Here is a 95,060-nt window from a genome sequence, read left to right as displayed (position 1 = left end):
AGTGCGTAGTTCGTGTGAAACTTAGGCAAAATCAACAACTCATCGAAGATTACTATCTACACATACAAGTTTCTGATAATGGGCAAGGTATATCGCAAGAAGAGCTTGAAAAAATATTCCAGCCTTTCTACCGGTCTTCTCAGGATCTGCATCATCAGGTTGCAGGTTCCGGTATCGGTTTAAGTTTGTCACGATTTATCGTAGAACAGCATAATGGCATTATATGGGCGGAGACAATGCCTCAATCCGGAACCCGAATGCATGTACTACTTCCTGTACCGGAGAAACCGGTCAGTGTTCCGGTAAAACAAACAGAACCGGCTATTCCTGTTAATATCCAGGAGTTCATTCCGAACGATAAAAAAAGGAATACAACCATCACACAAACCCTGCTGTTCGTAGAAGATAATAAAGATGTATTGGAATATCTCGAACAACAATTTGAGAATGAATACAACATATTAAAAGCCGGGAACGGAAAAGAAGCATTGGAACAAATAGCTTTGAAAATTCCGGATTTGATTATCAGTGATATCATGATGCCGGAAATGGATGGATTGGAACTATGTACCCAAATCAAGCAAAAAGCCCAATTATCTCATATCCCAGTCATTCTGCTGACTGCCAAAACGATGCCTTCTCAAATAACGGAAGGATACAAGGCCGGAGCAGACGACTACATCATAAAGCCGTTCGACATCGCCTTGCTGCAAACCCGCATAAAAAACCTGCTAACCTCACGAAAACGGATACAGCAGAAATACGAGAAAAAACTGAATCTGAATGAACTGGGCGTCAAAACGACCCACCAGGACGAAGAGTTCCTGAAACAATACACCGCCATCATCAAAGCAAATTTCTCCAATCCGGACCTCGACGTCGACATGATCTGCAAAGAAATCGGTATGAGCCGGGCCAACTTCTACCGGAAGGCAAAGGCACTGACTGCCCTCTCCCCTGCCGAAATGATCAAGCATCTTCGTCTGGAAGCGGCTGCCCAAATGCTGCGTGAAACCAATTTAAGTATCTCCGAAATTTTGGAAAAAGTAGCATTTAGCAGCAGCGGCTACTTCGCCTCCTGCTTCAAAGCTGTATATGGCATGTCACCTAAAGAATACAGAAACGTCAATAATTTAAAAGATTAAAAACAAATATCCTTTATTAACAAGTAAAAATAGTCTCAAGCCCTCTATTTAGAGACAAAACTAACCTTTTTTGAAACGAAATAGGCTTTTTTAGCCTTGATTTCTCATCACTTTTGCAGCAGGTCAATCAATAAGTGTTAACCATTTATTATAATTTATATGAGAAACAAGTTTTTAACAATGTTGATGGGAATTTTTCTTTTCGCCCACCAATTAATGGCACAAGACATTTCTGTGTCAGGTAATGTAAAAGATGAGAAGGGCGAGGCGCTGATCGGTGTCTCTATCCAGGTAAAAGGGACCACAATCGGGAACATTACCGACATAGACGGTAATTTCATGATTTCTTCTGTGCCCGCAAACAGCGAATTGGTTTTCTCCTATATGGGATACCAAACCCAAACAATAGCTGTAAAGGGAAATAAGGTTATTAACGTTACATTAAAAGAAGACTCACAAGCCCTCGAAGAAGTGGTTGTAGTCGGCTTCGGTACACAAAAGAAAGTAAACCTGACAGGTGCCGTTGCTTCTGTCGGTGCCGAAGTGCTGGAAAACAAACCGGTTGCCAATGTCGGTCAGGCATTGCAGGGCGTTGTTCCTAACTTGAACGTGTCGGCAACGAATGCGTCACCAAACTCATCACCTTCATTCAACGTACGTGGTGGTACTTCTATCGGCTTAAAAGAAGGCAAAACAGACGAATGGGAGGTAAAATCCGGTAGTCCGCTGATCATTGTCGACGGTATCCAGGTAGATACAGACTATCTGAATATGATGAACCCGAGCGATATCGAAAACATCTCTATTCTGAAAGATGCTTCTGCTGCAGCCATATACGGTGCACGTGCAACGTATGGTGTTATGTTGATTACAACAAAATCCGGAAAAAACGAAACCAAGGCAACAGTTACATATAACTTAAATATGCAGTGGAATACACCGTCACACACTCCGGACATTCTAGATTCATACACACATCAACTGGCATCCAATAAACAGACAGAAATGACAGGTGGAACGGTGACTCCCTGGATGGAAACACTGCTGGCTGCCAAAAAGAAATATATGGAAGATCCGAGACCGGAAAATGCATGGATTTACAACGAAGGTAGTGCTACAGACATAACATGGGTTGCCAACAACAACCTGTATGAAAATTATGTAAAAAACTGGACACCACTTCAGCGTCATAATATCTCTATTAGTGGTGGTTCGGCTAAAACACGTTACTACATTTCATTGGGCTACCAACGTCAGGAAGGTATGTATGAAGTAAACACAGATGTACAAAAACGCTATAACATCAATGTGAACCTGACAACCAAAATTACAGACTGGTTCGATGTCGCATCCAAAATCTCTTTCAACACCAGCAATTATAACGAACCATGGTTAGTAAGTGGAAAAGGATCATCCGTATGGGCTTCTATGAAAAATGAACCTGGACGTAATTTGAATATGCCGTTGAAAACCGGTCCGAATGACCCGATTCCGAATGCATGGACAGACAATATTTTTGGTTGGTTAGCTTATGGTGCAACGCGCCAAACACACAACACCAACACTGTGTATAGTGTAGCTCCCACCCTGACCATCCTGCCTGAATTAAATATCAAGGCAGAATTGTCTTATCGCCCGACTGAATACTTCCAAAAACGTATCATACCTTTACGTGAATATGTGGTAAGCGATTGGGTCAACTTAAATACGACACATACTAATCCTTCCACTGTAAGAGAAGAAACAACCCATTCTGACTATTACACAATCAATGCATACGCAAACTACAACAAAGCATTCGGGCAACATAATGTATCAGGCGTTGTCGGATTCAACCAAGAATGGTATCACTATCGCAAACTATATGGAGAAGCTCAGGATATCCTGACAAATGACCTGCCTACTTTAGGTATGACTACCGGTACTCAATACTCTGGAGACAACGAGGAACATTGGGCCATCCGTGGTGCTTTTGTTCGTGCCAACTACGATTACGCCGGACGCTATCTGTTTGAATTCAGTGGTCGTTACGATGGAACTTCCCGCTTCGGAAAGAACTCTCGTTTCAAGTTCTTTCCGTCTTTCTCTGCCGGTTGGAGACTTTCAGAAGAGAAATTCATGGCAAATACACGCAGTTGGTTAGACAACCTGAAAGTTCGTGGTTCATGGGGTTCTTTAGGTAATCAGGATGTAGCCAATTACGCTTATATTGCCAGCTACGGTGCAGCCGACTATATCTCATGGGTAATGAACGGAGATCAGATCAAAGGTATGAGTCCCACAGGTATCATTGCCAGCGACTTGACTTGGGAAACAGCCAGCACGCTTGACTTCGGTGTAGACGTAACCCTGTTGAAAGGCCGTCTGGACGCCACATTCGACTGGTACACCCGTCGCACAACAGACATTCTTATGAACGGGACAAAACTTCCAGCTGTATTGGGCGCTACCGTTCCTAAGCGTAACTCTGGAGAACTAAAAACCAACGGTTGGGAATTAAGTTTGAAATGGAAAGATCAATTAAGTAACGGTATTCGTTACGATGTAGGCTTGGTATTATCCGACTACCAATCTGAAGTTATCAAATTTACAGGAAACCCAAACAAATTACTCTCTACCCTTTATGACGGTATGAAAATGGGAGAAATATGGGGGTATGAGACAGTTGGCATTTTGCAGGAAAGTGATTTTACTAAAGATGAAAATGGAAAATTGACTCTAATCGGTCCAAGTCAGACAAAAATTCAATCAACCATATATCCGGGTGATGTACGATATGCTGACTTAAATAACGACGGAGAAATATCCAAAGGCGATGAAACTGTTGAAAATCCAGGAGACCGTAAAATCATTGGTAATTCTACTCCTCGTTTCCAATATGGTATTACTGGTAACATTTCCTGGAAAAACTTCGATTTGAACATTTTCTTCCAGGGGGTCGGTAAAAAAGATGTATGGATTAATGACAACGTATTTTGGGGTGGTTCCGGAACTTCCGGTAACTGGGAAATGTATAATAACTCATGGACTCCGGAACGTACCAATGCCAAATATCCGATGTATGCCGGACGTATTTCCAGCATTACTCAAAGCGGTTATCTGTTTAACGCTGCCTATCTTCGTCTGAAAACATTGGCACTGGGATATACATTGCCGAAAGCTTGGGTAAACAAAGCTAAACTCTCTAATGTCCGACTGAGTATTTCCGGATACAATTTATTCGAAATCACTCAGATACCAAATCTTTATGACCCGGATCAGATTTCATCTTCTTATCCGATGATGCGCTCTGTTGCATTCGGTCTACAAGTTGGTTTCTAAATAGTACAATTCAAAATAGCATAAATCGATTATGAAATTAAGCATAAAAAAATACATTTTAGCACTTGGACTAGCTGCAACATTACTACCAAGCTGCAACGACGATTTCATGGAACGTTATCCGCTGGATAAAATTACCGATGAAAGTTTCTGGAAATCTGAAACAGATTTAAAAATGATGCTGAACAGTTTATATCCACTTTATATTATAGGGCACAGAAGTGGATGGGCCGATTCGGATATTAATCCTTTAGGAGTTACAGGCAGTCCATTGATGTATGGAGATGTTTATTCAGATAACTGTGTAAGAGCAGGTAACGAACTCAGTAGCTTAGCTGGCGAATTAATCGTTCCTACAGAAGCTAAAGAAAGTACAGGATGGTATTGGTGGAATTTACGTAAAGTAAACTTCTTCCTCTCACACTATGACAAAGCTGAATTAAGTCAGGAAAAGAAAAATGCTTATGCTGCTGAAGCCTATTTCTTCAAAGCTTGGGACTATTATCAGAAAGTTCTCTACTTCGGTGATGTACCTTGGTTGACAAAGGACTTAAACGTTGACTCTGAGGAATTATATGCTCCACGTGCACCACGTGCAGAAGTTATGGACTCTGTTTTAATGTGCATAAACAAAGCTGTCGACTGGTTACCGGAAAAAGCCAATCAGGAAACAGACCGATTAAACAAAGATCAGGCAAACTTCTTAAAAGCTCGTATTTGTTTATTCGAAGGAACTTTCCGTAAATATCACACGGAATTGAACTTACAAAACACAGCAAATACATGGTTAGAAGAAGCTGTAAAAGCTTGTGAAACACTACTCGGTAAATATTCACTCTATAAGGACGGTGATGATACATATTGGAAAATGTTCGCAGCTATAGACGTTTCCAATAATCCAGAAGTTATTTTATCTCGCAACTACCTGGAATCCAAAGTAGGACATGCTGCTCAACGTTATTACAATCAAAATAATTCTAACCGTGAAGCAATGGGAGCAACACGAGGACTCGTCGACGAATACCTTTGCATCGATGGGCGTCCGATTTATACAGGAGGTAGTGAAGGTAACTATGAAAAGAATCCGAACTTCCTTGATTACGGGAAATGGACTGAATTAGAAAATCGTGACCCTCGCTTAACCCAAACAATTTGTAAACCGGGAGAATACGTCACAATCTATCAAGGAGGTGTTGTTGATTTGGAACAAAATGGTATTACTTATCCAAATTTAACCTACAATGCAAGTGGAGCAGCAATGACTGGTTACCGTGTAATCAAACATTGGATGGGTGACCCTGAAGAAGAAAACCGTACAACTAATGGTATCCAGGCAGCTATCGAATTCCGTTATGCAGAGCTTCTGTTAATGTACGCAGAAGCAAAATATGAATTAAACGGAACATTGAGCCAATCAGATGTTGACTTAACAATCAATGCTTTGCGTGAACGTGCCGGATTTGATTTCGAAAAATATCCGACTGCCAAATTGACTGTTGGACAAGAACCGGCTGACCCGCGTTTGGACAAAATCTATGCAGACAAATTAGACTACACAGTCAGTCCTTTATTACGAGAGATCCGCCGTGAACGTCGTATTGAGTTAGCAATTGAAAATCACCGTTACGAAGATTTGATGCGTTGGAAAGCCGGTAAATTACTGACAGTGCCTTTGCGTGGTATGAACTTTCTTTCTGTTCAAGATTTATATGATGGAACTCATAACACCAAACCGGAAACGGCAGTAGCTGTAGAATTAAATAAAACAGTTTTTGTTGATGAAAACGGTTTTATAATCTGCTATCCAAAGAGCCCGTATCAAAATACAATTAAAGGCACATTACCTTGGGATGACTATCGCTATTACTGGCCTATTCCAAAAGAAGAATTAATTATGAACGAAAATTTTGTTCAGAATCAAGGCTGGGAAAATAAATAACAGGTTTGGTACCGACTAATATTGAAAAGAGGTTACCCGAATAATCAATCGGATAACCTCTTTTTTATCATTAGCTTTTAACGATTGACAGTAACAGAGATAATAATGATCGCATTTGATACGATTTTATATGTTTTCGTACACGTAAACCAGTACATTTGTATAACTAATAATCGAATAACATTAAAACAATATCATGAATATGCGATATAAACTCTATTTATTCTCGCTCTTATTAACCTTTCCTATATGGGGTAAGGCAACCACTGAGGCCGACTCGTTGCGTCAAATACAAATAAACCGCCTGCAAGAGCAAGTGGATTGGGTAAATCCCAAAGCTATCCGTGCTTATTTGGATGACTCAAAATCGTCATTGGGTGACCAAGCTCCCCGACTCTATCAAAAACTGGAAGAGCTGGAATCTTTATTGCCCCGGGTAAATCAGTATCTTGCAAAAGACACAAGCCTGCAAACAATTAACGAAGCAGAAAAACTGCTCGCCCTCAAACGGGAAATCATCTTAGCTAATCCCCTGCTGGATATCGATAACTTGTTGATAGCCCGTTACCATCTGGGCGATAAAGCACGCAAGGCCATGGGACCGTCGCTCGGTACATCCACAGCCAACTATAACTCCCTTTTCTCCAACAGACGCAAAGGATATGATGCCGAAATCTGCCATCTCTCCAATCTACGTGGAGAAATTCAAAGCAAGATACTCTATAAACCGACTGCGGATGTTCCCATTTCTGACATCCAGCTACATTGGGATGCCGATCGCCTGCTCTTTTCTTCGCTCGACGAAAACCGGAAATGGCAGATCTACGAAATAAACACGGATGGAAGCGGACTCCACCAAAAGATAACGGTCGATGAGCCGGACCTGGAATTTTGTGATGCTAACTACCTGCCGGACGGCAAAGTGGTCGCTACCTGCAATATCGGTTACAACGGTGTTCCCTGTGTGCACGGAGATGATGTAGTCGCCAACCTCATCTCTTATGATCCGGAAACGAAAAACATACGCCGGTTAACATTCGACCAGGATGGCAACTGGGCACCAATCGTCATTCCCAACGGCCGCCTGATGTACACTCGCTGGGAATACACGGACCTCACACATTACTTCTCCCGCATCGTGATGCATATGAATCCGGATGGTACAGAAAATAAAGCCCTATACGGCAGTGGTTCTTATTTCCCGAACAGTACGTTCGATATGAAACCGCTCTCCAAATACAACAGCCGTTTTATCGGTATCATCTCCGGTCATCACGGGACTTCACGTTCAGGACGACTGATCATCTTCGATCCGGCCAAGAGCCGCAAAGAAGAAAAAGGGATGATACAGGAACTGCCTTTCAGCAAACGTCCGATTATCCCGATCATCAAAGACGAGCTTGTAGAAGGCGTTTGGCCCCAGTTTATGAAACCGTATCCGCTAAACGAAAAATACTTCCTGGTAGCCTGCAAACCTGCCCCCGATGCACTTTGGGGAATCTACCTGGTAGACATATTCGATAACCTGACCCTCATAACCGAACAGGAAGGCGAAGGTCTCACCGCTCCTATCCCTCTGAAGAAAACGGAAACGCCCCCTGTCATCCCGTCCAAGATCAAACCGGGAGAGAAAGAGGCAACCGTATTCATTCAGGATATTTATGAAGGGGAAGGAACACAGGGAGTGCCTCGCGGAACGGTCAAATCGCTCCGTATCTTTGCCTATGAATATGCCTATATCCTCGCCCCATCCGACCACGATGCACAAGGTATCCAGAGTGGATGGGATATCAAACGTATCCTCGGTACGGTTCCGGTCGAAGAAGACGGTTCCGTCATGTTCAAGATACCGGCCAACACACCTGTTTCTATCCAGCCGCTGGATAAAAACGGAGCCGCCGTCCAGTGGATGAGAAGCTGGCTGACAGGTATGCCCGGCGAAATCGTTTCCTGTACGGGTTGCCACGAAGACCAGAACACAATCGCTATGCCCAAACGCACGACCGCTTCGACAATCAATCCCCATGCGTTGAAATCACCCGAAGGAGGCATTCGTCCTTTCACTTTCCGCCTGGAAGTGCAGCCGGTGCTAGACCGTAACTGTGTATCCTGCCATAACGGAACAGTAGCCCAGCCGGACTTCCGCAAAGATCAGATGGTCACCTACAAACGAGGTGTCCTGACCAAACTCGAACGTCATTACGACCAAAGTTATCTGAATCTGCATCCATACGTCTATCGTCAGGGACCGGAATCGGATATCTACGTACTCCGCCCTTATGAATATTATGCCAACAACAGCGAATTGATTCGTATCCTGCAAGCAGGACATCACGGTGTAAAAGTACCCGAACAGGATATGCAGACCTTATATACCTGGATCGACCTGAATGCGCCTTATTTCGGGGCTTTCAGCCAACTGGACTTAAAAAAGGAAGCTCCTCAAAACCAGATAGAACGTCGTATGGAGCTGGCAGAGAAATACAGCGGTGTACATGTGGACTGGCAGCAAGAAATCAAGGACTATGCCGCCTGGCTGAAAAACCGGGAAAATAACGAAGTCGATGCTACTACCGCTGCCACTTCATCCGACGGTAGCGCTCCTTCGAAAGCCAAGAAGAAAGTAAAAACAGTCAAGGTCAAAGGTTTCCCCTTCAACCGGGAAGAAGCCGTGCAGAAACAGCAGGCAGACAACAAAGCTCCTCGCAAGCTGACTGTAGCCCCTGGTATCACGCTCGACATGGTATGGATACCTGCCGGTACGTTTGCCATGGGTGACAACAACGAACCGTCGGCCTCCCCTGCTTTCAAGGCACAGGTCCGGAAAGGATTCTGGATAAGCACGACAGAGATCACGAACGAGCAGTTCTGCGCACTGTTCCCCGAACACGACAGTCGTTTCATCGGGCAGACCTGGAAAGATCATACCACTCCCGGCTATGCCGCCAATCTTCCCAAGCAGCCGGTAATCCGTATCAGCTGGGATGAAGCAAATGATTTCTGTAAACAGTTGAGCAAAAAGAATCAGTGCAACATCACCCTCCCTACCGAAACACAATGGGAATGGGCTGCCCGCGCCGGATCGGCCGGTGATTTCTGGTTCGGGGACCGTCAGGCAGACTTCGGTCCGTATGAAAACCTGGCAGACAGTACCACCGTGGATCTCGCCGTTACAGGTGTAAACCCCAAACCGATGCGTCCGAACGACCCGATGCGTGAATTCTGGGATTTCTTACCCAAAGAACTGAACGTGAACGATCATCATCTGATCTCGGCAAACGTGGCATCCATGAAACCGAATCCCTGGGGATTATATGACATGAATGGCAATGTGGCAGAATGGACCCGCTCCGACTATGTGCCTTATCCGCTTAAAGAAAAAGCAGCCCCTATGAAAGCTGAACAGAAAGTTGTACGCGGCGGCTCCTGGCGCGAACGTCCGAAGTATTCCACTTCGTCCATCCGTAAGCCCTACTATCCGTGGCAACGTCCGTTCAATGTGGGATTCCGTGTGATCATTGAAGAGTAAACAAACTCAATTCTTAAATACAGAACATTCATTCTTTATTATCGAACTTGATTGATAAAATATAAAGTGGTTACTTTGTTTCGCTTTATATTTTTTATTGAGAATAATATTTTAAACAAACAAATGTTCAAAAAAAGGATTATGAAAAAGAGATTATTTAGTTTATTTACAATGCTTTGCGTATTATCTTTTTTCACAGCTTGTAGCGATGATGACAAAGAAGATGACAGCTGGAAAACTATTTCAAATACGTATAAGACAGAATCTTTAATTTTAAACGGAACTGCAGAAGATGCCAGTTCTTCTAAATCAGTGAAAGTTGATGCCAGTTCGCTGGAAGCAGCAACTGTAGTTCTTAATAATATTGTTATCGGCCAACCGGAAGTCAGTATCAATGCCCAAATGGTAAAAGAAGGAGAAAAATTCCTTTTAACTGGTTCTACTAAAGATGATAATAGTGAAACATCCATTGAAGGTAGTATCAGCACAGGCGTTCTTACTTTAAAGGTTTCTTACAAAAATACTTCTGCATTAGTTGGAACTTGGGCATGTGATGCAACAGATGCAACATCCAGTATTTATCTGAATTTCTCGAATGAATCAGGAAAAGTTCTTTTTGGCACAACAGAAGTAACCAACGATGTTTTCGTTAATTTCATGAAAAACATTGTAGGCGGTTATACAACTAATCTGACTTCCGTTGAGTTTAAGGAAGATGCTACTATCGAAATTAAATATGTAGATTTGAACAATAAGGAACCTCATACCTTAACAGGTCTACTGACATACTTTATCAAAGACTCAAAACTGTATGTTATTCCGAACTTAGCCGGACTCCTGTCATCAAAAGCTGATAGTACTTCAGGATTGGAAAGTCTATTGACTAATGGTATCCCAATGTCGTATAAATTAGAGAATGGTAAACTTACGGTTTATACAGAAAAAGCGTTGCTTACATCTGTATTACCAATCGTTAAACCGCTTTTAGAGACTATTACAGATCCTACTTTTGTCGCATTTAAGCCGATGATTCTTCAAGCAATCACAATCATCGAAGAAAGTACGACGTTTGATTTTGGATTAAATATGCTAAAACAATAAATTTCAAAAATAAGCGTATCAGTTCTGATACGCTTATTTTATATATACAACCTTCTACACTACCCTCTTACTTACAAAACTTCCAGATAACTCCTTCCATTCCCTGCCCGGCTCACACGTATCTGCACCGGAATGCGTTCCGTCATCTCCTGTACGTGCGAGATCACGCCGATCTTACGTCCTTGTGTACGCAGGCTTTCCAGGGCATCCATTGCAATACGGAGCGTATCGGCATCCAACGAGCCGAAACCTTCGTCGATAAACAAGCTCTCTACCTTCATCCGGTTGGAGGAAAGAGACGATAGCCCCAGTGCCAACGCCAGCGAGACCAGGAATGACTCCCCTCCCGAAAGACTGTGCACAGTACGGATCTCGTCGCACATATCCCGGTCGATCACCTGTAAAGCCAAAGTTTCAGGAACACGCTCCAACCGATAGCGGCGACTCAGGTCACGCAATTGTACGTTTGCATAATTAAGCAAGACATCGAGCGTATATCCCTGAGCGATACGGCGGAACTTGGCACCATCGGCCGAGCCTGCCAGATCATTCAGCTTCGCCCAACGTTCACTTTCCCGACGGCATTCCTCCAGTTCCTTCTGCTGACTGGCTATCTTCTGTTTGTTTTCTGTATTTGAACGAAGACGGAAAGCATACTCGTTCTTTTCACGGGTAACACGGGGTAAAAGCATTTCGAGGGTTTCCCCTTCATGTTCACGGTTCCAGGATTCGGACCAGTCGGACAAGGCTTTCCGGCGAAGTTGCAAATCTTCCGACGCTTTCTCCAGATCACGGGCTATCTGTTCGGAGATACCTTTCAGTTGGTCGGCAATACCCGATTGTTCTGTTTGGACAGCTTGCAGGCATTTCAGACGTTCTTTTAATTCTTCTTTGCGGTTGCTATATTCCTTTTCAACCTGGTCGGCAGGCTTGCCGGACAGAAGTTTCGACCGTTCGGCCTGCAGAGCGGATAGTTCCGTCCGGTTTTTCTCATACCGCAGGGTAGCATCCTCTACTTCTTTTATTAATGAAGGGAGGAAAGAGGCAAAGGATTCGCATTCTGCTTTCTGGGCACTTTGTTCCCGTTGCAGTTGCTGTAACCGTTCTGTATTTTCATGCCAGCTGCGGGCAAAAGTCGTTAATGTTTCACGGAAAGAGTCCGGATCTTGCTGCCAGCCTTTCTGCCATTCATCATTTCCGAAAAGGCTGTTGGCGGCAGAGAGAGATTTATTAAGCGTTTCCTTACTTTCCGCGCAGATGGATTCTTCGCGGACAATCTGGGTTTCTACCAGTTTCTGACGTCCGAGGATGTCCGTACGTGATTGTTCAGCTTCCGTCAGTTCCTTATGTAGTTGTAAAAGCTGCTGACGTAACTGGTTCAGTTGCTTTTCACTGACGGTATAGGCTGTTTTACGGGCAGTTAGCTGCTGGAGTTGCAAGGTCAAAGCGGCAATCTGTTTCGGCATTTCAGACATAGTTGCATGAGTCACAGCCGGATGATGCGTACTTCCACACACCGGACAGGGGCTTCCCTCCTGCAATTTCTTCCGTAACTCCATTATATCACCGCTGGCTGCCTGCCGTGCCTGTTCGATCAATAGATTCTCACGTTCCGCACGAACAGCTTCCAACTGTTTCTCCAAGGCTTCCTGATCCTGCACTTTCAATTCCTGCTCCGATACACGGATAGATTCTTCCGTCCGTTGAAGAGCTGCGCGTTTAGTCTCGGCAGTTTGTTGTACAGTCTTTAATTGTATAGCCAGACGTTCGGCCGTCTGACGGATCGAGGCAATTGTTTTACCGGATTTTTCCAACGTTTGCCGCGCAGCCGAAGCAGCATCCAAATGCAGCAACAAGGCCGAAAGTTGTTCCGCTATGCTCTCCTTACTTGCATAACGCTTCCGCCAATCGGTCAGGCGGGCGATCTCTGCAGTGCTTCGTTCCTGTTTGGTTTGGGCAGCTTTCAGCTTATCCTCACCTTCTTTCTTTCGTTGAAGTGCATCGCGGAGACGGGTTTCCGTTTCTTTCGCCGAACGGGTCGCTTCATTCAGTTGCACGTCGAGTTTGCGGGCCTGCTGCAATTCCTGTTGCAAAGCTTTGAAGTCGGCTTCCGAACGCTGTTCGTCCTGAATACCCTGCTCATATTCTTTACGGGCTGTATTCAGGAGCTCCGTAGCCCGAAGCAGCTTACCGGCAGCCTCCTTTTGTTGCTCCTGACGGGTAGCGATCTGCTGTCCGGTAGATTTAACGGCTTCCTGCAACGCCTGTTCTTCTGCTTTTGCCTTTTCAAGGGTTGAAAAGGCGGCCTCCGATTCTTTGAGACGGATCTGCAATTCCTGCTCCGCCTCTTCCGTGAGCAGTTCGATTCCCTGGATGCGGGCTTGTATCTTGTCGTAGGCCTCTTTGGCTACTGCATTCTTTTCAAAGATCAGACGGGAGATGGAAGAATAAAGCTCAGTGCCCGTCAGCTTTTCCAGTAATGAAGCCTTTTCCCCCTGTTCCGCTTTCAGGAAGGTGGAGAAGTCATTCTGTGCCAGCAGGACAGAACGGGTGAACTGGTCGAACGTCAGACCGATCAGCTCGACTATGCGCGATTGCAATTCGGAACGTGTACCTTGTTCCTCCTGTTCCTTATCTATATTATATAATGTAACGCGGGGATTTTGCAAGCGTCCGTTCTCTTTGTCGCGGGCACGTCCGACCGACCAACGGGCCCTGTAACGGTGTCCGTTCAACGCCCGGAAATCGACCTCCGCATAACCGGAAGCCGTCCCCCTGCGCAATAAAAAACGGGGATCGCTTTGCGGCAGCACCTCTTCATTGACATCCCGCAACTTCACATTGTTTTCTTTTGCCTGGTCCGTACGCGGCGTACGGGCAAACAAAGCCAAGCACATAGCATCCAATATGGTAGACTTTCCCGCCCCCGTCGGTCCGGAGATGGCAAAGATACCGGCAGACAATAGGGGTTCGACCGTAAAATCGACTTCAAACTCACCTTCCAGCGAGGCCAGATTACGCCCCCGTATCGCTAATACTTTCATAAAGAAACCTCCCGCATTACATCCTTGAACAATGATTCGATATCCTCCGGCAACTCCCCGCCATATTTGCCGGTAAAAGCATGTTTCAGCATCTCCAGCGGATCGATCCGTTGCAGATCGCTGTAAGACAACGGGCGGGCGGTATCCTCCTCCTCCCGTTTCGGGTAAGACGGAACGATAGAGGTCAGGCGGACTGCTTTATCGGCAAGCGTCTCCTCCACCCTGTGGCGAAATCCCGGATCAGGCTCAGTCAGTAAAACACGTACTTCGATATATGGCCAGCGGTTCGGATTTTCGGACGTTCCCTCTTCGCAGGCAGGCAATTCTGCCAGCCGGGCAATCACCTCTTCCGGTGAAAGGGGTTGCTCCGGAATCCGATGCAAGTCGACAAGCAAAGGGACAGGCACCGGTTCGACCTCCGACAGGCATCCGTTATCGATCGTAACGGCAACGACCTGGTGGCGGTAGTTTTTCTCCGAAAAAGACATCGGCAGCGGACTGCCCGAATAGCGCAGGTTCTCCCTGCCTCCTATCCGTTGCGCTTTATGGATATGACCGAGGGCAGTATAAGCCAATCCCTCGTCGAATGTATCGGAAGAGACAGATTCCAGTCCGCCCATGATGATGCGTTCGCTCCGGTCATCGTCCGACAACTCGGCTCCGGTAGCGTGCAGGTGGCCCATAGCGACCAACGCCTCGCCGGGTTGCCGCCTGGCGTCGGCATAGTCATACAGCTGGCGGTACATACGGTTAATGCCGGCAATATAGGTATCGTGCGTTTCTTCCGAAGCCGGATAATCCCCTTGCCGGAGATAAGGAACGGCAAGACACCAGGCCTCCCGTTTCTTTTCCTTATTATATAAAGGTATCATCAAAGAATTAAAATCGATCTCTCCCGTCTCCGTCCGCCGGATGATCCCGACGATAGACGTATTCAATTCCTCCAATAAGGGGATGGGAGATTCCAACCGGGCTGCCGAGTCATGGTTGCCGGCAATGACGACAATTTGCAGGTGCGGATTGCGACGGTTCGCCTCCTTCAGAAAATGAAAGAAGCGCCGCTGAGCCGCAGCAGACGGGTTAGCCACGTCGAATACATCCCCGGCAATCAACAGGACATCCGTCTGCTGCACTGCCAACGTATCGACCAGCCAGTTTAGGAAAGCATCGTGTTCTTCCTCCCGGTCGTAACCGAAGAAGGTTTGCCCCAGATGCCAATCGGCAGTATGTATGATCTTTAAAGACATCGTTTATCTTGTTTCCGTTAAATGAAGATTCAAAGATAAAAGATAATTATATACCTATAATCAATCTATCAAAATAATTATTTATAGAACCAGATGAAAGGATTCTCAAATAAACCTTACATTTGCAACTATATAATAAAAGAAATATTTATGAAAAAAGTAATCGTATCACTGCTACTAACTATAATATTCTGTCCCCTTCCGGCCTTCAGTCAGAAAGAAAAGAACGAACTCGATGCCTCCCAAAAAGCTTTCATTGTTTCTCGTTTTTGTACTGAAGTAAAATATAATTTTGTCCATTACAACAATCTTCCATACAACTGGGATAGCTTATGCATGGCCAATTTACCCTCACTAACAACTACACAATCAGACGAGGACTTTATAAACGGACTAAAACAATTATGCGCACAGCTCCATGACAGACATACGTTTATTTACCAAACAAAGTGGTCGAAAAATCCTAAAGAATGGCCCCGCTCCTTTCCTATAGCAACCAAACGTGTCGGTGATCAGGTATTTGTCACTTCTGTCCATAATTCGGAATTCAAAAAGCAAGGTATATCCTATGGTTGTGAAATACTGGAGATCGATGGAGAGAAGGTACTGGAATATGCCAATAAGCATATCACTCCATACCTAGCCTCCTCCACCCAGCAATGGTCGGACTATGCTCCATTCAGAGGATACGAACTGACCAATGCTATAGGAACCAAGATTTCACGCATGCTTCTACGTTCCCCCGAAGGCAAAATAATCACAATAGAGAGCGATCGAAATATTCCCTGGGATATTCCTGCCGACTCATCCGTATTCGAATACAAAGTGCTTGACGGTAATATCGGTTTGCTATCCGTCAAAAGTTTTTTAAATGATGACTTTCGTCGGGAAGAGTTTGACAAGATATATGAACAGATTTTAAAGACCAATGCCCTCATTATCGATATCCGTGATAATGGAGGTGGTAATTCGGATCATGCAGACTATATAATCCGACATTTCAATGACCAGCCTGTTAGACTGGGCCGCTGGAGTAGCCGGATGTATATTGCAGCTCACGGTTCATGGGACTATCCCCAAGAATGGTTCATGGAAAGTCCGAACCCGATGGAGCCTGTTAAAGATAAACCAATCTACAAGAAACCGATTGCTTTGTTAATAAATGCCACGACGTTTTCTTCAGCAGAAAACTTCAGCGTCACATATCGAGGACTTAACCGGGGTAAAATAATTGGAACTCCGACAGGGGGAAGCACTGGAAATCCGATATTTATAGACCTGGGATTTGGTTTAGGATGTAGCATCTGTACCAAAAATGAATGGGAAGTAGATGGACGTAATTTTATCGGAATTGGTATCGTTCCGGATATAGAGGTAAAAGAGAATGCTGATATCTTTCTAAAAAACAAAGATATAGTAATAGAAAAAGCCCTGGAAATCTTAAAAGATTCATTATAAGCAAAAGCTAACTTAAAAACCCCTATCTTTGCACTCTTAACAAATAACACTGGTATGGATTGGTTGCAGGAAGCTTTTTTTGAGCCGACGATGTTGCAGGCTGTTATCGTGATCTCACTGGTTTCAGCGGTGGGACTGTTTTTAGGAAGACAAAAGATATTCGGTATATCACTGGGTATCACCTTTGTTTTCTTTGCCGGGATTATGGCCGGACACTTCGGGATTGTGGTCAATAAGGACATGCTGAACTTCGCACAGAGTTTCGGCTTGATCCTGTTTGTCTATTCCCTGGGGCTGCAGGTCGGTCCGGGTTTCTTCTCTTCGCTGAAAAAAGGCGGTGTCGCCATGAATATGATGGGGCTGGGGGTGATCCTGCTCGGATTGATCATGACGCTTGCCCTGCACTGGACCACAGGCGTTTCACTTCCGAATATGGTCGGATTGCTCTGTGGAGCAGTCACTAACACGCCGGCATTGGGGGCGGCACAGCAGGCTTTATTACAAATAGAGCCATCCGATTATAAAGAAGTGACCGACATGGCACTCGCTTGCGCCGTTGCTTATCCCCTGGGCGTTGTAGGTGTGATCATGGCGATTATCCTGCTGCGGAAAGTGTTCGGGAACAAGAACTTGCCGGACGATAAAGAGAAGCACAATACCAAACCCAACATTACAGAATTTCATATCAGCAACCCGGCAATCTACGATAAGAGCATCAAGGACATCATGCAGCTGACGGAGAAACATTTCGTTATCTCCCGTGTATGGCATAATGGAAAGGTCAGCATCCCTACGTCCGACACCATATTACGTGAAGACGACCATTTGCTTATCATCTCCCATAAAGCGGATGTCGAAACGATCAAAGTCCTTTTCGGGGAACAGGAGAATGTCGACTGGAACAAGGAAGATATCGACTGGAATGCGATCGACTCACAGCTGATCTCCCGCCGTATCGTCGTTACCCGCAACCGGGTGAACGGAGTAAAGCTCGGATCGCTCCGCCTGCGCAACCTATACGGTATCAATATCACCCGTGTCAACCGTGCCGGTATCGATCTGGTAGCAGACTCCGCCCTTCATTTACAGATCGGTGACCGTCTGACGATTGTCGGTGAGAAGAATGCCGTAAACAATGTAGGTAAGATTCTCGGTGACGAGATCAAGCGCCTGGACAACCCGAACCTGCTTGCCGTATTTATCGGTATCTCGCTGGGTGTCCTGCTGGGGTCGCTCCCTATCATGCTGCCAGGTATGACTACCCCTATCAAACTGGGTATTGCCGGCGGTCCGATTATTGTCGGTATCCTGATGGGTGCTTTCGGTCCTCGTTTCCATCTAACGACCTATACTACCATGAGTGCCAACCTGATGCTGCGCCAGCTGGGTATCGTGATCTACCTGGCGGGACTGGGTATCGATTCGGGAGCGCATTTCTTCGAGACGGTATTCCGGGCGGAAGGTTTGTTATGGGTCGGACTGGGATTCCTATTGACAATTGTGCCGGTGCTGATAGTCGGCTTCATCGCTTCACAGTTCCTCAAACTCGATTACGCCCATAACGTCGGAATGCTTTGCGGCAGCATGGCAAACCCGATGGCACTGACTTATGCCAATACAACGGTGGAAGGCGACGAACCTTCGGTAGCCTATGCAACGGTTTATCCGCTTTCAATGTTTATCCGGGTAATATCGGCACAACTTATTATTATGCTGTTTATGTAAATAATCCTGATAATAAAAAAGCCCGTGGCTACTTCGATGGAAGTGCCACGGGCTTTTTTGTTATCAGATATCCTGTTTATTCTGTATAAATAGAAAGTTTAGGATGATCATTATAAAGATTCTTATTTGCCAACTCCTCTGAATCGGTAATACGATACAGATAGTATTTACTATTCGGGCAAAAATCAGATTGGTCAGGGAATTTGAAGTAACGGTGTCCCTGAGCTTTTTTCTGAACAGTGTGAGTCTGGCCGTTTCCATCCGTATACGTATAATCGATAGGATCGTCCGGATATACCTTACGAACCACAGTTTGTTGATTACGGATAATATCGATCAGGCTAAAGCCTTCTCCCCATAACTCTTTACGTCGTTCCAACCAGATAGCATCCAGCAGCTCCTGTTGTGACAGACCGCTTGGAACCGTCTGTGCTCCCCTCGCCGTTTTCAGATCGTTCAGCTTATTCACAGCATCCGGGTCATTCAAACGGGCTTTTGCTTCCGCATTAATCAGATAGATTTCGGAAACGCGCATCAAGACGATATCTGCCACCTCATTCTCAATATCACGGAATTTGAATTTGGAATAACGCATCCATACATAAGAAGCACTTTCTTTATCCGCTCCCGGATCTGTAGCCCAGAAGATCATCTTCTTACGGTAATCACCCTCGTCAAACTGATCGCGGAAATAAGGGTCCATATTGAAGCTGTAATAATAAGAGCCCGGTGTTGTTGTATCCAGGAAATGGAACTGGTAACTGGCGTTGCTCTGATCATTGGTCTGCGGATGGCCCCAAATCCATTCTTTGTTATCAACCGTACTAAATCCGTCATTATATTCACTCTCGCTCATCAGGTAGTTATCTTTAGCTAAAAGCTGATCTGAATACATTTTAGCTTTGTCCCATTCACGGGCATACAGACAAGCACGGGAAAGAATACCTAATACAACCTCATTATCAATTTTATGCTTGGAGTTACGTACATATGTTTCAGGAATCAGCTCCAACGCTGCTTCCAGGTCACTGATCGCCTGCGCGTAAACTTCGCTTACACTGGATGCGGGTTTTCCTTCTGCTGCTATATTCTCGTCGGTCGATTGTGTATAAATAGGCGCACATACGGCATTCGGATCTTTATCGATAGCAAAAGAATAGGAAGATGCCAGATGCAGATAAAGGAATCCGCGTAAAGCCAGTGCCTGTCCTTTAATACGGTCTCTGTCGAATTGTGTTCCTTCTGCGTTATCAATATTATCGAGTACGCCGTTACAATCGTTAATAACACGATAAGCCAATAACCAGCTCAACGTGTTCGTACCTCCTTTACCATAGATGGCACTGAGCTGGTTATGGGATCTGAAACCATATTTATCATTCAATACCACATCGGATCCCATAGCATCGTTTGCACGCAACATAGCGCCATAGCCTGGGTTGGCATACGAGTTGAAAGTCTCCATCAAATAGTTCCAACCACCGTTAAGTACCTTTTCCGCATCTACCGTTTTTCCGAAAACGGAACCGGCATCCACGTAGGTCGTAGGAATCGTATCCAAATCGCAGGAAGTAAACATACCGGCTCCCAGCGCAATTGAAAATATATATTTAAAAATAGTCTTCATATTCTTCTTGTTATATTAAAGTTTCACATTGATACCAAATGAGATAGTCTTCATTGCCGGATAACGGTAATAAGTAGAACCTCCGACCGTTTGTTCCGGGTCCAAACCCTGCTGTTTTGTAAACGTCAACATATTTTCTGCCTGGAAGAAAATACTGGCATCTTTCAAAGTCAGCGTATTCAGAATCGTCTTCGGCAGATTATAAGAGAATGTAATATTCTTCAGGCGCAAATATGAACGATCCACCAGGAAACGATCCGAAGAATTTGTCCATGAACTTTTCGGGGAAGTAGTCAGACGCGGAACATCCGTGTTTGTATTTTCCGGAGTCCAGCGATCCAGCATATCTACACTCCAGGATGTACCTGTAGGTCCCTGGCTCATCAATGAAAGTTTATCACCGTTATAGATCTTACCTCCTAAAGAGTAAGAGAACAGGAATGACAGAGAGAAATCCTTATAGGAAAGATCCGATTGGATACCCCCTGTCCATTTGGGCAAAGAGTTGCCGCATTTCACTTTATCGGATGTTGTTGTCGAAGAATAATCTTCCGTAGTCACTTTCTCACCGTCGTTATTATAGCGATACCACATCGGGTTACCGTTTTCCGGATTCACACCAGCCCATTCTACCAGATAGAAATCATACAAGGAACCGCCTTTTACCCATTTCTTGTTACCGCTCCACATTTCGTCAGCCGGCAACGAGGTGATCTTGTTTTTATAAGTAGTGGCATTCAATGATAGTTTCCACTTCCAATCCTTTGTTACAATAGGATAACCGGCGATCTGTAATTCCCATCCATAGTTCTTGATAGCACCGATGTTTTCATCCATACTGGAGAAACCGGAAGACGGAACCAGGTCTTTTGAGAACAACAGGTCTTTTGAACGACGTTCGAAATATTCTACAGTACCGCTTAAACGGTTATTCCACAAACCGAAATCCAAACCGACATTGGTGTTCAGGTTCGTTTCCCATGACAGGTTCGGAGTAGCCAGACGATACGCATGCAATCCGGATTCGCCGAGGTTGTTACGGATAGAATAGAGTGCCTGATAAGCATAGTAACCCACCTGGTCATTACCCTGTGCACCATAGCTGGCACGCAGTGACAAGTTCGAAAGCCAGCCGGATGTCTCCGCCATAAATGCTTCCTGCATAATCTTCCATGAAGCACCGACCGACCAGAAAGTACCCCAGCGATGGTCGGGGTGGAAACGTGAAGAACCATCCGTACGAACAGATCCCGACAAGAAATATTTGGAAGCATACGAGTATTCGGCACTACCAAAATAGCTCAACAATTTATATTGGTCGCTGTCTCCTGAGAAATCACTCAAAGAGGAAGCTGCATCCGGTTCATAGAAACCGTCCATGATCACCTTGCTGCGTGTTCCGCCAAAATTAGAAGTATTATATTCATAATATTCCTGACCTACCATGACACGGATATTATGGTTATCGTTGATCGTACGCTGATAATTAACGACGTTATTGAAAGTCATACCTGTAGTACGGTAGTTCTGTTTACTTACTTCACCACCGCTGATAGAACCCGGACCATATGTCGGGTTATCGTAATTATGAAGGAATTTACTGTTATAGTCAACATTCAAAGACATTTTATAAGTAAGTCCTTCTATAGGAGTAACCTGTACATATCCGCGAAGAGAAGCAGCATCCCGCTTAACCTCACGCTTGTCATGCGGCATGGATGCCAGCAAGTTATATTTTGCATATGAGTTAGGACGGTATTCACCGTAATCGAACATACGGTCGCCGTTTTCATCCAAAAGGTATGCGCCGGTCTTCATATCGCGCTGGTATACCGGATAGAAAGAAGGCAATGAACGTGCGAACGCAACGACGTTGGAAATGGCAGAGTCATCTTGTTTAGGAGAATCCTGAACCGAATGCGTTCCGGACAGATTCAAACCGACCTGTAACCATTTACGAATATCCGACGTTATATTGGCACGCAGGGTATAACGTTTGAAACCGGAACAAATATAAGCACCCTGATCATTCATATAGCCTGCAGAAGCAAAGTACTTGGAATTTTTGCTACCGCCGCTTACACGTATATTCAGATCTGAATAATGAGCATCCTGTGAAAGAGCATCATCCCAACTGTCATTCCATAGAGGATTTGCACCGGAAACCAATTTCCCATCAAGCCCCACCGGTTCCGGAAAAGCTGATCCATAAGGGTTAATACCCAAATTACCGGTTAAATTACTTGATGCATAGGCAGCAGCATCTGCAGCCGAATAACCGTTATCCATACGATAGTTGCGCATGGCTTCCCAATACAATTCAAAATACTGGTTCGTATTTACCTGATCGTAATCAGCACGCGCACGGCTTGAAAAACCATACTTGGCAGAGAAATCCACTGTAGGTGCACTCTCTTTCGTACCTTGTTTGGTAGTAATCATAATGACACCGTTTGCAGCACGTGAGCCATACAGGGCAGCAGAAGCAGCATCCTTCAACACGGTTATAGACTCGATGTCCGATGAAGCAATGGAAGAAAGCGCTCCGTCATAAGGAACACCATCTACAACATACAACGGATTGGTCGAAGCGTTGACCGACCCGACGCCACGGATAAAAATCGTAGCATCCGATCCCGGCTGTCCGCTGGATGAGAATGACTGGAGTCCAGCAACGGTTCCCTGTAATGCTTTCGACACACTACTAACCTGTGCTTTCTCGATCGTTCCGGCAGGAATAAAGCTTGCGGAACCTGTAAATGTTGATTTCTTGGCAGTACCATAAGGAACGGTAATGATAACTTCGTCTACCATCTGGCTCGTTTCCTGCAGCTCGACATTAATCACTTTACGTTTGTTTACCTGTTCGGTTACCGTCTCATAACCGATAAATGAAAATACAAGGCTTTCATTGCCTTTTACCTGAATGGAATAACTTCCATCGATACCAGTGATTGTACCGCGGGTCTGCCCTTTCACAAAAACAGCCACACCAGGAATTTCTTCACCTCCCGCAGTGACTTTACCTGTCACTGTAATATCCTGTGCATACGCAACAGCACAAAACAGCAAACTACACAAAAATAAATAAAATTTGCTCATAAACTCAGCTTTGTTTAGATGTTTATAAATTACACACTTATCAATACTATATGATGATCCCTCTCAACACAAATTAATCCTTTCCGGATCAACTCACTTTTCTTGAATTCAATTTTCGATTGTTATTTATATGCATATTTCAGATTAGTATATTATTTAGATTTCATTGATGAAATCTAAATTAAAAGCCCGGGCTTTTAAAGTTTAATATTGGCTACTATTTTCTAGTCTTATTAATATGAAGGCAACATTGTTTAATTATTATTTTACTAGCGCTGCAAATATATATAAATTATCTTAACCCAAGATACGCATTTTAATTTATTTTTATCAAATATGGAACAAAACGTAAACAACTACATGATGAAGGTCGCCCAACAGAAACGAAAAGGCGGGAAGAGCAGTTCGGCGGATATGTATCGGGCTGTAAATAACCGACTGCAACGTTTCCCCGGCGGGATGAGCCTGATCTTCAGGAAAGTAAAAAAGGGCAGCATCCATATAGGCAAACTTTTTTTGTTTGATAATTGATTGATAACCAGTAGTTAGTTTCGCTTAAAAAAGCTAATCTCTACTTATAAGCATACATAGAGGGTTTCAATAACCAACTGATACTGAAGACAAAAGTATATAAAAAAGTCGGATTGTAAAACACTGGAAAAGAACCTTCTTTTATCAATCAAGGAAATCAAAAAGTGTATAGAGCAAAGTGGCGCATGTATGGTATAGATAATTCCGTACATGCGCCACTTTCTTAATCATCTGATTTGCATTGATTTACATTAATTGTTATTATATACTATCATTTGGTACTGATAAGCATTGATTTTGCTTGTGGGGTGTATTATTGTCCACCTAAAAAAATCAAGAATATCTCCTTGAAACGGGTTTGACGAGCAGGTCGATGTGCTCGTGTTCAAGGATATGTTCCATAGCCTTGTATATGGGCATCTTTTCGATACCGGCAATCTTCAGGGCTTCCATCTTGATGGTATTCTCGATGAGCAGCAGGTAGTCTTCCTCCTTCAGCTCAACATATTTCTGTGACTGTGATTTTAATTTTGCCATATTGATGTTGTTATTTGTTTCCGAAGTCGGCAGGAATCTCACCCCACAGGCGGTTGTCCCAGTGCAGCACTTCGATGTCCTTGATTCTTGCCTCCATCACTTTGAGGAATATCTCCGCTTTCTGCAATGCCGGGCATCTGCGTGAAGAGGCTGTCTGTTTGTTACAATACCACGTGATGGCTGTAATGCTGTCCGAGTAGATTGTTCGCGGACTTTCCGGATGTTCCATGACATATCTGACCGCCTCGACAATGCCGAGAAACTCCCCGATATTGTTCGTCCAGTTACCGATAGCTTTGGAAAAGAGTTCTTTTCCTGAAGAGAGGTCGACAGCCCGGAAGCGTGTCAACCTCTCTTTTGCAGAATGGGCACCGTCGGTCGCAATACCCACGACCGGTTTTTCTTTCATTGAATTCCTCCCTGATGTCTGTCTCCCGTATAGATGAACCCGTCGGATTCCATACGTCGTACCAGAGCACGCGCCTGATTCAGATAGTCGGTGATGACACCTTCCTTGTACTTGATATCCTTGCGTCCCTTGAGGATTTCCAGCACACCGTCTATTGTGCGGCTCATTACGCTCTTGCCGTCTTTCGGGTCGAAGAAAATCTTTTTGTTGCCGAACGTCACAGTTACTTGATACAATGTCTTCGGGACGATCACTGTTTCCACATGCGCCTGAAATAACACGGGGGTAGCGGCAACGACTACATACCCGTTGGCTTTGTGCATGGGTTTCAACTCTACCGAGTATAGTATGTTTGGCTCGAGAGTTCCTTTCAGGTCTTCCGAAAGGACACAAATCTGCTTGCCGAATCTTGAGTCTTCACGGACTCCCATCAATTTACGTGTCTTGGAATGGCGCGAAACGAACCCTATCAGTTCGCCCGTCTCTTCCGATCTCGCAAACTTCAGTTGCGATTTTTCCGATGTCATATTACTGTTCTTTCATATTCAATCTATTGCTTTCAATTGACAATCTGTTTTCAATGGGTCACTTTTCCATACAAATATATGCCAATTTTTCACGCCAACAAAACGTTTTAGTTATTAATTTTCAGATGGTTATGTGTAATATATATAGAGAAAAGGCTGCATTCAGTACAGCCTTTCCTCCTCTGTAAAATGACTGAAACGCTCGTCAGTATCAGAAGTTTGCAGTAGATAACGGCATTTCCAATAACGGTAAATCCGCCTTCCGTTGGGTATACAGTGATTTATATCGTCAGCATTCAGATATTGGTTCCCTTGTTCCGTACCGTGGTGCATCCATGTAGCGCACCCGGGCAGGTCCGGGTTGTTCCGGACATAGAAGTCCATTTTCTCTTTACCGGCGACAAAGATATTGTGTATCCGTACGTCCTTATCGATAGGAAACCGGTAGGCGTACAACGCGAAGTCACAGATGTCGGTTTCCAGCAGGTTGCCGCCAAAGTGTTCGGGAGCTTTCCGTTTCAGGTTCTCGAACCCCTCCAGAATACCCGGCCTGTCGCATATCTCGGCAAACCTTTCATCCGTTACCGGCTCAGCCGTCGCATAAACCACCCGAAAACCATTATCCGTACTGTCCAGTACCATGACATGCGCGACTATCCCCGGTGATTTGTTGATACTTTCGTCAATGCTGTCCGAGTCCGTGGTCAGACAGCATTTCAGCGTTCCGATGATTAATACCGCTACCACCAACAGTGTCCAAGGACCTATTGCTGCCGCTATCAATACCAATTCATCGGCCCGTTTCCGTATTTGTTTCATTGATTTTGAGAATGTGGCGGCCGGATACCCCCCGGACCTCGGACACGCATACCTTGCATCCTGCATCCAGCAACCGGTTTCTACATTCTTCCAAGGCGGCGTCGGAAATCCTGATGGCAGGTATACCCGCCGCCGTCATCTTGAACCGGGGCACTTCCGTGATCCGGGTAATCGTTTCGGCATCATCAAAATACGCCTCGAATGAATCTCCGACATGGAAAAGGATGATGGTTTCCACGCCATGCCTTTCCTTCATGCCGCCGTAACAGCGGCGAATAATCTCTTCCTTTTTCATATCAAATAGATATATTAGGTTTGATGTCAGCCAAACATGAAAGTGCCTGTAATCCGTTCAACTGCCGGGCTTTCGTCCGAAATACATATACAGACTTTCTTCATCTGACAAATATACAATAAATTACGGAACGACCCATGTCTATTGCATGAAACTATCCTTTCATCTTCACCTCCCTTCTTTCAAATTGTTCGCGGATGATTTCAACGAGTTGTCCGATGCTGTCGATTTTGTGACTCTTACCGCAGGCTTTGCCATGGAACAATGGCGTGAAGTACAGGTTAAAATCCTCATCGATGGAAAAACCTCCCACGAGGACGATACCCGCCTTGATACGGTAATACTCGCCGTACATGGCGTAATCATCCGTAGTTTTGGTGAACCCGTACTCCGGCAACAAGTCCGGCAAAGTGTCCAGGATCGGCCGGATGACATCCTTGAGAAAATTCGGGGTCTCAACTTCCTTTTTCCGTTTCCGACCTTTTCTGCCGGTTCCGTTATCGTCTTGCAGGTAATGGGCATCGAAACGATCCCGATACCTTTCTGTCAGTTCCTTAATATCCATATCCTTTATACATTTAATTGTTTTCCTCAAGCCACTCTTCCAGTGTCATGGAGTCCTCGAAACCGTATTCGTCAATCTGTACATAGCCGTCCTTTTCCGTGATAAACTCTTTCCTGGTCAGGATGGTTCCGCCATGATTTACCATCACCGTCGGTTCGATGGTCGCCAGACGGTCCCCGTCATCCGACTCCCGGATATCGTATGCGTACAGTCCCTCCGGAACGGCATTCCGGTCAATCCGCATATCCGTAAACAATGCAGGCGTGTCATTGATGGTCATAGACTCAAAGGTCTCGTTGCCAATGTTTTCTTTTGTAATCATATTTATTGATTCAAATAGTTTATTATTCCTGCTTGGGAAGTTCAATGGCTCTTACCCAATTGTTCCGGTCATCAAAACATTCATCATTGATGTTGGCCGTAAATTCCAGCGGTATCATCTTCTCAACCCGCGTTGCGGGGTTATTTTCGTAATCAACGATGATTTTCCCGGCCGGAACGTCACGTTCAAATTCGTCCAGCGGGAAAGAGAATATCCATATTTCCCGGTCTTTATCTTCCCCAAGAAACGCCTTGAGGTTGTCTGTATAAGCCTGGCATTTGTCCCACGAGGTTTCCACGAATGAAATGATTTCCTCTTCCGGTTTGCCGGTACGGTCTTTCAGGAATGCAACGGCATTCCCTTTCCAGATATCCTGCTCGACACAGAGTTCCAGATAACGTTCCCAGACTGTCACCAGCCAGTCCATGTTAATCTCATGCAGGTGGCGGCAGGTGAAACGCTCCCGGCTTTCCGCGTTGTAAAGCGTGCAGCTTCCGTCCGTGCGTATCTCCTCCAACCGGTACATGGTGTATACCGGTATCCCGTGCCCATACCCGTCTTCCCCTTCCTCCTCGACATATACCGTATGGGGCAACATATTTTCCGGCATTTTCGGTATCGCACACAGGTTGGCTATAACTTCCTGTTCCAACGCTTTTTGTTTCTCCTGTATTCTCATTGTCTATCCATCTTTTAGTATGATTTTACCTTCTTGAAATAATCTCTGTTTGTAACGACGGTGGTTGCGTATATTTTCGGTATGTTTCTTCCGGTCATATTTATACAAGCCTTTTGCCTTGTTCTCTCTCAGCAGTTCCTTGTTCCGCTCTTCGCTTTCTGGGTTCACAATGAAGGTTATCAGCCTGCGGCTGACACCGTATTCCCGGGCAAGCTGGCGCTGGCTGACAGCTTCTGTCATGTAACGGTGGAAAATTTCAGCCTTCTGAAAAGGAGTGAGCTTCTGCCTGCGGTCATATTGTGTCCCGCTGATGATTATTCCCGAGCTTTTGTATGGCATAGTGAAGTCTGTTTTTCGTTTGTGGTCCATGAATGGTAGATGCGTTGTTTGCCATCTAAGGAGAGTAGAAACCAGCGGCTATAAATCCGTTCCAGCGTTTCGGTGTCGTGCCCGTATATCGGTCCCAGTTCGTTTGCAAACATCGCCGCTACCTTCAGCCTCCTGGTATCGGACAGCTTCTCCCACCAGCGGCAAATGGTCTTGTACTGCTTCACGCCCGTTACAAGGTCCGGAACCGGAGCGGAGGAGATATATTCCGCCTCTTTGCCGCACGGTGCCTGCCAGAACCCCTGTTCGCAAAGAGCGCGTTGCTCGTCACAAACCCGTTCTGCAAAGGATTTGAGTGCCATTTGGAATATCTTTCTTTCCAGTTCCTTACGTTCCATGGACAGTTCATGCACACCCACGTTCAGCCCGTGCTTATTGCGTTCATCCGGGGAAAGCTTGTTGCTCAAGGCTTTCCTGACCAGTTCCAGCCGTTCTTTCAGAGGGCCGTATTCGTTGTTATCTAAATACCGGTTAAACAGTTCCTGTTCGTTTCCGGGCAGTATGAATATATTTTCCATCATGCATCATTTAAGTTATCGGATGTGAATAGGATATATCGCAGTGGATAGCGGGTGTCGGGGTGCGGAAATAGCCACGAGATCCCGTGCCGTCAAGGGGCGCAGAAAAACGGCATCGAACTCCTGAGTATCGTCTTCACGGATATCTCGGACTTCAATGATCCATGTGCCTTCATAGCGGCACCAGGCAATCACCTCCAAAATCATTTCCTTTCTGTAGTCAGCCGGTCCGTCCCCGAAACTTTCACGTATCCGCTTAATTGCATCGTCTGTCAGCCGGACAAATTCCCCTTTGCGGAACGGAGCTTCCGGCGTAACGGCAGGAGCCAGCATCTGCCAGTCTTCATGTCCGTCCAGGTCTTCCACAGCCATTGCGTAGGCTTTGTATTCAGCTTCGGTCTCGAAATGTCGGGTTATCACATATCCCCCGGATTCGGCCGTGCTCTCCACCGACGAGATATCCCCGGTTTTCCTGTATATGCTTACAGTATCCTTACCGAGTAGAACTTTTACTGTTATCATTATTGCAGATGGTGTGGTTTTATTATAAATGGAACTCCACGTCTTCCTCCTCGAACTCCGTGTCATGGTCCTCGTTGTACCCCTCGACGGTCGAACCAGGGACATAGGTCTCTCCGCCAATCCCATAACGTCCGGCATCGAGCAGTTTCCGAAGGGTTTCGGTGTCCCCGTTTAGAATCCTTTCGATGTCCTCCCGGCTGCCCCGGACGCTAATTCCGAGACGTAGCCAGAGATTTTCCTCTCTCGAGGTGTCCGCCTCTTCCGACCGGTGGCGTATGATATGATAATCACTCCATCCGTCGGCATCGTTTACCCCGGCGATGTAGGCATTGTACTCCGCCTCAGTCTCGAACTCTTTCTCGTCCACGACGCCCCCGTTATCCGCCAGCCATTCTTCAGAAGGCAGTTCATTGTTCTCTTCATATTCCCGTACGGCGTCCTCGCCGAAAATCGTTGTTATCTTTATCATGTGTCTTTGGGTTTTGAATATTTGTTATTTAATGGTTATCAAACTCGTTTGCCCGAACCGGTTTGATTCGGTTCGCAGACAGCCACCCGGTTTCCGGCGCGTATCAGTTTGGGGAGATACACGTCCAGGTCACGAAAAGAAAACCGCAGTTCCTTGACGCCTTTCCCTTGCCCGTCGACGCGTTCGGCGGTGGCAATGCCCAAAATGCCGGAAGCGGCGATGGCATCATCCTCATACAATTCACAAGATTCCCCGTTTCGGAAAATGTACAGGGCATCCGGGTGCGCCGCTTTCATCTCGCGGTATTTTCCCATCATGTCGGAAACTCCCGGGACATTTCCGTTCCCCGTTACATTCCGGGTCTTCAGTAGGTTCCTCGTGGCGTCGATGTCGATGAAATTCGTCCAGCCGGCTTTATGAAGTTCGACAGCAGCTTCCCGCAGGGATACCTTCCCGTTCTCGACCTCCTCTTTCAGGGATTCGAGAATGTTCTTGATTTTATAATCATTCATCATATTTTTTATTCTTTGGTTACATTGTTACTTGTTCCGACGGTATTCCGGTCAAGGGGAAAGCACCCGTGGCCTCCGGTAACCCGTCGATACACTGCCCGTCGTCAGGATTTCCCCGACAGGTAATGCCCGATGGACTTGTAACGGTTAGGAATGTTCGCGTTCTCGTTGAAACCGTTCAGGCAGTGGAGCAAGGCATCTTCGAGCGTGACATAACGACGGTCGAAAGTTTGGATATTATCCAGACAATAAGCATTTACAGCGTATTTGAAAGGCGCGTACATCCTTTCGTTCTCCCGCTTTAAAATGACAAACCAGTCGAAATGGAGTTTCAAGCGGAAACCGTCGCTCTCGCCGACTTTCATCAGCCGCTCTTCGTCGAGAAGCCGCCGCACGAGTGTGGCGTCGAGCTGACGGGTATACTCCCTGTACGCCTTGATACGGGCCGTGTAAGCCGCGGCATATTGTTCGATGTCCGTTTCTTTCAGCCGATGTTCCGCCGGGTAAAAGTCCAGCACCTCTTTCGTCGTGACGGGAATTTTCAGGTCGTCCACCCCGATCTCGTAGGTCTTGTTTTCCAACACGTCGTGGAACTCGAACCCTTGAATTCCCATGAGGGTAAATTCTCGCGTCGGGTCAGGGAGCGCAAGTGATTTGAGCTCTTCGAGGTCGCGGCACACGGCCACGACCGGATACTTCTCGACCACGTCTGACGGGCCTCCGATGCGGATATACGCCTTTTCACACCCGTCGTAATCACCATGCCGGACAATGTCGCAGCAGGTGTAGTTGGGGGCGGCACGATGCCGCGCCGTATATTCCGTCCAAAGCTTGTCCAGCCCGGCTTTTACTTCGTCAGGGTCGGTCAGGGCAACGTTGCCGCACTGGCTGCACCGGCCGTCCGACAAGGCGTTGCGGGTAAATTCGAGGAACTGTCTGGTGTTCGGGTCGATGACGGCGGTACATTTCACTCCAGTGCCGCCGCAGATACTGCATACGATTGACATAAGTTTTTTGATTTGTGTATTTATTCGTACAATCTTTCTTTTTGACGCTTTTTCAAGGTCATCCGGAGATATTGCATCAGTTTCCCGCAGGGACACAGGGCATGTTCCCGTTGGCGGGCATAACTCAGGTCCCCGTTGGAGAGAACCATGCCTTCAGCATTGAGACAGAGGTCGCCGTAAACGTAGTTCTCCTCCGTAAGATAAATCCCATGAACAGGGTTCGGAAACCCCTCCGTGCTGCGGCCTTCCCGGAAAAGGAAGATACGCTCGGCCTGTCCCCGGACTCCGAAAAAGGGATACGGGGAAAGTGCCGCGAGCGTGGCGGCATGCTCTGCCGGATCATGGAAGCGGTCGTCGCTCATTTCGAGCATGTGGCCGGAGTCCTGTTCCTTTTCCTCCTGGTACTCGTACAGTGCGGCGCAGGCTTCTATGAATTCCTCCGAACGGGATGTGGCAGAGCCGTTGGTTACGATATAAAAGTCATTGACAGTAATACCGTAGGCGCGTACCCGTTCGAGGATATGGCGGATGGCCCGGACGTTAAGCGACGGCTCGCCGCCCGTGATGTTGAAATGGTGAATATGCCTGACATGCCGCAGCAGGTTGCTTATATGTTTCAAAGGGATATCCACGGATTCGGCATCTCCCCGCATGCAATGGGTACAGCGCATGTTGCAACGTCGGGTAATCTCGATGCAGAGATTCTTGATATATAGTTCTCTCATATTCGATGTAGTTCGGCTTAAGTTTCATCCGGGATTTCCTTTCCCGTGTAAGGATTATACAGCGGTGTGTTGCCAACTGCCTCGGCGTCAATAGCGAAACTGCCACGGCCTACGTCGTAGAAGAGTTCCAGCTTTAGTGGCGTTGAAGCGATGACTTTCTCAGCCTCGGCTTGTGACAGGCCTGAATACATCAGGCATTTGACACGACACCGGAACATTTCCGGATTGGTTTCCGGCGTGGTAACTACATCAACGACCTCGCACACTTCATCCGTGATGGCGAAGCGGTCGGGATTGGGTGTGCCGTTCCTTCTAGAGCCGTCCGATGCGGCATGTCCGGTGATTGAATGGTTCCGCACCTTTTCGGCGGGATAGGTCTTATCGCCTTTGGCGAAATACGACTTGCCGGAGGCGACACAGGCATGATAGATTACGTCGTGGACCTTTCGTCCGTTGTCAAGTATAATTGTATAGGTCGTTCCCTCCTGCAAGACAGGAACGGCATTCGGTTTATGAGACATAAGATTTGTTTTTAGCTGTTTATGAATTTCGGTCTTGCACGCCGCATGATGTGTAGGTCATCGTAACCGATGGCTCTCAGTTCGGAAAGCGGGTTGCGGTACTCCTTTTCATGGGCTGGCCGTGTCATGGCGATCACGCCCGCATAGTCGGCTGCACCATGCTGGCCGACATGCATGTAGGAGGTTATTTCACCCCGCCGTCCGCTCCACGGTATGTCCGGGAACAGGGCGATGACCTGTCCGTCGGGATAGCGTCTAAAGACCACCTTCGTCATTTTTCCCGCAGATTTCCGTGTCGATTTCATAGTCCCCGTAATTTTTGAATTCATAGTCCACTTCGCTGATAATTTCGTCAACCTCTTCGTCCGTTATTTCATCAGCCTTCGGGTTGTCGATATCGAGCCGTACGGTCAGGTAAATGGTTCTTGTTGCCATAATATCATACATTTTTTAGTGTAACAAAGCCGGCTTATGACGGACCGACGGTATATTTCTCTATCAGCCGCTTCCGGTACGCCTTGTCTTTTCCGGCGGCAAGGCTTGCCAGTTTGCGGATATTCCGGTTGGCTTTTTCCGCGACCTGCTCCACTGTCGGTCCGGGAGTCATGAAATCACGGCATCCGGCACCGCAATACCGCTGCTTCCCCTTGACCGTCCTGCCACAGGCCGGACACCGGCGCTTGCCGTCACGCTCCAGCACTTCCAGAATATTGGCATGAATGCCTTTCCACCATTCAATACGGTCTATGTCATAATCGTAGACGGTTATCGTGTTCCCGAAACTGCGGGCTTCGACCTCAACGGCAATGCCCTCATCTTCAAGGTAAACCTTCAATACCGGGTCTTCGTGAGGCTCACAGTGCCTGTCATACCAGATGATATAGGTGGGATCGTCCAGTTCGTCAGGCTCTCCCAGACAGAGTTCCGTAAGGCCGTTGTTCACGAGAATGTTGCGGATGGCGTCTTGTAAATCTTTGATACAGTCCATTGATATTTCGTTTTATGGTTGTTCCTCATTCGTCAGTTCATCTCCGAAGCGTGGCCGACGAACTGGAAGATATCGGCGTATTGTTCGCTGTAGATATAGAATCCGTCCCGTTTTTCCCCGGTCTCCGCATCTATTCCGTCAGCAAGGAGATATTCCCCGTCATCCGTCAGGTAGACATCGGTAAGCTTGATACGGGACGTGTCGTGCTTCCCGTACAGGGTTGTCGTGACGGGGAAGTTGTTGTCATCGAGTTCCTCCTCTTCTGTAAGGCCGAGTGATACGCGGCCATATTGTGCCAGGAACTCCAGCATGAATTTCAGCATGGCTTGCTCGGCCTCGTGCAGCCGTCCGTCGATAAAGGCGTACTGGGTGGCGAACAGATGCAGCTTGTCGGCGCTCATTTTGTCCGGGGCTTTGCCCGGCTCCGCATTGTCTTTCTGTATTTTATCCATATCTGTCATATTGTTGGTTTCATGTTTCCAGCGGGGTGAAGGAGACGGTCAGTATCACTTTCTCGTCACCCAGGTTGAACACTTTCAGGCAGTCGTTACTGATAGTCCTTTTCAGGATGTCTCCCCGGTATCGGGAATTGCGTACCTTGAAGGTAAAATCATCAATGAACGAGCTGATGCAATGAAGTACGTGGTCGAATTCTTCCTTACCATACCGTTCCATTTCAGGGAAGATGCCTTTCAGATGCGCCCGCAGGCTCAATATGTAGTTCGGGGTCTTGCCCGTGATTTTTCCCGAGTATGTGATTTTGTATTTCCTGTCCATGATATGCCGTTCCATTTAATCGTTACTGTCATACCAGCCCTCGATCTCATCGAAATAGCCGTTCGAGTCCCATTCTTCCAGCAAGGTGGTCGGGTACGTCCATTCAAGGCTGTAAAACAGATCCTGGCACACCTCTTCATTACCCTTGCACAGGGCGAGCAGTGAGTTATGCGTGAAACAGCCGTCACTGCTCTCCGACACACGCCAGTCCTCACGGTCTTCTGCCGCGTATTCAGGTACATAGCACACTTCATCGGGGCGGTTGAGAAAGGCATCCTCGTTCTTGTAGATGTTTCCTTCCCCTCCGTATTCCAGTTCATAGAACACACCTTCCGGCGTTTCTATCCTGTTGCCAATCTCTATCATAGCGTTACCGTTTCGTGGGTATATATAATCACCATCCGGGAGGAGAGCACCTTGTCGCGTACCGTGGGGTTGGCGATTGCCCAATCGGAATGGAAATGCATGTCCGGAATGGATGCGGTGTCCACAATATCGCCCCCGTTTTCCAGATGGAGATAATCCGGCTGATACAGGTCGCAAAGGAATTTGCCGTCCGTATCGCTGATGGCGTATATCTTGCCGTCGAGTGCGGCCGTCATCTCCTCCTCGCTGCGGTAGACCAACAGGTATTTACAGCCGGTCTTCATCTCTTCCGCAATCCGCTTATGCAGTTCTTCAGGAGATAATTCACGCAGTCTTGACACGACCGCCCCGATACTTTCCACGGCATCGTAGCTGTCCAAGACATCATGGCAGGTCGTTTCAAACTCCTCTTTCGGACGACCCGCAAAATTGATGGTACGGACTTCCTGCCCGTGCCCGCCGAGCAGGTAAAAGGGCGTACCGTTCCATTGTTCCTTTCTGACAGAGAGCGGCCGGGAGCATTCCCGTGGCTGCCGGTTCACAACGGCATACAGTTCCAGACTTTCCCCGCATTCCATACGCAGGATATGCCGGGCGAACTCCGTAAATGTCATGATTTTGATTCCTTCCCCGTTCGCCGTGAAGAAATCCTGTCTTGTCTGTTTCATAAATCCGTTTTTTTAAGAGTAGGTAATCGTTTTGTATAAGGGGTGGAATACTCACCTCGTTTTGAAAAAAAAGACCGCCGCAGCCGTAGCCGCGACGGCCCGTCATCATTATGGCATGTGATGAACAGGTTCTATTTTCGTTATTCGGCCTCGTAGTACGGTACGCCGTGCCTTACCACTGCTTTTTCCATTTCTTCCCACCAGATTTCACTATGGCGGTCATTGTCAAAATCTATGGGCTTTCTTTTACCGAGCCGCAGCCGGTCCCGTGTCTCCATTTCCGTTTCGTACACAATCTGTTCCATTTCTTCGTCCGTAACATGGTAGGTATCGAACGGCTCCGGCAGAGATTCCAACTCCCTGCGTGACAGCTCGGATTGCCCGCAGGTGAAAACCTTGTCATAGAAAGCGTCATCTTTCGGCGGCAGTTCGGGTTCCTGTTCCGGCAGCACATCCAAATAATCCGACTCGTACAGGTAGTTTTCGTCGCGCCCCTTCGTCTGCCGGTTGTTCTTGAACTCTTCCAGATCACTTTCCGTCAGGCGGAATTCCTTCTTCTTACGCCGCAGGTACTCCATCATGTTTTCGAGGGAGGAGAACGGGGCTATGAGCTCCATGGAAGAACGGTTGTGCCAGGCATCGCTCCGGTACAGCAGGTAGACCTGCGGGCGGTTCCGGGCCGCCTCCTTACGGTATTCGCCGAACTCATACAGGGCGTTGTCGAAACTTCCGAATGCCAGCCGGACTTTGTCTTCGACGGATATGGACTCCCGGCATTCCTCGAAACGGCGTTGCACGTATCCGATGAAATCCACGTCTTCCAGAGTCTCCATGACCGTGCTGTCATCAGTCGAGAGCGCGATGTCAGCTCCTGCGAAATTGTCGGCTGACAGCACGTGTTTCTCTTCATTGTATTCGTCTTCCGCCCTGCAGACGGCCAGACCGGGCGTTTCTGCCTCGATCTCCACGACCTTACGGAGCGTCTCTTCGATAGCTATCCGGTATTTTTTCATTGTATGATGTTTATTTGTTTCAGTTCACGTTTGTAGTTTCTCAATGACGGCTTGTGCCCTTTCTCCCTTACGATCTGGCGCATCTGTGCAAAGGTGTATGCCTTCTCCATGTCCAGGCCGTAGTCCGTGGCGAATGCCGTCATTCCGATATAGCAGAAGCCGAACTTCCGGTGCAGCATGTCGGCCGTATAAGGAGTCATGTCTTCCGCCAAGGTTACGGGGACAGCCATTCCCCGGATCTTGAACTTCAAGCCCTCGATAAGGGTCCCGCAGTTGTCGCTGTGGTAGGTCAGGTCCCTGCGGCGGGCGCAGTAACCGATGGTCTCACCCATGAAGGTGTTGCGGAAGATTTCCGTACGGTTCAGGTCCTTCAACTTCTCGACACCGTAATAGCAGACCGCCTGTACGGCTTTCAACGCTTTGTCCACACGGGGTTTGACAAAGCGGGGGTCGTTTTCCGCCACGATCTTTTCCAGCCACGTGCGGTGGAAGGTTCCGACAGGCACGTCGAACACCTTCTCCGGCGTGCAGTATTTTGAATCCGACCGCGTCATCATCAGATGTGCCGAGGACGGCTCGTATTGTTCTTTCAGGTAAAAGGCCAGACAGGTATTGCCGACTTTGCAGTAAGTATAGTCGTCACGGCTGTTTTTCAGCGACAGCATCGTGGTTTCCCCGCCGTAGAACTTCTCGGGCAGTCCGGTCTGTCGGCAGAACTCCGTGAGGAAATGTCCGGGGATGGCATGTGCATAACTGCGCTCCTGGTAGCACTCCTTCGCCATTTGCGGAGTGATGAACCGTTTGGCAAAGTCACAGATATGGTAATGACCGTAATCATACGCCGCCTGCGTGTTCGCGGAGCTCTGGAACTTTTTGGGCATCTGGCGGAACCAGCGGAAACTCGTCCCGTGCTCCATGCAGTAGTCGACAAATTCCCGCGTCCATACATTTTCAGGAAATTCGGGACAGTTGCCGTTTCTTCGGATGAATGCCTTGCACACTTCCACCGAGAGCAGGGATTGTTCAGTTTCCTCGTCGATATAGCAGTTCGTCTCCCGTTTGCTGTTATCGATGGCAATGACCAGTCTTTCCGGTGTCTTGAACCGCTTCGGCAACTCCCCGAACATGTAAGGGTGTTTCTCCATCAGCCGGTCCGCCAGCATGTCGTCCAGATATACCGACAACGGCTTGAAAAACTGGGGGTCTGTGATGAAGTTTTTTCCTTCGGTCGAACAGACAGCCGCATGGAGAATCTCATAGGAATAGAACCGGGCGGGAACAAGCGAGAGGTCATGTTCCGCCATCTTGCGGTAGTATGCCGCAGTCTTGAAACGGGACGGCACGACGGCATCGGTAACCGTGCTCAATATTTTCATCCCGTCGAGCATCCCGTAATAGAACTCTTGAGTCTTTACCTCAACGGGGACATATCCGAGGATAAGCCCCGTTTTCATGACGGCGTCTGTCCTGCTGTCCGTGTAATACGGGTCGTAAATATAGCTGCGCAAGGCCAGGTATGCCAGTTGCGCATCCCAAAGGCGTTCAGGTATGAAGGCGAGAATGTCGAAATCCCCGCGTCCGTTTCGGATGACCGCTTCTGCCATTTCTCGGGTAACCATTGCTTCGGGAACGGCCGTGATATTCTTCGGTTTTTTGCGCATGGCGTAGTCACAGACTGCTCCCGAACGGTACGCCTCCGGAATATTGCGCAGCTCGAAGCTGTGCCAGCTCTCCGTGCTGCCCGCGATGATTCGTTCTATACGTCCGGGTGTGAGGAAACGTCCCGGAATATGGCTCAGCACCTCTATTTCCTTGCTTTCGACGGCTGCTTCCACGATCTCTTCCGTGAACAGGTGTTCCGGCAGCCATTCTATGGCCGATACGATGTTATTGTGCCGCATACAGTTTCTTTTTAAGGTTGGACGAACGGACGATTCTCACAAGGCGGCACCCCCGGTAGACATAGAGTATCCTGGATTCCCGTTCGGCGAGTTCCTCAAGTCCCTGCCAGTGCTGCGGTGTATTTATCTTTTCGAGTCGGACATGGTTGTTCACATATACCGTGATCGGTTTCATGCTGTCATGGGAGGGCGTATCTTCGACGAAGAGCGGCTGTTCACAGTATTCTCCCTTGTCCATGACATGCCATCTGCCGTTATCGAACAGGAGGCACGTGTCCTCCATGCGGCCGAAAATGTCTGCGTTGTCCGCGATGCGTGATGCGGATTGCCGCGGTGTTTCCCGTCCGTCACGGATCTTTGAAAAACAGTGGACGGTATCGCCGGTTCCTGTCCATTTTCCATAGGGTGACGGTCCCAGTTTTTGTATGTCGCCCAGCGACAGCAGGGCATCTACCCGTCTGTCATTGGGATAGAACACCCGGAGTTTCCTCACAAGGTCTTTTGAAAGCGTCTCATGGAGCGCCTTGATGTGCCGGACACTGCCGTCCGGCAACAGTTTTCCGATTTGTATGCTCATAATAGTGCTATCTCTTGTTGTTGAAGTATAGCCGGGTCGTCCTTCTTTCGATTGACAGTCCGGCTTGAAATTTATGATTTACAGAAGTCTTCGGACTGGTATCCGGCCATGTCCGGTACGGAACCGCGTGTCATTCCGTCCTGTCGTCTTCCCGTCTTTTCATTTTCAGTTCCCTGCCGGTTGCCGTGCGGCAGAGCGGCAGTTTCCCGGAAGCGGTTTGCTTGCATCCCTCGACGAGCCGTCCTTCAGACACCATTTTCCCGTACATTTCCCTGATATAACGGTATGCCGGGGAGGTGTTCGAATAAACGGACTTCCCACGGAGTGTCTTGACACGCAGCTTTTCGACGAGTATTTCCAGCACCTGCTCCCGGCTCTTGTACAGGTTCCGGCGCTTGGTGCGGAAGGCGTCGAGAAAGACACCCCCGATAGTCATGTCATGAGTCTTGTGGTAATACGCGAGTTCTTCCTCCTCCGTCAGGTCGAGAATCTCGCCGTAAGTGTCAGTACGTAGGTACCGGAAGGTCGTTCCTTGTGCCAGAATCTTCTCGATAAGCTCCATGTGCTCTTTAAGAACAGGGCCCGATAACGATTGGGGATGACAGTACAGGCATGTCTTTCCGAGATACACCTCGGGACAACCGTCTTTGTATTTGTTTTCCTTGATGCTGAACCCTGTTTCCGTGAAAAGGCGCTTTACCTCGTCGAAGAAGCGTCCGGCTTTCTCTTCCGGCATGCGACCGCCGTCATAGCCGGACTCGACGCGGAAGTATGTGTCGATATATATCGGTGTGTCCATTTACAGTTCTGATTTTGATATGTTATATAAAGCATAGCCCGGAACCTCCCGCTCGGGTTCCGGGCATCGTTGAAAATATTCTCATAGACGTATGGAATCGAACACTTTGTCGATGTCCTCCTGCGCCAGCCCGATGTAGCGCCGGGTGGTTTCCAGGTTGGAATGGCGGAATATCTGGTTGAGCAGGATCAGGCCCTCGGCCGAGCGTCCCATCAGCTCGTAGACATAGCGCCCGAAAGTCTTGCGGAAGGTATGTGTGGAGAATGCCCTGATCGGCAGCCTGTACCTTACCTTGAATACCTTGAGCAGCCTGTTGATGTATTCCAGCGAGTAAGGTTTCCCGGTACGCGGGCTGAGAAAGATGTACTGTTCGGGGGCGGGTTGTCCGAGCATCTCGTACAGGAAACGGTTCTTCTCCTGCACGTCCCTGTTGAACTTGATCAGGCGGTTTTTCTTTGTTTTCTGCTCGATGCGGGTCATGGTGCTTTTTCCTAAGATGTCTTTCCAGCGCAGGGTCCTCACGTCGGAGGCCCTGCATGCCGTGCAGAACGACAGCCAGCAGTAGGTCTCCCACAGGTACTCGCCGTCCTTCTCAAGCCCGCGGACCAGCCTGTTATATTCCGCTATGGGCAGGTAGTCGGCTGTCGTCAGTTGTCCCTTGATTCTTGTCACGTGGCAGCCTTTTAAGATTCCGGCAACCCTTCCGAGAGCATCAGCTCGGCCAGCGCCCCGTTCTGGGGAATCATGGCCGGAATGTCCGTACGTCCGGGCTTGTAGATTTCGGTTGCCACGTTATAGATATCCCACGCCGTGAGCGTCTTCTTCTCTTCGGTGAGTTTGAGCAGGTCCTCGGTGAAGATGGAAATCTGGGACTGGTTCAGGGGATAGGTCTCCACCTTGGACGAAAGACGCTTGTCGGAACTGTCATGCGATACGCGCAATGCTGTCAGCAATCCGATGTAGGCGTACATCTCCACCGGGGTAATTACTTTCGCTTTCAGGCGGCGGATGCGTTCCCTGTCCTCGTTCATCTGTACCTCGAAGTTCGAGAGCCACTCGTCTACACGACCGAAAAGCTCTTCGGTGGTGACTTTGTCTTTCCCGTAGTTCGACACACTGCGTTCGGGGGAGAGGATGCACTGGTTGTGGCACACCCTGACGCACGGGCCGATGGCCGCCTGGATGCCGTCCTGATGGAAGGCGATGACAAGCGTCGTGGTCAGCTCGTCCGTTTCCCATTCCTTAATGCGGATGGTCGTATAAACGCGGCGCAGGATATGCGCCTCGACGGCCATCGCCCCGTACTTTTGTTCCACCTGGGGCAGGACGACCACGCCGGGCTGTGCCTTGTTCTTGTTCTGGGCGGCGAAGATTTCCTCCACCTCGTAATTCAGGTTGTGTTTCTGGCAGATGTCCGCCATGCGCTCTATCACCTCGTAATGGTAGATTCCCTTGAGCGGGTTGCCATAGATGTCATTTTCCTTGTGTGTGCGCCGGAGCGTGTCGAGCGTCATCACCTCGACGTTGTTGTTCTGGAAATCGAACTGCACGGGGGCGGCCGTTGTTGCTAATGCTGTTGCCATAATGATTGATATTAAAAAAGTTATACAATAAGAAAGGCGGTGAACCGTTGTCCATCGCCTTTCCGGAATTCATTTTGCGGTTTCAGGCAGGTAACGCCTGCATATCAGGTCCGTGATACTCGGGTAATACACGTTGCCATAAGTTCCGTATGGTCCGAAACGGGCAAGGAAGCGGAAGTAAAAATCTACCGGACGCCGGTAGCTCGTCTGTATTTTGGTTTTCAGCAGGCGGTAGGCGTACTCGTCAGAATTTTCCACCTTGACCTTGCGTCCGTTGAAATAATAGTTTCCCTCCTTATCTGAAGAAAACGATACCTCTTCCTTTGCCGGACGCTCGCCGGCAACGACCCTGAAGAAGTCCTCCAGGGAGCGGCAATCCTGGTATTCTACCGGAATCGTGTCGCCCTCTCGCAGTTTCACGTCCAGTTTGTCAAGCAGTGTCTTGATGGCGGGCGTGTAGATATTTTCGGATTGGAAGCATCTTGTATCCCGCCAGTATTTCTCGAAAAGAGAGCCGGTTTCAAGGAGTAGGAACAGGGTTTCACGCGCTGTCTGCGGTTTATCGGCCAGATACGGAATATACTCGGTCACCAGTATGGAAAGTGAAAGATACTCCTCCGGTTGCAGTTCGCTCTTCTGGTGCAGGTTACAGTGCCTCTCGAGCAGGGAGTCGATGTCGGCTTCCCGCAAGCTTTCGTCCGTCCATACCAGGCAACCTTCTTTCTTGCAGGCGGGACATTTATCCGCTCCATACGGCAGGAGCATCACCTTGCCGCAATCGGAACAGGTGACCAGGTCGCCTCGTTCCGTATAAACATCTACCGTTTCCATTCTCAATCCTCCGCGTAAGGCCATTCAAGGCAGCAGTCATTGCATACGGCCACGCCCTCGTCACTCAGAATGTCAATATCTGTGCCCCCACATTCGGGGCATACCGGTGCCTTTTTCTTGTCCATTCGTCGCTCTGCCGCTTCTTCCGTCAGAAGCAGCGGCACCCAGTATGCCGATGTGCCAAAATCCCGTATCCCGTTTTCATCCTGTATGGGTTCACAACCTTTCGTTCCCATGTATTTCTGGGAGTCCGGCCAACACACGGCACGGTAACACTTGTCCCGTTCGGGAGATTTGCCGGTATGGCGTATATAGTCTTCCTCGGGCACGTAAAGCGCCCCGTTGTCCCCGCTTCCCCATGCCGGATAACCGGTTCCTTCTTCCTCGAAAGGAGCACTTTCCTCGGGAAATTCCACGAGTGCATATAACTTGTCATCCCATGCCAGGGAACACTCGCCGCAGTGGAACCGACTTTCGTGAATATCATAACGGATATTTTCCGAATTGCATTTCGGACAGATAATGTCTTTTGTTTTTACTTTCGGGAAACTCAGGATTTCTCCGGCAATGATTTCCATGCTGGGCCAGAACAACTGTTCGCAGTAATCGTCGGCCATCTTTTCCGCCAGATTCTGCATGTCGTCATCGCTGATCTTTTCCACATCGAAACCTTGTCCTTCCAGGTCATCGCGGTGGACGGACGTGATAGGGAAATACCCGGCGTTCAGCTCCCGGATAAATTGTCTTTCCTCTTCTGTCGGTTCGGGTAAGTTGTTGAAATATTCCCTGAGCCGTTGATAAAGTTCTCTTACCATAATTATATTCCTGTTTTTAATCTAATATCCACCAGTCGAGGACCAGTAGTTCCGGTCCATGATTTTTTCAAGTTCGAGGTCGGAACGTTCTTTCCAGAGGTCGAAGTCATCAAGCAGCTCCGTTCCGTCCTCCAGAGAAAGCACAGTATCCTCATTGTCAAACAGATAGTCTTGTATGTCATATCCGGACGGATAACGGTTTTCCCGGATGATTTCTTCTGCAATTTCCTTGTCCATTCGGTTGCCATTTTTTCAGTTCGCCGGTATTGTAACCGGATTCATTTGTTTTGTCTTTTCCTTGTAAAACCTGTCGATGGCAAGGAAGTAGTCCTCCGCATCCCAATCAGTGCCCGCATGCTCAGTCTCGAATTCTTCCGCCCACTGGACGATCTCGGCATTGACGGCACGGGAGTCCCTGTCCTCCCACAGGTTGTCCGCCCCGGCATTGTAGGCAAGGTCCACGACAGCCTCCTGCAACTTGTTGTAGCCGTTACACTCTCTACCGTTGGAACGCAGCCATAAGTCCACGTCGACGGCATCCTCTTCCGTCGTCCCATTGTGCAGGCACAGGCACTGCCCGTTGCCGTTATGGCATACGAGGACCGGCCGTTTGGTGTCGGGGCATATCCGTACCAGCAGCTCATTGGCGGCAAGTGTTTCCGTATCATGCCCATTGAGCATTGCAGGAAGCGCCTGGCTGACCAGACTCAGGATTTCCTGTTCCTCCTTTGTCCCGGACGGCTTGGAAGCCAACAGGTTCTGTATGCGTTTAAGAAGATTGTAAATCATAATCAGCAGTCATTATGTTCTTTCCAGATTTTACGTTTCTCGTCATAGCCCTTGTTTTCCCACCATTCATTGCAGGTTTCGGCAAACCCCTGATGGTTGTCTCCGGCCGGACACTTGTCCTGACGGCAACCCGTGATCTGTTCCATTTGATTTGCGTCCAACGAGTTCCACCATTCCTCCATGCGTTCTTTGAACTCTTTTAAAGTACAGAATGGCTGATGGTCCTCGCATTCGTCGCACCAGTTATCATAGCGGTCTATACCCGTGGTACCGATGAATGTACGGGCATTCGGATCCACCCATGCCTGGGTCTGTATATTGTCTGAACCGCACCCCTCGCATACGACAATCTCGTCGTCATTGACATCAGCGGAGATGAACCCGTGTTCTTCCAGCCAGTGGGCAATCTCAAGCAATCCCTCGGTCTGTACCTGTCCGATGGGCTCATCGAAATCCTCGCCGGCTTCGCCGTTGAGCGTGCAGAGCAGTTTGCCGTTCCCGTCGATGAAAAGTTCATAAACGGTCGCACTTTCATAACCGCCGTATCCGTAAAAAGCGGAATTGTGGACCACCACTATCGGGGAGGTTTCATACTCCGCTGATTCCGCCTCCCGGTAATGTACGCCGCAGTTGCGGTAGAACGTGCCGATGATGTTGTTCTCCTTCTTCACGGCGTCGCGGATTTTCTCCATAAGTGATCTTCTGATGGAGATGATACTGAGGTGCGCATAATCCTTACGGAGACGTCTGTACACTTCCTGCTCGAAGTTGCCTCGAACAGAGTCGAAAGGGGATACGTCGGCGTTCTCCCGGATATATTTGTCCTCGTTAAAGTTGTAGCGCCGGCAGACAATATTCTTGACGCGGCGGAATTCCTCTCCGGCAAATTTGAGGATACTGTTCTCGCCTAGCGAAGTCGGAAAATAGCAGCGGGGCATGTGCACTGTCATTTCACGGTAAAGTGTGTCATCGTCTTCCGGAAAGGTTCTGTCTGTTTCCGGCTTTGTAGGTTTTTCCTGTTCCATGTTGCTTGTTTTTTATCTGTAGTTGAACAATTTCCGGTTTGCCGCCCGTTGCATGGCGGTCACCATATTCTTATGTCATAATCTTTAAAATAGTATTCCAACTCTTTTAATCCTTCCAAAGAGTGCAGCTCGTTCTTTCCGGTCACTTCGATGTCGACGGATACTGCATTTTCATCTTTGATGTTTACTTTGGCATTGTCAAATACGCATCTTACATATTCTGCAATGCATGAGGCAGGCAGGTCGTTTTTTACAATATTAAGTACCATATTATTTATTGTTCATTAAATGTTTGCTACGTCCATAAACCGGGCACCGCTTGCGGTATCTGCATTCGCCCCGGGCCGCGTCGGTATGCGCCCGGTGCCATTCATCCCAGCTCTTCACTCCATTGTCTGTAAGGAATATGATCAGTTGCATGCAGCAGAAACCGCGTTCCTCACGTTTCCGGTCATGAAGGTTGGCCAGCCCGTTATCTTTAGGTTTCATACAGGTTTGATGTTACGGCAGGTTTGCTCGAAACGCCTTCATGGCATATCATTAAAACCATGAGACATGCACATAGGCATCGCTTTGGTCACTGCCGTTGATTAGACAATCGAGTACTTCGATAAACTTTTCCCGGTCCATCCCGACCTTTGCCAGGCAGGAATAAAATTCTTCGGCATTCTGCCGGAAGGTTTCATCCTGTTCTGAGATATGTTTTCTTAGCTGCTGCAGACCCGAACGGGCTATTTCGAAGTCATCGGTATAGGCGTCTTCTGCGGAGTTATCAACTTCGAACATTGTCAGGATATCATAAAAGATATCCTGACCGTCCCCGCCATACATACCCGGATATTTGTATTCGATTTGCCAAACTCTGGCTACATGTAGTTTTCTGGCCATTATCTTTTCATTTTTCGGATTTGTTGTCTTATGCAGTGCAGCATCAATTCGATACCACGGATGCTTTCCTCATTCTCTTTCAGTTTGTAATAGTAGGCGTTCGCTTCGTCGTAGTCTTCCCGTGCCTTGCGCAATCTGCATTCCTTGGCGTCACGGACCTGTTCATGGGACAGGTCGTAACCGATGAACTCGTCCATGAAACAGGAAACCGTACGCCCGTAATAGTGGTCCGTGCGGGTTTCCACCGCAGTACGGATGATGTCGTCGCACCGCCTTCCGAGTGTCCGGAGTACGTCGCTGATATGCCGGTCATGGTACTCGTAACCGAAGAAACGGGTATACCACTCGTGTTCCTGCCGGTTTGTCTTCCCCGCGTAATACTCGTACCATTGGGCGTCGCACTTGGTGTGCCTCTGGGTAACCTTGAATATGGCATACTCTTCACCGATCCATGTAAAACGTGAGAGTATCTCACTCGCTTCTTCCTCATAGTAGCTATCCCGCCAATTCAATTCTTCGGTCTGGCTGAGCGGGAGGAATGACTGTTTGGTGATCCACTGCCCGAAACCTTTGTGCGTGACATGCGGAAGCACTTTCACGACCTTGCTCCATGCCTCGTTGCAGGCTTCATCCAGTGAAGGGAAACTTTCAGGAAAGCGTTCCCTGTCCGTTCCGTCTCGCAACACCTCGTTCCAATCTTTGTCGCAGACAATGAGGGTGAGGTCCTCCCTCACATGGCAGTCGCGTTCGCAATAGCCGTAGGGAGCATCGCAGAGCGTGTACCACTCCTTCGGTCCATAACCGTCGTCACGTCCCAGATAGCGTCTGGGCTTCCCCTTCTCTGTCTGCACCTCCCATACTTCCGTGCAGTTTCCACGGTCGATATGGTGCAGGCGTACCCTGATTTCCTTGTTATCTCGTTTTTCTTCCATGTCGTTCATTTTTAGTATGGCCTGTCTTTTTCTTTTCGAGAATCCGGTAGATTTCTTCAAGGTCATGCTCATTGTCTATCGGTTGCCCGTATTCCGTATCCACGATGACCACCCTGGCATTGGCCAGGTGACATCCTGCTATCGTCTTGTCATAGTCGCTCCATTCAGGATTGATTTCTGTTACCGTGTCAAATTCAAGTCCGTATGATGTCTTCATTGTATTTCCAGTTATTATGCGTATTTTTCTATTTTATGCTGCCGCTTTGTTCTGCCCGTCGATAATATGCCTGCATTCGGCTTCCAGTTCTTTCATACATTCCGTACCATAGAATCCCCAACAACTGTCCAGTTCATTGTCATCGTCACTTTCCGGCATGATGCGATACCCGAAAACTTCCCCGGTATAGTAGTTGTCAAGGGTACTGATTTCGTCTTGCAGGTATCCCTCGATCCGCTTCCTGCGTTTCGCGGTGATGTTCTTCCACCCGTATTCCCGGCGCACCTTGTCCAACGGTACCGCGATGATTCCGAAAAATCCGGAATCCCACGGGCAGCTGAACGGCGAGGTGGATATTGTAATGCCGCCATGGTCGTAGAGGTAGACCGGCAGGGCGATATATTCCTTCAGGAACGATTCCCGGAAATTTCCGATATGCCCTTCAAAAACCTTGTCGATATCGAAGTGGTCATCAAACTCCTTCTCCGGGCGGTAGCGACGATGTGCCGTATAAAGCGTACCGAGATTGTCATACGCTTCACGCGGGCTTCGGGCGTCATCATCATAATAGATGTTGATGCGATACCCGTTATATTTGATTTGATTATATAGATTCATTTGCCTGGGTATTATGTTTTGTTACAAAGTCTTACAAATTGTTCCGTAATCTCGTCCCGCTCGAACTCGTCGCAGTTCAGGTCGAAGAATATACCCGAAGCCGCGAGCATGTCACGGGCTTCTCCGTAGGTAAGGTCGTTCCTGTGCCTGTATCTGTCCACCATATCCCGATGTTCGGCTTCCGCCCGGTCGTGCAGCCTCATTTTATACTGCCTGTACCATGCGGGGAACTGTTCCTTGGAAACCATATGTTCCAGCTGCAAGTCCCGGTATCTTCCCGGTGCCAGCAGGATGTGGCTGTCAATGTAGGACTTCGCCTCGGCTATGATTCCCTCCCTGGTGAAGGGACGGTGGGAGCGTGCCGTGAAATGCACCCATCCACCATGCAACGGGTGTTCGATTTCAATCTGCACACCCTGCCTCCTGACATGTACCACGATATAGGCGGTCTGGCCGGGGAACATATCGTCCTTGAGGCTCACTTCCCGGCAGGCCGGCGGGTCAACATGGATGTAGTGGTCCTGCCTTGCGCCCTCGAGGAACCTTTCAAGCTGCCGCATCGACTGGCAGTAGATGAATGTCCCCACGCGGCACTGGCCTCGGCGGATGTCGCCGTAATAGTACTTTCTTGCCCTTGCTCCGGTAATGCGGGACTCGTCCGATGCCTCGAAATAGCTCCGGTAGGTATCGTCCGTACGGCAGAAATCATATATTTCCTGAAAAGTCCTTGTTTTCATTTGTTACTCCTTTTTATGTATTGTCTTCTTCCGGCGGGGGAAATTCCCCCGTCCTGTAAAATATCTCTCCGAGACGGTCAGCCTGTTCCGCCAGACCTCTCTTCCGGACAGCCGACACGGCATCGCATGCGGCCTTTTCGTACATGCCCAGCAGTATCGCCTCGGGCAGGCGTTTCGTCCGCCACACCTCCTGTGCGGTGGCGAGCATCTCCACCTCGCAGCCCAGATGGGCGGCTGTGAGGATAATGACGGCATTGCCGATAAAGTTCGGTATGCGTTCTTCCTGTTGTTCTCCTTTCATTGTTCCGTGCCTTTAATCCGTTTCGAACTCGTCTTCATAGACCTCGATCTCCTTCCCGCTCTCGCAGATGCGTACCAGCCAGGTGTATTGGAGCCGTTCCAACAGCTCTATACGGCGATAGCCCTTGTAGGGCACTTTCAGCGTTGCAATGTCTCCCGGTTTCATGTCAGGCGGGTATTTCAAACTGGACATGGAAATGGAATTCGCTTATCAGGCTGCAGATCTGCGGTACTGATTTAGGATCCTCCCCGTAAGGGTAGAAGATGGTCCGGCAACGTGTCAGGCATCGGATACCCTGTTTTCGTAACCGGTACAGCAGGTAGGCCCTGCGTCGTAGTTGTTTCTTGCTCATCGTATAAAGGATTATGTCGTTTTGATTAGAATAGCGGTGTGGTCGTCAAACAGGGGCATCTCTTTACGTTTTCGATGTAATGCCTCCATTGAAAGATGCTCATCTTGTGTTAACAGGGATGAGCATCATTTCAATGGAGGGAGTACTAATTTATTCTGACCCGCCACACCGTGCCGCCTACCGGGCGGATGGAGATGACGGCCTATTTCTTACGCCATGCCGCCATCTTCTTTTTGATGTTGATATTGTTGTCCGCCAGCATTTTTTTCAGGACTGCCAGCAACCGCCAGCCTTCTCCGTTTTTATACTCTTCCGCCTTGGCTGACAGGAACGCCAGTGACTGGTACTTGTCCAGACGCCGACCCCGGTCATTGACAGCCGTGCAACCGTGGAAACGAATCAGGTTCTGCATGGTAAAGAACGCCCCGGCTCCCTTATAGGCATCCATCCATGCCTTGCTTTGAGGAGTGCCCCATGGCAGCCGGATACGACGGTCATTGAACTGTCTGACCGCGTTGTAAAGCTGTGTGGCGTCCAACGCGTGCCTGATGTGGGTTATCGCGATGGAAAGCGGGTAGTACAGTTTGGATTGCAGGTCCTCCACGAAAATATTACGGCCGTGTATACGCTTGTAGGGAACTCCCTTGCATTTTCTTGTTTCCAGGTTGCCCACGTGTTTTTTCAGCGCGTTGACATAGTCGCTCGCGATGGCCAAAACCACATCACGGTTGAACCAGCGGTTTCTCTCGGCAAAACCCGTGATGTCCTTGTGTTCCATCTTCATCTGGGCGTGCAGCTCGTTCAAGAGCATTTTCCACTGGTAATCATAGCCTTTCCGGTGAATCATCTCGGTCACCCCTGCCGGCTCTTTTTCACGGTAATGCGTGTATGACATCATATGGAACATTTGTGCCATGACCCACCGGCGGAAGAGTCGGTTGTTGGGAACGGTACCCTGTGCCATGATGCTGCCGAATATCGGGTCGTTGTCATCCAGGATGGTAAGTTTCCCGTCTTTGTTGGAGGCGATATACTCGCCGCCCTCGGCTCCCTGCATGGCGAACAGGCAGCTCACGTCCACACCGGCACCGCGGAGTGCCTCGATACGCTCCCGCGCCCCTTTGGGAAGTCCGGCGGGAGAATTATGGCCGGCCACCACCGGATAGACGGTGCCCAAATCCGAATTCTTGCCGATAACGGTGCCCGTGGCGGCAAATTCCTTGTCCGCGATGGCGAATTCCGTGCCGCATCCGGGGCACAGGACTTTTGTTTCTTGTTTCTTTCTGCTCATTGTGAATTTGTTAATAGTTGATTACTTCCGGGTTCCACCCATTTTCTGAGTATCACCAGGTCCTTGTCTTTTTCGCTTTGCCAGAACCATTTGCCCATCGTTTCGGGATTCCATGTGAACCCGCCTATAATCCGGCAGAGGATATAGAATTCCAGCTCGAATTGCGCGGTATCCCGGTGTTGCCCGTACAGCATGTCCCCGTCCTCGAGGTCACTTTCGGGCAATGCCATGAAATACCGGCGGGACTTGCTCTGGCTGCGCTCCGATGGTATCGAATGTTTATAGCGGCGGTACAGCTCCTCCACATCCGTGAAAAAATCCCCGCAGCCGTACTCCGGCAACCACGGAGCGCCATCATACCTGCCGTTCCGTATCATGTGTCTCCCGTTTACTTTTAAACTTCTGGACTGGAAATCAATCCGGAAATTTGCGCCGTTCTCTATGGCGGTGACGGTTTCTCGGTAAATATCTTCCATTTTCTCACCTGTTTACAATTAATGGCACTCAAACCCCTAGCGCGTATCTTTATAGTCCTGATAAATACAGTAGGACTTCGGTCCTGAACCAGGTAGTTGCCTGGCTCAGGACCAAGCTTGAATACTGTATCTTGAATTTGGGTCCCTCGTGCATATGCGGTCGCGCTACCTTCTGTTCAGGGGACTCATCCGGACGGCACATCCCTTTAAAAACCTGATACGGGCCGCGAGTACAGCTGGAACCTGTGTCATCTGTCGTGTTAGCAGGAGATGACACAGGCTCCAGCCGTGTGAATTGCGGCTCTGTTGAAATCCCGGCCTTGCCCCCTTTGCCCTGTGCTGTTCTTTTTGCGGTTCCCGGAATGCCGGCACGTTCCTTTACAGGTCCGATGTCTGCTGTGGCGGAAGCCGGAATGGCGCCGTCGTATAACGTTAGGGATACGACGGCGCGAGACGGGCTTATCGGGGACAGCAGGCTGAATCCATTCCCCCGAACCGCACGTTCCCGTGCTGGAAAAGACTGAAAGTTCTCATAATACCGGCACATGGCTTTATGCTTCCGATGTATCCCGCGTATGGGTCTTCTGCGGAGTCCGAAGGCGACGGTCAGCCGCCTTCAGACTCGGAAAGAAGACGTTGGTACGCGGGATGCCCAAACCTATTCCTTGAACTTTCCCGGTGTGCTCCGGTAACGGGTGCGGGACAGACGGCACATGACTTTAATTTCCCGATACATTACAGGCGCAGCCAGAATCGAGATGGGATTAACCGGGTGTTAGACCGGTTAATCTCGATATGGATTCTGGTTATAAGCCTGTAACGTTGAATAGCCTGCCCGTCCACCCGTTCTGCCGTGTGCCCGGCGTAACTTATAGCGATGCCACCAGCGTGTTGTACACCGCCCGGCTGGTCAGAAGGGCGTTACGCATGCAGCCGACAGTCAGGTAACCCGGTATGTCCCGGTCTGTTTTATCGCGGTTGGCCTTCACGTTGCGTCCCCGTCCCCGGACGATGCAGCCATCCGGTTTGGTTCGGACATATCCCAGACCGCCGATCTTGCACCTGCCCGTCTGAATGGCTCTAAAGCAGTCCATCACGAACTTGTTCAGCTCGTTGAGGTCACTCTTCACATTACAGACCGGCAATACCTGTATCGCCCAGCTGAACTCGCCCTTGTACAGGTAACGGTTCACGGCGTCCACGGCTTTTGCCAGTGTCGTGTCCCGGCAGCGGATTGTCCGCCGCTCGATCTCGTGCTGGAAGGTCTTGATGCGTGATGACGAGAGCGAGACCATGCCGCCCTTGATACTGAATCCTAAGAACTTGAACCAGACATCGGCTGCCAGGTATTCCACTTTCTTGGGATTTAGCTTCATGGATTTATCTTCCAGGCGTTTTTGGAGTGTGTCCATCGCTTTTTCATAATCCTTGCCGATAAAAAGCATATCGTCGGAATACCGGACGTAGTAGCCGTTCATTTGTGACAGTTCCCTGTCTAGGTCGTAGAGCAGTACATCCGCCAGCCAGCTAGCCACAGCACAACCCTGTTTCAAGGATTGATACTTGCTTTGCAACCGGTTATCTTCATCGAAATAGAGGTCCGAGTGGTAATATTTCCTAAGTACGTCTATCAGGGCAGACTGGCCGTGTTTGGCCTCCACCTTGTCGAACGCCTCGTCGATGAACCGTATCGGAACACTGTCGAAGTATTTGGAAAGGTCGGACTTCCAGCCCAGACAGCCGCTATTGCCGGTTTCTGTCATCCGGTGGCTGACTTCCGTAACTACCTTGCCGCACCCTATACCGGTCTGGTAGGACTTGCACGAAGAGTGCAGCATCTCCGGCATCAACTCGAAGAGCAGGTCGTTGGCGATACCCAGTACTACGCGGTCCATCGGCTCGTTTACGTACACTGTGCGGAACTCACCGTTGTCCTTGGGTATCTGCGCCGTGTGGGGAGGGGAAATCTCGTACTTTCCCCGGCGCATGGCATAGGCCATCGCCATACGGGTATGCTCGTCGGTCAGCCGAATAAGTTGGTCTTTCCTAATGTCTTTCAGCACGCCTTTCTCAATGGCCTTCGTCCACTGGCCTATGTCGAAGAACATTTGCAATATCTTGTCTTCATTCATAGCACTCAAAACTTTTTTGGGAAAGGATAAAATTCAGTATGTCCATGCCGGATTCTACGTCACATTCCTGCTCGTACTCCTCGCCCGTGTAGTAACTGTAACCCATGATGAAGATTTTCCCGTCTTTCCGGAGCGACGCGTTCGTGATGACCAGTTCCACGGGGTCACGGTCCACAACATGGAGATAGGTCGAGGATTGTTCACCGTTGTCATCAAGGCTGCCGCCACACTCGGAAAGCAGCTCCACGGACAGGGCGTAACATTTTTCATTCAGGGCTTTCTCCGCCACGTGATGGTTGTTCATCTCTTCCGTAAGTGTTCGGATGCGGTCACCGCGTCTCTGCTCGGGAACCGGTTCGAAAGCGGTTTCGAACATCCAGACAGGCATCCATTTATGGAAGACGGCGGGTCCCAAGCGGCATATGTAAACTTCATCGTTCTCTTTCTCCGTCTCCGGGATATCCATTCCCGAGGCTCGTGCTGCCGCTACGCTCATGCGCTCGAAACCGCCGAGGCAGGAAGGTGCCGACTTCAAACGGTAGGGACGGATGTTTCCTACAGGGACACCCATTGACATAAGTAGCATCCCCTTAAAAGTGTCGGTAACGGGAGTGGTTTGCTGTTTGTTCATTCTTTTATTCATTTTCTGGTCTTTGTACATACATTATGATTTCTCACGCATCCTCCGCAAGGGCTACAAGCCGCTCTTCCGGCAGCAGGAACTCCTCGTCCGTGAAGTAATAGCAGATTTTCCGGTCCACGGCCTCCGCCTCGTCCGATATGGGTGCGCCGTCTTTGCCGACCAGCACGTCTTGCAGACCCGTTACAGAGACTAGGGTTTTGTATTCCCCGCCCGTTCCACGGAACAGCGTCAGTTCCCTGACAAAATATTCCCTGTCATTCCATGTGATAATCTCAAACATTTCCTCCACTTCCGGGAACAGCCGGCACAGGACCGGAAACAGTTTGCAGGCATCGCTCCGGAGCATCAGGAAGACACATTCCATCAGGCATAGTCCGGCATCTTTGAGCATGGGCAGCAATACGTCCGTGCCTGCTCCGTTTGCCTCTGCCACTATCAGGGCTTTCCAGTATCCTTCCTGGAATGAGTCCGTCCAAGGGATGAGTTCGGCTGCCCTGACGGAATAGGAAACCGCGATTTCTTCCGGATTGTCCTCGTCCGTGGAAATCAGTCCTATTTTCGTGTCATCTTCGACAGGCTCCTTTACCGGCAGGCAGACTTTCATTTTCCGGAACGTGTCCGTGTCCTCGTCCGCCCAGTTGACAAAGCCGCCGAATCTTATAAAATCATATCTGCTCATTTGTCATTATTGTTTATTGTTATTTACCTTACAATTCTTCCGGTTCTCCATCGTTGATACTCCGGTAGAAACGGTCTCCGTCCGCCCACTTCTTGGCGGTGATAGCCAGCTCGAAAGCTTCCTCTATGGAAAGGCCGTCGGCGGGAAGGGCATCAAGGAGTTCTCCCATGCATACGTCATTCTCGCGATACTCTTTCTGCACCTTTCCGAGTGTCATTCTGCCCTTGTCCGTCTTTTTACGCCACAAAAGCATCTGTTGTATCCAATTTTTCATGCGATTCTTTTATTAAAGGAAATCCTTGGCATAACTGCGGGCTTCATTGAAAGTGTTGAAGCCGATTCCACTCATGCAAGAGATTGCCCAGTATCTTAATTTCCTGCTTTCGGCACGGGCAAGATAGATTTGCCCGATACAAATCCCGTCTTTGAGAATGTCATGCCGCTTGTCTTTTGTAATCCGTACCATGTTCCGACATTCACTTGTCCATTTTCCAAAATCCGTAATCGGACCCGTCACCGAGATGAGCACGGAATATCCTGCTCGCTTCAAGATTGAGGGACAGAGGGATAAGTTTGCCTTCCTCGTTGACGACCATTGTCGTGCTCCCGTCCAGTTCCACCAGTTCGATGTAGCCGCCGACAATCGCCTGCATCTCCTCCAGCGTGAAGTCTGAGCCATTGGCTGGCTGCACGGGTTGGCGTGTTCCGTCCGTTTTGATGATTTCTGTCATAGTTGCTTTGAAATTTTAAGATTCATGACTCGCCAGTATATCCAAAATCTGTTGCAAAGGGAATTTTTCAGTATAGAATCGCTCGTCGGTATGTTTGCCGTACGCCCGGTATCTGGCTTCCCCGTTTGCAAATACCGCCAAGATATGGCTGACCAGCACATTGTCCGGCGGAACCAACCTTTCCAGTTCCGTTTCGGTCAGTTCCACGAAGCACCAGTTATTGTCTTCCGGCAAGTCCTCGCTGCCCAGTATCCCGTCCTCGTCCGGCTGGTAAAAACCAACCGATATGTCATAAAAGTTCAAAGACTGGAAACTGATGTCATCCTTGAATGGCTTGACGGCTTCCAGCCTGCCGGACTGTGTCTGTCTCCACTCTTTTGACAGGTACACGATTGCAAAGTCGCAGCAATCCCATGCACTGTCAGTTCCTGCCTTGAGCAGGAGGTATGGGGTAGGTTCATTTGAGATTTTCATCGTATTTCCCTCCTTTTATGCCACGCGTGATACCGTTTCACGGTGCGTAGCTGGTTAATGATATGGCCAAAAAGCTCGCGTGAATAGATGCGGTAATGGAACACAGCCGAATACTCGCATACATTGCCGTGAAAGTCCACGTGGGAGCGGTCATCCGCAAAGTCGAACAAGTCGCCCTGGATTTCCAGCGTGTATTTGTTCTTCCGTAGCCAGTCAAAAAACTCGAAGATGTCCTTCTTTTGGGAGTAGAAAGTGCAGTATTCGTAGCGGTTTCCGCGCAGGTTCCTCAGCAATGCCGCCATCTCGTTCCGTTCCCGGCGGTCGCCAAATTCGGATCCCGTCCGAGTGGCGAGGTTCTTCAGGAAATATATTTTACCTCCATACTCGAAATAGTACGGTATGTAGGTGACCGTCTTTTTGTACCAATTGACATATTTGACAAAGGAAGCCTTCTTGACGATGGCGGGATGCAGGTTTACTTTCTCCATGTGTTCCCGAATCTGGCGGTAGATTTCCGCATTGGAAAGACGTATGGGACGTTCCGCCCGGAAATACCTGCCGTCCGACTCGAAACAGAGCGCGTACAGGTTTCGGTAATACGGTTCCCCGACAAAGAACCAGTCGCTCTGCATGCGGGCCGGAGGCAGGCATTCCAGCAGTTCGTAATAACGTTCCTCCGTAATTTCATGGAAGGGCTTGCAAAGTGCCCGGGTATAACGCTTCACAAGCAGTGTCATGCGTACCGGTGATACAGCGACCAGGTACGGGTTCTTCTCCCTTTCGCGCAGTGCTTCCAGCGTCTCGCCGCCGTAGTCGCTGTGCATGTCATCCGACATCGACGTGAGGCATGTCCCGTCGAAATAACGTGAATCGATGATGTATCTCATGGGCACTGGATTAAATGGTTATTTTCAACACCTGACCGGCGGCATATTCGGCATTGCGGGTGAGCTGGCGCTGCCATGCCTGGTTGCGTGGCGCCCACTTGAAAGCGTTACGCTTCAAGGTTGTACGCATATCGGTATCGGGTATTTTGTCGAAGAGGATTTGCAGGCGGTCTTCTTCGAAGTTGTAGACCACCTTGCCGCCATCGAACGGAATCTCACGATTTTCACGGCTTGCCCGTTCCTGCTGCTTTTCCCGCACCTTGCGGACGAGTTCGGGATACTTGAAGATTGAATGGCGTGCCGTGACGACAGGTTTCTTGACTTTGTCGTTCCACTCTCGCAGACGAGCGACGGCACGGTCGATGATTTCCACGTTGCCATGGTTGACATAGGTGGAGAGTCGCCCGGCGAGGTTGCTGACGAAGAGAGCCCGGCTATAGCCTCGTGCCGTACCCGTATCGATACCGTGAATGGTCGAGGCGGCATCGTCGATAAAGGCTTTGACCTTCTGCCACTCCTCCTCGAGACGCTGTTCTTCGGGCTTGGCCGCTTCGGTAGCCTTGCGAATCGCTTCGAGTGCACGTTCTCGCCATTCCCGGAACGCCGTGACGCTCTTGGCGTGGCTGTTGCAGGCCTTTTCGTTGCGGCCCGTGTTGAAGCGTGCAGGTCCCGTAATCATCGCGCTGGCACAACGGCTGTTGGCGGCGATCATGGCAGAGAAATAGCGTTTGTAGTTTTCCATGTAACGTTCCCGCTGCTGCTCGGGCATCGACTGCAAATCCTCGTGCAGTTCCTTTTCGTGCGAGGCGATGTCTGACTCACCCCGCTCGTCGGGTGAGAAGGAGGTGAGGTTGTAGGAGCTGCACGCCTGCTTGAAATATTCTTCCAGATAGCCCGGGTGCGCCACTTCCACAACTTCCCAGTCCTTGAAGTCCGCCGGGGCGAGGATTTCTTCCTTGCCCGGATTCCCTACAAGATGGGAATAGCTGCAATACCCGTGTCTCTTTCCCCTGAAAAGAAACGCTACCGGTTCGCTTTCCGGGGCATCCACACGCCGCACCATGGTCACACGATGGGCATTTTCCTTTGTCAATAATGTTGTTTCCATACCTTTCTTCTTGATTTCGTTATTTGATTGTTTCCGATTTTTATTGTTGCTTCATCCGGGCGGCATGGTCCATTACAGAGGCGAACCCCACCTCGATACCTATCTGGTATCCGCCCTTGATAGTCGATTCCAGCTCCGCCTCGCTTTCGATCAGGGATTCCGAATCATCGGCATAAAGCCTGTACAGGGAGAATACGTCTGCCTCCCATAGCTTCCGGGCATTTTCCGCCGATACAAGCAGCCACACGAAACCGTCCTCACGGGTTACCTTGACGGCGGCTTCGCTATGGCTCAGAGTCCGCCACTCCTTGATGTCCAGTGCCACCCTCCACACGATATACATCAGCGCATCGTGGCGGCTTTTAATATCAGGGGAATCGCACAGGCGGCTGGCCACATCTTTGAGTGTCCGGAAAGAGTCCGCCATGAACTGCTCCACGACATACGGCTTTTCGGCAATGGCGGAACAGGCATCGTCCGCCCTGCCTGATTCCGGAACGGTCTGAATATCCTCCTCTTCAAGGAAGATTTCACGGTGCAGGTAGTCCAAGTAGTAATATGATTTCATTCCGCTTATTCTTTGGGGGTGAAAGTGATTCTCGTGTGCCCGTCATAACCGAAGGACGGTTTCAGGCCGAAGGCTTCGGCATCACTGCTGATGCAGCAGATGTCCCAAATCTCCAACCCTCCGGCGCAGGTTATGACGGTATTGTTTTCAGATATTTGCGGCGACTTGTCTTTCAATGCAGCCCCGCCGCAGATGCCGCGTAGAATAACACCACGCTGGTGGGTAGTAAGTTCTTTCGTTTCCATAGACCTAATCTTTTGCTTTTACACCGAACATGTTCTCCATTGTACTGGCGAGGGCTTCCTTGAAACCGTCGCTTACGCCCCAGTATTCAAGTAACCCGTTGCCGATGACCTGCATCTGTTTGTCGGTGGGCATATCGCCATCATACCCGTATTCCTTGAGCAGGGCACGGCTGATGATGACACCTTTTATCTCGTTGATTCTATGTTCCTCTCCCATAGCCGTTAATACATCTTTACCCGCAGACCAGATATCTGCTTTCTCGTTATTTCTGTCATTTTCTTTATCCGTTTATAAAAGCATAGGGGCATTCCGCCCCCATAGTTGTTATTAATTCATATTATTTTGCATGATTTTTTCCGGAACACCTATCCGGCATAGATGTACTTGAGCTTGGGCACTCCGTTCTGGAGCACGGTGAAGGCGTTTTCTTCCACCTGCACGTCCTTTGCCTTTGGCCACCATAGCCACGAGAGTTTCCCGTCGGGTTTGAGGAATGCCACGGCATTACCCTGCACTTTCCCGACCTCACGCACGCCGAGGTCTTTTCCGCCCTCGAACAGCCGGACACACCGCCACTTCGAGCCAAGCGTCATTTTCCGTTTCACGTCTGCTAATGTTTTCATACTCATTGCGTTTTTATTATTGCATATAAATTCTGCATTTCCGGTTGCACCGTCTCAGGCTGTCCGCCGAGAGCGGATAACTGCGGTTCAAATGGTCGGGAAACCCTTCTCGGAACATCAGCTCCGCCGTAGCGTACTCCTTGCACCATTTCCGCCGACGTCTCCCACGGGCAGGTCTCGTTTCCGGCATCCGCCTTTTCGGAGATTTCGGCACACGCCATTTCCCACCGACAAACACCGCTTCATATTCCCGTTGTAACACGCCGCTGCAATACGCCGCCACGCTGACAGCGGGCACACTTCCGAGCTGTCCCGTCGCGGCAAGGCTGTCAAGCGTATCGGTGGCAGCCTTGAAACTGGCAAAGCACCCGTAACTGCGGGTGCGCTTTGCGTCAAACACTTCTATCATATTTATTCGTTTTATTATTGGCACATCCGTTCTCCGCTTCCCCGCACAGGATAACAGCGGAAGCACGGCAGGCGGTTCCGCAGAACGCCAGACCGTGCTTAACCGTGTTATATACAAGGTAGGCACAACGCCTCACGGCGCAAGGAAGTCATATCGGAGGGAATTTTAGAAAAGTGCGGGCATTTCAGGGTGCAATCCTGACACAGTGTATATCAATGCCCGAAAAAGCGCGCACGCCCCGCAGTTTCCGCAGCACGTGTGCGCGTCATGTCACTCGCCATCGTCCCCGCTGTCAATTCCTGCGGTGATGTTGCATATCTCCTGCAATGCCGATTCTATCTGCACAAGGTCGTCGATGTCGAACTTCACGGCATCGCAGTCCTTCTCCCACACTTGGCGGGCTATGAAGACGGCATCATGCAGCGACCGCTCGGACTCTTCCAGAGCGGTCTTCAGGTCGTCCACGGTGTACTCCCCGTCCTGCGGCGGAGGTACAGTCCCGGCACCGTTTTTTGCCGGGAAATTCTTTTCGCCTATCACGTTACAGTTGCTTTCGCCCGAAATGAAAAGCGCGTATCCGTGGCATACGTCACAAGAACACGCGCTTACGACGGCAGATACGAAAAGGGCAGGCAGTCCCACACGTTCAGCGGGCTGCCTGCCGTCCTTTTGCCTTTTTCGGGCAGGTTTCAGTTACTCCGTTGCCCTTATGCCGCCTTTTTGCTTTCGTCGGCAACCGTTCCGGCAGGCTGTTCCGCCACCTTTTCAGCCTTGCCGGTCTTGGTCGTTTTCTCGGTTGGCTTTTCGAGGCTGGCGAGGTTCGGGGCGAAATCCATGGCGTTGCGGATAGCCTTTGCAGCGGCATGGATTGTCTTTTGGAAATCACGGTTTGACTTCTCGAGGTCTACTTTGGTCGGCACAAGACCGATACGCGCCCAAACGCTGTCGGTAAGGTCGTACTTCTTGATACGATTTCCCGACTTCTCGCAGATGATGATTTCCGCAGGGGTTGTGGCACGGAATTTCGAGCGTATGCCGTCGGCATCGGCACGCAGTTTCTTTTCCTCCGCAATGGTGTGCCACATAGTTGCGACCATGTTTTTAATCACACGGAAAATCTCGTTGTCCGACTTGTCGGCAGGCTCAAAGTCCGCACCGAAAAAGTGCTGTGCCGTCTGCACGAGTTCACCGTCCTTGTTGGTAGAGTTGTAAACCAACATGATACCTGCAAACGAACCGATGTTTGCATACTGTTCCTTGTTCAATTTAGAAGTTGCCATAATGATAAAATTTTAGAAACACTGCGCAAAATCACGCATTGCGGGCACTCGGGGAGTCGAACCCCGAACTTTGCACCATAGCGCAAAGTGTGGCATTTCCTGCCACGCGCCCAAAAATTTGCCGTGCATTTCACCCTGCACGGCAAAATTTTTCGTAACTTTGTCGCACTTAAAACGTACCCCATAGCAGAGCTATCCAAATGAGCGCATTTTCGGCATATCGTATCTTTGCACGAGTTCTACTCATCGTGTCGTGGCTCTGCGCTGCTTTACTCCAATTTCGGCAAGACGCTTCTCTGGCACGTTCCGGATCTTTTCCAATCCGGCAGCTAACAGTAAGGCGGTGGGCGGCTGGTGATTATGGGCATAACATTGGCAATGCTCTTTTCTCAAGCTCCGTGCGGACTGTTTTTCCGCTACCGTGCATTTTATCTCCGTGCGCACAAGGGCGCAATTATGGCATTATTCTTGCACGTCCTTTTCAGTGGCGGTATTCTCAATACTCCCAGCGACTTGCAAAAGTCTTGACGTATTTCCGGCACTCGGAATAAATACGATTTATCCCGTTCCATAAATTTCCCTACTTTCGTAGGTTGGCAATACTGGTATTATTGCCCCGTGCGAAGCGTGGTTATTTAACGCACTCTTTAAGCGTACCTAAACGCACACGGTGTTGTTTCGGGTGTTACCCTTTGACGGCTCAACAACTCACTTTCGTGTAAACGCCGTTTTTGTTTCTCGCTCTCGGCGGTCTTTGCTTTTCTGTTTTTTAATTCTGTTTTTTACTATCTATTTTTTTATTCGTTTTTCTCCGTACTTGTTTGCCGTTTGTTTGGCTTTCGAGTACATGACTATTATAAAACCGTTTTTCAGAACTGCAAAACTTTTTGAGAAAAAAAATTTGGAACGTTCCAAAAACAGCCTTTTTGCGAATATGGAACGCACGCGCGCGAAGGGGATTTGTAAATAGTTGAATATCAATAAAATAGAAAAAATGATTTTCTTTGAAAAAAATTTTTCCTTTGCAAAAATCAAAAAAGCCCCGTTTCAACGTATGTATAAAATCAAAATCAGTTTTGTCTATTGATTATCAGATTATTAGCTGCTTAAAATGGATAAAATAGGACTGAAAAGATTTTTTTACTTTCAATTTGTAAGCAAAGATAATGTAAAAGACGTTTTTAGGCTTACTTTATACAAAAGTAAACCTAATAAATTATTGATATTCAATGGTGTAATAAAAATAAAAAGATTAGGGAGGGTGTACCCTCGGGTGCGGATTCGGTCTCTGTCCTCGGGCCGTTTTTTCAAGTCCGGTTTTCCAAAATGGCTCAAAATGCGGCTTTCGGATTGAAACTGTAAGCAGGTATCAAAAAATATACAGTAAAGTACTTGTATTTATCATGGTTGCTTAAGGTGCTGGTGTTCACCATGTCCCATATTTTTGAAATATTCTCATTTGTGGATGCCTGTCCTTTCAATTTTCACGGGTGTACAGACTTTCTGCACGATTTCCGGGTTCCGGCTTGAAGTTGTTTTTTAGATACGCTGAAAACGCATCAAAAAATATATAGAGACACGTCGGTATATTGACTGTTCTTAACCGGATTGGACGACGGAAAAGGAGGATGTGTATTCCTGTCATTCAGTATGTTCGGATATGCTTTTCACAATCGGACAATCTTGTAATGTTTTGTTCCTTAATCATATAGAATATACAGAACGAAGCTATCCACATGGATTCCGACTTATTTGTACGGTTTTTGTGACTTTATACAGGAAACCGTGGAAATGCAGAAGAAATGGGGTTCAGTCACCTGCCTTTTTGGTGAATTATACGTATATTTGCCGTATTGTATCCACTTATGTATGAAGTATGGCATTTTGCTGTTACAGGAAATATCTGGATAAAGAATCGAAAGAATGGAATCATATCATAAGAAGAAAATCGGGAGTATTCCGAAAGACAGCACGGGAGGGTCGTCCATTCGCAAGGGAATGGTCGTCTTCAACGGTGGGACATCGGAAACCGGACTTGTGGGAGATGTCACGGGTAATTGCGTGTCGGTTCCGGTAAGGATGACTGCGGGCAGAGAACTCGTTACCGATGACGCGGTCATGTTTCTGAATGATTGCCGGGAAGCGAGCGCAGAGCAAAAGATTGCCCTCCAACGCCTGCTGAACGAAGGCCATCTTGCATGGGACAAGCGCCGGGGTGTATGTTCGGAATCTCTCTATGCTCCCAAAGACGGACAGTTGGTAAAACTCAGTATCCTGGATGAGCATGTAATACTGGGGGCTTTCAAGGAAATCGACGCAAAAGGACGTGTTGTGCTGTATTGCCTGCTGGACGAAGACGGGAGCCTGCGCTATTCCCTGCATGAAACAGTCGGGTACGCGGTGAATCTCCAGATACTGCCTATCGGAACCAGTGGCCGTAGCAGGCTTTCCGATGCTCTACGCCAGAAAGGGCTTGCATGGAACGGACGGCTGAAGGAACTCGAACGGCTGGCAACACGTGTCAGACGCGGTGACAAGTACTATTACCTGAATGACATACTGGAAATCCGTGAATGCAGGGACAACAACAGGCCGGCGGACAGGAAACGGTTGGAATGCGGGAACTATTTCATGGAGCGGAGGGATGCCGAACTGGTACGTGACTGCGTGCGCTCTGTCGTAAGGCTGAACCGCGACAAGGATGCCAGACGGTAAGAGGGTGACGGTATAAGGTATTCGTTCTGTTTCTCTCTCTTGTATCTGGGGAGGAAGTGGTCCTTTAATCCTCATCTTATCCGTTTTCAACACTTTCCGGTTCAAAAAAAACAAAAACAGACGGCGTGCCGTCTGTCATGATTTGTTTCTTTTTTGGTATCTTTTTTCTTTGCGTCAAAGAAAAAAGTACATCTTTCTTCTTTCTTCTTGTATAATACTACTTATAGTATTGTTGCTACATTTGTAACACCCCTCCTGTCAGATACACGGTACATTTGTACCACATTGAAGGGAAAGATGTGGCGAATTCCGCGTCTTTCCACCCAAATTCCACTATCGGGAGCATGAATCGCAAGCCGATGTTGCCGCTTCGGAAAATTACAGTCGCCTTTTGCAGGGCAGCATTGCAAGAACGAAAACGGTCTGATTTTCACGTGCAGGAAAATAACCGCAAAAAGAGATCCGATAAAACATCTATATATGAAAAATATCCCCTATATTTGCATAAAACTTACATATAACTGCGATATAATATGATTATTCAGTTCACAGTCGAAAATTTCCTTTCGTTCAAGGAGCCGGCGACCTTGTCTTTGGCTGCTTCCGCGCTGAAAGAAAAACAGACCCGGTCCGATGAGATTGTTTTTGAGCTTGAAGGAACGAACCTCTCTTTGCTGAAGAGTGCGGTCATCTACGGGGCCAATGCCAGCGGGAAATCGAATCTGGTCAAAGCGCTCGATTTCTTCAAATGGTTTGTCATCAATTCCTCCAAAGGCGTGCAGTCCGGCGAAAGCATACGGGTGGAAAGTTTCCGTCTCAACCGGAGGACGGAACAGGAGCCCAGTTATTTTGAGGCGGTCTTTGCCGACGAAACGGTCCAATACCGCTATGGGTTCGAAGTCGATGAAAAACGTGTACACCGGGAGTGGCTTTATCAAAAGGGCAACAAGCGCAAGGCAAAGGAGGTGGAACTGTTCCTGCGTGACGGCGATGAGTATGAACTGCATCCCAAATTTTCGGTCGGCAAAGAGGTTGTCGCCAAAAAAATGGTGCGCGACAATGCGCTGCTTCTTTCCGTGGCAGCACAGTTCAACGAAAGCGTCTCGGTGGAAATCATGGGATGGTTGGCCAACACCACGATTGTTCTTGGCAGCAGCGACGAGCGGATTTGGGAAATGGCGATAGCCCAGATCGATGATCCGTCCATGAAAAGGCGTATTGTGGAGTTTGCCCGGTTTGCAGACTTCGGAATCGACGACATACGCAAGGTTGACAATACAGTCATCAGTTCACACCAGCAATATGACGAGGAGGGCAACGCCACGAAGACGGTCACTTTCCCGTTCCGCGTAAACGAATCGGAGGGTACGATCAAATACTTCTCGCTGGCTTATCCTATAATCGACGCGTTGGATCATGGCAAAAGGCTGGTTGTCGACGAGTTCGACTCGAAAATGCACCCTCTGTTGACAAGTCGCATCATCGGGCTGTTCAATTCCAGAGTGACAAATCCCAGGAATGCACAGTTGATTTTCACGACACATGACACCAACCTGCTTAATGCAAGCCTGTTCCGCAGGGATCAGATCTGGTTTACACAGAAAGATTCGTTTGGAGCCTCGGAACTCTATTCGTTGGCGGAATACAAGGTTCGCAACAGTGCACCTTTCGAAAAGGAGTACCTGATGGGGAAATATGGCGGTATCCCTGTCATCGGCCAGTTTGAACGGTTATTTGACCTGAGGGAGGAAGAATATGGCAGCACGGACGAACAAGCGTGATCCACGCGCGGCACGGACACTCAGGCGTATCAGTTTTGTCCGTGAGGTCAAACAATCCTTCCTGATCATCTGCGAGGGGGTAAATACGGAACCGGATTATTTCAATGCATTTCGCCTGACTTCCGCCAATATTAAAGCGGTAGGCCAGGGACTCAATACGGTAGGTCTTGTCCAAAAGGCTTTACGGATGAAAGAAGAAGAGCGGAAGAAAGGACGCGAGTATGACCAGTGCTGGGTGGTATTTGACAAGGATGACTTTCCCGATCGGGATTTCAACCGGGCTATCGGTATGGCGGAAGCCGGTGGCATGAGGGTGGCATACAGCAACCAGGCTTTCGAGTATTGGTTCTTGCTGCACTATAACCTGGTACAAGGCCCGATGCACAGAAATCAATATGAAACAAAGCTATCCGGCTTGTTGGGCTTCTCCTACAACAAGGAAGCCGGTACAGGCGGTCGTGTTTTCAGGGAGCTGGGCGGTAAACAGGCTCAGGCCATCACGAACGCAAAAGCCGTATTGCGCCGAATGGAGGGAATACCGCCGGCACAGGCGGAATCTTCGACAACGGTGCATCTTCTTGTGGAAGAACTGAATAAGTATATTTAGCATATTCTGTCGTTTGCCCGGATAATATTGTACCCGGCTACCACCTCCTTCCGGTTTTATCGGATTTTATGTCGCAAAAACACAAAAACAGACGGCAAATCACAACGATGCCGTCTGTTTTTATTCATTTACGTTCCGTGGACAGATACGCTCAAACTTTTCGGTGTCTCTCTTTCCATTGGCTGACCTCTTCGTCAGAGACGGATGCCACGGTCCTTTTTTCCACATCGAACATCCGATGACAGAATGCCCTGGTAGAAAAAGGATTTCCAAGTTCCGCCAATATCCCTACAAGCCGGTTGTAGGAATCCATGTGCCACAGGTAATCGTACATCCCGCTGACCGGCACCCGTTCAAGCAATCCCATACGCGTTGTCTTTTCCACGCACTTGTCGAAAATCCGCGAACCCATCTCCATGTTCTCCATGTAGTACCGCTTGCTGCGCAAGGTGTCGTAACCTTTTTCACGCAGGCGTGTACGGTCTGCCATGTACAGCATGAAGATGACCTCTTCCGGGGTGAACGCGCCGACCAGCCCGGTGAAGCATTTCATAAACGGTATCACGTGTTGCCTTTTGTCGTCATTCCCTTTCATGTCCGTTTTCGCGTTCGTTCGTCCGTAATGTTTCCGCTTCCCCGTCATCCTTAATCGACGGATTGACATAGAACTGGCATATCCTGCCGTTTATCATCGGTTTATACACGGCGTATCCCAGTTTTTTGGCGTAACGCCCCACGGATACGCGGTTGGCGAACTTGCCGGTATGTTCCGTCAGGTGTTCCGACATCTCCCCGACGGTCATTCTGCTTTTCAGTTTCATATCATTCGCGTTTAAATGTTTTCCTGATAAAGGATAGCCGCGACTAATACGAACTGTTTGCAAATGGTATGAATTAATAAGAGGCGGTTCCATGAAATCGGCAAAGGAGGAATCAACCGGTTATACTGATACTTCATTCATGAAACCGTCCCTCATCTATTTTCCCATTATCCGGACAATCTCCCGTATCGTGTCGAAGTTCCGCTCGTCCAGCCATTCTTTGGCCACGTTCCACGAGAGCGACATTCCGAACTTCAGGTTCTCCATGGTGATGGTATGGTGCGACAACCTGCCTTCAGTGGGCTTGAGCCCTGCCGCATGCAGTTCACACAGTCCGTCCTGAAAGAATGTGCACCCGCCTGCTTCCTGTTTCGCCTGTACCATCGGCACGATATACGGGATTTTTCCTAACAGCAGGCCTACCGCCCACCGAGTGGGTGCAAGACGCTCCCTGTATCCGGCTTTCAGCAACCGGAGGATGTCTTCCGGCGTACCGAGGCACGGTATCCGGCATTGCTGCCTGCACAGACGGCAACGGCACTCTACCGGCCGTCTTCCTGTCTTGCGGATGATCCGCTGTAATGCCGTTTCCATCGCTATGCACCCGGTGGGCAGTATTCAGGGTTCCTCTTGCGCCACAGTTCTATGATACACTCCCGTCCGGCCTGTGTCCATCGTTTGGTGGATCCGAAAGTATATACCTTGCCCCGGCTGTTCTCCCACGTGTAAGGCACATCGCATTGCCAGGCCCGGCAGGAAGGAAAGACCACCCATTGCCGCTTCTCGTACTTGCAGATGCCCTCTTCGGCAAGGAACTGGTGCAACTGTCGCGGCGATATGCCGAGTTCGTCAGCGATGCGCGTGCTCTTGAACCAGTCCCTGTTCTCGATAAACTCCTCGTAGAATACGATTTTCGGCAGGGATTCACTCACCACCTTCCGCAGTTCCAGAATCAGTCTCGTCGCCGATTCCATATCCTGCGGCATGGGACAATCCATACAGGGCAGACCGGGTGCCGCCACCCTGGGGCGTTCGCGTACGATTGTCTTCCCTCGTTTCACGGAGAGTTTGCCGATAGCCTCGCCCAACCATTCCGCCAAAGACAGGTCAGGGGCGATCCATCTGGCCAACGGTATGACAAGCGGTGATTCCAACCAGGTCGCACCGTGCCCCCGCCCCCGTGTGGTGAAGACTTGCGACTCGTATTTCCCGGTATGTCCGTTGCCGGCCATTTCCCTGCGGAGCATATCCGTGGAAGCGATGCGTAGCCATTCAGACGGGATTTTCCCGAAGTGCATCGTGATCTGCGTGGCGTTGACCATCAGCTTGTCGCCGACACGCCGGAACGTGACGGGGAACCCTTCCTCGAAGTGCATGACGATGTCGTCCTGCGGGACGGCGTGCAGCTCCCCGGCTTCCAGTTCCAGAAGCTTGTTGCCCCACACTTCCAATTCATCAAGCAGGTCACGGGGTATAATAGTCTCCTTGCGTACCAGTTGTAAAAGCCGGCGCATATCGATGGGACGGAAACCCCACTGTTCCCTGCCGTTTTTCCGGAAACTGATTTTCAATGCCGTCGGGCAAACACGGGCGATGGCGCCGTTTTCAAGCAGTTCGTCCCGCTTGAGTATATCGCATATATCCACGGCGCAGATATGGAGCTGGCCGTTATGGTTCCGGGAAACCCTTATGTTCCAGTCCCGGAACGGAACATTCCTATTTTCCCTCATAGGTATTTCCTCCTTTCTTTTGGTTATCAGACTTACGTTTGTTTTCAAGCAAGGCTCTCTTATGTGCCATCTTGCGCACCGGATAGTACGTGCGTTTCTCGCCGCAAAGGGCGTCATAATCTTTCAGCATCAGTGTGCCGAGGTCGGCCAGCTCGATTTCCACATCCGGATGCAGATGCCTGAAATAGAGTCCGCCGCTGCATACATACTTGCCCGTGCAACAGAATGAGATAGCCTGCAAGTTGCCTTTTGTCAATTCCGCCGCGCTGTGCAGCGAGCGCGTGACCGCTACAAGAACCTGTGCCCCGTTGAAGATGAGCACCATCTTGGGTCGTTTAAATGTGCTGCGTCTCATGTTGTTCTAAAATTTGCGTTAATTCCTCCTTTGTAAATCTAAGACCGGCAGCCTGTACCAGCCAAGTGTCTGAAACCGTAAATCCACCGGACAGCAGTTCGTCCACGCGCTCCAGAAGGTAGACACCGAACGCGGGATCGATGTAAACGACAAATAATAGAGCCAGACATTCATCAATTAACAGGTGTCCCGACGCCTCGTCACGGATGATCATCTTTTCCCTGTCTATTCCGTAGGCGTCTGCCAACGCCGTTGCCCAGTGATGGAAAGCGACACGGAAATCACGGACATTATGCCGGCGTGCATCTCCTTTGGCCTGGATGAAGCGTGTCGCGTCGAAATAGACCGGTCCGTCTTCCCGTAACGTTCCGAAAAGCAGATCGGGGAACTCCCTGTACCGGATTATCCGGCAGGGAATCTTTTCTTCTTTCATGTTCTCTTTTTCATTGTTCTTGGATTTGTATCTAACGTGGTGCAAAGATATATCTTTTTAATATGAAATACACTATAAATATATACATAAATTACACTTTTAATAAATTGTTAATCACTGATAATAAGATATTTACAACATAAATAAAACCGAAATATCTATATATTTAAGTTGTATATTTCGGTTTGTAAATCAAGCATTAAGAGTCCCGTTCTCCATATATTCTTTTAGCCGTAAAAACCTCTCTTGAGGATTGTCTCTACTCTTTGAACAAGAAACAAAAAAATTATGGCTACATCGGACAAATCATTTAACGGGGAACTCTTGGAGAGTATTTTTAAGACCTCCAAAAAGACAATTCAGGAGTATGTCCGCGAAATCGAGCGCAACAACCGCTACCGTTCATGCCGTCAGGATACCGGCTCGGGATATATTCTCGATGACCGCGCCCGGCTCATTGACCTGTATGAAGCCTGCCTGCAACAGGACGCTCATATACGTTCCGTTGTCGAGACACTGGAAAGCCAGATTCTCGGCGACCGCTATATGCTTGCCCGTGTAAACGAAAAGGGAAAATACATCAAGGACGTGGCGAACTCCCTGAAGATACAGGGTTCGCAGTTCGACAAGATAATCAAGGGCATAGTGGAATCCAAGCTCTACGGGTACACCCTGCTTGAAATCATGCCGCATACTGACCCCAGAACGGGCAGGCTGGCGGAAGTCAACATCATCGAACGGCGTAATGTGTTGCCGGACCAGAAAACGGTACTGAAGCGGCAGGGACTGTGGGAGCCGCATTGGGATTTACATGACCCGGCATATTACCGTTGTTATGTACTGGTAAACTCCGGCGACTTGGGACTTTTTTCCGCCACGACCCCTTTGATACTGGCCAAGAAATTCACGGTGGCCAACTATGTGAACTTTTCCCATACTTACGGACAGCCGATTATCCACGGAAAGACGGTCAGCGAGAGCAACGCCGACCGCAAGAGGCTGGCTAACGAGATAGCCAACGCGGCACAGAACAAGGTGGTGGTTACCGGCATTGAGGACGAGGTCGATATCAAGACATTCACCATGTCCAACTCGGAAAAGATATATACCGGGCTTATCGAGTTTGTGAACAAGGAAGTTGCCAACCTCGTGCTCGGCTCCGAGTCGATGGCCGGAGGGATGCAGTCGTACGTGGGTTCCACGAAAGCACACCAGGACATTTTCCGCGACCGTATCGAAGTCTACCGTCGGTATATCGAAAACGTCATGAACGAGGAGATAATCCCCCGCCTGGTGGCTATCGGGTATATCCCCGGAGGATTGGAGTTCCGGTATTCGAACCGGATAGAGATGAGCAACGAGGACCGCATCAAGCTCTATTCGCTGATCACGGACAAATATGAAGTGGCGGCCGATGAGATCGAGAAAGAGTTCGGTATCAATGTGGGCCGGCAGCTCAATGTTATCCCGGGATTAGGTTTCGGAGCCGAAGGCGGCTCATCCGGTCTCAGCCACAACGACCGGGGCATCATGTCGGACGAGGAGTATTTCCGGCGTTACGGACGCCCCCGGGGGGCGAAGGTCGGAAATTTTCTGCGGGGAGCGGAATAGAAGCCCGTCTTCCGCTCCCGGACAACGCTCCGTTCAGGGCTGTCAGGGCATCTGCAACCACGGAATCCGATACGGAAAAGGAGTATCGTGTCATTTTCGATGCATTCCGCAGGCTGATCCTCTATTGGGAGAACAGCGCGGAACGTCTCGACATTATAGAGGACATCATCACCCTGCGTGCCTCTTTCCTCATAGACCGTGCGCTGACAGGTCTGCGAATCGATATGGACCGGGCATTGGAGATACTGAAAAATCACAACTCCTTTACAACAGAGAGGGAACGGCAGCAGCGTGACATCCTGATTGCAGCTATAGACAACCTGGTGGATTTTGCCGCGGCAGAGGAGTATGCCATGCTCGGGGAACTGCCCGAGACAGCGGATGAACAGGACATGGAAGCATACGAAAAGATATGCCGCAGGTATAACCTCGTCCATGCGGAGGAAGAGAACAACCAGGTATTCTTCGCGGCCTCGATGGCCGCATGGTGGATGGCGGTGGATATGGATACCGTGCTTACCTACATGACACAAGGCGATGAACGGGTACGTGCCTGGCATCTTTCATTGGAAGGGATTTCCTTCCGCAAATCCGAGTTTCCTCCGGAGCTGATACCGCCGATCGAATGGGGATGCCGCTGCTTTCTGGTCGCGGAGGGGTTCGCCGCTGTCCGGGCGGCTTTGCCGGATAAGGGAGACTATCTGGAAAAGGTGGATCCGGTCTTCCGGGAGAGCCTGGCAACCGGCGGGCGTATCTTTTCCGATGCGCACCGCTATTTCTCCGTCCCGCTTCCGGGTTACATGAATGATATTGTGAAACGCATTAAAGGAAAGTTCGCCTATGCCCAAGATAACGCTTGATGAGTTTTGCAGCCACTGGGTAAGCAGGACCAGTACGCGCGTCATGGCCAGCCGGCTGGAGTTCAACGTATTCGACTTCGCAACGGCTGCCGGTGACTATACCAGGCAGCAGTTCGTGTCCTCATTCGCTTCGGGGGGATTCAACGGTAGCAAATGGGCGCCTCGTACCTCCAAATGGGGAAAGAGGTTCACCCATCCTCTCATGAACGATACGGGGACTCTGGCCCGGAGCATACAGTCGGAAGCCGGCCGGACAGACATAGTGGGACGGCGTTCGGACCGTACGCGCATCTTCCGGAAAGGCGCCAGGTATTGCATGTGGACTACGGAAAAGAGCTTTCCAGTCAAGGGCAAGCGGGGACGCAGCAAGGAGCGTTACGGGCATTATGCCGCCATACACAATACCGATCCGAAGTTCGGGCTGTACACGGTAAACCAGTATTCCACGCGCCGTCCCGTACACCGGCAGTTCATCGGATTCTCACCGAAGACGGACGACTATATCGCCGCCCATTTCATAGATATGATTTTTAAAGGATTTCCACACCAGCCGTTATGATAAAAGACAAACACCCAGCACCACAGCCCGCACAACCGTCGGCACCGGCGGAGAGCCTGCCTGAAGAAGTTTCCGCGAACCCTTTCGTGGAGATATACCGGGCCGTTAAGCGGGCTGTCCTGACCCTGCGGGAGAATCCGGACGACCCGTTGTCGCCGCCCCTGTTCAAAACCGTCGCTATCGACAACGGCCAGTTCGCCCGCATTGTCCGTGACGATAACACGGAGTATGAGACTGTGTTCCCTGCCGTGTTCATCCACTTTATCAACGTGAGGTACCTGGTACAGCAACAGCGTATCGGTGAGGGACGCGCCACCATGCGCGTGCGGTTTATCCTGAATACGCTCAACAATGCGGACGAAGACAAGGAATGCGAGGCGTTTCTGGTCTTCCAGCGGCTCAATGTAGCCATACAGGATGCCAAGAACCATGAGCCGGCGCTGAGCGAGCGGTGCAACCTGACCTATTTCGACATGCCGCTTTCAACCAATATGTTGCAGGCGTACTGGATAGACTACGAGGTATGGTTCAGGGAATCTTCCGCGTGGAAATACAGGGACTGGGTAAAAAGGTATGTGGTCATGCCCCCGTTCACCCAACACAGCGATGCGCCGCAACATGACAGCGGCGGACACGGCTTCCATCCGCGTCCGGAACATGACGAAGTATCTGGTTTTTCGGATACTGGATCGGAAAATTGAAATCCATGCAGGAGATTTATCCGCACTGCGTATAAACAGACATGAATCAGCAGATAATACAAGACTCATGATACATTTTCTGTACTTGCTGAATTTAGAATGTTCAGCATGCCGGTCTTGATACAAATAGTTGCAACCGGTCTGTAATTTGAACAATCTATTATACTGTAAAGATAATCGCATTTCCATAAATGGATGGATTCTCATATTTCCACTTCCATAAATAGCAGTGCAAAACCTTTTCTTTTTCCACCGCCTACTCTTGTTCAAATAACCCTTGCATATGGATATGAACACACTTCAATATGTCGTCGGAGAGGCGAAGGCAGGCCAGCCGGCTGTTATCCGTTTCTTCGGTCGCGTGACGGAAGAGACGACCTCACGTTTCAATGACGAGTTCGACTTTTTGGAAAATATCATCCGTCCCTCCTGTATCCGCGTGTTGATCAACTCGGAGGGCGGCAGTGTCCTTTACGGCATGTCCACCTATTCCACCATCGCCAATGCCACGGTGGATACGGAATGTATCATCGAAGGGGTCGCGGCATCGATGGCCTCCATCATCTGGGCGGCGGGCAAGCGTTCTCTCATGCGTGATTATGCCATACTGATGATTCATAACCCGATGTTGCCGGACGATGACGGAGGGGAACCGTCGGACATGGTAACGGCTTTTACCAAACAGATCGAGACGATTTACCGGAAACGGTTCGGCCTGAAAGCGGAGCATGTGCGGGCCATCATGGACGGACAGGCAGGAAAGGACGGGACCTATTTCGACGCACAGGCTGCCGTCAAGGCCGGCATCATACCTGCGGAGCATGTCATCCATACCTCGAAGCAGCTTTGCCGTAAAGTGCATGACGAGATAGAAGGATTGACCGATACGGCCGCCATCCAGGAACTGATGAGCCGTGTCAGCGCGGGAAATAAACCTTTCAAAGGCATTGAACCTACTCTTACAGAAACGGAAAACGATATGGCAAACGAAAACAAGACACAAGGCTTTGAGTACGGGGCGATTGCAGCCTCGCTGGGCATGAAGGACGGTGAGGTCAAGGACGTGATGGCACGTATCTCTGAACTGGCCGCGATGGAACCCAAATACAGAGAAATACAGAAATCACTGAGCGACGCGCAGACCGTCATCGCCGGAAAAGACGCCTCCATCCGGAACTTGCAGACAGACCTGGCCGCAGCGACGGCACGCCTTTCCGCCTACGAGCAGAAAGAGAAGGACGAGCAGGCTTCCCGTATCGAGACATTGGTGGAGAATGCCATTGCAGAAGGCAAGATTGACCGTGAGGCGAAAACGCAGTGGGTGGAGATGGCCGGTTCCAACTTCGAGTTGGCGGAAAGCACGCTGGCTTCCATTCCCGCGCGGGAGAAAATCTCGAAGGAAATCGCCGATGACCCTGCCAACATCCAGGCCACGGCGGAAGCGACAAAGACCGCCGAACAGCTGATGGCCGAGAAGGTGGCGGAAGTGGTCGGTGCGGATTTCAAGTTCCGAAAGCTCTGACAGGCTATCCGCGGGCGTCCGCCCGATTTTAACTGACATGCCGGAGACCGCAGTGTCTCGCGCGGAAACAGCAGGTATCCGCCAGTCGGCCGAGTTTCATTCTTCAACGGAAAACTTAAAACGACAATGGCTGATACAGTAAACTTTCTTCAAAACGGGTATAGCGGCGAAGTGCTTGAGGACTTGCTGACCTATACCGTGCAGGGCAATGATACGGTCCGCGAGGGACTGATTCATATCAAGACGGGCATCCAGCACCGCTACACGCTTCCTGCCATCAAGCTGGGCAACATTATCCAGGACAACGTGCCGACCCCACAGCCCATCCACGGAGCCAAGGGCGATGACGGCACGAACGAGTACCAGTTCACCGAACGCCATCTTGAGCCGTCCGATTTTATGGTCTATCTCGAGTTTAACCCGAGGGACTACGAGAAGTACTGGCGTTTCGCGCAGCCAGAAGGCAATCTCGTGTTCCGCGAGCTCGACCCGAAAATCCAGGCGACGATGCTCCGTCTCCTTATGGACAAGAAAAACGAGTATATCGGAAACGCCATCTGGACTTCCGCCCGCGGAGGAGAGACGGTGGCCAAGATTACCGCACCGGAAGGCTGCACGAAAATCGGAGCCAACAAGGAGAAATATTTTGACGGGGTCATCAAACGGATCCTCGACAATGTGAACTCCTCCGATGCCGAGGTGGTTGCCGGAGGGCAGTGCATCATTTCGGGAACGACCGAGCTGACGGACGGGGCCGCAGTGGAGGCGGCGCTCTATGCGATGTGGAGGAAATGTCCGAAGCAGATCCGAAAGAAGACATCTCTGACCTTTGTGGTCGGATGGGACGCCTGGGACGCGTATGACCAATATATCTCGGACAAGCAGGTCAAGTATTCCGAGAATACCGAGGTCAACCGCTATCGCTTCAAGGGCAAGCGCATCGTCCCGGTCGTGGGAATCCCCGAACACACGATGGTGCTCGGTGAGTTCTCCACCGGCATGGACTCCAACCTGTGGATGGGGGTGGATTACGCGAACGACACGGACATCCTGAAAATCGACCGTCTGCAGGCCAACTCCGAGCTGTTCTTTTTCCAGATGCGCATGAAAATGGACGTGAACATCGTCCGCCCGGCGGAGATCGTGGTCCATACCGCCTACAAGAAGAGCGAATAACACACCTTTCTTCATTCTCAATATCCACCCGGGGAGCGGAGGCAAGGCCCCGTTCCCCATTTTCATTCTACTGTTATGGCAAAGAAAATAAACACGGAGGAAACTCCGCAGACAGACAACAATAATATTCCTGCACCGGAGGCTCAGACGGAGCCCGTTCCGGAAACGGCATCGGAAAACCTCGGGACAGGCGGCGAGACTGAAGACAGGCTGCCGGCCAAGACCGCGGGGAAAGGGAATGCAGGGTCGGAGGAGACGACAGAGCCTCACATCCTGTCCCTGCTGAAAAAGTTCCCGGCATATCCGTCGCTGTACATCGACACGCACGGAGGAACCTATGCGCCGGACACGGCGGCCGCCATCAGGGGCAAGGCCGTACTCTACAGGAATCCTTTCTACAACGAACTTAAAAAGAAATCATAATGGCACTCGGTAATGTATTTATCAAGGATGTGGACGGCAATATTCCTTACGATACCGGCTCGTCGGGCGAGAAGGTGACGGGACTGCTGTTCGACGTGTCCCTCCAGCCGACGCTTTTCACGGAGGGGTATGGTAAAACCAATGAGACCAGGCTCAAGCCTGGCGATGTCTGCTACATCACCTCGTTCAAGTCCGCCGTGAACGACTTCGGTATCATCGAACGTGTGGAGGCAACCGACGAGGAGGAGATGAATGTCAATTTCCTGCACGGCATCCCGGCATACCATATCCGTGAATTTTTCCGCATGTCCGGCAATCCGGGCGGTTCAGGAAAACTCTACGTGATGTTCGCGGACTGTTCGGCGAACTGGGATGCGCTGGAAATCATGCAGCGTGCTGCCGGGGGCATGATCAACCAGATAGGCATATGGACGGAACAGCCGCTGTGGAAAGCGAACGGCGCATCGGAACAGTACAACCTCAATCTGGTAAAGGGACTCAACGACGTGGCCGTGGGGCTTGCGGAGCAGAACCAGCCGCTCTCGCTCATCCTTTCCGCCAATCCTTCCAATACGGGGGCGGATACGACTGAGGGGCGTCAGATTGACCTGAATAAAATACCTTCATGTATCTGTGAATCGAGCCGTATCAGCTGTATATTCGGCCAGGCGCATCACGAAAAGATCTCCACGATGCAGATGTGCAACAGAAACCATACGCCCGTGGGATTTCTGGGAGCGGTTATGGGGGCCATAGCAAAGGCCAACGTGCATGAATCTATCGCATGGGTCAAGCAGTTCAATCTCTTTGCGGATGACTTTCAGGAAATAGAACTGGGGTTCGGGGACACCAACCTCGACGAGGCGGAGGAGAACTTCCTCAGCCTGAACCGGTACGAGTCGCTCTCCCCGTCACTGCTGGACGAACTCGACGACAAGGGGTATATTTTTCCCATCAAGTATGCCGGCCGCGAGAATGGGATCTACATCTCGAAAGACCAGACATGCTCACATGGGGATTTCCGTACCATTGCACGGAACCGCACCATCAACAAGAGCCGCCGTGCCGTGCGTGCAGCCCTGCTGCCGTATGTGAACTCACCGCTGATGGTCAATCCTTCAACCGGGTTTCTCGCCCCGTCGAAGATTACAGCTTTCAAGACACTCATCGGGGATATACTGGCCAAGATGCAGGCGGCGCAGGAAATTTCAGGATACGCCGTCACTATCGACCCGAACCAGAACGTGTTGGTGGACGACACGCTGCGCATCTCCTATGTCCTTGTCCCGGTGGGCGTGGCCGTGAAGATTTATGTAGAGGAAGGACTGTCATTAACCGCAAATAAGACATAGCATATGGCAATAATCAACAATGTAGCATACTCGTGGTCGATGATAACCCTGTCATCGACCGCCCTGGGAATCGATGAAGGTTCCACGACCCTTGAAGGCGTGTCGGCCATCAAATGGTCGAAGAAGCGCAAGGTCGAAAGTAACTACGGCATGGGGGGCCGGCCGGTGTCGAGGGGGTTCGGGAACATTACCTATACGGCGAGCATCACGATGGACTATGCCACGCAACAGCTGTTGCGTTCGGTGTACGGCTCGCTGCTCGAAATCGGCGAGTTCGACCTGATCATCAGCTTTGCCAACCCGATGGCCGGCGAGGACTGGACAACGACGACCGTAACGCTCAAAGGTTGCATCTTCACGGAGGATTGTCTCGAGTCACAGCAGGATGATACCAATATCACCCATGAATTCGACCTCAACCCGTTCGATATCCAAATCGGCTCGGGTGATACAATCTAAGCTGTCATGAATGTAACTTTCGAGGGGAAATCTTCTACCGGAAAGAACGAATGGCTCACGCCTCCCTGCCTGCTTCGGAGGCTGGGGCCGTTCGATTTGGATCCGTGTTCGCCCGTAAACCGCCCATGGGATACGGCGCGACATCACTATACCATTGAGGACAACGGCCTGCAACAACCCTGGTTCGGACGTGTATTCTGCAATCCTCCCTATGACACTGCACTGATTGTCCGGTTTATCCGCAGGTGTGTCGAACACAGGAATGCCGTCGCGCTCACTTTTGCCCGCACGGACACGCGCCTGTTCCACGAACTGATATTCCCGAACGCCGATTCAATACTCTTTATCAAGGGACGACTCAGCTTTTACCATGTCACGGGGGAACAGGGAGGTACAGCCGGAGCACCGTCATGCCTGATCGCCTTCAATAAAGAAAATACCGCGGTTCTGGAAACATGCGGTATCGACGGAAAGTTGGTGAAGCCACGACTTCAATAGTCAACCATAAATTTGTTACATAATAACCCGTCTGTTTGCCGGATATTGACCTTGGCTGACAGACGGGATTTATGTATGGCAGACTTAAATCGAAATATGCGCTTCCTTATCGAATGACGTATGCTCGTTACTGAACACATAGCCCAACTGGTTGCATATGCACCGGGTGTTTCCGATGACCTTATTGATATTGCGGTGCGAGTGGCCATATATCCAGTATTCAATCGGGCTGTCTGCAATGAAACCGCCAAGCTCCACGGTAAATGCCCCATTGAGCGGACTGCCCTTGAACTCCGGCGCCATCAGTTCGAATGACGGTACATGATGGGTGGCGACAATGAGATGTCTGGCAGTACTTTGTTTTACGCTCTGTTCCAGAAAACGGAAACAGCGCGAATGTTCGTCATTGAACCTTGTCCAGTCCAGCGGTTCGCTGCCGTAACGCATCCTGCGGAAATCCGTGATGGCTGCCTCAGTCTCATAGGCATCCTGCAACAGGATATGTGACCACAGTGTGGTAGCGATCAATTCTATATCGTTACCCAATGGGATAACGGCATTATAGTGGCAGGTGATGTTTTCCCTGATTTTGAGCGACCAGCCGTTATACAGCTTGTCTATGTCGAACATCTTGTAAAACTCATGGTTTCCGGGAACCACGATGACCCGGCTGTAATTTCCGGAAGCCCAGTCCCAGAACGGATGTCTGGAGTAGTTCTCATCTCCGATATATCCTATATCTCCGGCAAGGACAAGCACTTCTCCGGCAACAGCCAGCGGGTTGTGCTTCAAAAAACTGCTGTTCTCCTGGAACTCGAGATGCAGGTCGGATGCATATTGGATTCTCATTGTTGTGTTATGAAATTGGCTTCAAGTTGTTCCAATAACTGTTCTCCGGAAATGCTTTTAAGTCCTGCCGATTTGAAAAAATCAGAGTTTGGCACTTCTTCTTTGACAGCCAGGCAAAACCTGTCAACATCTTGTTTAAGTGTACCAGGAACTTCGTAGGTGTCGGCAGGAGCAAGCATGGCAACCAGCCGGAATACATCTTTCTTGTGCTTGACTATATGTTTGCTGTCCACTTGTTCTCCATTGTTTTTCCGCTCGGTCATTTCTAAATAGGCCCTGCATTTCAGACAGATAAGACTTTCAATGTTCGCAATATGTACGCCCTCCTCCAACGTGCTGTGTTCAATGGTATAATTATAATAGTCATCATCCATCAAAATGGCTGACAGACTTGACAGGTCATCATCAACCGGAATGGGGGTAATGTGGGCATCGTTCGGGAATTTGACAACCCCGATATTTCGTGAAAAGAGTTCTATCTGATACGGGAAATCCGGATTTACCGGTTCCTTGAACCTGTAATATTCATGCCTGCATTCCCCGTTCCCGGTTCCCTTATTCCTTTGTCTGTACCCTGCGGTTTTTACAAACTCCCAGAATTTTGCAGCAAAATCCGAAGACAGCGCCTCCACAATCAGTATAATGTCTATGTCCTTGGTCGCCCTTGGAGTTTGTGCATATATTTCTTCATGCATTTCACAGGCAGTACCACCTATGATGACATAGTTTCCTTCATATCCGGTGAAAAACTCCCTGAATTTATCAATTCCTCTTACCATATCATATTATTTATCATAGTTTCCAATTCTATTTGAATGCGTTCATCATCCATATCCTTCATGGCCAGAAATAAAGACAATTTGTCCACAATGCCGTTTTTTGAGAAAAAACATGGATTGTAACGCCATATCTCTATGCGGGTCTCGCCATATTCCTTGTCTGTCCGGATTTGCAACCGTCGAACTTCTTCTTTTGCAATGGCATAAGTGTCATTTTTTTCCTTGTTCAGCATTGAATATTCCGACAAGGCATTTACTCCACTAATACAAAATACTTCATCAGGCAGACTATCGGTATATACAATCCGCTCGATGGGGTTCGCCAGGAACGGCAACATCCTGTCCCATAATTCACGCTTTTTGAACTGAAATATCATACTCTTTGTCTTGCCGCCGGATAAAGCGATAACTTCTTTATCTTTCAGCCATCTGACCGCCCGGTTTACATTGGCATACGACACGTTGAAAAGATCTGCAATATCATAAGTTCCTTTCCCTTCGAGAGACTTTACTTCAAGATGATAAAGGATTATGCATTGGGCAATTGCAGGAATCTGCGTTTCTTCACCTCCCCCGATATTATTTTTATGCGGTTTCAAATCTATCAACAAATCCGGTATGAACATTTGCTTTTGCGGTATGATGAAATTTACACGATGTCTGACAAGACGCCGTACATTATAGGCCGCCACCGTACGCAATACAAATATTACCGGGCATTGGGCTTTTCGCTCAACCAGTTCTTTTTGTTTCCGCATCTGCCCCGGAGTATATGCAGAACTGTCTGCACTATACAGAAGAACTACGTCATGCCCCAACAAGTTAGCCGTACAAAATGTATAACCGGCAGTAATATTGGCTGGGAATGTATGCAAGACATCCTTTTCGACCGGCCTGATGTCCGCCCTCAAATCAAGCAATTCAGCGATGTACCGGCTTGTCACATCTATAAAATCATCTATTTTGCACATAATCATTTATGTTTGAGAATATGCAAAATTAACGATTATATACTATATATCAAAGAAATATATGAAATATATTCAGCGAAATTTCCTTTGAAGACTGATCTGGGAATATCAGGAGCAAAGAAGTTTTTTGTATAACATATGGATTACAAGTGAATAAGAACCGTGTCTTCAACCTTTCCACGATTCTTTGTCCTACTCTTTCGATGAATCAAAACAAATTCGATATGGACGAAAAAATGCTTTCACTGGAACAGGAGACCAAGATCAAGGAAAAAGCCCTCAAACTGAAAGAGGAGAAGAAACTCCGCAAGATTTGTCCGATGGTCGTTTTCGGAGACACCGCAAACGGCGAGAAAGAGATTTATGTGGCCTACATGTCCGAACCGAGCTTTCCGCAGTTCAGCAAATTCATGGCCGCTTCCAAAAAGGACGAGGTAATCGCCATGCGCACGTTGGCCCGCGACTGCTTCGTGGACGGAGATAAGGAACTCGTGGACGACGAGTCGCTCTTCCTGTTCGGTCTGATGGGACAGCTTTCCGAGCTGATCACCACCCGCCAGAGTGTCCTGGTAAACTTATAAGCCGGTGGGTAGTGACCGACGAGCAGCGCATCCGCCAGCGGATGATCTATGTCCGCCACTACTTTCCCGGCGTCAACCTCGACACGATTTCCGACGAGGAGTTCGCGATGCTTTCCGAAGAGGCGTTGTGGCTGCACGAGCAGATGCTCATCAGCCGTATGCCCGTTCCGATGTCATTGCCGGAGAGGACTCCTTGACCTGCCGCCGTAAGCTTCCGGTTTGCGGCGGCCTTCGTTTCATAATCTCCGCCCTTGCGGAAAGACTATTCTTTTAACGCAGTACCCATTACCATGGCTCAGGAACAGAACTATCAGGTCAACTACTCCATCAACGTGGATGCCTCTCAGGGCACCAAGCAGGTTATCGCCTTCGGTGAGGCGGTAGGCAAGCTGGTACAGGCGAAAGCGTCCCTGACTCCGGCCGTCACGAACATCAAGAATATGATGGACGAGATAGACCGCGTGTTCCGCACCAAGAACGGCAAGAAACGTAATTTCGATTACCGCCTGACCATCGATACGAAAAAAAGCGAAGAGAAGCTGGAACGTATCAAGGGGTTACTCACGGATATTTCCACGCTTTCCAAAGGCATCAGCCTGACCATCAATGCCGGTCAGGCTTTGGACAGCAAGAAAATCAAGGCCAATGCCAAAAGCCTTTACGAGAAAAAGGCTGCCGAGATGCGCAAAGCGGAGATCGAAAAGAATGCCGCCTCGTCCGTTGGCACGATGACAGACGCGCAGAAACGCATTACCAAAGCCATCGGGAAAATCAACTCCGCCCTGGTTTCCATGGAACGTGACCGGGAACTGCAAATCAAGACCGGGACGGCGGAAAACAGGTTGCAGCAGATACTTTCCCTATTGGGTCGTATCAAAAGTGCTTCTGTCATTTCTTTCAACATGCAGGGAGGCATACCATCCGAAGGACTCACACCTTCCGTTCCGGTGCCATATGCTCCGCAGGCCTTCGTAATGCCCGAAAAGGCCCGGCAGAAACTGATGGAACGGCTTTATGCAGGACAGCAGCTGCATCGCCAGAAACTGGCCCACGCAGAGGAGGTCTTTGCCGCAGAACAGCGCCGTAAGGCGGCTCTGGCAGAAACGGCCGCAGCGGAAAAACGGCGTGCCGATGAAGTGCGGGCTAAGGAACGGGAGCGCAAGAATGCCGCTCGTGCTGCGGAGCAAATACGCCGGCAGGCAGAACAGGCACGCCGTAAGGCAGAAACGGAACGTATAAAGGCCGAGCAGGCTGCAAGACGGCAGGAACAGCGCAATGCGATGCAGTCCGTCAGGCTCATGCAGCGGGAACATACTGCAGCCGGTACGCTCTACCGCAGTAAACGCCGTGCCGCCATCAACCGTATCCAGTATTCGAAAGCGCCGTCACTCAGGAACCTCCCGTTCGCTTCGATGCTCAATGCCTATATGGGTTACAGCCTGATCCGTTCGGAACTGACGAAGGCCATCGACTATTCCAACATCATGGAATCGGCACATTCCATCCTCCGTGTGGCGGACAGCGACCTCAAGACATTCGAGAGCCGTTTTGACAGTATGGCCCGTCATGTCCGTAAAATCGGCATCGACACGAAATACACAGCCGTGGAGATTGCCGGTGCCGTCAAATACCTGTCGATGGCGGGCATGAATATCGAGACAATCAACAAGTCCATCCGCCCGATCACGAACCTGGCACTTATCGGTGACAACGACGTGTCGTATATCGCCGACCTGGCCACGAACATCATGGCCGGTTATGATATCCATAACGACAGCATGGACAGCGTGGCGGACATTATCTCCTCCACCATTTCCCGCTCGAATGTGAATATCGTGGAGATGGCGGAGTCATACAAGATGGCTGCCGGTTACCTGCGTATGGCGGGCGTGGACTTCACGGAAAGCAGTGCCGCCATCGGTCTTCTGGGCAATATGGGTCTGAAGGGAACACTGGCGGGAACCTCGTTGCGTGCTCTTTCCACACGTTTTGCCAAACCTACCAAGGAGGCACAGGAAGTTCTGGACCGCCTGGGCATCCGGTTCACGGAAATGCGTGACATCGAGGGGGTGCAGGTCGAGAAACTCCGTCCTATAGCGGACATTTTCGAGGAATTGAACAAGAAGGGCGCGTCGATGGCGGATGTCCAGGCAATCTTCGGGAAAATTGGCGGTAACGCGGCGATGATGTTCCTGAAGAACTACGACAAACTACGAGAACTGACTTCATATAACCGGGGTTCCCAGGGCGTTTCCTCGGAACTGGCATTGGTAAAGCAGAATACGACCAAGGGATTGTGGGCGCAGGTGACCTCCCAGCTGACCGAAGGGTTCATGCAGGCATACGAGGTGTTGGAACCCTCTATCCGCACTGTGCTCCGCACTTTTCTGGCAAAGTTCAAGGCTCCGGAATTTACCCGTGGCCTGGTGTCCATCGGGAATGCCTTGTTGGACATCTTCACCGTGATCGGCAATATCGGCGCATGGGTGACCCGCAATTTCCATTGGATAGAACCGCTTGTCTTTACAGGCGTTGTCGCGACCCGGCTGTTCAAGGTGGCGGGAGCCCTGACGAATATCGGCATCGCCATGGGGTTTATCGGCAAACAGTCTGCGGCCACGACATCAATCAGTGCCGTGCAGGGGCTGCTGGGGGCAGGCGGTATCGGCAAGGCTTCGTTTGCCCAGAAGCGGGCCATCGTGTCGGCCATGCAGTCCGCAGGCGTGGCGGGACGGGGAGCGATGACCCGCGCCTTGATGGCCGGGGGCGGTGTCATCGGAGCCAAAGGAGTCCTGCAGTCGCTGTTTGCCACACAGGTGGCTACCGGCAGCGGACTGACCGGTGCTGCCGCCTCGTTGAGTGCCATCAGTACAGGCGCGGTTGCCGCCACGGCAGGTATAGCCGCATTGGTCGGGGCTTTGGGATGGGTGGCTTACAAGACCTGGAAGATAAAGGAGGCGAAGGATGCCGTACTGGAAGAGATCGAATCGAACCGCAAGTACCGTTATCCGTCCATAGAGGCACTTTACTCCTCCCTGAGCGAGACCTATAACATGGCTGTCAAGACAAAGCGTGCCGTGGACGAGGTTGTTGCCGGCAAAAGTATCGAAGAGGCTTCGGGACATAAAATCGGAGCCTTCACATCCAACTGGTGGGCCGGGTTCTTGGGGGAATTTGCCATCGCTTCATCGGAGGGGATGGTATCGCGAGACCATGTGTATAACATGGACAAAGCCCGTCAGGATGACATAAGGGATGCGCTTGTCACCCTTGCCAAACGCGACAGCCAGACACGTATCGATGCCGCCTACGCCGAGTTCGGGAAGATGGGTACGGTATTGGAAGTGGACGCTTTCCTCAAGACGGTAAAGGAGCGTTTCGGGCAACAGGAGAAGGATCTCGACAAGTCTTTGTGGCGTATGCAGGACGGCAAGGCAGTCTATGTGAATGATATCGGGGACAGGTCGGAAGCGGTTGCCGCCCGCACATACGACTATGCCCGGTACATGAACACGCAGACCGTTCCGGAGATTGTGCGTGCCGCCACCGCCTATCGTAATGCCATATCGAGTGCCGCCAATGCGCATGAGCTGATGCGTAAGGGAGGGTTCGATTTTGACCAGCTCAGGGCCTGGGGATTCGAACAGGATAAAAACGGGCTGTGGAAACAGCGGGCACTGGGGCAGAACGCCACCGATGCGCAGCGCGTAGACAATATCGCGCATCGCAAGCTGGCACATACGACACTCGTGAAGTTCTTTTCATCGCTCCGGCAGACTTTCGGAGGTTCGGCGGAAGCTGCCGAAAACATCCTCCGCATGGCGGGCTTCACTCCCGACCAGTACGGCAACGAACCGGATTCCAACGATACACGTCCGTTTGCTGCCAATCCGATTACCAACACGCATCTGGATGACGGAGGGGCCGGCGGCAACTATTCCGGCACGGGACGGTTGTCCTCGGCGGCACCGAAACAGGTCATCGTAAACATAGAGAGCCTGCTCAGTGTCAGGACCATCGACCTGATGAAGTCGAAGGAGGGGCAGACGGAAGAGATACAGAACCTGAAAGAACAACTGGCACAGGCACTCATCGATGTCGTGCATGACTTCGATGCCTCCTGGAACGCATAAAATGAAAGGATTATGGGAAGACTGATACAAATCGCGGCCTCGACTTTGTTGAGCGGAGGCATACTCAACCACGGTTCGCTTGGCGGATACATCAGCAACGCCACGCGTCTGGCGTTGGGCATGGGGCTTGCCGAATTACAGGACGGGCAGGTACATTACTTCTCCAGGCACCATGACCTGCTCAAACGGGCAGCCATACAGGTTGCCTCGCAGACGGCTTACGGGTTGCTACGTTCCTATCCCCGATACCTCAAATACTGGGAACAGCAGGTGCGGGACAAGTATCTTCAGACACAGTCGCAGTCCAGCCTGGCGAACAAGACCGGGCAGTACTACCAGCTCATCAGGGAACAGCAGGCGGTGGCGCAGAAGAAAAACCATATCGATTCCATCGTCGGCCGGACAGTGGCGGATTTTCTGGAACTGTCCATATCAGAGGAGGGGAAGTATTATGACAACAGCGAGTGCAAGGTTTTGCCGAACAGCCGGTATGGACTGGTGACATTCGTGGACCTGGGACCGCAGGTACAGGTCAGCAGCCGGAACAATATCCTGCTGACCCGGGTACAGGGGCGGGACTATACCCGCAAGGAATATATATCCGGGGGTGACCTCGAGATTACCATCAACGGCAAGATCACCTCCAAATACCCGGACGTGTATCCCGAGGCGGAAGTGTCCAAGTTTATCAGGCTGGTACAATACAAGGGTGTCATCGATTGCGACAACACGGTATTGCGCCAGTTCAACATTTCACGGTTGATTATACAGGGCTATACCTTACAGCCTACGGATTGCCGGAACGTGCAGCCGTATTCGCTGAACTGTGTCGCCGTGGAGCCATCGGAAGCCGTGGAACTGAAACTGGCGGAACAGGAAAAGGTGGACACGGCCATCAAGCACACGAACAAGTGGATCAAGTATGTTAAATTCGGTACGGAGGTCATCGACCCCGCCTCGTTGCTTAAACTGACACGTTTATGGGTATAGCTGCAATGGATATCCTCTGCTGTCGCATCACCATCGGGGATGCCGACCCATCCAATCCGATGAGGATACAGAACGGCGTGGAGATTACGGAAGTCCAGTCGCTCGAAATCAACGAGAGTTACAAGAAGCTGATCGGAACGGCCAAAGTGATATTCCCGAAAGGGTCGGTATGCCGCTCCACGATTATCGGGAACGTGACATTGGAGGGCAAGGACGTGTCGAGGATAACGACGGAGGTGATGCAGGACGGTGTCATCATCGAGAAACGCAGCGCGCAGCGTCTGGTTGACGAGACGACATTCAAGGTCGGACAGCGCATCAATATCAAGCTGGGCTACAACGGCGTGCTGAAAAATATGTTCGACGGATACATTACCGGATACAATTCGGACAGCACGCTGGAAATCCAGTGTGAGAATATGGCCTACAAACTCAAACTGAAACAGGCACCTCATTTCGAGACCCCGGCGAAAGGGACGACGGTGAACGAGGTGCTGGAAGGCAAGTATAATATCCTGAAAGATACCGGCTTCAGGATACACTCGGATACGAAGCGGTTTGAGATACATATCGGCAAGGTAAAGGTCACGGACAACTTCACGGTAGCGGATATCCTTTCCGAATGGTCGAAGTACAAGGTCTACTGTTTTTTAAAATACGATGCCGATGATGACGGGGCCATACCGTCCATTGCCGTCGGGCGTCCTTATTCGTCCAGCAAGGCTCAGCCGGTATTCCCGGAGGATGAATCGACAGGACCGTACAGGATATACTTCAACGAGCATGTGGCGCAGAGCAACCTGAAAGTGGTCAAGACCGATCCGAAGTTTTTGGCGGTGACGGGCAAGGCACTCGGGACGGATGAAAAATTCTTTGAGGTGACAGTACGCATGAATCCTGAATACGACCCGGCGACGCCGGGCAGCAAGGAGTTTCAGACGGTCAATGCCACGCAGATTTCAAAAAAGACGCACAAAGTAACGGGCAACACGACGGCATCAGGAGCGAAGACCAGGACCAAGGTGGATTTATCCACATATACCATCGTACCATATATGTCACCTCATGTCGGAATCAATTCCGACCGGCTTGTAGAAGAGACGACGGAATACTTTCGGAATTACAATCTGAACGGAATCACCGGCAATGTGACAGTATTCGGGGATTTCGGACTGTCTCCTGCCGTACAGGTGGAACTGATCGACTACCGTAATCCTTCCAAGAACGGCGTATACCTCGTGGAAGAGGTAACGACTACTTTCGGGGTGGGTGGATACAGGCAACAACTGAGTATTCCGTATAAAATTAGGAAATAAGATTTACCGTTATTCAACAGGAGGAATTTCTATCAATGGTTCTTCGTTTATTACCTTGATAATATTCGGAAGTTCGCTATTGTATTTATCGTCAGTAGAGCAATCAAAACCTTTTCTTCCACTAATGAAATCCGGTGTCGAAGTTTCAAAAGACCCTTTGCGTACAACCGGTATAAATTTAGTGGTTCCCTGATTGTTATATATTTCATGTGATATTATACCCCCTTCATAAGCGGCACCTCCTTTACCGGATTCAGCTTTCTCTTTATACTTTGGAGTCAGAATGCACAGAACTTTAGTTGCCTTACGGATGCTTTCAAGCATAAATTTAGGCAAGTCAGTTCCATGAGGTTGATACTGGTCTATTTGAGCATCAATCCCTCGTCTTCGCAAATCTTTGGCGAAAGTTTGAATCCAATTCATAAAGACATTGTCTTCTACCTCCCACGCATACGAAATCAACACAAACGGCTTGTTTTTATTCACAATTGGTTCTTCCGCCACTTTATTGAGAATTTCAGGCAGAGGCGTATTATCGATTGTAGGAATGTCTACATCTGCCCAAGGATTCAAAGCTTCTTGTATCGCATCTTTTGGAGTATTCATTAGCAGCAGCCTGTTTATTTTGATAGACAAATCTTTGAGGAATTTTTGTACATCATTCTCATCAAGAGCTAAAAATAAAGTCCTATACCATTTAATTCTTGATGTAAATTCTTCCTTTTCCCGCAATTCTGCCATATATTCCCCATATGTATGAGGTAACGACAATGTTGTTAAATATGGCCTGATTGTATTATAAAACAATGGTCCATCTACATACAGCGGCGCATAATCATTTTCTTTGTTCGATCCGATAATATTCCAAAGCTGTTCATATATATCTGATCTACTGGTCTCTTTTTCATAAATTGTCCGCTCAAGGGAAATTTTAGGAATAACACACTCTCCCCCATTTATAACATCGGCACCATTCTCCGTAAGAGCTATAAAATCTCTATCTTTTAAGTAGAGATAGCCATTATCAATGAGGGTATTTACCAGGAAATACAATATACCCAATTGATTACGAGTAAATTGCTTTTCAGCTGCAAATCTAAAATTTCTGAGCATGTTACCTTGCCCGGCTTTAAAGCATCTTGATTTTTGAAAGAAATCAAATATATATGTAATATAGGATTCTAAAATTTCTTGTTTCATAAGTAATATCATTGTCTTTGCAAAAGTACAAAATAATTGGCAACCAATAAACTATGCTCCTCCTATTCTTTCAAAAAACTCATGTCTTCAGACAAATCCAACCAGTTGCTTATCCGTGAGGCTATCCGCAAGATAGCCTTGGGACGGAGTATGGAGCGTATCAATCTGGCTCCCGGAGGCATGTCCGGTATCGGTACGGCCCGCATGATACACGGCTATGTCGCCAAGATACACGACAACCCCTCGGACGAGGAGTTTTCCGACTACGGCGGTACCATTGATGTCGGCGAGTACCCGGACGAGACGGCCTCCGCCGAACCTGTTATCCATAAAGGCGTGTTGCTCTCGGCCGCCACCAACAGCGAAGGCGGCTTCCTGATCGTCCCCGCACTTTTTTCCGACGTGACCATCTTCATGGATGCCGCCACCCGTTATGCCTATGTGGTTAACTTCTCCCATGTGGATATCCTGCGGCTCAATGCCCGCACGGAAACCGTCATCGGCGTGACCGAAATGGAGGAACTGGATCCGGAAAACGACTCTTCCCCGGACTACGACGAACTGGAAACCACCGGTAACGAGACCTCCACCCACTATACGCCGACGGCCGTCACAACAACCGTTAGGAATGACAAGGACAAGGAAGCGACAACCGTTATCGATGCGGAAAGCATCACGCATACGGTGGACAAGTCTGAAGTCAGACAGACAGCAGATAAAGTGGTACAAAAGGTCAATTCCACGACCGTTGCCGTTGCCGACAACAAGGTGACGCTCGGTGACGAGAATGCCACCGAGCCGCTGGTTCTGGGTAATGAGCTTGCCCGGCTGATGCTCGACTTCCTGACGGAATGTTCGAAAATCATGACTCCCACACTGATGGGCACGATGTCGCCGATCAATATGCCGAACTTCATCTCGCTGACATCACGTATCCAGAAATTTCTTTCCAAGACCAGCTATACCAAATGAGCGTACAACTGCATCCCGATATAGAAACCCTCGACAAGGAGAGCCTGTGCTATTCCATCTATGCACAGCTGTACCATAACTTTTTCAATGCCCAGCAGAAAAAGGACGACGAGCATCCTTACGGCATCGAGGAAGGCGACGAGACCAGCCTGAGACTGAAGAATACCGCTTACGGTTTTGCATCCGCCATTGCCGGAGCCGTTACGGGAGAAGGCGGTTCCGGAAGCGGTGGCTTGCTGTTGGATTACCTGAAGAAATCGGGCGGTGACATGACCGGCAAGCTCAGTGCCAATTACGGTTTCGAAGCCGGCATTGGAAACACCCGTATCCTGGAAACCTATTCGCAGGACATTACCGATCCGGAAGGTGTGGTAACTGCCATCGAGTACGGTATCAGGATTACCGGCAACCTGAAAGTCGGGGGCGACAGCCTGCATATCGGCGGCAGGCAGTTGCTCCGTTACGACGCGGACAAGGCCACCGCTACAATCAACGCTTCCCATATAGACTTTCTGGATGCGACGGTACATTCCAAAGGGGCATGGATTATCGGGGACGAGGATACAGGAATATCCATCTCCCCGACACGGCTGGCCGTGGGCGGGCAGGATGTCTATCATCGTGGCAACGCCAATACGGACACGGTGGATTGGACGATGCGGGACGGCATGGTGAGACGGAATCTGACGGTGCGAGGGAGTACGGTCATGGATGGCGGACTGAAAGCCTTGCAAGGCGTGGAACTGGGCGACAAAGGGAAATGTCTGCTTTCGTTTTCGGAAGAGGATGTCGCGCTCGGCGGGTTCCTCTCGTTCCTGGACGGATTCGGCATCCGGATCGGAGATGTTCCCGTACTGCTCTGTACCGACAAGGACAAGATACAGTTCGGGAGTATCGGCGGTGACCTTCTTTTAGGCGGCGACCATACCCCGAAGATACGCCTGTTCTCCGGCATATCGGACGTGGACGGCGAGTGTCTGATGCTTTCCCCTTACGGAAAGGCTTGTTTTCCGGGCTCGCTGACTGTCCGCCACAACTACGGCGCCGACCTGCTCTCCTCATACCGGGTAGACACTTCCGATGAAGGTATCGTTATCCACAAGCGCTTGCGGATGGGCACAGCAGAGGGATTTATGTTCACAGGCGACAGGGAGCGCGTATCGCTTTCTTCCGAGGTAATCTACGAGGAAGAGGACGTAAGGACGGCTATCCCTCACAGCACGGATTTTTCACACCGTCCGTCCGTGAGCTGTTATGCCCCGCAGAACCGTCACAGCGAATCGTTCCATATCCGCACCGATGCCGATTTCGTTACGGTCGCTGTTCCGTTGGAAGCAGCCGGGCATATCGGAATCCATGCGTCGCCCACCCGGATTACTGACAGAATCCTATACTTGACAGAGGCGTTACGCCTGCAAGCGGTGGAGGACGGTATCCGGCATTACGGAAACAGCGTCTTTACCGGGTCGCTCTCTTCGGAGTTCTTTTCCCCGGGCCTTTCCGGAAGCGGATGGGCTGTCCGCCGGAACCGGACGACAGGAGGCGTCTCCGCCACATTCGACGAGGTGGTGGCCCGCCGTAAGTTCCGCGCCTATGAGTTCGAGGTCGAAAAGACTTCGGTAACCAACGGTTCCTTCTGGATCAGCGACAGCTGTTCGGGAGACACCGTGGAAAAACTGTCATAATCCATGTCCGTATTCCGTTATCCGACATACAAGATCCGTATTGCCCCCGACTCGCAGAAGACACAGGGACTGCAAGCCGGGGATATCATCCGCAGGCAATATGCCGAACGGGAGCGTACCGTCTATTCGCTGATGTGCGTGACAGAAACCGGAACGGAGCTTGTCGGAGACAAGGACGCCCCTTATTTCATCGGGGCATTGCTGGACGGGGACGAACCGCAGGGCGGTGAACTGCTGGACTTCGTGCGGATTACCAACCTGTTCGATACGGCACGTAGCGGCGCCTTGTACCTGACGGCTTCTGACAGCGATTCACCCTATATGGATGTCATCGACGGCATGGCGACCGAACGCTCCCTGTGCTATCCCGTCATGGACGGAGGCATGGCGGGAGTGCCGGACAAGTCCAGGTACGCCGTTTATGGCAGCATGCTGCAAACGGAATATCTGGATGCCGATTCGGAAGCGACACGCATTGTCCGCATTATCCGCAACGCGGAACCGGCAGGAAACGCTTCCTTCGGGCTGATGCTGACATTGGAAGAACCGGTCGGATACCCGGAGCGCCTGCTGGTATCGTTCAAGGTCAGGTCTTCCAAAACATCAGGTTCCGTACCGATCCGATTCGGCTATACGAACCGTGAAAAGACGGATGCGGAAGATGAAATCTCCATCGGCCGGGAATGGAAGTACAAGTTATGGGTCATCACCGTGGATTACCCGGCACAGTACAGCCGGAGCCTGTTTCTTGACCTGACATCAAGCCTGGCCTCCGAGGGGGACTGGTGCGAGGTCGCCGACCTGAACATTGTTCGTCTTGCCTCCGTATCCGCTTTCAGCGAGGCGAGCAAGGCCCGTGTGGGAAAGGTCAGCGGCATCATCGATCCGGTCTTCGGCATGTTGGATGGTTACGGGGCCTATTTCCAGAATCTCTATGCCACACGCAATGTCAATATAGCCGGCACGCTTACCGCGGGAGACGAGAACGGTTTTTCAAGCACGTTTTATGTGGGCAAAATCCACAAGAATGTCATACCCGACAGCCTGTCCTGCCGGTTCAGCCATTCGGAAGAGCTGGATGAAACATCTCCCGCCGGACTCGGGCGGTGTGTACGGATAGCCGGAGACAGTCTTCTTGGTGCGCAAAGTGCCGCCTGGCGGGAGGCTCATACAGGAGTCTGTTATTGTTTCTCAGTCTGGATAAAAGCGGAAGATACGGCAGCCATCCGGTTCTATCAGGATGAACATCTTGTCGGTGATCGGACGGTGGCTGCCGGTAAAGGATGGGTCCGTTATAATGTCCCGTTCCTCATACGCGGGTCAGATTCCCCCGTCATGTGTCTCGGCATTGCCGCTTCCGTCCCCCTGTCGTTGTCCGCCCCTCAATTGGAGGCCGGAAGGAACGTGACCCCCTATCAGGCGACCGATGAAGCCTTGTCCTACACGGACGATTACGGTGCCTGGTTCAATAAGGGAGGTATCGGGGGTACCATACAGAATCCCCTGTTGCGGCTGAACGAAGACGGCTCGATCGTTTCACGGGACGGTTCTTTCGTCATCCATCCGGACGGGACGGGCCATTTCGCCTCGGGACGGTTCAAGTGGGGCAAGGATACCATCGAACTGCGCGATGTGACCATCCGCTGGGAAGACCTCGATGAGGAGGCGCAGGAACTGCTCAAGCCCCGTTCCGTCTCCCTGACAGGCGGCACGGCGTTCCATTTCAAGGACGAGCTTTCAGGCGCATGCGAGCCGGAGAATATCCCGCTTGTGGCGACCGAATACAATTTCGAGCCGGAAAGTCGGCAGTGGGAATACCTTGCCGTTGACGGCATATGGAAAGATGCCGGATGCAATGCCGCCGTATTTGAAATGACACCCCCGTTTCATGGCTGGGAAGGGCGCGACGTGCTGACCCTCCGCTACACGGCAACATACCGTAATGAAAAAATCAGTGCGACCCATACCTTTTTCAAACTTTACGACGGATCTCCCTCCTATACTGTTTATGTGGAGTCTGAAAACGGCACGACATTCCGCAACGGAATCGTCTCGACGGTACTCCGTGCCAGGGTGTACAGGGGCGGTGAAGAGATTACATCGCTCATTCCCGACGGCAATTTCCGCTGGATACGGACGAGCCGCGATACGGAGAGTGACAGGATATGGAACGCCGCACCGCGTTACGGCAGGGAGATAGAGATAACCGGCGGGGACGTGTGGCGCAAGGCCGTTTTCGATTGCGAAGTGGAAATAACAAATAACCGATAATCTATTATGGCAGTAAAAGTAGCCCGCGGGCAGGTCACCATCATCGACCAGAACGACGCGGTATCGTTGCAGGCATTCATCGGCTCCTCGCAGCCCCTGACACAGGTGTACAACAGAGACAACAATGCCTATGCCCCTTCGTGGGCGGCTTCTCCCTATCTGGTACTTACCCCTTCGCTCTTCGTCAGCGGTCAGGCGGCGACCGACCAGATCACCTCGGTAGGCAATGCCGCGACGCTTACGGCAGGCGTGAAGAGCGGCTCGGCCAAGTGGTACAAGAACGGTACGGCGATCGTCTCCGGACAGGACAGCTGCACCATCGGCGCGGCATCGGCCAAGTATGCCCTTACCGTCAAAGCCAACCACATGACCGTTTCCGCTCCGCAAGTGCGTTATACTTTCGAGGCGGTTTACATCGACGCCAACGGGCTGGAGATTCCGTTCCGGGCGGAGATTCAGTTCACGCAGCACCTGAACGCCGGAGCGATGATCGCCGCCGTGGCGTATGCACCCGACGGCATCGTATTCAAGAACGACGAGGTGGCGACGCTCAGGGCGCATTGCGACCTGTGGCGCGGAGCCTCTATCGACACGACGAACGTCACCTACGCGTGGGGCATCAAGGATTCGGCGGTATTCGCGGGCACGACACTGACAGCTGCCGCGGCAGCCGGAGCCACGACCATAACGGTCGCTTCGGTAATGAACATGGAGGCGGGAGGCAGGATAACCATAGGATCGGCACAGTACACCATTTCGGCAGTCAACGCCTCCACGAAGGTCGTGACGCTGACCTCCGCACTGAGTGCCGCAGCCGCATCGGGAGCCGCCGTTTCGTGTCCCTACTACAACTCCATGCTGGGTGCCGGCTGGGCATGCCTTACCTCGACCAATCCTCGGGGCGTGACGGCAGGCTGGACGACAAACGAAATCACGATTACGGCAGATGCCGTTCTCAACTTCGAGACCTTCAAGTGCGCCATCAAGGATACGGACACCTCGGCGGGCAACGCCTCGGCGAACAAGGTCGTCTGCGACATCATCTCCTTCACGGATATGTCCGACCCCATCACGGTTGATCTGGTCAGCCAGAAGGGGTTCACCATCAAGAACAACGGCAATGACGTGGATGCCAAAGCCGTGTTATATAGGAGCGGTGAGGAAATCGACACGGGCGGGACAGCTTATACCTATACATGGAAACTGTGGAACTCTGCCGGGACTTCCGTCGTGAAGACCTACACGGGAAAATCCATCACGGTCTCGAAAGCCGATGTGACGGGGAAAGGCGTGCTGATGTGCGAGGTATCGAAATAAACGACATGTCTTACAACGAATACGAGGGTGCCAAATACTTTTTGGGACACCCTCATTGCGTCTGACGTGTTTCCCGACAGGAAAGT

General features: G+C 49.8%; 109 protein-coding genes (1 of these 109 only partly in view). 32 read left to right on the top strand and 77 right to left on the bottom strand.

Features of this window, described 5'->3' with window-relative positions; genetic code table 11:
* From DXD68_RS10585 to DXD68_RS10565, 5 genes are all read left to right on the top strand, one after another.
* The coding region (locus DXD68_RS10585; protein ID WP_199715623.1) for a response regulator at window positions 1–1,145 on the top strand (1,145 nt) is incomplete at its 5' end.
* 159 nt (window positions 1,146–1,304) lie between these two features.
* Window positions 1,305–4,466 (top strand): SusC/RagA family TonB-linked outer membrane protein, encoded by a 3,162-nt coding sequence (locus DXD68_RS10580; protein ID WP_122361482.1) that lies wholly within the window; start codon window positions 1,305–1,307, stop codon window positions 4,464–4,466.
* A gap of 31 nt (window positions 4,467–4,497) precedes the next feature.
* Entirely contained in the window at window positions 4,498–6,405 is a 1,908-nt protein-coding gene (locus DXD68_RS10575) for a RagB/SusD family nutrient uptake outer membrane protein (RefSeq protein ID WP_122361481.1), read from the top strand.
* Window positions 6,406–6,607: 202 nt separating this feature from the next.
* Window positions 6,608–9,934 carry an SUMF1/EgtB/PvdO family nonheme iron enzyme gene (locus DXD68_RS10570; RefSeq protein ID WP_199715646.1) on the top strand — a complete coding sequence of 1,109 codons (3,327 nt, stop codon included), beginning with the start codon at window positions 6,608–6,610 and terminating at the stop codon, window positions 9,932–9,934.
* Window positions 9,935–10,075: 141 nt separating this feature from the next.
* Window positions 10,076–11,035, top strand: a complete 960-nt coding sequence (locus DXD68_RS10565) for a hypothetical protein (RefSeq protein ID WP_147382993.1) — start codon at window positions 10,076–10,078, stop codon at window positions 11,033–11,035.
* 71 nt (window positions 11,036–11,106) lie between these two features.
* On the opposite strand, the gene DXD68_RS10560 is transcribed toward DXD68_RS10565, so the two are convergent.
* Together DXD68_RS10560 and DXD68_RS10555 are read right to left on the bottom strand one after the other, a co-directional pair.
* Window positions 11,107–14,079, bottom strand: a complete 2,973-nt coding sequence (locus DXD68_RS10560) for an AAA family ATPase (RefSeq protein WP_122361478.1) — start codon at window positions 14,077–14,079, stop codon at window positions 11,107–11,109.
* Window positions 14,076–15,326 carry an exonuclease SbcCD subunit D gene (locus tag DXD68_RS10555; protein ID WP_122361477.1) on the bottom strand — a complete coding sequence of 417 codons (1,251 nt, stop codon included), beginning with the start codon at window positions 15,324–15,326 and terminating at the stop codon, window positions 14,076–14,078. Before DXD68_RS10555 ends, DXD68_RS10560 begins: the two co-directional genes overlap by 4 nt.
* Window positions 15,327–15,476: 150 nt before the next feature.
* Here DXD68_RS10555 and DXD68_RS10550 point away from each other — a divergent pair, with 150 nt between their 5' ends.
* A complete protein-coding gene (locus tag DXD68_RS10550; RefSeq protein ID WP_122361692.1) occupies window positions 15,477–16,784 on the top strand; it encodes a S41 family peptidase in 1,308 nt (435 codons plus the stop codon).
* Window positions 16,785–16,838: 54 nt separating this feature from the next.
* The gene (locus DXD68_RS10545; protein ID WP_122361476.1) at window positions 16,839–18,509 is read left to right on the top strand and encodes a putative transporter; all 1,671 of its coding nucleotides are present in this window, start codon (window positions 16,839–16,841) and stop codon (window positions 18,507–18,509) included.
* A gap of 76 nt (window positions 18,510–18,585) precedes the next feature.
* Here the strand turns inward: DXD68_RS10545 and DXD68_RS10540 are convergent, their stop codons facing one another.
* Window positions 18,586–20,136, bottom strand: a complete 1,551-nt coding sequence (locus DXD68_RS10540) for a RagB/SusD family nutrient uptake outer membrane protein (RefSeq protein WP_122361475.1) — start codon at window positions 20,134–20,136, stop codon at window positions 18,586–18,588.
* Between the two features lie 15 nt (window positions 20,137–20,151).
* Window positions 20,152–23,238, bottom strand: a complete 3,087-nt coding sequence (locus DXD68_RS10535; RefSeq protein WP_122361474.1) for a SusC/RagA family TonB-linked outer membrane protein — start codon at window positions 23,236–23,238, stop codon at window positions 20,152–20,154.
* A gap of 336 nt (window positions 23,239–23,574) precedes the next feature.
* Between DXD68_RS10535 and DXD68_RS24025 the strand changes: the two genes are divergently transcribed.
* Entirely contained in the window at window positions 23,575–23,769 is a 195-nt protein-coding gene (locus tag DXD68_RS24025; RefSeq protein WP_147382992.1) for a hypothetical protein, read from the top strand.
* Window positions 23,770–24,102: 333 nt separating this feature from the next.
* On the opposite strand, the gene DXD68_RS10530 is transcribed toward DXD68_RS24025, so the two are convergent.
* The 46 genes from DXD68_RS10530 to DXD68_RS10305 form a co-directional block, all read right to left on the bottom strand.
* Window positions 24,103–24,306 (bottom strand): hypothetical protein, encoded by a 204-nt coding sequence (locus DXD68_RS10530; RefSeq protein ID WP_004303920.1) that lies wholly within the window; start codon window positions 24,304–24,306, stop codon window positions 24,103–24,105.
* A gap of 10 nt (window positions 24,307–24,316) precedes the next feature.
* The gene (locus tag DXD68_RS10525) at window positions 24,317–24,715 is read right to left on the bottom strand and encodes a hypothetical protein (protein ID WP_008143073.1); all 399 of its coding nucleotides are present in this window, start codon (window positions 24,713–24,715) and stop codon (window positions 24,317–24,319) included.
* Window positions 24,712–25,242: a hypothetical protein gene (locus tag DXD68_RS10520; RefSeq protein WP_004293684.1), complete on the bottom strand. Its 531-nt coding sequence runs from the start codon at window positions 25,240–25,242 to the stop codon at window positions 24,712–24,714. The genes DXD68_RS10525 and DXD68_RS10520 overlap by 4 nt, the downstream gene beginning before the upstream one ends.
* Before the next feature lie 162 nt (window positions 25,243–25,404).
* Window positions 25,405–26,061, bottom strand: a complete 657-nt coding sequence (locus DXD68_RS10515) for a hypothetical protein (RefSeq protein WP_008143069.1) — start codon at window positions 26,059–26,061, stop codon at window positions 25,405–25,407.
* A complete protein-coding gene (locus DXD68_RS10510; protein ID WP_004293682.1) occupies window positions 26,033–26,356 on the bottom strand; it encodes a hypothetical protein in 324 nt (107 codons plus the stop codon). The genes DXD68_RS10515 and DXD68_RS10510 overlap by 29 nt, the downstream gene beginning before the upstream one ends.
* 154 nt (window positions 26,357–26,510) lie before the next feature.
* Window positions 26,511–26,921 carry a hypothetical protein gene (locus tag DXD68_RS10505; RefSeq protein WP_021891778.1) on the bottom strand — a complete coding sequence of 137 codons (411 nt, stop codon included), beginning with the start codon at window positions 26,919–26,921 and terminating at the stop codon, window positions 26,511–26,513.
* A gap of 13 nt (window positions 26,922–26,934) precedes the next feature.
* Window positions 26,935–27,243, bottom strand: a complete 309-nt coding sequence (locus DXD68_RS10500) for an LPD28 domain-containing protein (RefSeq protein WP_008143065.1) — start codon at window positions 27,241–27,243, stop codon at window positions 26,935–26,937.
* Between the two features lie 22 nt (window positions 27,244–27,265).
* Window positions 27,266–27,922 (bottom strand): hypothetical protein, encoded by a 657-nt coding sequence (locus DXD68_RS10495; RefSeq protein ID WP_008143063.1) that lies wholly within the window; start codon window positions 27,920–27,922, stop codon window positions 27,266–27,268.
* 3 nt (window positions 27,923–27,925) lie between these two features.
* Window positions 27,926–28,261, bottom strand: coding sequence for a hypothetical protein (locus tag DXD68_RS10490; RefSeq protein WP_004293678.1), 336 nt, complete (start codon window positions 28,259–28,261; stop codon window positions 27,926–27,928).
* Window positions 28,237–28,827, bottom strand: coding sequence for a hypothetical protein (locus DXD68_RS10485; RefSeq protein ID WP_229118741.1), 591 nt, complete (start codon window positions 28,825–28,827; stop codon window positions 28,237–28,239). The genes DXD68_RS10490 and DXD68_RS10485 overlap by 25 nt, the downstream gene beginning before the upstream one ends.
* Window positions 28,828–28,842: 15 nt before the next feature.
* Window positions 28,843–29,349: a hypothetical protein gene (locus tag DXD68_RS10480; RefSeq protein WP_008143058.1), complete on the bottom strand. Its 507-nt coding sequence runs from the start codon at window positions 29,347–29,349 to the stop codon at window positions 28,843–28,845.
* A gap of 22 nt (window positions 29,350–29,371) precedes the next feature.
* Window positions 29,372–29,818, bottom strand: a complete 447-nt coding sequence (locus DXD68_RS10475; protein WP_004293675.1) for a hypothetical protein — start codon at window positions 29,816–29,818, stop codon at window positions 29,372–29,374.
* A gap of 38 nt (window positions 29,819–29,856) precedes the next feature.
* Window positions 29,857–30,333 carry a hypothetical protein gene (locus DXD68_RS10470; RefSeq protein ID WP_008143055.1) on the bottom strand — a complete coding sequence of 159 codons (477 nt, stop codon included), beginning with the start codon at window positions 30,331–30,333 and terminating at the stop codon, window positions 29,857–29,859.
* 101 nt (window positions 30,334–30,434) lie between these two features.
* A complete protein-coding gene (locus DXD68_RS24495) occupies window positions 30,435–30,944 on the bottom strand; it encodes a hypothetical protein (protein ID WP_233577095.1) in 510 nt (169 codons plus the stop codon).
* A 413-nt stretch (window positions 30,945–31,357) separates the two neighbouring features.
* Window positions 31,358–32,062: a radical SAM protein gene (locus DXD68_RS10460; RefSeq protein WP_008672671.1), complete on the bottom strand. Its 705-nt coding sequence runs from the start codon at window positions 32,060–32,062 to the stop codon at window positions 31,358–31,360.
* 17 nt (window positions 32,063–32,079) lie between these two features.
* Window positions 32,080–32,583, bottom strand: coding sequence for a hypothetical protein (locus DXD68_RS10455; protein WP_117513736.1), 504 nt, complete (start codon window positions 32,581–32,583; stop codon window positions 32,080–32,082).
* 11 nt (window positions 32,584–32,594) lie between these two features.
* Window positions 32,595–32,888, bottom strand: coding sequence for a hypothetical protein (locus DXD68_RS10450; RefSeq protein WP_004303931.1), 294 nt, complete (start codon window positions 32,886–32,888; stop codon window positions 32,595–32,597).
* Window positions 32,839–33,018, bottom strand: a complete 180-nt coding sequence (locus DXD68_RS10445) for a hypothetical protein (protein WP_004293669.1) — start codon at window positions 33,016–33,018, stop codon at window positions 32,839–32,841. The genes DXD68_RS10450 and DXD68_RS10445 overlap by 50 nt, the downstream gene beginning before the upstream one ends.
* 34 nt (window positions 33,019–33,052) lie before the next feature.
* The gene (locus tag DXD68_RS10440; protein WP_117513734.1) at window positions 33,053–33,571 is read right to left on the bottom strand and encodes a hypothetical protein; all 519 of its coding nucleotides are present in this window, start codon (window positions 33,569–33,571) and stop codon (window positions 33,053–33,055) included.
* Between the two features lie 32 nt (window positions 33,572–33,603).
* Window positions 33,604–34,023 (bottom strand): hypothetical protein, encoded by a 420-nt coding sequence (locus DXD68_RS10435; RefSeq protein WP_229092735.1) that lies wholly within the window; start codon window positions 34,021–34,023, stop codon window positions 33,604–33,606.
* Window positions 34,024–34,042: 19 nt separating this feature from the next.
* Entirely contained in the window at window positions 34,043–34,348 is a 306-nt protein-coding gene (locus DXD68_RS10430) for a hypothetical protein (RefSeq protein ID WP_004303937.1), read from the bottom strand.
* Between the two features lie 15 nt (window positions 34,349–34,363).
* Window positions 34,364–34,714, bottom strand: coding sequence for a hypothetical protein (locus DXD68_RS10425; RefSeq protein WP_004293665.1), 351 nt, complete (start codon window positions 34,712–34,714; stop codon window positions 34,364–34,366).
* On the bottom strand, window positions 34,711–35,382 hold the full coding sequence (locus tag DXD68_RS10420) for a tyrosine protein kinase (RefSeq protein WP_117513729.1): 672 nt from the start codon (window positions 35,380–35,382) through the stop codon (window positions 34,711–34,713). Before DXD68_RS10420 ends, DXD68_RS10425 begins: the two co-directional genes overlap by 4 nt.
* A gap of 140 nt (window positions 35,383–35,522) precedes the next feature.
* Window positions 35,523–36,395, bottom strand: a complete 873-nt coding sequence (locus DXD68_RS10415) for a DpnD/PcfM family protein (RefSeq protein WP_004293663.1) — start codon at window positions 36,393–36,395, stop codon at window positions 35,523–35,525.
* Window positions 36,392–38,296 (bottom strand): hypothetical protein, encoded by a 1,905-nt coding sequence (locus tag DXD68_RS10410; protein ID WP_008143046.1) that lies wholly within the window; start codon window positions 38,294–38,296, stop codon window positions 36,392–36,394. The genes DXD68_RS10415 and DXD68_RS10410 overlap by 4 nt, the downstream gene beginning before the upstream one ends.
* Window positions 38,283–38,873, bottom strand: coding sequence for a hypothetical protein (locus DXD68_RS10405; RefSeq protein ID WP_004293661.1), 591 nt, complete (start codon window positions 38,871–38,873; stop codon window positions 38,283–38,285). Before DXD68_RS10405 ends, DXD68_RS10410 begins: the two co-directional genes overlap by 14 nt.
* Window positions 38,874–39,003: 130 nt before the next feature.
* The gene (locus DXD68_RS10400; protein WP_004293660.1) at window positions 39,004–39,672 is read right to left on the bottom strand and encodes a hypothetical protein; all 669 of its coding nucleotides are present in this window, start codon (window positions 39,670–39,672) and stop codon (window positions 39,004–39,006) included.
* A gap of 81 nt (window positions 39,673–39,753) precedes the next feature.
* Window positions 39,754–40,344 carry a tyrosine-type recombinase/integrase gene (locus DXD68_RS10395; RefSeq protein WP_004293659.1) on the bottom strand — a complete coding sequence of 197 codons (591 nt, stop codon included), beginning with the start codon at window positions 40,342–40,344 and terminating at the stop codon, window positions 39,754–39,756.
* 11 nt (window positions 40,345–40,355) lie between these two features.
* Entirely contained in the window at window positions 40,356–41,255 is a 900-nt protein-coding gene (locus tag DXD68_RS10390; protein ID WP_004293658.1) for a DUF932 domain-containing protein, read from the bottom strand.
* A 69-nt stretch (window positions 41,256–41,324) separates the two neighbouring features.
* The gene (locus DXD68_RS10385) at window positions 41,325–42,110 is read right to left on the bottom strand and encodes a hypothetical protein (protein ID WP_004293657.1); all 786 of its coding nucleotides are present in this window, start codon (window positions 42,108–42,110) and stop codon (window positions 41,325–41,327) included.
* A complete protein-coding gene (locus tag DXD68_RS10380) occupies window positions 42,089–42,901 on the bottom strand; it encodes a hypothetical protein (RefSeq protein WP_008860793.1) in 813 nt (270 codons plus the stop codon). The genes DXD68_RS10385 and DXD68_RS10380 overlap by 22 nt, the downstream gene beginning before the upstream one ends.
* Window positions 42,902–42,922: 21 nt before the next feature.
* On the bottom strand, window positions 42,923–43,138 hold the full coding sequence (locus tag DXD68_RS10375; protein ID WP_004303944.1) for a hypothetical protein: 216 nt from the start codon (window positions 43,136–43,138) through the stop codon (window positions 42,923–42,925).
* A gap of 15 nt (window positions 43,139–43,153) precedes the next feature.
* A complete protein-coding gene (locus tag DXD68_RS10370) occupies window positions 43,154–43,690 on the bottom strand; it encodes a hypothetical protein (protein ID WP_004293654.1) in 537 nt (178 codons plus the stop codon).
* A gap of 2 nt (window positions 43,691–43,692) precedes the next feature.
* Complete coding sequence (locus DXD68_RS10365; protein ID WP_117513727.1) at window positions 43,693–44,715, bottom strand: hypothetical protein; 1,023 nt, start codon at window positions 44,713–44,715, stop codon at window positions 43,693–43,695.
* 59 nt (window positions 44,716–44,774) lie between these two features.
* Window positions 44,775–44,984, bottom strand: a complete 210-nt coding sequence (locus tag DXD68_RS10360; RefSeq protein ID WP_004293652.1) for a hypothetical protein — start codon at window positions 44,982–44,984, stop codon at window positions 44,775–44,777.
* Window position 44,985: 1 nt separating this feature from the next.
* The gene (locus tag DXD68_RS10355) at window positions 44,986–45,204 is read right to left on the bottom strand and encodes a hypothetical protein (protein ID WP_004293651.1); all 219 of its coding nucleotides are present in this window, start codon (window positions 45,202–45,204) and stop codon (window positions 44,986–44,988) included.
* Between the two features lie 51 nt (window positions 45,205–45,255).
* Window positions 45,256–45,603, bottom strand: a complete 348-nt coding sequence (locus DXD68_RS10350; RefSeq protein ID WP_008143041.1) for a hypothetical protein — start codon at window positions 45,601–45,603, stop codon at window positions 45,256–45,258.
* On the bottom strand, window positions 45,603–46,535 hold the full coding sequence (locus DXD68_RS10345) for a hypothetical protein (protein ID WP_008143040.1): 933 nt from the start codon (window positions 46,533–46,535) through the stop codon (window positions 45,603–45,605). The genes DXD68_RS10350 and DXD68_RS10345 overlap by 1 nt, the downstream gene beginning before the upstream one ends.
* On the bottom strand, window positions 46,516–46,752 hold the full coding sequence (locus DXD68_RS10340) for a hypothetical protein (RefSeq protein WP_004322721.1): 237 nt from the start codon (window positions 46,750–46,752) through the stop codon (window positions 46,516–46,518). The genes DXD68_RS10345 and DXD68_RS10340 overlap by 20 nt, the downstream gene beginning before the upstream one ends.
* A 33-nt stretch (window positions 46,753–46,785) precedes the next feature.
* Window positions 46,786–47,370 carry a hypothetical protein gene (locus tag DXD68_RS10335; RefSeq protein ID WP_008143037.1) on the bottom strand — a complete coding sequence of 195 codons (585 nt, stop codon included), beginning with the start codon at window positions 47,368–47,370 and terminating at the stop codon, window positions 46,786–46,788.
* Between the two features lie 11 nt (window positions 47,371–47,381).
* Window positions 47,382–48,107 carry a hypothetical protein gene (locus tag DXD68_RS10330; protein ID WP_008860791.1) on the bottom strand — a complete coding sequence of 242 codons (726 nt, stop codon included), beginning with the start codon at window positions 48,105–48,107 and terminating at the stop codon, window positions 47,382–47,384.
* Window positions 48,108–48,120: 13 nt separating this feature from the next.
* Window positions 48,121–48,408, bottom strand: a complete 288-nt coding sequence (locus DXD68_RS10325) for a hypothetical protein (RefSeq protein WP_118103642.1) — start codon at window positions 48,406–48,408, stop codon at window positions 48,121–48,123.
* 12 nt (window positions 48,409–48,420) lie between these two features.
* Complete coding sequence (locus tag DXD68_RS10320) at window positions 48,421–48,600, bottom strand: hypothetical protein (protein WP_004322731.1); 180 nt, start codon at window positions 48,598–48,600, stop codon at window positions 48,421–48,423.
* On the bottom strand, window positions 48,575–48,760 hold the full coding sequence (locus DXD68_RS10315; protein WP_008143031.1) for a hypothetical protein: 186 nt from the start codon (window positions 48,758–48,760) through the stop codon (window positions 48,575–48,577). The genes DXD68_RS10320 and DXD68_RS10315 overlap by 26 nt, the downstream gene beginning before the upstream one ends.
* Window positions 48,761–48,962: 202 nt before the next feature.
* Window positions 48,963–50,051 carry a hypothetical protein gene (locus DXD68_RS10310; protein WP_008143029.1) on the bottom strand — a complete coding sequence of 363 codons (1,089 nt, stop codon included), beginning with the start codon at window positions 50,049–50,051 and terminating at the stop codon, window positions 48,963–48,965.
* The gene (locus DXD68_RS10305) at window positions 50,048–50,527 is read right to left on the bottom strand and encodes a hypothetical protein (protein WP_004293642.1); all 480 of its coding nucleotides are present in this window, start codon (window positions 50,525–50,527) and stop codon (window positions 50,048–50,050) included. Before DXD68_RS10305 ends, DXD68_RS10310 begins: the two co-directional genes overlap by 4 nt.
* Before the next feature lie 245 nt (window positions 50,528–50,772).
* Here DXD68_RS10305 and DXD68_RS24290 point away from each other — a divergent pair, with 245 nt between their 5' ends.
* Complete coding sequence (locus DXD68_RS24290; protein ID WP_171059016.1) at window positions 50,773–51,051, top strand: hypothetical protein; 279 nt, start codon at window positions 50,773–50,775, stop codon at window positions 51,049–51,051.
* A 345-nt stretch (window positions 51,052–51,396) separates the two neighbouring features.
* Here the strand turns inward: DXD68_RS24290 and DXD68_RS10295 are convergent, their stop codons facing one another.
* From DXD68_RS10295 to DXD68_RS10220, 16 genes are all read right to left on the bottom strand, one after another.
* Window positions 51,397–52,659 (bottom strand): RNA-directed DNA polymerase, encoded by a 1,263-nt coding sequence (locus tag DXD68_RS10295; RefSeq protein ID WP_008143026.1) that lies wholly within the window; start codon window positions 52,657–52,659, stop codon window positions 51,397–51,399.
* Window positions 52,652–53,320, bottom strand: a complete 669-nt coding sequence (locus DXD68_RS10290) for a hypothetical protein (RefSeq protein ID WP_008143024.1) — start codon at window positions 53,318–53,320, stop codon at window positions 52,652–52,654. Before DXD68_RS10290 ends, DXD68_RS10295 begins: the two co-directional genes overlap by 8 nt.
* Before the next feature lie 13 nt (window positions 53,321–53,333).
* Entirely contained in the window at window positions 53,334–53,981 is a 648-nt protein-coding gene (locus DXD68_RS10285; RefSeq protein ID WP_004293639.1) for a hypothetical protein, read from the bottom strand.
* Between the two features lie 28 nt (window positions 53,982–54,009).
* The gene (locus DXD68_RS10280) at window positions 54,010–54,255 is read right to left on the bottom strand and encodes a hypothetical protein (protein ID WP_004293638.1); all 246 of its coding nucleotides are present in this window, start codon (window positions 54,253–54,255) and stop codon (window positions 54,010–54,012) included.
* 12 nt (window positions 54,256–54,267) lie between these two features.
* Complete coding sequence (locus DXD68_RS10275; RefSeq protein WP_008143020.1) at window positions 54,268–54,447, bottom strand: hypothetical protein; 180 nt, start codon at window positions 54,445–54,447, stop codon at window positions 54,268–54,270.
* Between the two features lie 10 nt (window positions 54,448–54,457).
* Window positions 54,458–54,712: a DUF3846 domain-containing protein gene (locus DXD68_RS10270; RefSeq protein WP_122361473.1), complete on the bottom strand. Its 255-nt coding sequence runs from the start codon at window positions 54,710–54,712 to the stop codon at window positions 54,458–54,460.
* A gap of 15 nt (window positions 54,713–54,727) precedes the next feature.
* Entirely contained in the window at window positions 54,728–55,186 is a 459-nt protein-coding gene (locus DXD68_RS10265) for a hypothetical protein (protein ID WP_008143016.1), read from the bottom strand.
* The gene (locus tag DXD68_RS10260; RefSeq protein ID WP_008860787.1) at window positions 55,183–56,073 is read right to left on the bottom strand and encodes a hypothetical protein; all 891 of its coding nucleotides are present in this window, start codon (window positions 56,071–56,073) and stop codon (window positions 55,183–55,185) included. The genes DXD68_RS10265 and DXD68_RS10260 overlap by 4 nt, the downstream gene beginning before the upstream one ends.
* A gap of 10 nt (window positions 56,074–56,083) precedes the next feature.
* Window positions 56,084–57,181 carry a hypothetical protein gene (locus DXD68_RS10255; RefSeq protein WP_004293631.1) on the bottom strand — a complete coding sequence of 366 codons (1,098 nt, stop codon included), beginning with the start codon at window positions 57,179–57,181 and terminating at the stop codon, window positions 56,084–56,086.
* A gap of 40 nt (window positions 57,182–57,221) precedes the next feature.
* A complete protein-coding gene (locus tag DXD68_RS10250) occupies window positions 57,222–57,749 on the bottom strand; it encodes a hypothetical protein (protein WP_004293630.1) in 528 nt (175 codons plus the stop codon).
* Between the two features lie 5 nt (window positions 57,750–57,754).
* On the bottom strand, window positions 57,755–57,994 hold the full coding sequence (locus DXD68_RS10245) for a hypothetical protein (RefSeq protein WP_004293629.1): 240 nt from the start codon (window positions 57,992–57,994) through the stop codon (window positions 57,755–57,757).
* Between the two features lie 4 nt (window positions 57,995–57,998).
* Window positions 57,999–58,211: a hypothetical protein gene (locus DXD68_RS10240; protein ID WP_004293628.1), complete on the bottom strand. Its 213-nt coding sequence runs from the start codon at window positions 58,209–58,211 to the stop codon at window positions 57,999–58,001.
* Window positions 58,212–58,360: 149 nt separating this feature from the next.
* On the bottom strand, window positions 58,361–58,618 hold the full coding sequence (locus tag DXD68_RS10235; RefSeq protein WP_004303959.1) for a hypothetical protein: 258 nt from the start codon (window positions 58,616–58,618) through the stop codon (window positions 58,361–58,363).
* A 2-nt stretch (window positions 58,619–58,620) separates the two neighbouring features.
* On the bottom strand, window positions 58,621–58,839 hold the full coding sequence (locus DXD68_RS24285; protein ID WP_004293625.1) for a hypothetical protein: 219 nt from the start codon (window positions 58,837–58,839) through the stop codon (window positions 58,621–58,623).
* A gap of 458 nt (window positions 58,840–59,297) precedes the next feature.
* Window positions 59,298–59,567, bottom strand: a complete 270-nt coding sequence (locus tag DXD68_RS10225; RefSeq protein ID WP_008143004.1) for a hypothetical protein — start codon at window positions 59,565–59,567, stop codon at window positions 59,298–59,300.
* A 167-nt stretch (window positions 59,568–59,734) separates the two neighbouring features.
* Window positions 59,735–60,307: a hypothetical protein gene (locus DXD68_RS10220; RefSeq protein WP_004293623.1), complete on the bottom strand. Its 573-nt coding sequence runs from the start codon at window positions 60,305–60,307 to the stop codon at window positions 59,735–59,737.
* A gap of 1,923 nt (window positions 60,308–62,230) precedes the next feature.
* On the opposite strand from DXD68_RS10220, the gene DXD68_RS10205 reads away from it, so the two are divergent.
* The 3 genes from DXD68_RS10205 (at window position 62,231) to DXD68_RS10195 (ending at window position 65,410) form a co-directional block, all read left to right on the top strand.
* A complete protein-coding gene (locus DXD68_RS10205) occupies window positions 62,231–63,022 on the top strand; it encodes a hypothetical protein (RefSeq protein ID WP_004293621.1) in 792 nt (263 codons plus the stop codon).
* Window positions 63,023–63,555: 533 nt separating this feature from the next.
* On the top strand, window positions 63,556–64,803 hold the full coding sequence (locus DXD68_RS10200; RefSeq protein WP_004293619.1) for an AAA family ATPase: 1,248 nt from the start codon (window positions 63,556–63,558) through the stop codon (window positions 64,801–64,803).
* Complete coding sequence (locus DXD68_RS10195; protein ID WP_004293618.1) at window positions 64,778–65,410, top strand: RloB family protein; 633 nt, start codon at window positions 64,778–64,780, stop codon at window positions 65,408–65,410. Before DXD68_RS10200 ends, DXD68_RS10195 begins: the two co-directional genes overlap by 26 nt.
* Before the next feature lie 151 nt (window positions 65,411–65,561).
* Here DXD68_RS10195 and DXD68_RS10190 read toward each other — a convergent pair whose 3' ends face one another.
* From DXD68_RS10190 to DXD68_RS10165, 6 genes are all read right to left on the bottom strand, one after another.
* Complete coding sequence (locus DXD68_RS10190; protein WP_004293617.1) at window positions 65,562–66,005, bottom strand: hypothetical protein; 444 nt, start codon at window positions 66,003–66,005, stop codon at window positions 65,562–65,564.
* Window positions 65,992–66,231, bottom strand: a complete 240-nt coding sequence (locus tag DXD68_RS10185; protein WP_004293616.1) for a hypothetical protein — start codon at window positions 66,229–66,231, stop codon at window positions 65,992–65,994. The genes DXD68_RS10190 and DXD68_RS10185 overlap by 14 nt, the downstream gene beginning before the upstream one ends.
* Before the next feature lie 156 nt (window positions 66,232–66,387).
* A complete protein-coding gene (locus DXD68_RS24825) occupies window positions 66,388–66,825 on the bottom strand; it encodes a hypothetical protein (protein ID WP_004293615.1) in 438 nt (145 codons plus the stop codon).
* Between the two features lie 2 nt (window positions 66,826–66,827).
* A complete protein-coding gene (locus DXD68_RS10175; protein ID WP_004303966.1) occupies window positions 66,828–67,961 on the bottom strand; it encodes a phage antirepressor KilAC domain-containing protein in 1,134 nt (377 codons plus the stop codon).
* On the bottom strand, window positions 67,948–68,286 hold the full coding sequence (locus tag DXD68_RS10170; RefSeq protein ID WP_004303967.1) for a hypothetical protein: 339 nt from the start codon (window positions 68,284–68,286) through the stop codon (window positions 67,948–67,950). Before DXD68_RS10170 ends, DXD68_RS10175 begins: the two co-directional genes overlap by 14 nt.
* Before the next feature lie 10 nt (window positions 68,287–68,296).
* A complete protein-coding gene (locus DXD68_RS10165; protein WP_004303968.1) occupies window positions 68,297–68,794 on the bottom strand; it encodes a hypothetical protein in 498 nt (165 codons plus the stop codon).
* 243 nt (window positions 68,795–69,037) lie between these two features.
* On the opposite strand from DXD68_RS10165, the gene DXD68_RS10160 reads away from it, so the two are divergent.
* The 10 genes from DXD68_RS10160 (at window position 69,038) to DXD68_RS10115 (ending at window position 77,910) form a co-directional block, all read left to right on the top strand.
* Entirely contained in the window at window positions 69,038–70,360 is a 1,323-nt protein-coding gene (locus DXD68_RS10160) for a DUF935 family protein (protein ID WP_008142945.1), read from the top strand.
* 224 nt (window positions 70,361–70,584) lie between these two features.
* On the top strand, window positions 70,585–71,220 hold the full coding sequence (locus tag DXD68_RS10155; protein ID WP_008142943.1) for a phage minor head protein: 636 nt from the start codon (window positions 70,585–70,587) through the stop codon (window positions 71,218–71,220).
* Window positions 71,201–71,779 carry a hypothetical protein gene (locus DXD68_RS10150; RefSeq protein ID WP_008860784.1) on the top strand — a complete coding sequence of 193 codons (579 nt, stop codon included), beginning with the start codon at window positions 71,201–71,203 and terminating at the stop codon, window positions 71,777–71,779. Before DXD68_RS10155 ends, DXD68_RS10150 begins: the two co-directional genes overlap by 20 nt.
* The gene (locus tag DXD68_RS10145; RefSeq protein ID WP_004293608.1) at window positions 71,776–72,480 is read left to right on the top strand and encodes a hypothetical protein; all 705 of its coding nucleotides are present in this window, start codon (window positions 71,776–71,778) and stop codon (window positions 72,478–72,480) included. The genes DXD68_RS10150 and DXD68_RS10145 overlap by 4 nt, the downstream gene beginning before the upstream one ends.
* A 283-nt stretch (window positions 72,481–72,763) precedes the next feature.
* Complete coding sequence (locus DXD68_RS10140) at window positions 72,764–74,002, top strand: Clp protease ClpP (RefSeq protein ID WP_004293607.1); 1,239 nt, start codon at window positions 72,764–72,766, stop codon at window positions 74,000–74,002.
* Window positions 74,003–74,128: 126 nt separating this feature from the next.
* A complete protein-coding gene (locus tag DXD68_RS10135) occupies window positions 74,129–75,178 on the top strand; it encodes a hypothetical protein (protein ID WP_004293606.1) in 1,050 nt (349 codons plus the stop codon).
* A gap of 75 nt (window positions 75,179–75,253) precedes the next feature.
* Window positions 75,254–75,601, top strand: coding sequence for a hypothetical protein (locus DXD68_RS10130; protein ID WP_117600117.1), 348 nt, complete (start codon window positions 75,254–75,256; stop codon window positions 75,599–75,601).
* Complete coding sequence (locus DXD68_RS10125) at window positions 75,601–76,953, top strand: DUF2586 family protein (protein ID WP_117600116.1); 1,353 nt, start codon at window positions 75,601–75,603, stop codon at window positions 76,951–76,953. The genes DXD68_RS10130 and DXD68_RS10125 overlap by 1 nt, the downstream gene beginning before the upstream one ends.
* Before the next feature lie 3 nt (window positions 76,954–76,956).
* A complete protein-coding gene (locus tag DXD68_RS10120) occupies window positions 76,957–77,412 on the top strand; it encodes a hypothetical protein (RefSeq protein ID WP_004293603.1) in 456 nt (151 codons plus the stop codon).
* A gap of 6 nt (window positions 77,413–77,418) precedes the next feature.
* The gene (locus DXD68_RS10115) at window positions 77,419–77,910 is read left to right on the top strand and encodes a DNA N-6-adenine-methyltransferase (protein ID WP_117600115.1); all 492 of its coding nucleotides are present in this window, start codon (window positions 77,419–77,421) and stop codon (window positions 77,908–77,910) included.
* An 84-nt stretch (window positions 77,911–77,994) separates the two neighbouring features.
* Here DXD68_RS10115 and DXD68_RS10110 read toward each other — a convergent pair whose 3' ends face one another.
* The 3 genes from DXD68_RS10110 to DXD68_RS10100 are packed head-to-tail and all read right to left on the bottom strand — an operon-like array spanning window position 77,995 to window position 80,509.
* Complete coding sequence (locus DXD68_RS10110; protein WP_117600114.1) at window positions 77,995–78,759, bottom strand: metallophosphoesterase; 765 nt, start codon at window positions 78,757–78,759, stop codon at window positions 77,995–77,997.
* Window positions 78,756–79,538, bottom strand: coding sequence for a hypothetical protein (locus DXD68_RS10105; RefSeq protein WP_117600113.1), 783 nt, complete (start codon window positions 79,536–79,538; stop codon window positions 78,756–78,758). Before DXD68_RS10105 ends, DXD68_RS10110 begins: the two co-directional genes overlap by 4 nt.
* Window positions 79,532–80,509 carry a hypothetical protein gene (locus DXD68_RS10100; protein ID WP_182420070.1) on the bottom strand — a complete coding sequence of 326 codons (978 nt, stop codon included), beginning with the start codon at window positions 80,507–80,509 and terminating at the stop codon, window positions 79,532–79,534. The genes DXD68_RS10105 and DXD68_RS10100 overlap by 7 nt, the downstream gene beginning before the upstream one ends.
* A 224-nt stretch (window positions 80,510–80,733) precedes the next feature.
* Between DXD68_RS10100 and DXD68_RS10095 the strand changes: the two genes are divergently transcribed.
* From DXD68_RS10095 to DXD68_RS10075, 5 genes are all read left to right on the top strand, one after another.
* Window positions 80,734–81,090 carry a hypothetical protein gene (locus tag DXD68_RS10095; RefSeq protein ID WP_004322807.1) on the top strand — a complete coding sequence of 119 codons (357 nt, stop codon included), beginning with the start codon at window positions 80,734–80,736 and terminating at the stop codon, window positions 81,088–81,090.
* Window positions 81,091–81,101: 11 nt separating this feature from the next.
* Complete coding sequence (locus DXD68_RS10090; protein ID WP_004293597.1) at window positions 81,102–81,287, top strand: hypothetical protein; 186 nt, start codon at window positions 81,102–81,104, stop codon at window positions 81,285–81,287.
* 93 nt (window positions 81,288–81,380) lie between these two features.
* A complete protein-coding gene (locus DXD68_RS10085) occupies window positions 81,381–85,223 on the top strand; it encodes a phage tail tape measure protein (protein WP_117600164.1) in 3,843 nt (1,280 codons plus the stop codon).
* A gap of 12 nt (window positions 85,224–85,235) precedes the next feature.
* Window positions 85,236–86,213, top strand: a complete 978-nt coding sequence (locus DXD68_RS24750; RefSeq protein ID WP_004293595.1) for a DUF6046 domain-containing protein — start codon at window positions 85,236–85,238, stop codon at window positions 86,211–86,213.
* Entirely contained in the window at window positions 86,204–87,529 is a 1,326-nt protein-coding gene (locus tag DXD68_RS10075; protein WP_004293594.1) for a hypothetical protein, read from the top strand. Before DXD68_RS24750 ends, DXD68_RS10075 begins: the two co-directional genes overlap by 10 nt.
* Window positions 87,530–87,538: 9 nt before the next feature.
* Here the strand turns inward: DXD68_RS10075 and DXD68_RS10070 are convergent, their stop codons facing one another.
* Window positions 87,539–88,729: a toll/interleukin-1 receptor domain-containing protein gene (locus DXD68_RS10070; protein WP_224200102.1), complete on the bottom strand. Its 1,191-nt coding sequence runs from the start codon at window positions 88,727–88,729 to the stop codon at window positions 87,539–87,541.
* An 81-nt stretch (window positions 88,730–88,810) separates the two neighbouring features.
* Here DXD68_RS10070 and DXD68_RS10065 point away from each other — a divergent pair, with 81 nt between their 5' ends.
* From DXD68_RS10065 to DXD68_RS10050, 5 genes are all read left to right on the top strand, one after another.
* Window positions 88,811–89,701, top strand: coding sequence for a hypothetical protein (locus DXD68_RS10065; RefSeq protein WP_004293592.1), 891 nt, complete (start codon window positions 88,811–88,813; stop codon window positions 89,699–89,701).
* Window positions 89,698–91,386, top strand: coding sequence for a hypothetical protein (locus DXD68_RS10060; protein WP_004293591.1), 1,689 nt, complete (start codon window positions 89,698–89,700; stop codon window positions 91,384–91,386). The genes DXD68_RS10065 and DXD68_RS10060 overlap by 4 nt, the downstream gene beginning before the upstream one ends.
* 325 nt (window positions 91,387–91,711) lie before the next feature.
* Entirely contained in the window at window positions 91,712–91,915 is a 204-nt protein-coding gene (locus tag DXD68_RS24485; protein ID WP_229032691.1) for a hypothetical protein, read from the top strand.
* 329 nt (window positions 91,916–92,244) lie between these two features.
* Window positions 92,245–93,657, top strand: a complete 1,413-nt coding sequence (locus DXD68_RS24480; protein WP_229119251.1) for a hypothetical protein — start codon at window positions 92,245–92,247, stop codon at window positions 93,655–93,657.
* A gap of 6 nt (window positions 93,658–93,663) precedes the next feature.
* Window positions 93,664–94,974, top strand: a complete 1,311-nt coding sequence (locus DXD68_RS10050; protein ID WP_118158624.1) for a hypothetical protein — start codon at window positions 93,664–93,666, stop codon at window positions 94,972–94,974.
* Between the two features lie 85 nt (window positions 94,975–95,059).
* Here the strand turns inward: DXD68_RS10050 and DXD68_RS10045 are convergent, their stop codons facing one another.
* A protein-coding gene (locus DXD68_RS10045) for an ABC transporter ATP-binding protein (protein ID WP_004293588.1) crosses the window boundary here: on the bottom strand, window position 95,060 shows a 1-nt sliver of it. It continues 764 nt past the right edge of the window; just 1 of its 765 coding nucleotides falls inside the window; the start codon falls outside the window, past its right edge; its stop codon straddles the right edge of the window (only 1 of its three bases is visible, at window position 95,060).

Origin of the sequence: Parabacteroides sp. TM07-1AC (assembly GCF_003480915.1) — a bacterium.
Lineage (GTDB): Bacteria > Bacteroidota > Bacteroidia > Bacteroidales > Tannerellaceae > Parabacteroides > Parabacteroides chongii.
This window is presented reverse-complemented; position numbering and strand designations above follow the sequence as displayed.

Excerpts from the sequence above, each read along its gene's own strand:
- DXD68_RS10580 (WP_122361482.1), top strand. The coding sequence starts at position 1,305 with ATGAGAAACAAGTTTTTAACAATGTTGATGGGAATTTTTCTTTTCGCC.
- DXD68_RS10575 (WP_122361481.1), top strand. The coding sequence starts at position 4,498 with ATGAAATTAAGCATAAAAAAATACATTTTAGCACTTGGACTAGCTGCA.
- DXD68_RS10570 (WP_199715646.1), top strand. The coding sequence starts at position 6,608 with ATGCGATATAAACTCTATTTATTCTCGCTCTTATTAACCTTTCCTATA.
- DXD68_RS10565 (WP_147382993.1), top strand. The coding sequence starts at position 10,076 with ATGAAAAAGAGATTATTTAGTTTATTTACAATGCTTTGCGTATTATCT.
- DXD68_RS10560 (WP_122361478.1), bottom strand. The coding sequence starts at position 14,079 with ATGAAAGTATTAGCGATACGGGGGCGTAATCTGGCCTCGCTGGAAGGT.
- DXD68_RS10555 (WP_122361477.1), bottom strand. The coding sequence starts at position 15,326 with ATGTCTTTAAAGATCATACATACTGCCGATTGGCATCTGGGGCAAACC.
- DXD68_RS10550 (WP_122361692.1), top strand. The coding sequence starts at position 15,477 with ATGAAAAAAGTAATCGTATCACTGCTACTAACTATAATATTCTGTCCC.
- DXD68_RS10545 (WP_122361476.1), top strand. The coding sequence starts at position 16,839 with ATGGATTGGTTGCAGGAAGCTTTTTTTGAGCCGACGATGTTGCAGGCT.
- DXD68_RS10540 (WP_122361475.1), bottom strand. The coding sequence starts at position 20,136 with ATGAAGACTATTTTTAAATATATATTTTCAATTGCGCTGGGAGCCGGT.
- DXD68_RS10535 (WP_122361474.1), bottom strand. The coding sequence starts at position 23,238 with ATGAGCAAATTTTATTTATTTTTGTGTAGTTTGCTGTTTTGTGCTGTT.
- DXD68_RS24025 (WP_147382992.1), top strand. The coding sequence starts at position 23,575 with ATGGAACAAAACGTAAACAACTACATGATGAAGGTCGCCCAACAGAAA.
- DXD68_RS10530 (WP_004303920.1), bottom strand. The coding sequence starts at position 24,306 with ATGGCAAAATTAAAATCACAGTCACAGAAATATGTTGAGCTGAAGGAG.
- DXD68_RS10525 (WP_008143073.1), bottom strand. The coding sequence starts at position 24,715 with ATGAAAGAAAAACCGGTCGTGGGTATTGCGACCGACGGTGCCCATTCT.
- DXD68_RS10520 (WP_004293684.1), bottom strand. The coding sequence starts at position 25,242 with ATGACATCGGAAAAATCGCAACTGAAGTTTGCGAGATCGGAAGAGACG.
- DXD68_RS10515 (WP_008143069.1), bottom strand. The coding sequence starts at position 26,061 with ATGAAACAAATACGGAAACGGGCCGATGAATTGGTATTGATAGCGGCA.
- DXD68_RS10510 (WP_004293682.1), bottom strand. The coding sequence starts at position 26,356 with ATGAAAAAGGAAGAGATTATTCGCCGCTGTTACGGCGGCATGAAGGAA.
- DXD68_RS10505 (WP_021891778.1), bottom strand. The coding sequence starts at position 26,921 with ATGGATATTAAGGAACTGACAGAAAGGTATCGGGATCGTTTCGATGCC.
- DXD68_RS10500 (WP_008143065.1), bottom strand. The coding sequence starts at position 27,243 with ATGATTACAAAAGAAAACATTGGCAACGAGACCTTTGAGTCTATGACC.
- DXD68_RS10495 (WP_008143063.1), bottom strand. The coding sequence starts at position 27,922 with ATGAGAATACAGGAGAAACAAAAAGCGTTGGAACAGGAAGTTATAGCC.
- DXD68_RS10490 (WP_004293678.1), bottom strand. The coding sequence starts at position 28,261 with ATGCCATACAAAAGCTCGGGAATAATCATCAGCGGGACACAATATGAC.
- DXD68_RS10485 (WP_229118741.1), bottom strand. The coding sequence starts at position 28,827 with ATGGAAAATATATTCATACTGCCCGGAAACGAACAGGAACTGTTTAAC.
- DXD68_RS10480 (WP_008143058.1), bottom strand. The coding sequence starts at position 29,349 with ATGATAACAGTAAAAGTTCTACTCGGTAAGGATACTGTAAGCATATAC.
- DXD68_RS10475 (WP_004293675.1), bottom strand. The coding sequence starts at position 29,818 with ATGATAAAGATAACAACGATTTTCGGCGAGGACGCCGTACGGGAATAT.
- DXD68_RS10470 (WP_008143055.1), bottom strand. The coding sequence starts at position 30,333 with ATGATGAATGATTATAAAATCAAGAACATTCTCGAATCCCTGAAAGAG.
- DXD68_RS24495 (WP_233577095.1), bottom strand. The coding sequence starts at position 30,944 with ATGGGAATTCAAGGGTTCGAGTTCCACGACGTGTTGGAAAACAAGACC.
- DXD68_RS10460 (WP_008672671.1), bottom strand. The coding sequence starts at position 32,062 with ATGAGAGAACTATATATCAAGAATCTCTGCATCGAGATTACCCGACGT.
- DXD68_RS10455 (WP_117513736.1), bottom strand. The coding sequence starts at position 32,583 with ATGTCTCATAAACCGAATGCCGTTCCTGTCTTGCAGGAGGGAACGACC.
- DXD68_RS10450 (WP_004303931.1), bottom strand. The coding sequence starts at position 32,888 with ATGAAATCGACACGGAAATCTGCGGGAAAAATGACGAAGGTGGTCTTT.
- DXD68_RS10445 (WP_004293669.1), bottom strand. The coding sequence starts at position 33,018 with ATGGCAACAAGAACCATTTACCTGACCGTACGGCTCGATATCGACAAC.
- DXD68_RS10440 (WP_117513734.1), bottom strand. The coding sequence starts at position 33,571 with ATGGACTGTATCAAAGATTTACAAGACGCCATCCGCAACATTCTCGTG.
- DXD68_RS10435 (WP_229092735.1), bottom strand. The coding sequence starts at position 34,023 with ATGGATAAAATACAGAAAGACAATGCGGAGCCGGGCAAAGCCCCGGAC.
- DXD68_RS10430 (WP_004303937.1), bottom strand. The coding sequence starts at position 34,348 with ATGGACAGGAAATACAAAATCACATACTCGGGAAAAATCACGGGCAAG.
- DXD68_RS10425 (WP_004293665.1), bottom strand. The coding sequence starts at position 34,714 with ATGATAGAGATTGGCAACAGGATAGAAACGCCGGAAGGTGTGTTCTAT.
- DXD68_RS10420 (WP_117513729.1), bottom strand. The coding sequence starts at position 35,382 with ATGAAACAGACAAGACAGGATTTCTTCACGGCGAACGGGGAAGGAATC.
- DXD68_RS10415 (WP_004293663.1), bottom strand. The coding sequence starts at position 36,395 with ATGAAAAAATACCGGATAGCTATCGAAGAGACGCTCCGTAAGGTCGTG.
- DXD68_RS10410 (WP_008143046.1), bottom strand. The coding sequence starts at position 38,296 with ATGCGGCACAATAACATCGTATCGGCCATAGAATGGCTGCCGGAACAC.
- DXD68_RS10405 (WP_004293661.1), bottom strand. The coding sequence starts at position 38,873 with ATGAGCATACAAATCGGAAAACTGTTGCCGGACGGCAGTGTCCGGCAC.
- DXD68_RS10400 (WP_004293660.1), bottom strand. The coding sequence starts at position 39,672 with ATGGACACACCGATATATATCGACACATACTTCCGCGTCGAGTCCGGC.
- DXD68_RS10390 (WP_004293658.1), bottom strand. The coding sequence starts at position 41,255 with ATGGCAACAGCATTAGCAACAACGGCCGCCCCCGTGCAGTTCGATTTC.
- DXD68_RS10385 (WP_004293657.1), bottom strand. The coding sequence starts at position 42,110 with ATGGCCTTACGCGGAGGATTGAGAATGGAAACGGTAGATGTTTATACG.
- DXD68_RS10380 (WP_008860793.1), bottom strand. The coding sequence starts at position 42,901 with ATGGTAAGAGAACTTTATCAACGGCTCAGGGAATATTTCAACAACTTA.
- DXD68_RS10375 (WP_004303944.1), bottom strand. The coding sequence starts at position 43,138 with ATGGACAAGGAAATTGCAGAAGAAATCATCCGGGAAAACCGTTATCCG.
- DXD68_RS10370 (WP_004293654.1), bottom strand. The coding sequence starts at position 43,690 with ATGATTTACAATCTTCTTAAACGCATACAGAACCTGTTGGCTTCCAAG.
- DXD68_RS10365 (WP_117513727.1), bottom strand. The coding sequence starts at position 44,715 with ATGGAACAGGAAAAACCTACAAAGCCGGAAACAGACAGAACCTTTCCG.
- DXD68_RS10360 (WP_004293652.1), bottom strand. The coding sequence starts at position 44,984 with ATGGTACTTAATATTGTAAAAAACGACCTGCCTGCCTCATGCATTGCA.
- DXD68_RS10355 (WP_004293651.1), bottom strand. The coding sequence starts at position 45,204 with ATGAAACCTAAAGATAACGGGCTGGCCAACCTTCATGACCGGAAACGT.
- DXD68_RS10350 (WP_008143041.1), bottom strand. The coding sequence starts at position 45,603 with ATGGCCAGAAAACTACATGTAGCCAGAGTTTGGCAAATCGAATACAAA.
- DXD68_RS10345 (WP_008143040.1), bottom strand. The coding sequence starts at position 46,535 with ATGGAAGAAAAACGAGATAACAAGGAAATCAGGGTACGCCTGCACCAT.
- DXD68_RS10340 (WP_004322721.1), bottom strand. The coding sequence starts at position 46,752 with ATGAAGACATCATACGGACTTGAATTTGACACGGTAACAGAAATCAAT.
- DXD68_RS10335 (WP_008143037.1), bottom strand. The coding sequence starts at position 47,370 with ATGAATCTATATAATCAAATCAAATATAACGGGTATCGCATCAACATC.
- DXD68_RS10330 (WP_008860791.1), bottom strand. The coding sequence starts at position 48,107 with ATGAAAACAAGGACTTTTCAGGAAATATATGATTTCTGCCGTACGGAC.
- DXD68_RS10325 (WP_118103642.1), bottom strand. The coding sequence starts at position 48,408 with ATGAAAGGAGAACAACAGGAAGAACGCATACCGAACTTTATCGGCAAT.
- DXD68_RS10320 (WP_004322731.1), bottom strand. The coding sequence starts at position 48,600 with ATGTCCAGTTTGAAATACCCGCCTGACATGAAACCGGGAGACATTGCA.
- DXD68_RS10315 (WP_008143031.1), bottom strand. The coding sequence starts at position 48,760 with ATGAGCAAGAAACAACTACGACGCAGGGCCTACCTGCTGTACCGGTTA.
- DXD68_RS10310 (WP_008143029.1), bottom strand. The coding sequence starts at position 50,051 with ATGAGCAGAAAGAAACAAGAAACAAAAGTCCTGTGCCCCGGATGCGGC.
- DXD68_RS10305 (WP_004293642.1), bottom strand. The coding sequence starts at position 50,527 with ATGGAAGATATTTACCGAGAAACCGTCACCGCCATAGAGAACGGCGCA.
- DXD68_RS10295 (WP_008143026.1), bottom strand. The coding sequence starts at position 52,659 with ATGAATGAAGACAAGATATTGCAAATGTTCTTCGACATAGGCCAGTGG.
- DXD68_RS10290 (WP_008143024.1), bottom strand. The coding sequence starts at position 53,320 with ATGTACAAAGACCAGAAAATGAATAAAAGAATGAACAAACAGCAAACC.
- DXD68_RS10285 (WP_004293639.1), bottom strand. The coding sequence starts at position 53,981 with ATGAGCAGATATGATTTTATAAGATTCGGCGGCTTTGTCAACTGGGCG.
- DXD68_RS10280 (WP_004293638.1), bottom strand. The coding sequence starts at position 54,255 with ATGAAAAATTGGATACAACAGATGCTTTTGTGGCGTAAAAAGACGGAC.
- DXD68_RS10275 (WP_008143020.1), bottom strand. The coding sequence starts at position 54,447 with ATGGTACGGATTACAAAAGACAAGCGGCATGACATTCTCAAAGACGGG.
- DXD68_RS10270 (WP_122361473.1), bottom strand. The coding sequence starts at position 54,712 with ATGACAGAAATCATCAAAACGGACGGAACACGCCAACCCGTGCAGCCA.
- DXD68_RS10265 (WP_008143016.1), bottom strand. The coding sequence starts at position 55,186 with ATGAAAATCTCAAATGAACCTACCCCATACCTCCTGCTCAAGGCAGGA.
- DXD68_RS10260 (WP_008860787.1), bottom strand. The coding sequence starts at position 56,073 with ATGAGATACATCATCGATTCACGTTATTTCGACGGGACATGCCTCACG.
- DXD68_RS10255 (WP_004293631.1), bottom strand. The coding sequence starts at position 57,181 with ATGGAAACAACATTATTGACAAAGGAAAATGCCCATCGTGTGACCATG.
- DXD68_RS10250 (WP_004293630.1), bottom strand. The coding sequence starts at position 57,749 with ATGAAATCATATTACTACTTGGACTACCTGCACCGTGAAATCTTCCTT.
- DXD68_RS10245 (WP_004293629.1), bottom strand. The coding sequence starts at position 57,994 with ATGGAAACGAAAGAACTTACTACCCACCAGCGTGGTGTTATTCTACGC.
- DXD68_RS10240 (WP_004293628.1), bottom strand. The coding sequence starts at position 58,211 with ATGGGAGAGGAACATAGAATCAACGAGATAAAAGGTGTCATCATCAGC.
- DXD68_RS10235 (WP_004303959.1), bottom strand. The coding sequence starts at position 58,618 with ATGAAAACATTAGCAGACGTGAAACGGAAAATGACGCTTGGCTCGAAG.
- DXD68_RS24285 (WP_004293625.1), bottom strand. The coding sequence starts at position 58,839 with ATGGCGTGTGCCGAAATCTCCGAAAAGGCGGATGCCGGAAACGAGACC.
- DXD68_RS10220 (WP_004293623.1), bottom strand. The coding sequence starts at position 60,307 with ATGGCAACTTCTAAATTGAACAAGGAACAGTATGCAAACATCGGTTCG.
- DXD68_RS10205 (WP_004293621.1), top strand. The coding sequence starts at position 62,231 with ATGGAATCATATCATAAGAAGAAAATCGGGAGTATTCCGAAAGACAGC.
- DXD68_RS10200 (WP_004293619.1), top strand. The coding sequence starts at position 63,556 with ATGATTATTCAGTTCACAGTCGAAAATTTCCTTTCGTTCAAGGAGCCG.
- DXD68_RS10195 (WP_004293618.1), top strand. The coding sequence starts at position 64,778 with ATGGCAGCACGGACGAACAAGCGTGATCCACGCGCGGCACGGACACTC.
- DXD68_RS10190 (WP_004293617.1), bottom strand. The coding sequence starts at position 66,005 with ATGAAAGGGAATGACGACAAAAGGCAACACGTGATACCGTTTATGAAA.
- DXD68_RS10185 (WP_004293616.1), bottom strand. The coding sequence starts at position 66,231 with ATGAAACTGAAAAGCAGAATGACCGTCGGGGAGATGTCGGAACACCTG.
- DXD68_RS24825 (WP_004293615.1), bottom strand. The coding sequence starts at position 66,825 with ATGGAAACGGCATTACAGCGGATCATCCGCAAGACAGGAAGACGGCCG.
- DXD68_RS10175 (WP_004303966.1), bottom strand. The coding sequence starts at position 67,961 with ATGAGGGAAAATAGGAATGTTCCGTTCCGGGACTGGAACATAAGGGTT.
- DXD68_RS10170 (WP_004303967.1), bottom strand. The coding sequence starts at position 68,286 with ATGGTGCTCATCTTCAACGGGGCACAGGTTCTTGTAGCGGTCACGCGC.
- DXD68_RS10160 (WP_008142945.1), top strand. The coding sequence starts at position 69,038 with ATGGCTACATCGGACAAATCATTTAACGGGGAACTCTTGGAGAGTATT.
- DXD68_RS10155 (WP_008142943.1), top strand. The coding sequence starts at position 70,585 with ATGGACCGGGCATTGGAGATACTGAAAAATCACAACTCCTTTACAACA.
- DXD68_RS10150 (WP_008860784.1), top strand. The coding sequence starts at position 71,201 with ATGCCCAAGATAACGCTTGATGAGTTTTGCAGCCACTGGGTAAGCAGG.
- DXD68_RS10145 (WP_004293608.1), top strand. The coding sequence starts at position 71,776 with ATGATAAAAGACAAACACCCAGCACCACAGCCCGCACAACCGTCGGCA.
- DXD68_RS10140 (WP_004293607.1), top strand. The coding sequence starts at position 72,764 with ATGGATATGAACACACTTCAATATGTCGTCGGAGAGGCGAAGGCAGGC.
- DXD68_RS10135 (WP_004293606.1), top strand. The coding sequence starts at position 74,129 with ATGGCTGATACAGTAAACTTTCTTCAAAACGGGTATAGCGGCGAAGTG.
- DXD68_RS10130 (WP_117600117.1), top strand. The coding sequence starts at position 75,254 with ATGGCAAAGAAAATAAACACGGAGGAAACTCCGCAGACAGACAACAAT.
- DXD68_RS10125 (WP_117600116.1), top strand. The coding sequence starts at position 75,601 with ATGGCACTCGGTAATGTATTTATCAAGGATGTGGACGGCAATATTCCT.
- DXD68_RS10120 (WP_004293603.1), top strand. The coding sequence starts at position 76,957 with ATGGCAATAATCAACAATGTAGCATACTCGTGGTCGATGATAACCCTG.
- DXD68_RS10115 (WP_117600115.1), top strand. The coding sequence starts at position 77,419 with ATGAATGTAACTTTCGAGGGGAAATCTTCTACCGGAAAGAACGAATGG.
- DXD68_RS10110 (WP_117600114.1), bottom strand. The coding sequence starts at position 78,759 with ATGAGAATCCAATATGCATCCGACCTGCATCTCGAGTTCCAGGAGAAC.
- DXD68_RS10105 (WP_117600113.1), bottom strand. The coding sequence starts at position 79,538 with ATGGTAAGAGGAATTGATAAATTCAGGGAGTTTTTCACCGGATATGAA.
- DXD68_RS10100 (WP_182420070.1), bottom strand. The coding sequence starts at position 80,509 with ATGTGCAAAATAGATGATTTTATAGATGTGACAAGCCGGTACATCGCT.
- DXD68_RS10095 (WP_004322807.1), top strand. The coding sequence starts at position 80,734 with ATGGACGAAAAAATGCTTTCACTGGAACAGGAGACCAAGATCAAGGAA.
- DXD68_RS10085 (WP_117600164.1), top strand. The coding sequence starts at position 81,381 with ATGGCTCAGGAACAGAACTATCAGGTCAACTACTCCATCAACGTGGAT.
- DXD68_RS24750 (WP_004293595.1), top strand. The coding sequence starts at position 85,236 with ATGGGAAGACTGATACAAATCGCGGCCTCGACTTTGTTGAGCGGAGGC.
- DXD68_RS10075 (WP_004293594.1), top strand. The coding sequence starts at position 86,204 with ATGGGTATAGCTGCAATGGATATCCTCTGCTGTCGCATCACCATCGGG.
- DXD68_RS10070 (WP_224200102.1), bottom strand. The coding sequence starts at position 88,729 with ATGAAACAAGAAATTTTAGAATCCTATATTACATATATATTTGATTTC.
- DXD68_RS10065 (WP_004293592.1), top strand. The coding sequence starts at position 88,811 with ATGTCTTCAGACAAATCCAACCAGTTGCTTATCCGTGAGGCTATCCGC.
- DXD68_RS10060 (WP_004293591.1), top strand. The coding sequence starts at position 89,698 with ATGAGCGTACAACTGCATCCCGATATAGAAACCCTCGACAAGGAGAGC.
- DXD68_RS24485 (WP_229032691.1), top strand. The coding sequence starts at position 91,712 with ATGTCATCGACGGCATGGCGACCGAACGCTCCCTGTGCTATCCCGTCA.
- DXD68_RS10050 (WP_118158624.1), top strand. The coding sequence starts at position 93,664 with ATGGCAGTAAAAGTAGCCCGCGGGCAGGTCACCATCATCGACCAGAAC.